This window comes from Rathayibacter sp. AY1A4 (genome assembly GCF_002930955.1).
Classification (GTDB): domain Bacteria; phylum Actinomycetota; class Actinomycetes; order Actinomycetales; family Microbacteriaceae; genus Rathayibacter.
Window position 1 is genome coordinate 1 of record NZ_PSTN01000012.1, and the last position, 112285, is coordinate 112285.

Sequence of the window (112285 nt, forward strand, 5' to 3'; positions counted from 1 at the left end):
CCGGTACTAATAAGCCGATAACTTGATAATCACTACACTCATACTGTTGTAAAGGCTGGTAGGAGTGGTCAGAGATTGCTTGCGTCCACTTTGTGGTTCTCAGAAGACGGGCACCCCGCATCCTCCTTCGGGAGGAGCGGAACAATTGAATACACGCACGGCGTGTAACCCAGATTTGACCATGTGCCCTCGGGTGCGTGTGTCGCCAGGGTTACGGCGGCCATAGCGAGAGGGAAACGCCCGGTCACATTCCGAACCCGGAAGCTAAGACTCTCAGCGCCGATGGTACTGCAGGGGGGACCCTGTGGGAGAGTAGGACACCGCCGGACACCATTCACGATGGCCACCCAGAAATGGGTGGCCATCGCTGTTTAACCGGTCGGTCTCTGTTCGAGGAGGAACAGGGCCGGCTGGAGCGACGATGACCGTCGTCGCCCGACTCCGGAACGAGGAGCAGCGATGACTCAGCACGACCCGACGCCCTCTCCGGAATCGAGGCCGCTCCAGAACGGCTTCGACGTCGTGGAGGAACACGTCCTGTCAGACGAGCTCCTCCGGATCGAGCAGGCTGCGCTCAATGAGAGGGCAGCCGGATACGTCCAGCTGCAGGAGCAGCTGCGCATCCGACTCGAGAACGCGGACCGCGACCGATGACCGACGACTCGCGACTCGACTCGGCTCTCGCCGAGCGGGGCATCGCCCGGTCCCGCACCCATGCCGCTCGGATGATCGCCGACGGTCTGGTGACGGTGGACGGTGTCCCTGCACTGAAGCCCTCGATCCGCGTCCGCGACGATCAGGACGTCGCGGTCGCCGGCCTCGACCACTACGTCAGCCGGGCCGCCCACAAGCTGCTCGCCGCCCTCGACACCTTCGTGACGGTGCGAGTCGGCGGCCGGAACGCTCTCGACGTCGGGGCGTCGACGGGCGGGTTCTCGCAGGTCCTGCTCGAGCGCGGCGCCGCCTCGGTGATCGCCCTCGACGTCGGGCACGCGCAGCTCGCTCCCCGGATCCGGTCCGACGATCGCGTCCACGTGGTGGAGGGGTTCAATGCGCGGGATCTCACCGCCGCCCGGCTCGCCGAAGCCGCCAGGACCGAGATCGTGCCGGACCTGGTCGTGTCCGACGTTTCCTTCATCTCCCTGCGGATGGTTCTGCCTCCGGTCGCCGCCTCTGTGGATCCGCTCGCCGACTTCGTGGTGCTGGTGAAGCCGCAGTTCGAGGTCGGCCGCTTGGGAGTGCGGGAGGGGATCGTCCGGGATCCCGAGCTGCGTCGCGAGGCCCTCTCGGACGTCCTGTGGTCGGCGTGGGACCTGGGGCTCGGCGTCGTCGGGCTGGCCGAGTCGCCACTCCCGGGGGGCGCTGGGAATCGCGAGTATCTGGCGCACCTCCACCGCGACCGCGGAACGATTCCGACAGAATGGAGGGACGCGGTCACCGCGCTCACCACCGGGTGACGCGATCGTGTCCGCCGCTGTCGACCGACCAGAAGGACACACCCTCGATGCAGTCCCCTCGTGACGAGCGCAACATCCTCGTCGTCGCCCACACCGGACGGACGGACTCCCTCGATGCGGCGGTCCTCGTCGTCGAGCGTCTCCGGAACTCCGGCGCCCACCCCGTCCTCTGCGCCGACGACAAGGGCGACATCGTCGCGGTCGCTCCGGATCTGAGCGACGTCGCCGTGCTCGGGTCCGACGTGCCGCTCGAGTCCATCGAGCTCGTGTTCGTGCTCGGCGGGGACGGGACCATCCTCCGCGCGGCGGAGATCGTCCGGTCCGGGACGGCCCCTCTGCTCGGCGTGAACCTCGGCCACGTCGGGTTCCTCGCCGAGAGCGAGCGGGACGATCTCGACGACGCGGTCGCCCGTGCGCTCGACGGCGACTACGCGGTCGAGGAGCGGATGACCTTGCAGGTGCGCGTCAAGATCGACGAGGCCGTCGTCTACGAGACCTGGGCGCTCAACGAGGCCACCGTCGAGAAGGGCAGTCGCGAGCGGATGCTCGAGGTCATGGTGGGCGTCGACGGACGTCCGCTGTCGAGCTTCGGCTGCGACGGCATCGTCGTGTCCACTCCGACCGGTTCCACCGCTTACGCCTTCTCCGGGGGCGGCCCCGTCGTGTGGCCGACCGTCGAGGCGATGCTCCTCGTTCCGCTCAGTGCCCATGCGCTCTTCGCACGGCCCCTCGTCGTGGGTCCGTCGTCGAGCCTCGCCGTCGAGGTCAAGGAGAGGACCGACGGCGTCGGCGTCCTCTGGGCCGACGGCCGGCGCGCCTACGAGCTGCCGCCGGGAGCGCGCGTCGTCTACCGTCGCTCGCCCGTGCCCGTGCGCTTCGCGCGCCTGCACGACGCCCCCTTCACCGATCGACTCGTGCACAAGTTCGGTCTCCCCATCCGCGGATGGCGGGGGTCGGCGGAGACGGAGTAAGGCCCGATGCTCGAAGAGCTGCAGATCCGCGACCTCGGAGTGATCGCCGAGGCGACGCTCCCGCTCGGACCGGGCTTCACCGCGGTCACCGGCGAGACCGGCGCCGGCAAGACGATGGTGGTCACGGCGCTCGGCCTCGTGCTGGGCGCGCGCTCTGACGCGTCCGCGGTGCGCTCGGGAGCGAAGCAGGCCTGGGTGTCGGGGCGCTGGCTGGTCCCAGAGCGGGGCCCGGTCGCCGAGCGGGTCCACGACGCCGGCGGCGATCTCGACGGCCCGGAGCTGCTCCTCGCGCGCTCGGTCTCGGCGGAGGGACGCGGGCGAGCCGTCGTCGGCGGCCGGAGCGCACCGGTCAGCGTGCTGAGCGAGCTCGCCGATCAGCTGGTCGTCGTGCACGGGCAGTCGGACCAGATCCGCCTCCGCTCCGCCGCGGCGCAGCGTGAGGCGCTCGACCGGTTCGGCGGACCCGGTCTCGCCGACGCCCTCCGCGACTACGCGAGCGCCTTCGAGCGCTGGCGGGCCAACCGGGAGGAGCTCGACTCGCTCACCGAGGCCCGGGAGACGCGCGCCCGCGAAGCCGAACGGCTCCGCTCCGCCCTCGCCGAGATCGAGGTGGTCGCCCCCCAGCGCGGGGAGGACGTCGAGCTCGCGGCGCAGTCCGCCCGGCTCGGGAGCATCGAGCAGCTCCGGCTCGCCGCCGGCGAGGCCCGCGAGGCGATCTCGTCCGAGGAGCTGGACGGGCGGGACGCGCTCGGGCTCCTCGAGACGGCGCGGCGCGTGCTGGAGCGGGCGGCCGAGCACGACGCCGCCCTGCAGCCGACGGTCCAGACGCTCGGCGAGGCGGCGGTGCTCCTCGTCGACGCCGCCGGCGGGCTCTCCTCCTACCTGGCGGAGCTCGACCTCGACGGCGCGCACGACCTGGAGCTGATCGAGAACCGGCGGGCGGAGCTGTCTCTGCTCGCCCGCACCTACGGACCGACCCTGGACGACGTGCTCGACCTGGTGGACTCCTCCGGACTCCGCCTGCTCGAGCTCGACGGCGACGACGAGAGGATCGCGGCTCTCGAGGCCGACACCGCGGCCGACGCGGACCTCGTCGACCGCCTCGCGACCCGGCTGACCGAGCTGCGGACCGCGGCGGCCGCCGAGCTGGGGGAGCGGGTCAGCGACGAGCTCACCGCGCTGGCCATGGCGGATGCGCGCCTGCACGTGAAGGTGACGGCCGCGGGGGAGCCGAGCGTCCACGGGCGCGACTCCGTCGAGATGCTGCTCCAGCCGCACACCGGGGCCGCACCCCGGCCCCTCGCCCGCGGAGCCTCGGGAGGCGAGCTCTCGCGGGTGATGCTCGCGATCGAGGTCGTGGTCGCCGCCAACGACCCCGTGCCGACGTTCGTCTTCGACGAGGTCGACGCAGGGGTCGGCGGAGCGGCGGCGATCGAGATCGGCCGACGGCTCGCGCGGCTCGCCGAGACGTCGCAGGTCATCGTGGTGACCCACCTCGCGCAGGTCGCCGCATTCGCCACGAACCACCTCCGCGTCGAGAAGGGCTCGGACGGCGCGGTGACCTCGAGCGCCGTGACGCAGCTCGACTCCGAGGAGCGGGTGTCCGAGATGGCGCGCCTGCTCTCGGGGCTCACCGACTCCGCCAACGCTCTCGCTCATGCGCGGGAGCTCCTCGAATCGAGTCGGCGGGGCTGATCGCGAGCGGCCCGGGACGACATCGATCCGTCCCGGGCGGTCCGCCGCCGCCGTTCTGCTGTTACGGTGGAACCCCGTGGTGGACTTTACGAACGCGGGCCTTTCCTCTTCTTCTCCCTCGGATCCCGAGGGCTCCTCCGGGTCCTCGACCCGGAACGCTTCGACGGCCGGGCAGGACGCCCCCTCGAAGATCACGAAGCACATCTTCGTCACCGGCGGTGTCGTCTCCTCGCTCGGCAAGGGACTCACGGCCGCGAGCCTGGGCAACCTGCTGACCGCGCGCGGGCTGCGCGTCGTCATGCAGAAGCTCGACCCGTACCTCAACGTGGACCCGGGGACGATGAACCCGTTCCAGCACGGCGAGGTCTTCGTGACCGACGACGGCGCCGAGACCGATCTCGACATCGGCCACTACGAGCGCTTCCTCGACATCAACCTGAACCAGGCCGCGAACGTCACGACCGGCCAGATCTACTCGCGGGTCATCGCGCGGGAGCGCGCCGGCGAGTACCTCGGCGACACGGTCCAGGTCATCCCGCACATCACGGACGAGATCAAGCGGCGCATGCGCCTCCAGTCGGAGGACGACCCGCAGCCGGACGTCATCATCACCGAGATCGGCGGCACCGTCGGCGACATCGAGAGCCAGCCGTTCATCGAGTCGGCCCGCCAGGTCCGCCACGAGCTCGGCCGCCGCAACGTCTTCTTCGTGCACGTCTCGCTGGTGCCCTTCATGGGCGCCTCCGGCGAGCAGAAGACCAAGCCCACCCAGCACTCCGTCGCGGCGCTGCGCTCGATCGGCATCCAGCCGGACGCGCTGGTGCTGCGGAGCGACCGGCCCGTGTCGGAGTCGAACAAGCGCAAGATCGCGCTGATGTGCGACGTCGACGAGCAGGCCGTGGTCAACGCCAAGGACGTCGCGTCGATCTACGAGATCCCGCAGATGCTCAACGAGCAGGGCCTCGACGCCTACATCATCGACCAGCTGGGCCTCCCGGCCGGCGAGGTCGTCTGGGACGGCTGGTCGCGACTGCTCGAGGCCGTGCACGAGCCCAAGCACGAGGTCACCATCGGCCTGGTCGGGAAGTACATCGACCTGCCCGACGCCTACCTCTCCGTGACGGAGGCTCTGCGAGCCGGCGGCTTCGCGCAGCAGACGAAGGTCGCCATCCGCTGGATCGCCTCCGACGGGCTCGAGGACCCCGAGGCTGCGGCCAAGGCGCTCTCCGAGCTCGACGGCATCTGCGTGCCCGGCGGCTTCGGCATCCGCGGCATCGAGGGCAAGCTCGGCGCGCTGCGCTTCGCGCGGGAGAACGGGATACCGACCCTCGGGCTCTGCCTCGGCCTGCAGTGCATGGTCATCGAGTACGCCCGCAACGAGGCCGGCCTCGAGGGGGCCTCGTCGTCGGAGTTCGACCCGGAGACGGAGTTCCCCGTCATCGCGACGATGGCCGAGCAGGTCGAGATCCTCGCGTCCGGGGACATGGGCGGCACGATGCGCCTCGGCCTCTACACGGCCGAGCTCGCCGAGGGCTCGATCGTCGCCGAGGTGTACGGCGCACCTGAGGCTGCCGAGCGCCACCGTCACCGCTACGAGGTCAACAACCGCTACCGCGACCGGATCGCCGAGGCGGGGCTCCGGTTCTCGGGCCTCTCGCCCGACGGCCACCTCGTGGAGTACGTCGAGCTGCCCCGCGAGAAGCACCCCTACTACGTGGGCACGCAGGCGCACCCGGAACTCCGCTCGCGCCCGAACGCCGCGCACCCGCTCTTCCGCGGCCTCGTGACCGCCGCCCTCGAGCGCCAGGAGGCCTCGCGCCTCTTCCCGGCATCGGAGGCGGGCGCCGATGAGTGAGCCGCTGTCGGACGAGCTCGTCGAGCCGGAGGTCCTGACCAGTGAGCGCGTCTTCGACGGGATGGTCTGGGGCGTCCGCGCGGAGACGTTCCGCTACGGCGGCGGCGAGCTGCGCCGGGAGTTCCTCGATCACACGGGAGCCGTCGCGGTGCTGGCCCTCGACGACGAGGACCGCGTCGCCCTGATCAAGCAGTACCGGCACCCGGTCCGCACCCGCGAGTGGGAGATCCCGGCCGGCCTGCTCGACGTCGAGGGCGAGGATCCGCTGGTCGCCGCTCAGCGGGAGCTGGGCGAGGAGACGGACCTGCAGGCCGAGCGCTGGGACCTGCTCTCGGAGTTCGCGACCTCGCCGGGCGGCAGCGACGAGGTCATCCGGATCTACCTGGCCCGCGGGCTCTCGTCCACAGGCTCCGCCTTCGACCGCGAGGCGGAGGAGGCCGACATGGAGCTGCGGTGGGTGCCGCTGGACGAGGCGGTCGAGGCGGTCCTCGCCCGCCGGGTGCAGAACCCCTCGCTGACGATCGCGGTGCTCGCGGCGCACGCGTTCCGCTCGCGCGACTGGGACGGGCTGGGCGACGCGTCCTCGCCGTGGACGCGCCACCCGCGGGTCCGCCACCCCCGGGGGTGAGCCCCCGCGCCTGCGCCGAGGCGTACCTCCGGCAGGCGAGCGTGGAGCGCGGGCTCTCGGCGCACACGCTCGCGGCCTACCGGCGCGACCTGGAGCTCTACCTCGGCTGGCTCGAGGAGCGCGGGACCGTCGATCTGGCGCAGCTCGGACGGGTCGACGTGGGGGAGTTCTCCTCCTGGCTGGCCGCACACCCGGAGCGGCCGCTCGCGGCGAGCTCGCGCGCACGGATCCTCTCGAGCGTCCGAGGGCTGCACCGCTTCGCCCTCGAGGAGGGGGTCGTCGCGGACGACGTGGCCCGGGACGTGGTGCCGCCGAAGATCCCGATGACCCTGCCGAAGGCGGTCACGGTCGAGCAGATGGCGGCACTGCTCGACGCGGCGCGCGGCGAGGAGCTCGCGGACCTGCGGGACCGGGCCCTGCTGGAGCTGCTCTACGCGACGGGCGCGCGCATCTCGGAGGCGGTGGACCTGAACGTCGACGACGTGGTCGCCGCGGAGGTGGTGCGGCTGACGGGCAAGGGGTCCAAGCAGCGGATGGTGCCGCTCGGCCGCTTCGCCCGCGAGGCGGTCGACGAGTACCTCGTCCGTGCGCGGCCCGAGCTCTCGCGGAGGGGGCGCGCGACGCCGGCGCTCTTCCTGGGGGTCCGCGGGAGCCGCCTGTCGCGGCAGAGCGCCTGGCTGGTCATCCGCGCCGTCGCCGAGAAGGCCGGGCTGGACCGGGAGATCTCGCCGCACACCTTCCGGCACTCCTTCGCGACCCACCTGCTCGCGGGCGGCGCCGACGTCCGCGTGGTGCAGGAGCTCCTCGGGCACGCCTCGGTGGCGACGACGCAGATCTACACACTGGTGACGGCGGACACGCTCCGGGACGTCTACACGTCCGCGCACCCGCGAGCGCGGCGCTAGAGCCGCGGCCCCGCGCGGCGGGGCGCGGCGGCCGAGGAGCGGGGCGCCGGTACACTCGTCGGAGGCCGCGCGGGAGCGCACGCCGCCACGGAAGCGAGGACGACGCAGGTGACACGCAAGACGGACGACAAGGCCGAGCTCACCGGTCTCGAAGCCCCGACGCTCGGCCCGACCGGCCGCCCCCTGCGCGACTTCCCGCTGCCGGTGGAGCTCACCGGTCACGGCCCCGCCCGGATCATCTCGCTCTGCAACCAGAAGGGCGGCGTCGGCAAGACGACGACGACCATCAACCTGGGCGCGACCCTCGCCGAGTACGGCCGCCGCGTGCTGGCCATCGACTTCGACCCGCAGGGCGCCCTCTCGGCCGGCCTCGGGGTCACCACCTACGACGCCATCACGATCTACGACCTGCTCCTCGGCACCGTGAAGGACCCGGCCGAGGCGATCCGGAGGACCCGCGTGCCGGGCCTGGACGTCATCCCGGCCAACATCGACCTCTCCGCCGCCGAGGTCCATCTCGTCAACGAGGTCGCGCGCGAGCAGATCCTCGCCCGCGTGCTCCGCAAGGTGAGCGCGGACTACGACGTCATCCTGATCGACTGCCAGCCCTCGCTGGGTCTGCTCACGGTCAACGCGCTCACCGCGAGCCACGGCGTCCTCATCCCGCTCGAGTGCGAGTTCTTCGCGCTGCGAGGCGTCGCCCTGCTGATCGAGACGATCGACAAGGTCCGCGACCGGCTCAACCCGGTGATCGAGCTCGACGGCATCCTGCCCACGATGTACGACTCCCGCACCCTGCACTCGCGTGAGGTGCTCGACCGGGTGGTCGACGCCTTCGGCGACAGCGTGCTCGAGACGGTGATCGGCCGCACGGTGAAGTTCCCGGACGCCAGCGTGTCCGGCGTCCCGATCACCCAGTTCGCGCCCGAGCACAACGCCGCGAAGGCGTACCGCAAGCTCGCCAGGGAGCTGATCTCGCGTGGCGCGGTCGCCTGAGGTCCTCCTCGAGGAGCGCGCCGCTCCCACCGGGTTCCACCTCGCGCTGACCAACTTCGAGGGTCCGTTCGACCTCCTGCTGAGCCTCATCGCGAAGCAGCAGGTCGACATCACCGAGATCGCGCTGAGCGCCGTGACGGACGAGTTCCTCTCGTACCTGCACGGGATCGACTCGCTCGAGGGGCTGGATCGCGCGTCGGAGTTCCTCGTCGTCGCCGCGACTCTCCTCGACCTGAAGATCGCCGGACTCCTGCCTCAGGGCGAGCTCGTGGACGCCGAGGACGCGGCGCTGCTGGAGGCGCGAGACCTGCTGTTCGCCCGGCTCCTGCAGTACCGCGCCTTCAAGCAGGTGTCGTCGTGGTTCGCCGAGCGGATCGCGATCGAGACCGCCCGCCACGTGCGGGACGTGCCTCTGGAGGAGGAGTACCGGTCCGCGAAGCCGGAGCTCGTCTGGACCCTGTCGCCCGCCGACTTCGCCGCCCTCGCGACCGTCGCCCTCGCTCCGCGCGAGCTGCCGACGGTGGGCCTGGACCACCTGCACGCCCCGCAGATCAGCATCCGGGAGCAGGCCGCGCACGTCGTGGCGATGCTGCGCGCCCGCGGGAGGGCCACCTTCGGCGAGCTGATCGCGGACGCCGACGAGAAAGGCGTGATCGTCGCGCGCTTCCTGGCCGTGCTCGAGCTCTACCGGCACGCCGCGATCTCGTTCGACCAGCCGGAGCCGCTCGGCGAGCTCACGCTGCGCTGGGTCGCCGAGCAGTGGAGCGATGCGAGCCTCGCCGCGCTCGGAGCCGACTATGACTCCTGACGCCGGCCCCGGGACCGTCGCCTTCGAGATCGACCGGGCGATCGAGGCGATCCTGATGGTCGCGGACGAGCCGCAGCCGCTCGCCTCCCTCGCGACCGCGCTGTCGAGGCCGATCGCCGTGGTCCGCCAGTCGATCGAGCGCCTGGTCGCCGACTACGACGGCGCCGACGGAGCGATCCGCCGGGGCTTCGAGCTGCGCGAGGTCGGTGCCGGCTGGCGGATCTACGTGCGCCGCGAGTACGACCCGGTGGTCAAGGACTTCGTCCTGACGCAGAACCCGACGCGGCTCTCGCAGGCGGCGCTCGAGACGCTCGCCGTGATCGCCTACAAGCAGCCGGTCTCACGCGGTCAGGTCGCGCAGATCCGCGCGGTCAACGTCGACTCCGTCGCGCGCACCCTCCTCGGCCGCGGCCTCATCGCGGAGGTCGGCCACGACCCCGAGACGGGCGCGGTCCTCTACGGCACCACCGAGCAGCTGCTCGTGCACCTCGGCCTCACCTCGCTCGACGAGCTGCCGAAGATCTCCCCCCTACTGAGCGACGGAAGAGACGGATTCGATGAGCGCGCCTGACAGCGGCCCCGACGGCGAACGACTGCAGAAGGTCCTCGCGGCAGCGGGGGTCGCCTCCCGACGAGTGGTCGAGGAGATGATCGTGGCGCGGCGGATCCGCGTCAACGGCGAGGTGGCGGACGAGCTCGGCCGCCGCATCGATCCGGCAACCGACCGGATCGAGGTCGACGGGGTCGCGGTGCAGCTGGACACCTCGCGCCGCTACGTCATGCTCAACAAGCCGATCGGCGTCGTCAGCTCGCTGGCGGACGAGAACGGACGCACCGACCTCAGCCTCTACACGAAGAACTTCGAGGAGCGGCTGTTCAACGTCGGGCGCCTCGACGCCGAGACCTCGGGCCTGCTCGTGCTGACCAACGACGGCGAGCTCGCCCACGTCCTCGCGCACCCGTCGTTCGGAGTGACGAAGACCTACATCGCGAAGGTGCACGGGCAGGTCCTCCCGCAGACGATCGCGACGCTGACCTCCGGGATCGAGCTCGACGACGGACCGGTGGCCGCCGACAAGGCGCGTCTCCTCGGCCGGCCGGAGGGCCGCTCGAACGCCTCGCTCGTCGAGATCACCCTGCACTCCGGTCGCAACCGGGTCGTCCGCCGGATGATGGCGGCGGTCGGCCACCCGGTGATCGAGCTCGTCCGGCGCCAGTTCGGGCCGCTGCACCTGGGCACCCTGCGCTCGGGCGATCTGCGCGACCTGACCCGGGAGGAGCTGGGCGCGCTGCTCACGATCGCGCGGCAGGGCGGCGAGGCGGTGGCGGCCGCTCCCGCGGTCCCCTCGAAGAAGGCGAGCGCGGGTGCGCGGCGGCCCCGGCCTGACAGCGGCGAGCGCGTCGCCCCGGCGGAGCGCGGCTCGGCCGGGCGATCCTCGGATCGCGGCGGATCGTCCGGACGGTCGTCCGACCGCGGCGGCTCGGCGGGACGGTCGTCCGATCGCGGCGGCTCCTCCGCCGGCGGCGGGCGGAGCGACGGTCCTCCGCGCCGGTCCGGCGCCGACAAGCAGCGCCGCGCCGATCGCTAGGCTGTCGGGGTGAACGAGCTCCTGCACCCCGCGCCGCCCGCGATGCGGACGACCGGGACGGTGCGGGTGGTCGGCTCCGGACTGCTCGGCGCCTCCATCGGCCTCGGCCTCGCCTCCCGCGGGATCGACGTCGTCCTCGACGACGCCTCGCCCGCGAGCCTCTCCCTCGCCATCGACTACGGGGCCGGCCGCGCCGCCTCCGCCGACGACCGGCCCTCCGTCGTCGTCGTCTGCGTCCCCCCTGACGTCACCGCGAGCGTCGTCGAGCGCGAGCTCGCGGCGCACCCCGGAGCCGTCGTCACCGACGTGGCGAGCGTCAAGACCCAGCCGCTGCGCGAGCTGCGCTCCCGCGGCGTCGACCTCGCCCGCTACATCGGCTCGCACCCGATGGCCGGCCGCGAGCGCGGCGGACCGGTCGCCGCGCGGGGAGACCTCTTCGTCGGCAGACCCTGGGTGATCTGCCGCGACGGCGAGACCGCGCCCGACGCGCTCGCAAGGGTGGAGGGCCTCGCTCTCGACCTCGGCGGCACCATCGTCGAGATGGACCCGGAGGAGCACGACCTCTCGGTCGGCCTCGTCTCGCACGCCCCGCAGGTGATCTCGTCACTGCTCGGCCAGCGCCTCCTCGACGCCCCGAACGCGGCGCTCCGCCTCGCCGGGCAGGGCGTCCGCGACGTCTCGCGCCTGGCGGCCTCGGCCCCCGAGCTCTGGATGCAGATCCTGGCCGCGAACCGCGAGCACGTCGTCGCGGTGCTCGACGCCTTCCGCGACGACGTCGCTGCGGTGGCCGACGCGCTCCGCGACCTCGAGGCGCCCGGCTCGCGCCGCGTGCTCGCCGAGCACCTCGCCGCGGGCAACGCCGGAGTGGCGCGCCTGCCCGGCAAGCACGGCCAGGACCAGCGCTTCTCGACCCTGATCGTCCTCGTCGACGACTCTCCCGGAACCCTCGCGCGGCTCCTGGTGGAGATCGGCGAGGCGGGCGTCAACCTCGAGGACGTGCGCCTCGAGCACGCGCAGGGGCGTCGAGTGGGTCTCGCCGAGATCTCGGTGGTGCCCGAAGCGGTCGCGCCGCTGACCGAAGAACTGACCATACGCGGCTGGAGGATCGCCGGATGAGCACCGAGCAGAACAGGCAGGAGGGCGGCCTGAACAGGATGACGCCCGCCCGCCGGGCACAGCAGAGCATCCCGGAGGACGGGGGCGCGGCTCCCGAGCGCGAGGCGCGCTCCGAGGCCGCCGAGCAGGGCGACTTCGGCGAGGCCGTCGTGGTCGCCATCGACGGCCCGGCCGGCAGCGGCAAGTCCAGCGTGTCGAGGGCTGCCGCCCGCCGCCTCGACTTCGAGTTCCTCGACACGGGAGCGGCCTACCGCGCGCTCGCCTGGCACGGGCTCGACCGCGGCCTCGACTTCGAGGACCAGGACGCGATCGTCGACGCGCTCGACGGCTTCGACTACTCCATCGGCACCGACCCCGAGTCGTACTCGGTGTGGGTCGGTCCGACCGAGGTGACCGCCGCCATCCGCGAGCCCCGGGTGACCGCGCGCGTCTCGGCCGTGGCGAAAGTCCCCGAGGTCCGTCGGAGGATCACCCTGCTGTTCCGGAGGATCATCGGCGAGACGCGCCGGGAGGGCATCATCGTCGAGGGCCGCGACATCACGACGGTCGTCGCACCGACCGCTCCGGTCCGGATCCTGCTGACGGCGAGCGAAGAGGCTAGAATGGCCAGGCGTTCGCGCGAGGTCACCACGGAATCCGCCGAGGCGACGGGTCAGGCGCTGCGGTCGAGGGACCGCGCCGACTCGCAGGTGGTCGACTTCATGAACGCCGCAGAAGGAGTCACTCTTCTCGACTCCACTCATCTCGACTTCGAGCAGACCGTCGACGCGGTCGTCGCCGAGGTCCGAACTTCGAGAGCAAGGGCCGGTCATGGCACAGGACACGCACGTCGGTGACGACGAGCTGAACTTCGGAGACGACGACCTCGTCGAGCGCCTCGGCGACCTCGACGAGCAGCTCGCCTCCTCACGCGCGCAGGCGCTCCGGAGCGGACTCGAGGACTACGACCTCGACGAGGAGGACCTCGACCTCCTCGAGTTCGCCGGGGAGGACTCGGACGAGGTCCGCTACCTCCCCGCCCTCCCGGTCGTGGCGATCGTGGGCCGCCCCAACGTCGGCAAGTCCGCGCTGGTGAACCGCATCCTCGGCCGCCGCGAGGCCGTCGTCGAGGACACCCCGGGCGTCACGCGCGACCGCGTGTCCTACAAGGCGGAGTGGATCGACCGGGCGTTCACCATCGTCGACACCGGCGGCTGGGAGCCCGACGCCCGCGGCATCGACGCCTCCGTCGCCATGCAGGCCGAGATCGCCATCGACCTCGCCGACGCCGTCATCTTCGTCGTCGACGCGAACGTCGGCGCGACCGCGACCGACGAGCACGTCGTGAAGCTGCTGCGCAAGACGAAGAAGCCGGTCTTCCTCGCCGCCAACAAGGTGGACGACGCCCGCCAGGAGCCGAACGCCGCCTCGCTGTGGTCGCTCGGCCTGGGCGAGCCCCGCCCCGTCTCGGCCGTCCACGGCCGCGGCGTCGCCGACCTGCTCGACGCGGTGCTCGAGAAGCTGCCTCTGGAGTCGGCCGTCGCCAAGCGCGAGGTCGGCGGACCGCGCCGCGTCGCGATCCTCGGCCGCCCGAACGTCGGCAAGTCCAGCCTGCTCAACAAGGCCGCGGGGGAGGAGCGGGTCGTCGTCAACGAGCTCGCCGGCACCACGCGCGACCCGGTCGACGAGCAGGTCGAGATCGCCGGCAAGGTCTGGCGCTTCGTCGACACCGCGGGCATCCGCCGCCGCGTGCACCTCCAGCAGGGCGCCGACTTCTACGCGTCGCTGCGCACCTCGACGGCGCTCGAGAAGGCCGAGGTCGCCGTCGTCGTCCTCGACGTCTCGCAGCCGATCTCGGAGCAGGACGTCCGCATCATCGACCTGGTGCTGGAGTCGGGCCGGGCGCTCGTGCTCGCCTTCAACAAGTGGGACCTCCTCGACGACGAGCGCCGCCGCTACCTCGAGCGCGAGATCGAGACCGACCTCGCCCACGTGGCGTGGGCGCCCCGCGTCAACATCTCGGCCCGCACCGGCCGCCACCTCGAGAAGCTCGTGCCGGCGCTCGAGCTCGCCCTCGAGTCGTGGGACACGCGCATCCCGACGGGCAAGTTCAACGCGTTCCTCGCCGAGCTCACCGCGGCGCACCCGCACCCCCTCCGCGGAGGCAAGCAGCCCCGCGTGCTCTTCGGCACGCAGGCCTCGTCGCGCCCGCCGACATTCGTCCTCTTCACGACCGGGTTCCTCGACCCGGGCTACCGCCGCTACATCGCGCGCCGCCTGCGCGAGATCTACGGCTTCCAGGGTTCGCCGGTGAACGTCAACATGCGCGTCCGCGAGAAGCGCGCGCGCTGAGCGCAGCCGCACCGTGTCCGGCCCGTGGGAGCTCCTCCCGCGGGCCGTCCGCGTCTCCGGGAGGAGCGGTCGTCGAGTCGAGGGGCGGATGCCGCTCCGATGCGGCTCGATCGAGCGGGTCGGCCTCGTCGCGAGCGGGAGTGACGGGCGGCGCGGTGCTGCCGAAGGCCCAGCGGCCTCCCTCGAACCGAGCGGTCGTCTCTCCGAGCGGGCGTCGGCAGGGCCGGGAGGCCGATCAGTCGCCCGTGGCGAAGGGCCACCACGGCGGCAGGAGCCGTCGGTAGGCGGCGAGGTAGCTCCCGGGATCGCGGGGCTCGGGCAGGCGGAGCCACTGCTCCATCAGGCCGACGGAGCCCGCCGCGAGGAACGAGGCCGTCGCGTCCTCGAGGAACCCGAGCGGTGCTTCCGCGGCCGGGACGTCGAGGATCCCGGTGTCGAGCGTCGCGGAGACGGCGGTGCGGAAGTGCCCCGCGAGCATCGCGCGGAGGCCCGAGTCGCCGCCGGGGGCGTCGAAGGCGCGGAGGTAGAGGTCGCGGTGGCCGTCCAGGTGGCCGAGGACGCGGGAGGTGCCCTCGCGGATGCTCGCGTCGGTCGCGGCGCCGCTCCGGAGCTGCTGCAGGTAGCCCTCGCGGATCGCGTCGAGCTCGTCCTGCAGGGCGGCGCAGAGCAGTTCTGCGGCGGAGGAGGCGTGGGCGTAGAAGGTGGAGCGGTTCACGCCGGCGAGATCCGTGATCTCGGAGACGGTGAGGGTGGCGACGTCGCGGCCGGTCGCGAGTTCGATGATGGCCCGGTGCAGGGCCACCTGTGATCGCTTCTGCCGCGCATCCACTGCTGACGCCTCCCGAGCTGCCGACGGCGCGTCGACCCGTGCCGACGCGTTCCGCGCAGCGAGTCTACGGGGCCCGCTCGTTTTCACTTCCGGCGTCGGCATCCGCTAAGGTAGTCGAGTTGCCCGGGCCTCGGCCCGGTCTGCCACGGGCTGTGGCGCAGCTTGGTAGCGCACTTGACTGGGGGTCAAGGGGTCGCAGGTTCAAATCCTGTCAGCCCGACGGAAAGCCCTGATGAGACCACTGGTCGTCGTCAGGGCTTCCGTCGTTTCCGGGCCTCGTCGTGAGGCTACGGGCCGCTCACCGGAGCGCTGCGGCGACCTCGGCGAAGGCCTCGCGACGTCGGGCGGAGCGCGCCTCCCGCTCGGCGGGATCCCGTGCCCAGAGCGCCTGTCGTGACGGGTGGAAGGTGCGGATCACCGTGAGGCCGCGCTCGCGCTCGATCGCCGGGTGCCGCCTGAGGAGGCGCCGCCAGCCGTGATCGGCGTCGCCGCCCTGCAGGAGGACCACCTCGACGTCGGGGGCGAGCGCGAGCAGATGCAGGACGGTCTCGACGCCGGCGTCGAGCTGCTCGGCGTTCGGCGCCTGGTTGATGTACCAGGGGTAGGCGTTCCACGGCAGCAGGTCGACGGGAGCGAGGCCCACCTCGTCCATCAGCCCGGCCATGAGCTCGGCCGTCGGGTCGTCGTTCTCGGTGCAGAGGAAGCCGCTTCCGACGCCGTCCTGAGTGGCGGGGCCGGGATCGCGGAGGACGCTGAGCACGCGCGCCTCCACTCCGCCGTGCAGGGGAGCGACGTAGGGCAGCCAGCCGCGTCCGTAGGGGTTCCGCAGCTCGTCGACCCAGCGGTTCACGGGAGCCACGTGCGGTGCGTAGCGCTGCTCCCACTGGGCGCGGCGGAAGGAGAGGTCGGCCATGGAACGGGGCATGTCCGCACCCTAGAGGGTCACCGGGGCGGCGCGGCACCCTTCCTGGTCGTCGGCCGTGCCGGCGGCGTCCGGACTGAGAAGCCGGAGCGGCACGCACGGCGTCTCCCCGACCGCCCGCAAGGGCGGCGGCAGGCCGGCTCCCTAGCGTCGGTGGACGTGACCCACTCCGCTCCGCTCGCCCGCTGGTGGCGCGAACCCTGGTGGGCGCGGCTCACCCTCCTCGCGATCCTGTGCGGATCGACGGTCCTCACCGGCTGGAATCTCGCCCGGGGCGGAGACGCCGTCTTCTACGAGGCGGCGGCACGGTCGATGTCGGAGTCGTGGCACGCGCTGGCGTTCGGAGCCTTCGATCCCGCCGCCACGGTGACGCTGGACAAGCTGGCGGGGTTCGCGGTGCCGCAGGCGCTGAGCATCCGACTGTTCGGCATGTCGACGTCGTCGATCGCGCTGCCGCAGCTGATCGAGGGGCTGATCACGGTCGCGGCGTGCTCGGTCGTCGGGCTCCGGTGGGGCGGCCGGGGGCTCGGGCTGGTCGCGGCGGCAGCGGCGGCGAGCACGCCGATCTTCGTGTCGATGTTCGGGCACCCGATGGAGGACGGCCTGCTGACGGCAGCGCTCGCCGTCGCGCTGATGTGGTGGCAGCGCGCGGTGCTGACGGAGCGGTGGTGGCCTCTCCTGTTGGCCGGGCTGTCCATCGGGATCGGCTTCCAGGCGAAGATGATGCAGGCCTGGTTCGTCCTGCCGGCGCTCGTGGTGGCGACTCTCGTCGGGGTGCACGGGTGGCGCCGAGCCCTCGCCTGGGCGGGCGGGCTCCTGGCCGTCGCGGTGGGCGCCTCCGTGGCGTGGACGGTCGCGATCCAGGCGGTGCCCGCGGGCGGCCGGCCGTACATCGACGGGTCGACGGGGAACGACGTGCTCGCGATGGTGTTCGGATTCAACGGGCTCGACCGGCTGATCTCGGGCGCGGTGCCCGGCGCCGTCGTCGCATCCGCCCACGTCGCGGCGATGGGCGGAGCCGCCGGATCGTCGCCGGTGAAGCTGCTGCTCGCGCAGTACGCGACGCAGGTCGGTTGGCTGTATCCCGCGGCGCTCGCCGGGCTGGTGCTCGGCGCGGTGCGCTGGTGGCCGCGGCGGGAGAGGCGGGGAGACGCGCGCGGTGCCTTCGCCCTCCTGGTCTGCCTCGCGGTGTGGCTGGTGACGGCGGCGGGCGTGCTCTCGGTGGCGACGGTGCCGCACACGGCGTACGTCGCAGCGATCGGAGTGCAGCTGGCGCTCCTCGCGGCGCTGGGCTGGGCGGAGGCGGTGCGGCTGCTCGCGTCGACCCGGGTCGGCGCGCGGCTGGTGCTGCCGCTCCTCCTGGTCGGGCAGACGGCGTGGAGCGCGGCGCTCGCCGTGGGCGGGCAGCTGCCGTCGGTGCTGGGCCTGCCGCTCGCGGCGCTCGCCGGAGCAGGGCTCGTCGTGGTCGCGGTGGCGGCCCGGTGGAGTAGGGGCGGTGCGGCGGCGAGCAGAGGCGCGGCCCGGCATCGTTCGATCGCGCTCGCAGCGGCCGTCGTGATCCTGGCAGGGCCGATCGCGTTCAGCCTCCAGGTGCTCGACGCGTCCCTCGACGGGTCGGGCGGGGACGCGCTCGTCGGCCTGCGCTTCCCGCAGAGGGCCGAGACCTCGGCTCCGTTCGCGGTCTCGTCGCCGGACGCGGTCGGCGGGCACGACTCGATGACCGCCGACGAGACCGCACTGGTCGCCGCTGCTCGTGCCGCCGGCGGCGGGGTGGACGGAGCGCCCCTGTTCCTCACCGACTCCTGGGCGATCTCGGCGCCGATCATCACGGCGACCGGCGCGAGCGTGCTCACCGACGGCGGCTACTCCGGCCAGGCGCGGGTCTTCACCGAGCAGGACGTCGCCGGGATGATCGCGGCAGGACGCACGCCTCTGCTGGTTCTGAAGAACTCGGCGCCACCGACCGAGTCGGTGCGGAAGGCCGTGGTGGCGGACGGATGCACACAGCTGCAGGAGTGGGGGCCGGCGGCGACGGAGTCGGGAGAGCACGCCTCCGCGGTCACCGGGTTCTCGTTGTGGCGGTGCGTGGCGATGCCGCACGGCTCGGCGGGCGGGGTGTCGGGTGCCGGCCAGTGACGCCGTAGGGCAGTTCTCGCCTGGACGAGATCGGCTCCCGCCGGAACGATCGCCCTCGTCCTTGCGCTCGACGGGTCAGGCCAGGCCGAGGAGGTCGAGCGTCCAGGCGTGAGCGAGGACGTTCTCCTGGTGGGACTCCTCGGGCGTCAGTCCGCTGAGGTGACCGCCCGAGGTCGCACGGAGGACGACGTGCGCGGGATCGTCGCGCTCAGCCACTGCCCGGTAGGCGCTTGCGAATTCCGCGATCGCCGACGCGTCGACTCGGGCATCGCGGAGACCGGCTCGAATCCACGCGCGCGGAAGCGGTCGGCTCCGCCCCACCATTGTGGCGATCGTCGCGAGTGGAGAGAGCCCGCTCGCGAGGATCCAGTCAGGGTCACCGAACTCCTCACGGTCGGACGCCGCCGCGGCTGCGGAGCGATCATCGAGCGCGCCGACGGGATCGAGGAAGGGATGCACGAGGTGGAGGCCACGGAGTTCTGCGGGGCGACGGAGGCAGACCGTCGCAGCGACCAGCGCGCCCGCGCTCGCCGCGGTGAGAAGGAGCCGGTGCGAGTCGATCCCTGGAAGCTCACGAAGCAACGCCAGGCAGGCGAGGAGGTCCTCGATCGGGCGCTCGCGGCCGAGGCCGGTCGCCTGCCGATGCCACTCCGGGCCGTTCTCTCCGCCCCCGCGGACATGGCAGTAGGCGATCGCGGCTCCGCGCGCGAGGAGGTCGTCCGTGAAGGGATCGAACGGCCCCTCGAGGCTGATGCCGTAGGCGCCGTAGACGTGGACGACGACGGGACAGCTGTCGGCGCCGTCAGGAGTCATCAGGGTGAGCGGGACGAGGGTGCCGTCCCGGCTCGGCGCAGTGAGTGACGTGACCTTCATCCGTTCTGTGACCTCGGTGGCGAGTGCCTTACCCGATACAGGGGTGACGCAGTGGGCGCGGTGAGCAGGGGAGGAGACGAGCATGATCGGGTGGCGGGTGATCGGATCGACGGCGGGAACAAGGGTCCCGGCCGCCGGCGCGAGCCAGAGCGCGTCTGCCCCGCCGCCGGGCAGCCACACCGCTCTCCTGCCGGACGACCGACCGAGTACGAAGAGCTCACCCTGGGCCTCCTGCAGGTGCTCCGCCTGAAGGGCCTTCGGAACGGGAACCTCGAGAGGACGCGTCGAGCCGGTTATCCGGACGACTCCGTGCCGTCGATACAGGACCGCGAGGCCGCCCCTGCAGGCGGAGACATCCGCGTTCTCCGTGCCGAGGTCGAGGCGACGGCACGTCGGGGGACTGCTCTCCTCTCCGGTCAGCACCCAGTACCGGGAGTCGCGCGCCCCTCTCGATGCGAGTACGGCGATCGCCCCGGCGACGCTGCGCAGATCGAGCCTCCGAGCCTGATCGGGCTCTTCGAGCAGCACGTGGGGAGTCGTCAGGCTGCGATGCCACCAGACCGCCTGCCAGGGCCGACCCGCGTCGTTCCGCCTTATCCAGAGGAATCCATCCGAGAACGATCGGATGCGCGGGGAGACGGGGCGCTCGTCCTGAACGATCTCGACGGCTCCGCTCCTGGTCGCGACGGCGACGCGGATGCGGTGATGCTCATCACCGTCCTGATCGCTCACAAGTGCGAAAGCGGCGGCGCCCGGCGAGAGCACCAGAGACTCCTGCGGTGCGATGACGAGGGTGTGCTGCACGGGGCGCCCGTCGGGATCCCGGAGGAGCACCTGCCGGGGGCCTGTCGGCTCCGCGGCTGCGCTCGACGGCTGCAGAGCTGCGAGATGTCGCAGCCGTCCGGCGATCGCAGAAACCCGAGGCGGCAGTGCGTCGCGACCCGTGATCACGTCAGACACCCTGCTCACGCAACCTCGGTCCAGGGGGACGGCGAAGCCGAGCCTGCGCGGGAATCAGGAGGATCAGCGAGAGCACGATCCACGAGCCGATGAGGCCGAGAACGACGCTCGGGACCGGCCAGATCACTACCCCTTCGCCCAGTGCTGCGCGACTGACGAGCCAGCAGACCGCGCCGGTGGCGGCGACGGGTGCGGCAGCTGCTGTGGAAGCGGCGAGGGACATCGCGAGGCTCTCGGAGACGACGAGCCCGATGATCTGTCGGCGCTGCAGGCCCGCTGCCTGGAGCAGGGCGATCTCGCGCTCGCGGTTCTGCGCAGAGAGAGCGACGACAGTGGCGCTGGTGGCGAGCATCGACACGGCTACGACTGCGACGATCGTCAGAACATCGGTGAGATCGGCGCGGGTCCCGGGCCGGACCGCCGTCGTCATGGCGACGACGGACTCCACCGCGCACAGGAGCACGGCGATCGCCCCCAGCCCTGCCGTGAGCGGCGCGATCGTGGCGGTGCTGACCTGCACCCGGGCTGCTGCCGCGCGGATTCCGAGAGCCGCGACGACGAGACCCGATCGGGCGGAGAGCGCGTGCAGAGCCCGGAAGACGAGCGCGATCACCTCCGGGCAGAGGAGGTAGACGGCCACGAGGACGCTGCCTCCTACGTCGACGGCCAGGTTGAACATCGGCGCCGGTCCGGTCGCTCCGAGTTCTCGAGCAGAGGCGGATGCCGTGACAAGGCCGGAGGCGATGAGGAGGAGGGCGATGCCGCAGCCGATCCGCACCGCGCGCATCGCCGTACCCGGTCGACCGCTCCCGACTTCACGCAGCGCGGCGCTCGGCGGCGTGCGGGCGGCGCGGCGCGCGGGCAGGACTCCGCCCGCCAGAGCGGTGAGCGTGCCGAGCGCCAGCGTGACCACCGGAGCCCAGGGCGCGAGCGAGAAGCTCGGAAGATCGACCTCGGACGAGACGGCACCGTTGAATGCGGGAACCGCCCAGAACGCCAGCAGTGTCGAGAGGAGCGCTCCGATGCCGGCGCCGAGGAGACTCACGATGCCGAGCACGAGGAGAGTGACGACGAACACCTGGGCTCGGGAGGCGCCCAGCAGGAGCCAGAGCGCGTGCGTGCGTCCTGTGGCCAGAACGCTCGCTCGGCCGACGATCGTCAGGGCGACCCAGCCGACGAGCGCCACGACGGTGTAGATCGTGATCGAGAGGATCCGGAACTCCCCGAGCGCGACGCCGGCCTCCGTGACAGCGGCGGTGAATGCGGGGTCGCCGGTCCAGGCGAACTGCTGAACGCACAACCCGATCAGCGTCGCCATCAGGGCGACCACAGCGATCGCGGGAGACCATCGGCGCCACTCGTCGGCGAACAGGCGTACGACGTAACGGGACACGAGTCAGGCCCCGGCCTCTTCGATGATGCTCAGCAGCTCATGGCTGGTGCAGCGTCCGGTCGTCCGCACGGTCCGACCATCGTGCATCACCACGACCGTGTCCGCGAGGGCTGCGGCGTCGAGATCGTGCGTGACCATCACGATCATCTGGCCCTCGTCCGCCATCGTCCTCAGAGTCGACAGGACGACCCGCGAGCTCTGCGAGTCGAGGGCGCCGGTCGGCTCGTCGGCGAAGACGATGCCGGGCCGCCGTGCAAGGGCGCGGCAGAGAGCGGTCCTCTGCTGCTCACCTCCCGAGAGCGTTCGCGCCGGCGCACGGCGCCGGTCGCGCAGGCCGAACGATTCCACGAGTCCACCGATCAGGTCGTGCGGCACGGGTGATCGGTCGAGCCTGAAGGGGAGCGCGATGTTCTCCTCGACATCGAGGAAGGGCACGAGGTTGTACTGCTGGAACACGAACCCGATCTGGGCGCGGAGCATGCGAGCGCGATCGGCCGCTGACAGCCTGTTCACGTCCCGGCCGTTGACCTCGACGACGCCGGACGTCGGCCGGTCCAGTCCGCTGAGGCACATCAGGAGAGAGGACTTGCCGGAGCCGGAGCGTCCGACGACAGCGGTGAGCCCGCCCCCTTCCAGATCGATGTCGCAGCCCCGCAGGACGGTCGTCCGCTGCCGGCCTACGGTGATGACCTGCTCGACGGCTCGAGCCTGGAGGGTGGGGATCATGAGCGTTTCTCCTCGACGAAGGTGGGGACGTCTTACTCGTGAGACGCCCGCGATCCACGTCATGCTGGATCGCGGGCGCCCGGTAGCGACTATCAGCAGTTGCCCCACGTGATCGAGCTGGGCCAGCCCGGGCACGGCGAGATGACGCTGAAGGTGCTGACGCGCGCGGCGTCGTGCGCGTCGGCCTCACCTTCGAGGGTCTGGAAATCGAGGATCCGGTTCATGTGATCACCTCCTCTCCTCGTCTCGGGCCGACTCGGTCAGAGTCCGAACGGCAGGGCGGAGCGTCCGGTCTCGAGCTCGTCGAGCGCTGCGAGCACTCCGAGCGAGCCGGTCAGGTAGTCCGACGAGAGTCGGAGGTTCTGGTTGCCGCGGAAGAAGACGCCGGTGTCGTCGAGCACGGCGTGCAGGCGCAGCGACCGGACGTGCGAGCGGAGGACCTCCTCGAGTTCCGCGCTCGGGCGGTGCAGTACGCGGCGGCGGAGGTAGACGAGGAATCCGGACAGACCGTGGGCGAGTGAGGCCTGCGCGCACTGCTGGTAGGACGCGGCGGCGTCGATGGACGCGAGGGGATCGGCGAAGAGCTCCTCGCCCGTGACCCGCCGCAGCTCCAGGATCGCCAGGCCGGGCCCGGTCGAGCCGATCCCCAGGTAAGGAAGAGTCCTCCATCCCTCATCGAACTCGAGAGTGTTGTTCCGGGTGATCGCACAGCGCGCCAGATCGGCGTCGACGGCTCGTATCGCGAGCGTGATGTACAAGTCGTCGCCAGTGGCTTCGTGGAGTCGGGCGAACAGGATCGCGGCCGCAGACCATCCGTGCAGGAGGCCGACGGAGGCTCCTCGGACGTCCTCATCGAGCAGCGTGGTGAGATGGTGGGCCGCCTCCGACGGGTCCCCTCCGTCTGCGAGCTCGGCGAGCCCTGCACCGGCCCACCCCGACCACAGCGTCGGACCTGAAGGGGCGGCCGAGAGCCTGCGGTCGAGGACCTCGAGTGTGCGCGCGAGTCCTGCCTGGCGAGCCGCGTAGCGAATTCCCTCGCGTCCGCAGAGACCACGCGACCGCACCTGGGCCACGCGAGCGGCGAGCCAGTGATCGGCGGCCTCGAGGTCGACATCTCCGGATCGTCCTAAGACAGCGACGACTCCAGCCGCGCCGTAGGGGAATCCGGCACGGTGGTCCGCGCTGTCGCGGGCGAGGACAGGGATGTCTCCTGGAACGACCGGCGAGTCGTCCGTCCACTGAAGCACCGATGCGACACCGCGGGCGATCTGGCCGCGCAGCTGGTCGTCCGAGAGGGCGGCGAGTCGACCGACGTCTTCGTCGATCGACCTCTGACCGGAGGCGGGGAGTACGTCGAGGGTGGAGGTCCTGATCGACCGCAGCACAGCGGGCGGAACCGCGAGATCGTCTGCGGCTGCTCGGAGGAGCTGCTCGATCTTCGCGACGTTGCCCTGGTCGGCGATCGTCGCTTGGGGGAAGAGGAGATCGAGTTCGAGGATGCCGAGCGACCACTCGTCCGCTTCCGTCCCCTTCAGGCCTTCCAGGGGCTCGTAGCCGGGCGCTCCCTGGCGACAACGCCACTCCGGATCCATTCGATGCGCGAACTCGAAGTCGAGGAAGCACGGGTGCGTGCCGTTCTGCATGATGACGTTCTTCGGGTGGATGTCGCCGAGCAGCCATCCTGCGCGGTGCACGGAGGCGAGAGCGGCGTCGAGGCGAGCGACGGTCGTGGTCAGCCAGGAGGTGTATGCAGGGTCACCGACGCGCCACGGTGCTGGTCGGAGCAGCGGAGTCCTCGTCATCCATTCGCGCTTCAGATCGTTCCCCTCGATGTGCTCCATGACCAGGTATCGGTGCTCCCAGGCCGTGAAGGATCCGTAGAAGACGGGTACGCAGTCCAGGGACTGCAGATCGACGAGCACCTCCTCCTCATGAGCCAGGCGAGTCACGGCGTCGACTCCGTCGGCGTCCAACCCGGCGTGCGGGCGCGCCTCCTTGAGGACCACGATCGTCCCGATCGGCACGAATTCGTCGGTCGTCGCTTCAGCGAGATAGACACCACCACCGTTCGAGAAGTGCAGCGCTGAGAGCATCGTGAAGCCGAAGGCGACCTCTTCCTCGTTCTCCGCCCCGACAGTGACGGACTCCGGTAGTGAAGCCCACGGGGGAGGTGTGAACGTCGGCCGCCGGACGTCCTCCACCTCGTTCCCGTCCGGGTCGAGCACCGTCGAGACGAAGCCGCTCTCCGTCTCGGACGGGACGAAGGCGCCGTAACGGAAGTGCACAGGCCCGGACTTCCACCGCCGGTCGGACAGTACGTACGGGCCTCTGAACCCGCGAAGACGGACGTCGAGGTCCTCCAGCGCTCGGGCGAACTCGTCGTCCGAACCGGGATACACGGTGATGAACTTCCCAGCTCCCGCTCGATCGGCGTACTTGCCGTTCTGCATCAGAAGGTGAGAGGTGGTCGAGAGATGCTTGAAAGGCAGTCGGGAGGCGAAGCAGTAGCGTGCAGCAGCGGCGAGGACCTTCTCCGCGTCATCGAGTGTCGACGAGAGGTGGAGCTTCCATCCCTGACGAGGGAGGAGGCGACCGTCCGGCATCCAGTTCCGCCACGGCCGCGACTCCCTCACCTGCCAGTCCTCCGGAGCGAAGGACGCGACGTCGAAGGCGTCGCCATCGATGTCGTCCCCCTCCTCGGCGACCGCGTAGAACGGGTTGCCCGGGCGGCAGTACCGGAGATATTCGAGGTCGAGCGGCATCGCTTCCCTTTCCTGTCCGACTTGTCTCGCGGTGCGGGATGCGGCTCCCGGCGCTGACTTCGAGGCTAGGAAGGTCCGCAGTCGACCACCTCCCGCCGAAGTCACGGATGAGGATGACCGGAGTCACGGTGAGGGCGTGACTGCGGTCACGGGTCGGCATCCCGGAGTCGGAGCTACAGTTGTCGACATGGGCTCAACTCCGGAGACGGCGGCGGAGATCTCCGCGCCGTCAGCGGCAGGACACGAGCGGGTCGCGGTCGCGCCGTCCCCGTCGAGCACCGTGGACAGGACCGTCATCGCACTTCAGGCGATCGCCCTGTGCTGCCTCGTCCTGGCAGGGATCCTGGGCGTCGTGGACTCCGCGCAGAGAGGCACGGGTGCAGCGGTCGCGGTCACATGGCTCGCGCTGGTGCCTGTGATCGCCGGGCTCTGGGCCGTCCGGCCCCGACTGATCCGAGCGGGACACGGGGTCGCCGTGACGACGGTGTCCATCGTCGCGGCGACGCCGGTCGTCGTCTTCGGCCGGCTCGATTTCACGATCCCGGTCCTCCTCCTCGTCGTGGCGTTCGCGGTGGTCGACGTCTCGCTCCGCGCAGGGGCGCACGCGATGATCTGGATCGCCTCCGTCGGACTGGCCCTCCATGTCGGGGGCGCCGTCGGCTCGGGGAGGGCGCTGCTCTCCGGAGTGCTCGACGGTCTGCTCAACGTGGTGCCCGTGGCCGTGCTGATGTGCTTCGGGATCGCCCTGGGACTCTCTCTTCGCGGCTTCGAGAGCGAGCGATCCGCCGACCAGCGTGTGATCAGGCGGTTGCATCGCGCCTCCGAGACGGAGAAGGAGCTGCTGCTGTCGGACGAGCGCGCCCGGAGCGCACGCGAGCTCCACGACGGCCTCGGGTACAAGCTGACCCTCGTCTCGATGAGTCTCGAGCTCGCTGATCGCCTGCGCTCCGCCGATGCCGAGCAGGCGTGGGCCGAGGTCCGCACCGCCCGATCCACGTCGAGCGAGGCTCTCGCGGACATGCGGATGTGGGTACGAGCGCTCAGTCCCTTCCGGGACGCGGGCGCCCGCGGCCTGGCTGCGCTGGAGTTGATCGCGGAGTCCTTCCGCGGCACGGGCGTGACCGTGGATGTGGTCGGCGACGAGGCGTCGGACCGTGTGCTCACCAGCGACGATGAGACCGCGCTCGTCGTCTACCGAGGCGTGCAGGAAGGGCTGACGAACGCTCTGCGGCACGGCGCTGCCCGCAGAGTCCGCATCGATATCGAGACGGACGACGTCCGGCTCGAGCTCTCGCTGCTCAGCGACATCGGCGCGGGAAGGAGCAGCGGGATCAGCGACGGCGAGCCTGTGCTGGGGTTCGGGCTGCGCGGCCTCGACGATCGCGCGACGGCTCGCGGAGGTCGGTTGACGGCGCGGCGCATCGGCGACCGGTTCCTCCTGCGCCTCTCGATCCCTCTCGGAGGCGCCGACGGGGAACGGGAGAGCCGCGCCTCGTGACGGAGACGACACCGAGGCGAGTGCTGCTGGTGGAGGACCAGCAGATGATCCGCCGTGGGCTGGTCATGCTCCTCTCGACGGTCGAGGGTGTCGTGGTCTCGGCCCAGGCCGAGAACGGACAGGCTGCTCTGCACATTCTGCGCACGACGGAGGTGGACGTCGTCGTCACCGACGCGCGGATGCCGGTCATGGGCGGCGTGGAGCTCGCCGCCGAGTGTGCGCAGCTCCATCCGCGTCTGCCCGTCCTCCTTCTGACGACCTTCGACGACGACGCGCTCGTGCAGGCGGCCCTCTCGGCCGGCGCTTCCGGATTCCTCCTGAAGGACACCTCGGTGGAGGGTCTCGTCGTGGCCCTCGACGCGGTGATCGCCGGCGGGATGGTGATCGATCCGCGCGTCGCCCGGCCGGCCGTCCAGCCGGGTCGCACCGGCGAGAGCCCGCTGACGCTGCTCACGCGGAGCGAGCGGGTGGTCGCCGAGCTGGTGGCCGAAGGGCGGACCAACAGGGAGATCGCGGCCGCCCTCGTGCTCGCCGAGGGCACCGTGAAGAACCACGTCTCGGCGCTGCTGCGCAAGCTCGGCCTCCGCGACCGCACCGCCCTCGCGCTCGCGCTCTACAAAGGCTTCCGCCCCGACGGCGCCTGAAGGCGCTGGTCGGATTGCGGCCCAGGCGCGGCCGTCCTCGGGCGCCCGGCCCGCCGCCTATCCTTGAGGGCGATGTCGAACTCCCGCGCCGAGGCCGCCTACCTGCGCTCCCTCGGCGCCTTCCGGACGCCGACCCTCGATCTCCTCCACGGCCGCTACGCGCCGTTCGTCGTCGCCGCCCTGTCGCTCGTGTTCACCGTCGACCGGCAGGCCGTGGCGGTCGCCGACGCGCACGCCGAGGTGGGGGAGCTGCTCGAGGAGCTGCGCTCGGCCGGGTACGACGAGGGCGAGCGCGCGCTGCCGAGCGGCACGGCGCGCGAGGTGTGCCGCTACTGGGTCCGCGTCGGCTGGCTCGTGCCGCAGATCGAGGGCGAGGCCGAGGTCTACCGGCTGAGCGCCCACGCCGTGAGCGCCCTCGAGATCACCGGGCGCACCGGAGGTGGACGCACGCGCGTCTCGAACTCGCGGGTGCGCACCCTGCTGGAGGCGGTCGAGCGGCTGGCCGCGGACGTCGATCCCGACCCGGAGGCCCGCCTCTCGCGGCTCCGCGAGGAGCGGGCGCGCCTGGACGCCGAGATCGCCGCACTCGAGGAGGGCGCCGGTCTCGAGCCGGCCGACGACGAGCAGCTCCTGGAGGAGGCCGAGAACGTGGTGCACCTCGCCCGCGAGCTGCCGGCCGACTTCGCGCGGGTGGCGGAGTCGATCAAGGCGATGCAGCGCGACGTGGTCGCGGACCTGCGCCGCGACGTCCGTCCGACCGGCGAGGTGCTGCGGGAGTACCTCGAGCGCGGGCAGCACGTGATGCAGGCCACCAGCGAGGGCCGTGCGTTCGCCGGAGCCCTCCGCCTCCTGGGTGACCCCGAGCGGATCGATGCGCTCGCCGATCAGCTGCACACCGTGCTCGTGCAGCCGTTCTCCCGCCTGATGGACCCGGCCCAGCGCGGGGAGCTGGCCGCGATCGGCCGCCGGGTGGAGCTGGGCGTGCAGGAGGTCCTGACCGCGCAGCGTCGCGCGTCCCACGTCATCACGGGCCAGGTCCGCACCCACGATCCCGCTCGCGACCGCCAGGTGGACGAGCTGCTGCGCGACGTGATGGCGGGGCTCCAGGAGTGGACGGGCGGGATCTCGCCGGACGCGCCGGTCACGCCGCTGCGGCACCTGCCCGTCGCCGGGATCGGCCACCTGCGCCAGACCCTCGGCGACGTGCGCCCGGCCGGCGGGCCGGCGCCCCTGGCCGGAGACGACGGCGACGCCGAGTTCGTCGGCGACGACAGCCGGGCCTGGGGCGGTCCCCGCTACGCGGAGCTGGAGGCCTACGTGGCGGAGCTCGGCGACGAGTTCGATCTGGCGGACGCGTTCAGCGCGGCTCCGGAGGACACGCGACGGCCCGTCGACCTGCTCGGGCTGCTCGAGATCGCGCACCGGACGGGCCTCGTCGACCGCGACGGCTACTCCGTCGTGAGCACGCGCCGACCCGACGGGACCGTGCGCCGCTTCGCCTTCGGATCCGTGACCGCCCGCACCGAGGAGGAGACCGACGATGAGTGACACCCTGGCGACCGACGGGCCCGCCGCCGATCCGTTCATCGCGCCCGTGTCGATGGAGGAGGACCCCGACGAGCTCTTCCCCGGCGACCGCGGCGTCCTCGACACCGAGGTGCGCCGGGTGCTCGTGCACGTGCTGCAGCGCCGCTTCCTCCTCGCCGACCGCCACCGCGAGCAGTGGGCCGTGCTCCAGGAGCACCGGCAGCTGATCGAGTCGCGGCTGAACGACCTGTTCGTGCGGCTCGTCGTCGACCACGAGCGCGGGGTCGCCTACAAGCAGCAGGTGCGCTCCGACGAGGTGGAGATGCCGGTGCTGCTGCGCGACCTCCCCTACACCCGCGCCGAGACGCTGGTCCTGGTGCACCTGCGCACGGTCCATCAGCGGGAGTCGGCGGCCGGCGAGGCGTCGGCGCGGGTGGACGTCGAGGAGGTCGAGCAGACGGTGCTCAGCTACTTCGCCGACGCCGAGCGCGACACCGCCCGCCGGCAGCGCATGGTCCGCAAGGCGCTGGAGCGGCTCGGGCGCGATGGCATCGTCGACGAGGAGTCCGCAGGGCGGTACCGGATCAGCCCGATCGTGGAGATCGTGCTGAGCGCGCCGAAGCTGCGGGAGCTGAGCGACTGGCTGCGCGGGCGGGCGGGCGAAGACGCTTCCTCGGTGGTCGCAGAAGCGGCGCTCGCCGAAGAGCCCGGCTCGGACGATCCGGAGCAGGCGGACGACGACGCGCTCGAGGACGACGGCCTCGACGAGGACGCGGACCCGCCCACGAACGGCGTCCTGCCCGGAGCCGATGTCGCGGACGACGAGCCGCTGGACGACGAGCCGACCGATGACGACACCCCCGACCCGGAGGACGACCCCCGATGACGATGCTCGACACCCTCTTCGGCCTGATCCCCGCCGCCTCCCGCGGTCAGCAGTGGCTCGCCGAGGACCTGCAGCTGGTCAACTGGGGCGGCTACGACGGCGCGCACCGGGTCCGCTTCTCGCCGGGGGCCACACTGCTCTGCGGCGGCTCCGGCTCCGGCAAGTCCACGCTGATGGACGCCTACATCGCCCTGATGATGCCGCACACCACGCCGTTCAACGGTGCCTCGAACGGCGGAGTGACGGGCCGTCCGCGCGGCGAGGACCAGCGGAACATCCTCTCCTACGCGCGCGGCAAGCTCGACGAGTCGCGCACGGACGAGGGCACGACCATGCGCGTCCTGCGCGGCGACGGAGTCGACACCTGGACCGCCGTCGCGATGACCTGGGTCGACCACGACGGCTCGCGCTTCAGCGCGGTCCGCGCCTGGTACGTCCCGGCCGGCTCCCGGGTGCTCGAGGAGACCGTGCGGATCCGCGCGAGCGCCGAGGGCCCGGTCGACCTCGCCGCGCTCGACCGGGCGGCGGCGCACCGCTTCTCCGACACGTCGCTGCGCGCGGCGGGCCTGGATCCGCTCGGCACCGATCGCGAGTTCTCGGCGCGTCTGCACGCGGTGCTCGGCATCGGAGCGGCGGGAGCCGGATCGAAGGCGATGAGCCTGCTCGCCCGCATCCAGGCCGGTCAGCAGATCACGACCGTCGACGACCTCTACAAGCGGCTCGTGCTCGAGGAGCCCGAGACCCTGGCCTCCGCCGACGCGGTCGTCGCCCACTTCGACGAGCTCGAGAGCACCCGGCAGCGGATGCTCACCGCGCGCCAGCAGGTCGCGGCACTCGAGCCGTTGCGGGGCCTGCGCCTGCGCATCGCCGCGTCCGCGGAGCGCGTGCGCCTCATCGACGCGCTCGGGGAGTTCGACGCCCCGGTGTCGCCGGCGGCCCTGTGGCGCGCTGAGCAGCGCCTCGGTCTGCTGCGCGACGTCGAGGTCGAGCTGCGCGAGCGCACCCGCGCCGTCGACGCCGTGCTCCGCGAGAAGCGGGCGCTCGCCGAGGCGGCGGAGTCGGAGCGGGACGGGCTCGCCGAGGTGCTGCGGGCCTCCGGCGGTGACCGCCTCGAGACGACCCAGCGCGAGCTCCGCGAGGTGGAGCGGCGGCTGGGCGCGGCGCGCGAGAACCGCGCCCGGCTCGAGGAGGACCTGCGCGCTCTCGGCGAGCCGGAGACCACCCGCGAGCGGTTCGAGGCGGTGCTCGCCCGGGCGGCGAGCGCGGCCGACGCCAAGCGCAGCACCCGTGCGGCCTGGTCGGACGCGGTCGCCGAGCGGAAGGCCGCGGCGCGCGAGTTCGCCGAGCTCGAGGCGGAGCAGCGCTCGGCCTCGGACCGTCGGGACAGCATCCCCCGGCCTCTGCACGAGGCGCGCGAGCGGATCGCGGAGGCAGCCGGCCTCACCGCCGACGACCTGCCCTTCGTCGGCGAGCTGGTCGAGGTGCGCGCCGAGTTCGAGCCCTGGCGCGAAGCGTTCACGCTCGCCCTCGGCGGCTTCGCGACGACGCTGATGATCGACTCCGCCCACCTCGACCGCTTCCGCCGCGCCATCGACTCCCTCCGGCTCCCGGTCCGGCTCCGCTACGAGGGCGTGGAGACCGGGCTCGAGGAGGTGCGGGGCCTCGACCCGCAGACGCTGCCCGGGCGCCTCGACTACCGAGCCACCGCCTTCACCGGCTGGCTGCAGGACCGGCTCGAGGACCGCTTCGGCTACGTGTGCGTCGACAGCGCTGCGGAGCTCGGACGCCACCGGCTCGCCCTGACCCTCACCGGTCAGCTCTCGCAGGGGCAGCGCGGTGCGCACGGCGGCCACGGCGCCGCGAACGTCCTCGGTTTCTCCAACTCCCGTCGACTCCGCGAGCTGAACGCCCTGGTCGAGGCGGCCCGAGCCCGCAGCGCGGCGGCCGTCTCGGCGGCGTCGGCGGCGGAGGAGGCCCTCGATGCGCTCGACGACCGGATGACGCGCCACGCCCGCCTCGCGCTGGTGAGCTGGGAGACGGTCGACGTCGAGTCGCTGCTCGCCGAGCAGGAGCGCTGGGAGGCGGTCGGCGCCGAGGCGGCGGAGGCGAACCCCGAGCTCGCCGGCCTGCAGGAGCAGATCGACGGGCTGCGCGGCCGCCTCGAGCGCCTCCGCCAGGAGATCGCGCGCGCCGGTGTGGAACGCGAGCGGATCGAGGCGGAGTGGGCCGTCGTGGTCGACGACGTCGACGCGAGCCAGGCGGTTCTCGATGCGGCGGAGCGCGCAGGACGCGAGCTCGACGACGACCAGCGCGCCTTCCTGGACGCCCGGTTCACGCTGACCGAGGCCGCGGCGTCCGGCAGCGCCTCGGACGTCCTGGTCCGCTTCGACGCAGCGCTCGCCACGGCGGCGCAGCGACTGGCGGAGGACCGCCGCTCCGCGGCCGAGGCGCACGAGCAGCAGCGTGAGAGCGCCGGCCGGATCATGGCCGGCTTCCTCGACCGCTGGCCGAACCCCAACCTGCTCGCGGACCCCGAGGCGTCCGCGGGCGACTTCGAGCGGCTGCTCGACGCCCTCGAGACCAGCGGCCTGCACCGGCTCGAGACCGAGTGGCGCGACAGCCTGCTCACGCTCTCCGGCAACGACCTCACGAGCTTCGACTCCACGCTCGGCCGCTCGCTGAGGGAGATCCGCGAGCGGATCGAGCCGATCAACGTGATCATGCAGGATCTGCCGTTCTACGACGACGGCCACCGCCTGCAGATCACGACGCGCGAGAACCAGTCGGAGGTGCGCCGTCGCTTCCGCCGCGAGCTCCGCGAGGTGCGCGCGCAGATCCAGGCCGTGTCCGCGGAGGAGGAGCGCGAGCAGGTCTACCGGCGGATGTCCCGGCTTATCCAGCGGCTGCGGCGCACCGCGCCCGACTTCGGCGACCTCGTCGACGTCCGCAACCACGTCCGGGTCAGCGCCGAGCGCGTGGACGCCGTCACCCGAGCGCACGTGGCGCTGTACGACCACATCGGCGAGAAGTCCGGCGGGGAGTCGCAGGAGCTGATCGCCTTCATCGTCGGAGCGGCGCTGCGCTACCAGCTCGGCGACGCGGGAGCCGACCGTCCCCGGTACGCCCCGGTCTTCATGGACGAGGCGCTGATCAAGGCCGACGCCCACTTCACCAAGCGGGCGATCGGTGCGTGGCGCGGTCTCGGCTTCCAACTCGTGATCGGCGCCCCGAACGACAAGTACAGCGCGATCGAGCCGCACGTCGAGGTGGAGTACGACATCCTCAAGGACACGCGCGGACGCTCCTGGGCCAGGCCGAAGGTGGGCCTGGCCCCCTAGGGCTGCTCGCCGATCTTCGCGTGGCTGCGCGAGTAGGCGAAGTAGATCGCGAAGCCCACGGCCAGCCAGATCAGGAAGCGCAGCCAGGTCTCGATCGAGAGGTTGAGCATCAGGTAGGTGCAGATCAGGGCCGAGAGCAGCGGGAGCCACGGGTTCAGCGGGGCCCGGAAGCCGCGCTTCAGGTCGGGCCGCTTGCGGCGCAGCACCACGACGCCGACCGAGACCAGCACGAACGCCGAGAGCGTGCCGATGTTGACCATCTCCTCGAGCACGCCGATCGGAGTGAGCCCGGCGAGCAGCGCGACGACGATGGTCACGACCACGGAGGTGAACCACGGCGTGCGCAGGCGCGGGTGGACGGTGGCAAGGCGCCGGGGGAGGAGTCCGTCGCGCGCCATCGCGAAGATGATGCGCGTCGCTCCGATCAGCAGCGTCAGCACGACGGTGGTCAGACCGGCGACGGCGCCGGCCGAGATGACCGTCGCCATCCAGGTCTGCCCGTGGTAGGCGAACGCGTTGGCGAGCGCGGCCGACGGGTCGAGCTCGCGGTAGGGGACCATGCCGGTCACGACGAGGGCGACGGCGCAGTACAGGACCGTGCAGATGATCAGCGAGGCGATGATGCCGATGGGCAGGTCGCGCTGGGGGCGGCGGGTCTCCTCCGCGGTCGTCGCGACGACGTCGAACCCGATGTAGGCGAAGAACACCAGGGAGGCGCCGGCGATGATGCCGCCGACCCCGAACGTGGCCGGCTCGATGCCCGAGAGGAACTGGAGCAGCGGCTGGGTCAGACCGGACGCGGACGGCGAGGGCTCGGCGGCGGGGACGAACGGGGTGTAGTTGGCGGTGTTCACGAACTGCAGGCCCGCGATGATGACGAACAGGACGATGAACAGCTTGATCGCGACGAGCACCAGGTTGACGCGCAGCGATTCCTTGATCCCGAAGGTCATCAGCGCGCCGAGCACGAGGACGAGCAGGATCGCCGGCACGTCGACCACGCCGCCGTAGGTGAGCGCCGGCGGGAGGGTCACTCCCAGCTGCTGCAGCAGCGACCCGAGGTACGCGCTCCACCCCTGCGCGACCACGCTCGCTCCGAGGAACAGCTCGAGGATCAGATCCCAGCCGATGATCCAGGCGAAGAGCTCGCCGAGGGAGGCGTAGGAGAAGGTGTAGGCGGAGCCCGACACCGGGACCGTGGAGGCGAACTCGGCGTAGCACATGGCCGCGAGGGCGCAGGCGAAGGCGGCGACGACGAAGCTCAGGACGATCGCCGGTCCGGCGATGTCGTGGGCGGCGCGGCCGGTGAGGGTGAAGATGCCGGCGCCGATGACGACTCCGACGCCGAAGACCGTGAGATCGAGCGCGGTCAGCGACTTCTTGAGCTTGTACTCGGGCTCATCGGTGTCGGCGATCGACTGCTCGACGGACTTGGTGCGGAGGAGGCTCACGGTGGTTCTCTCTGTGGGCTGCGGGGTGGAGGCGCGAGGGCCACTGGGGAGGATAGCGGGGCGGGCGCCTCTGCCGCGCCGGGCGTCGCGCGAGTACGCTTCCCGGCCATGAGCAGGATCTTCTCCGTGGCGTTCGCCGACGTGCACCCCCTCTACGTGGCGAAGGCGGAGCGCAAGGGCCGGACGAGGGAGGAGGTCGACGAGGCGGTCCGCTGGCTCACCGGCTTCTCGGACGAGGAGCTGGCCCGGCACCTCGAGAGCAGGACGACCTTCGAGGAGTTCTTCGCGGCGGCGCGCCTGCCTCCGCAGGCCTCGGCGATCACGGGGGTGATCTGCGGCGTGCGGGTCGAGACGATCGAGGATCCGCTGATGCAGCGCATCCGGTACCTCGACAAGCTGATCGACGAGATCGCGAAGGGACGGCCGATGGCGAAGGTGCTGCGGGCTCCCGCGGCCGGCTGAGCCGCCGGCCCCGGACGCTCCTCCACAGGCGCCGATCCGCTCCGGTTCTCCCCGGTCCGGGCCGGCGGGATCTCGCGCCGCCGGCGACGCGAGCAGGGTGTCGGACATGACATCCACACAGCGAACCCCTGCTCCTCCGTCCCGCCGCCGCGATCCCGAAGTCCTGCGGGCGAGCGCGATCCAGGACCTCCTGGCGGCCGTCCCCTCCATCATCGGCATCCGTCCGGAGGAGTCCGTCGTGGTGGTGCCGTTCCTCGGCACGCGCGCCGGAGGCGGCTTCCGGATCCCGCTCCCGGAGACGTTGCGCGGGATGGAGGCGGAGGCGCTGGCGGGCGGCTGCGCAGCCATGATGGAGACGATGCCGCGGGCCACCGGTGTGCTGGTGGTGGTCTGCACCCGTGCGGGCTACGCCGAGGAGCGGGGGATCCCGCATCTCGACCTCGGCCGCGCGGTGCTCCGGCGCCTGGAGCGCACGCGCCTGGACATCATCGCCGTGGCCTGCATCGCCGCCGACGGATGGGGGCGCTACACGGACGCCGAGGAGTGCCGCAGGCCACGTCCGCTCCTCGAGATCGAGCGGAGCGAGACCGGCGTCCTCGCCCGAGCGGTGGCCGACGAGCCTCTGGACATCGACGCGCTCTCCGTGCTGCCGCCGGTCGTCGAGGAGGATCGCGCGCTCGTCGCGGAGGTGCTCCGCCGGCCGCCCCTGGTCGGCGACACGGAACGGCTCGTCGAGCGCTGGCTCAGCGGACCGCGGGACGTCCGCCGCGAAGGACTGATCGTGCGGACCCTGCAGTCGCCGCCCCTCCGAGACCGGGTGACCGTGCAGATCGCGCGGAGCCCGCAGGCGGGAATGGGAGTGCCGCCCGGCGCGGTGGGCGACGCCCGCGCCGGAACGGACGACAACCACGACCTCGAGCTGTCGGCCCTGCTGCTCGGCAGCGGGCGTGCTCCGGAGCGCGGCCGTCTGGCGCGGGCGACCGGGCTCCTCGCCCGTGCCGCCGCGCTGGCGCCGGAGGAGGCGCGCTCCTCCGTGCTCACCGTTCTCGCGTGGTGCTGGTGGGCGAGGGGTGTCTCGAGCCTCGCCGGGCTCCACCTCGACGAGGCGCTGCGGCTCGACCCCGACGACTCGATGGCCCGGCTCTACGCCTCGCTGTTCGCGGCCCGCCCCCTGCCGGACTGGGTGCTCGCGGCCGCTGCTGAGGCGCTCGACGCCGCGAGCGCCTGAGGTCGGGCGCCGGCCGGTGCGCTCGTCCCGGAGACGGATGCTCTTGCGCGGGGGAGGGGACGGCCCTAATGTGCAACCACATGGTTGTACGAACGGACGCCGACATCGACCTGCTCTTCCGGGCGCTGGCCGACAGCACCCGCCGCGACATCGTCGCCCGGGTGCTGGTCGGCGAGCAGTCCGTCTCCGCACTCGCGGCGCGCTACGAGATGTCGTTCGCGGCGGTGCAGAAGCACGTGGCCGTCCTCGAGCGGGCGGCACTCGTCCGCAAGCGGAGGAGCGGGCGGGAGCAGCTGGTGCAGGGCGAGGTCGCCGCAGTGCGGCGGGCGTCGCGCCTGCTCGACGCCTACGAGCAGCTGTGGGCGGGGAGGGTCGACCGCATGTCGGACCTCCTCGACGAGGAGTGACACCCGCGAGCCGACCGGTGCGCGGGACCTGCTGGAGGGAGAGGCGCGATGAGCGTGCTGCAGTCCGTGAAGGACATCGAGGAACTGACCCTGACCGTGACCGCCGAGTTCGACGCGGGGATCGAGCGCGTCTGGCTCCTCTGGACGGACCCGCGCCGGCTCGAGCGCTGGTGGGGACCGCCGACCTGGCCGGCGACGTTCGAGCGGCACGAGCCGGTCGAGGGCGGGCGGAGCGCCTACGTCATGACCGGACCGGACGGCGAGCAGGCGCGCGGCTGGTGGCGCGTGACCCGGGTGGAGGAGCCGACGCGGTTCGAGTTCGAGGACGGCTTCGCCGACGAGCGGGGCGACCCGGTCGACGCGCTGGGCGTCACCCGGGCCACGGTCACCCTCGACGAGATCGAGCCGGGGCGCACGCGGATGGTCCTCAGCAGTCGTTTCGAGTCGGTCGAGCAGCTCGAGCAGATGGTCCAGATGGGCATGGAGGAGGGACTCCGCCAGGCGATGGGGCAGATCGACGCGATTCTGCTCGAGGACTGAGTCGGCGCCGTCGACCCGGAGGCCTCGGCGCTCGCCGCGCCGAGCCTCCGTGCGGAGGAGCCGCCCGCGCTACTGCTCGGAGTCGGTGAGGGCGGCGGCGTAGGCGCGGACGGAGCGCTGGTACCGGGGGAGCCCCGGAGCCAGCGCCTCCAGCGCGATCCGCAGGGCCTCGTCGACGCGCCCGGCGCTGTGCAGGGCCAGCGCGAGGAACACCTCCCGCGCGGAGCCCACCGCGGGGTGCGCAGCGGCGCCGGCGAGGAGGTCGATCGCCTCGTCGGTGCGGCCGAGGTTGCGGAGTGTCGAGGCGTACTGGATCGTCGTCCGCGCCCGCCGCTCGTCATCCAGGCCGGCGGCGAGGGCGCGCTCGTACTCGACCGCCGCCTCCGCCTCGTGTCCCGCGCTGTCGAGGGCGCCACCCAGCTCGAAAGCGGCGACTCCGTCGTGTCCCGGGTAGCGGGCTGCGAGGACGCGCATCCGCTCGACGACGCCGTCCGGGTCGTCCTGAGCGTCGAGGCGCTCGACCGCCGCGAGCCAGAGGGCGAGCGCGTCGGTCTCGGGGCGGTCGGAGTCGGAGGCGCGTGTCTCGGTCACGCCTCCGACGCTACCGCGCCCGCACAGTGCGGCGGAGCGGGGCTACGAGGCGGTCGAGTCGGCGCCGTCGTCGTCCGACCCGCCGTCGTCGGAGCCGGAGGTGCCCGCTCCGACCGGCGCGGCGCGTCGCCCGGCCTCGATCAGGGCGGTCGACGCAGCCGCTCCGCCGATCAGGGCGAACAGCGCCCAGCCGGCTCCCCACTTGCGCTTGCCGAACAGGGCGTCGAACGAGAGCGCGCCGGGGCCGTCCGCGACGATCGCGGCCGTCGCCGCGACGAGGACGGCGTTGTACTCCCACCCGCCACCCGCGTTCCACAGGCCGTTGCTCCAGTGCACCTTGCGCACGGCGGTGACCATCGTGGCGACGAGTCCGGCGGCGGCGAGCGGAGTCGCGGCGCCGAGGGCGAGAGCGGCGCCTCCGGCCGTCTCGGTCACCGCTGCGGCGACGGCGTTGCGCCGGGCCGGGTGCATCTCCAGGCTCGACATCATCTGCTCGGTGCCGTCGAGGCCGGGGCCGTCGAACGAGCCCCGCAGCTTCTGCAGACCGTGTCCGACGAAGAGCCCGCCGACGGCGAGACGGAGAACGAGTGAGCCGACCTTCATGGTGACCTCCGGGGTGGGGTGGGGACGTGTAGTGCGAGGGTCCCGGCTGCGCCGCGCCCGGTCAAGGGGTCGCGCCCGGTGAGCGGGCCGCGCGGGAGGCGTGCGCGCTCGGCAAGGGCTCAGAGCAGCGTGTAGGCGGACGCGTCCATCATCACGGTGCCGTCGGTGCACACCTGGAGCTCGGCGGGGGCGCGGACCGCGCCGTCCGGGGCGTCGAGGACCTCGGCGACGAGGAACGCGGAGGTCCCGACCGCGCAGCCGTAGGCGCCGGGGGAGTGCCAGGCGACCCGGACGTCCGCCCGGGCGCCGGGGACGAGGATCACGGGAGCATCGGGGTTCGGGCCGGACGCGCCGGCGACCGCGCTGATCCGGTTCCCGTCGGCGTCGGTCGCGTAGACGCCGGGGATGCCCGCGAGAGCGCAGTCCGAGGAGGAGGTGCTGGTGAGCACGAGGTCGAAGGCGCTGTTCCCGGCACCCGACGCGTCGGGGTCGGGGCGGTACTCCATCGTCAGGTCGGAGCCCGTGCAGCGCGCCGCCGCCGGATCCGCGGCGGGAGAACCGGTCGACGAGGGCTCGGGGGTCGCCGTGACCGTCACGGTCACGGTGGGAGTCGGCGTCGGAGCGGGAGTCGGCGAAGAGGTCGCGGTCGCGGTCGGCGTCGGGAGCGGCGTCCGCGCGGACGGGGCTCCGCCGCTGCCCGCGCAGCCGGTGAGGACGAGGACGAGTGCTGCTGCTGCCGGCGCGGAGGCGCCGGTCCGGTGCGAGAACGTGCTCATGTCCGCAGTCTGCCACCGCCCGGACCGATCGGCCCCGCGGATCCGCGAGCATTCTCGGAGGTCCCGGTCAGGGAGGCGGAGGACGGATGCGGCGGGCGTCCGGAGGTGCCCCCTCCTCGCGCCCGCCGCACCGGGGTCGGCGCTAGACGCGGACGACCATCTTCCCGGTGTTGCCGCCGCGCATCATCGAGAGGAACGCGTCCACGGCGTGGTCGATGCCGTCGACGACGGTCTCGTCGTAGGCGATCTCTCCGTCGGCGAACCAGCCGGCCATCAGCCGGTTGAACTCCGGCGCGTGGTCGAGGTAGCCGGACAGCGTGAAGCCGCGCAGCGTGAGACCGCGGGTGATGATGTTCGCCATGTTGTCGGGGCCGGGCGTCTTCTCGGTGCTGTTGTAGCCGGCGATCGCTCCGCAGAGCGCCGCGCGGCCGCCGTCGCGGAAGGCGTCGAGGGCCGCCTCGAGGTGGTCGCCGCCGACGTTGTCGAAGTACACGTCGATCCCGTCGGGCGCGGCCTCGGCCAGCTGCTCGCGGACCGGGCCGGAGTGGTAGTCGAAGGCGGCGTCGTAGCCGTACTTCTCGGTCAGCAGGGCGACCTTCTCGGCCGAGCCCGCGGATCCGACGACCCGCTCGGCTCCGAGGAGGCGCGCGATCTGGCCGGCGGCCGAGCCGACGGCTCCCGCGGCGCCCGAGACGAAGACGGTGTCGCCCTCCTTCATGCCCGCGATGGCGGTGAGCCCGACGTACGCGGTGAGTCCGGTCATCCCGAGGATGCCGAGGCGGAGCGAGAGCGGCACTCCGGGGATCTCGGGGACGACGCGGAACTGCGACGACTCGGCCTGCACGACGTCGCGCCAGCCGAGCTGGTGCAGGACCGCGCTGCCGACGGGGAACGCGGGGTCGTCGGAGACGGTCACCCGGCCGACGGCACCGCCGGTCATGGTCTCGCCGAGGGCGAAGGGCGGGGTGTAGCTCTTCACGTCGTTCATGCGGCCGCGCATGTAGGGGTCGACCGAGAGGAAGGCGTTCTCGACGCGGATCTCGCCCGCGGCCGGGTCGCCGTACTCGACGGTCGCGGTCCGGAAGTCCTCGGCGACGGGCCAGCCGTCGGGGCGGCGGACGAGCTGGATCTGGGTGCTGGTGACGGTGCTCATAGGACCTTTCGTGGTGGTGGATCGGAGGGGATCAGAGTGAGAGGCCGACGGCGAGCGCGATCACCGCGAGCAGACCCGGGGTCATCTGGGTCAGCGCGGCGCGGCGCTTGGTCGGAGCGGAGAGGAGCAGGACGAGTGCTGCGGCGACCATCGATCCGGCGCCGGCGAACACGAGGGCCGCGCCGACGGCGGTGGCGCCGATCGCGACGGCGACGATGCCCGCCGCGGTGACGACGGCGAGGAAGAGGTTGTAGAAGCCCTGGTTGTAGGCCATCTCCTTCGTCGCCTCCGCCTCGCCGGCGGTCGTGCCGAACGTCGATCGGGCGCGCGAGGTCGTCCAGAGGACCGACTCGAGCACGAAGATGTAGACGTGCAGCGCCGCGGCGAGAGCGGCGAGCACCAGTCCGAGAACGATCACGGCGGGCCTCCAGGCGATGGTCGTGGTGCGGAGGGCTCCGCACCGATTGTGTAACGACCAGTCCACAATATACTGGAGCGAGCGGTCCGCGCCAGTGCGGCGCCGCAGCTGTCACCCCTCAGGAGGAGCACCGTGGGTCGCACGCAGGGCTTCGACACCGAGCAGGTCGTCCGCGCCGCCCGCGCCGTCTTCTGGGAGAGCGGCTTCGAGGAGGCGTCGCTCCCGGACCTGGAGTCCGCGACCGGACTGCGCCGCTCCAGCCTCTACCACGCCTTCGGCAGCAAGCGCGGGCTCTTCGACGCTGCCGTGCAGAGCTACCTCGACGAGGTGGTGCGGCCCCGGCTCGCCCCGCTCGTCGATCCGGGAGGGGCGTCGCCGACGGCGCTCGAGGTGTACTTCACCGGGCTGCGGGCGGCGCTCGCCGACTCCCGCACGCTCTCCGCGAGGAGCGGCTGTCTGCTGCTCAACGCCGCGGGCGCGCCGATCGCGCGCGACGACGCCGTGCGCGAGGTGATCGCCGACTACCGGGCCGAGCTGCTGGGCGCACTGCGCGCCGGAGCGCTGGCCCGCTGGCCCGACGCGCAGGCGTGGGCGTCGGCTCAGGCGGACGTCCTCGTGTCGCTCCTGGTGGCCGCGCTCGTGCTGGCCCGCGTCGATCCGGCGCAGTCGCTCGCCACCGTGGACGCCGCGCTCGCGCTCGTCCGGTCCTCCGCGCCCTGACGGCCGGCGCGACGAACGCCGGAGCACTGCTCTCGCGCCGGGCCCGCCCTCGCACCCGGCGCGCCGGGTCGGTCCGCACAGCACGACGCCCCCGTGCGCCTCGCGTCCCGGTGGGACGGATGCGCGCGGGGGCGTCAGGCGGGCGGGGTCAGTCGGTTCCGGCGTCGAACGCCGCACCCTCCGAGGCCAGGTCGGTGGCGCGTCCGAGCGCATCGGCCGCTGCGGACCCGCCGCCCTCGGTGATCGCGTCGGCCTCGCCGATCTCGAGCTCGCCGACGAGCTCGGCGGTCGGACCGCCGACGAGGCCGGCGGCCGCGTACTGCTCGAGCCGCGAGCGGGAGTCGGCGATGTCGAGGTTGCGCATCGTGAGCTGCCCGATGCGGTCCTCGGGGCCGAAGGCGGCGTCGCCGACCCGCTCCATCGAGAGCTTGTCGGGGTGGTAGCTCAGCGCGGGGCCGGTCGTGTCGAGGATCGTGTAGTCGTCGCCGCGGCGCAGGCGCAGGGTCACCTCCCCGGAGACGGCCGAGCCGACCCAGCGCTGGATGGACTCGCGCAGCATCAGCGACTGCGGGTCGAGCCAGCGGCCCTCGTACATCAGGCGGCCGAGACGGCGGCCCTCCGAGTGGTACTGGGCGACGGTGTCCTCGTTGTGGATCGCGTTCAGCAGGCGCTCGTAGGCGATGTGCAGCAGCGCCATGCCGGGGGCCTCGTAGATGCCGCGGCTCTTGGCCTCGATGATCCGGTTCTCGATCTGGTCCGAGACGCCGAGTCCGTGGCGTCCGCCGATCGCGTTCGCCTCGAGCACGAGCGCGACGGCGTCCGAGAACTCGACGCCGTTCAGCGCGACGGGACGGCCGGACTCGAAGCGCACCGAGACGACCTCGGAGGCGATCTCGACCTCGTCGCGCCACGACGCGACCCCCATGATCGGCTCGACGAGCTCGAGGCCGCTGGAGAGCTCCTCGAGGCGCTTGGCCTCGTGGGTGGCGCCCCAGATGTTGGCGTCGGTCGAGTAGGCCTTCTCGGTGGCGTCGCGGTAGGGGAAGCCGCGGGCGACCAGCCACTCCGACATCTCGGTGCGGCCGCCGAGCTCGTTGACGAACTGCACGTCGAGCCAGGGCTTGTAGATGCGCAGGCGGGGGTTGGCGAGCAGGCCGTAGCGGTAGAACCGCTCGATGTCGTTGCCCTTGTAGGTCGAGCCGTCGCCCCAGATGTCGACGCCGTCCTCACGCATGGCGCGGACGAGGAGGGTTCCGGTCACGGCGCGGCCGAGGGGGGTGGTGTTGAAGTAGGTCTTGCCGCCGGAGCGGATGTGGAAGGCGCCGCACTGCAGGGCGACGAGCCCCTCCTCGACCAGCGCGCTCTTCGCGTCGACGAGGCGCGAGATCTCGGCGCCGTACTGGGCCGCGCGGGACGGGACGCTCTCGATGTCGGGCTCGTCGTACTGGCCGATGTCGGCCGTGTACGTGCAGGGCACCGCGCCCTTCTCGCGCATCCAGGCGACGGCGACGGATGTGTCGAGGCCTCCCGAGAATGCGATTCCGACACGCTCGCCCACGGGCAGACTGCTCAACACTTTCGACATGCCTCCGATTTTAGGAGGAACGGGGACCTCCTCCGTGCCGCGGGAGGTCCGAGCCGCCTCCCGGGGCGCCCGCGCGGGGTGCGCTCCGGCCGTGGGAGCACGTCCTCCGTCGATCCGCGTCGATCGCCGCCGCCCCCGACCGGGGCGCGCGAGCCGGCCGGAGGCTCCGTGGTCCGGAGGCGGCGCCCGCGCAGCCGGCGCGGATCGCCCGCTCCGGCTGAGTGGTTCCGCGCGGCCCGGATGGACGGCCGTGGCGAGCGCGTGCCAGGCTCCGCTCGACCCCGGCTTCCGCCGCCGCCGCCTCCGAAAGGGCTCTCCGTGCCACGACCTCCTCATCGCCTCGCGGCGATGGCCCTCGCCTGCCTGCTCGCCGCGGGCGGTTCCGCCGGTCTGGCGCCGTCCGCCCTCGCGACGCAGGCCGTCGCCGAGACTCCGACCGCCTTCGTCCCGGGGGAGACTCCGCCCCCAGAGGCGCGTGGATCGCAGACCTACACGAACGCCCTCCTCGGCGGCGACTCGCTCGACGCGGGAGAGCGCATCTTCTCGAACGGAGACTCCGCGAGCTTCGAGATGCAGGCGGACGGCAACGCCGTGATCTACGACGCCGGGCGCCGCCCCGTCTGGAGCACCAGGACCCAGGGCACCGGAGCGACCACGGTGCGGATGCAGGAGGACGGCAACCTCGTCGTCGTGACCGGCTCCGGCACGCCCGTCTGGGCGTCCGGGACCGCGGGAGAGACCGGCGCGCTCGCCCTCATCCAGGACGACGGGCAACTCGTGCTCGTCCGCCCGAACGGGGACACGGCCTGGTCCTCGGCCGACGAGCAGGAGCCCGAGCCGGAGCCGATCGCCGACGTCCTCGACAGCGGGCGCGAGCTCTCTCCGGGACAGCAGCTGACCGCCTCCGACGGCCGCTCGCGCGCCGCGATGCAGAGCGACGGCAATCTCGTCGTCTCCGTGGACGGATCGCCGCGCTGGAGCTCCGTCACCTCCGGAGCGGGCAACCGCCTCGCGATGCAGACCGACGGGAACGCGGTGGTCTCGGCCCCCGGGTCCGGCGTGCGCTGGCAGGCGGGAACGCCCGGGAACCCGGGCGCGCGGATGCGGATGCAGAACGACGGCAACCTGGTGATCACCGCCGCCTCCGGACGGCCGCTCTGGGCGAGCTCGACCTCGCGCGCGCCTGAGATCCGCGACGTCCTCTCCTCCGGCTCGCGGCTCAGCCGGGGACAGCAGCTCACTTCGCCGGACGGCCGGTCGCGCGCCTCCCTGCAGGGCGACGGCAATCTCGCGGTCTACTCGCGGGGGGACGTCCGCTGGGGCGCCGGCACCCAGGGCGAGGGCGAGACGCTCTCGATGCAGTCCGACGGCAACGCCGTGGTCACCTCCGCCTCGGGCCGACCCCTCTGGGCCTCGGGTACGGCGGGCAACCCGGGATCCCGCCTGCAGATGCAGAACGACGGCAACCTGGTCGTCTACTCCGCCTCGGGCCGCGCGCTGTGGGCGAGCGACACTCCTCCGGCGCCGCCCGCGCCCGCCGTCCGGGACACCCTCTCCTCCGGGAACCGGCTGACCGCCGGTCAGCTGCTGCGCTCCTCCGACGGAGGGAGCGAGGCGGTCATGCAGGGCGACGGCAACCTCGTCGTCTACTCGCGCGGCTCGGCCCGCTGGGCGGCCGGCACGTCCGGAGGCGGCAACCGGCTCGAGATGCAGTCCGACGGCAACGCCGTGGTCTACGCGGGGTCCGGCGGAGCGCGCTGGCAGTCCGGCACGGCGGGCAGCCCGGGCTCCCGGATGGTCATGCAGAACGACGGCAATCTGGTGATCTACTCGCCGCAGGGCCGCGCACTCTGGGCGAGCACGCAGGCCGCGGCACCGGCACCGGCGCCCGGCGGCAACCCGCCCCCGCGTCCCGCCGATCGGGACTGCCGGGACTTCAGCAGCCAGCAGGAGGCGCAGGCGTTCCTGGAGTACTGGGCGCAGTGGTACGGCGACTTCGCCCGACTCGACGAGAACCGTCCTCCGAACGGTGTCGCCTGCGAGGACTACCCGTACTGACACTCCGAGATCGCATTCGATCGTGTACGAAGGCCCGCCCCGCCCTGCCGGAGGGCGGGCCTTCGGCCGTCCTCCGACGACGAGAGCCTCACCCTCCTCTCTCAGGCCCGAGCGGTCCCCTGCAGGCCTCCGGGCCACGCTCGCGGGTATCGAGTGGCGAAGACGACCCGCCTGCGCGAGAGGCTCTCCGGCGGACGACCATCGACGAGGCGCCTTGCGCGCCGACGCTCCGCTGCCGCGCGAGCTCCCTCGCCGCCGGGCGACCCGGCATGCTGGGGCAGGACTCCGCCGACGACGCGGATCGGAAGGACGCCATGACCCCGACGACCCCCTCCAGCCGCGAGAGCCTGCTGGTCACCCCTGACGAGCTCGCCGAGCTCATGGCCTCCACCGAGCCGCCGCTCGTCCTCGACGTGCGCTGGCGCCTCGACCGGCCCGACGGCCGCCCGGAGTACCTCGCGGGCCACCTGCCCGGCGCGGTGCACGTCGACCTCGATCACGAGCTGGCCGCCCACGGCGAGCCGGAGGAGGGGCGCCACCCGCTGCCTCCGATCGAGGTGCTGCAGGAGGCGGCGCGCGGCTGGGGGCTCCGCCGGGGCCGGTCCGTCGTCGTGTACGACGACGCGCAGAGCGTCCCGGCCGCGCGGGCCTGGTGGCTGCTGCGGGCGACGGGAGTGGAGGACGTCCGCCTGCTCGACGGGTCGCTCGCCGGCTGGATCCGCTCGGGGCGGGAGCTCGAGACGGGCGACGTCCCGCGCGAGCGGGGCGACGTCGAGCTGGCCTACGGTCGGCTCCCGGTGCTGGACATCGACGAGGCGGCGGCGCTGCCCTCGGCGGGCGTCCTGCTCGACGCCCGCGCCCCTGAGCGGTACCGCGGCGAGGTCGAGCCGATCGACCCGCGGGCGGGCCACATCCCCGGCGCTCGGAACGCTCCCGCGTCCGCGGCGCTCGACTCCGAGGGGCGGTTCCGGCCCGCCTCCGACCTGCGCGCCGGATTCGAGGCGCTCGGCGTGCGGGAGCACGCCCCCGTCGGCGTGTACTGCGGCAGCGGCGTCTCGGCCGCGGTCGACGTCGTCGCGCTCACGCTCGCGGGCTTCGCGCCGGCGCTCTACCCGGGCTCCTGGTCGCAGTGGTCGAGCACGCCGGGCCGGACGGTGGCGACCGGGTCGGAGGCCTGAAGCGCCTTCTTCGGATCGCGCGCGGAGCTCAGCTCAGGCGCGAGTGCTCGCCGAGGTGGTGCCAGGTGCGGTTGTGGTAGACGAGCGGCGCCGTGGTCTCGGAGTCCTCGGGCACGTGGGCCTCGAGGGCGTGCACGGCGACGATCGTGGACGATCCCGCCTCCATGCGGTTGATCACCGTGCCGCGGATCCAGGCAGCGGCGCCCGGGAAGAACGGCTCGCCCGTGGGCAGCCGCGACCAGAGCGACGTGTCGGCGAAGCGGTCGATGCCGCTGGTCGAGCCCAGGCGCGCCAGGTCGAGCTGCTCCGCCCCGAGCAGGTGCACGACCAGCGTCTCGGACGCCTGGATGGCCGGAGAGCTGGACGAGGCGGACGAGAGCGAGAAGACGAACAGCGGCGGCTCGGCGCTCACCGAGAAGACGGAGGTCGCGGTCAGGGCGACCGGGCCGGTGCCCGGGTCGGCGGTGATCAGCGCGACTCCGGCGGCGTGGTTGCGGAACGCGAGCTTGAAGTCCTCCGGGGAGAGTCCGGCGAAGGCGCGGTGCTCCGGCTCGCGGTCCGGGGTGGTGGCGAGGTTCTCGCGGCTCATCGGAGACTCCTGATCGATCGAGGGTGCGGCACGGGGTGGTGGCCCGCCGTCGCGCCGCAGCACGGCTCCTCCAGACTGGCGCACAGGCCGGGGGAGGGCCGCCCCATTGCGGAGTATGACGCCGCCACCTCGGGGAACGCCGATCCGCCGCTCCCTGTTCCCGATCACGCCGGATCGGGTGCGCGTCGTCGGCGCCGGCGTCCGCGCACCCGTCGCTCGCCCTCAGCGCAACCCGTCGCCGCGGCCGCGGTCTGCGCGCAGACTCGAGGGCATGGCCCACCGTCAGCGCACGTCCACCGCGCATCCCGAGAGCAAGACCTGCGCCTCCTGCGGTCGCGAGATCGAGTGGCGCGCGAAGTGGGCGCGCGACTGGGAGGACGTCCGCTACTGCTCGGACGCCTGCCGCGGTCGCGGAGTCGGTCCGGAGGAGGCGCGCCTCGAGGAGGAGATCCGCACCGTCCTGCTCGCGCGAGCGGCGTCGTCGACGGCGTGCCCGTCCGAGGTCGCGCGCCGGGTCGGCGGCGAGGAGTGGCGGCCGCTGATGGAGCCCGTGCGCCGGGCCGCGCGCCGCCTGGTCGACCGGGGCGAGATCGACATCGTGCAGGGCGGACAGGTCGTCGACCCCTCGCGGGCGAAGGGCCCGATCCGCCTGCGGAGGCGACCCGGCGGACCCCTGTCGCCGGGCGGCGCCGCGGGCTAGCCTCAGCAGATGCCCAGCAGCGACGCCGTCGTCCTCACCGTCCCCGGACCGCACGGCGACCGGGAGGTGCGGATCTCGAGCCCCGAGCGCGTGCTCTTCCCGGAGCCGGGCATCACCAAGCGCGAGGTCGCGGAGTACCTGATCGCCGTCGGCGAGCCGTTCGTCGCGGCGAACGGCGGCCGCCCCGTCTCGCTGCAGCGGTTCTCCTCCGGGATCGAGGGCGAGCAGTTCTTCTCGAAGAACCCGCCCAAGGGCGCGCCCGAGTACGTCCGGTCCGTCCCGGTGACGTACCCGAGCGGGCGGGTGCATCCGCAGCTCGTGATCGACGAGCCCGCGGCCGCCGTCTGGGCGGCGCAGATGAACACCGTCGTCTTCCACCCGTGGGCGTCCCGCGCCGATGCGCCCGACCTGCCCGACCAGCTCCGGATCGACCTCGACCCGCAGCCCGGCACCGACGTCGCCGACGCGGTCGTCGCCGCGCACGCGCTGCGGGAGGTCCTGCGGGAGGCCGGCCTCGACCCGTTCGTGAAGACGTCCGGCAACCGCGGCCTGCACGTCTTCGCGCCGATCGTCGCCGAGCACGAGTTCCTCGACGTCCGCCACGCGGTGATCGCCGCGGCGCGCGAGCTGGAGCGGCGGATGCCCGAGCAGGTCACGACGGCGTGGTGGAAGGAGGAGCGCGGCGAGCGGATCTTCGTCGACTTCAACCAGGCCAACCGCGACCGGACGATCGCCGGTGCCTACAGCCCGCGGCCGCTCGCGCACGCTCCCGTCTCCACTCCGCTGGACTGGGACGAGCTCGACGGCGTCGACCCGCGGGCCTTCACGATCCGCACGGTCCCGGCGCGCCTCGCCGAGCGCGGTGATCCGTGGGCCCGGATGCACGACGCCCCCGGCCGCCTCGACGCCCTGCTCGGCTGGTGGGAGCGCGATGTCGCCGCCGGCCTCGGCGAGCTGCCGTTCCCGCCCGACTTCCCCAAGATGCCGGGCGAGCCGCCCCGCGTGCAGCCCAGCCGCGCGAAGAAGGCCTAGCCGAGGACGTCGCCGAGGTCGTACGCGGTCGGCTGCTCCAGCTGCTCCATGGTGCAGGAGGCGGCGTCGCGGTCCGGGCGCCAGCGCTCGAACTGCACGGTGTGCCGGAAGCGGTCGCCCTCGCGCTGGTCGTAGCGGACCTCGAGCACGAGCTCGGGACGCAGACGCACGAAGGAGGTGTCGCGGCCGCTCGAGAACCGGCTCCGCTCGCCCTCGCCGCGCACCGGTGCTCCCTCCGCGTCACGCTCGACCGCGGGTGCGAGCTCCTCCAGCAGCTGCACGCGACGCTCGTCGCTGAAGGCCGAGGCCCCGCCGACCTGGCGGACCTCTCCGTCGTCGCCGTGCAGGCCGAGCAGGATCGAGCCCACGCCCGGCTTGGAGGCGTGCTCGCGGTACCCGATCGCGATCACGTCGGCCGTGCGGTGGTGCTTGACCTTGAGCACGGCGCGCTTCCCGGGGGAGTAGGGCGCGGCCAGCGGCTTCGCCACGACGCCGTCCAGTCCTGCGCCCTCGAAGCGCTCCAGCCAGTCGCGCGCCAGGGCCTCGTCGTCGGTGGCGCGGCCGAGGTGCAGCGGATGCGGGACGCCGGCCATCACCGCGGCGAGCGCCTCCCGCCGCGCCGAGTACGGCTCCTCGAGCACGCTGCGCCCGTCCACGGCGAGCAGGTCGAAGGCGACGAGCATCGCCGGGGTGGTCTCCGCCAGCATCCTCACGCGGCTCGCGGCCGGATGGATGCGCTGCGAGAGCAGGTCCCAGTCGAGCCGCTGCGCTCCCGGCTCGCCGGTCGCCAGGACGATCTCGCCGTCGAGCACGCAGCCGTCGGGGAGCAGCCGGAGGAAGGCCTCGACGAGCTCGGGGAAGTACCGGGTCAGCGGCTTGGAGCCGCGGCTCCCGATCTCGCACTCCCCGCCGGAGACCGAGACGATCGCGCGGAACCCGTCCCACTTCGGCTCGTAGGAGTATCCGCCCGCGACGGCGGTCTGCTCCGGCACCGCAGGAACGGCCTTGGCGAGCATCGGGGCGACGGGGAGCGCGAACGGGAGGTCCATGCCCTGATCATCCCGGCCGCGGTCTCCGACCGCACCCCCTTCCGGATGGCTGTGGACCGGGACGTTCCGGGCCCGCCGCGGAGGTTCGAGGCGTAGCGTTCCCGGCATGAGCATTGACTGGAAGCGCTGGACGCCCGTCGCCGTCGTCCCCGCGGTCGTCGTCGCCGCGGCCGTCGCCCTCCCCCTCTCGGCGAGCGCCGCGGGAGACCTCCCCGAGAAGTCCGCCGCCGACCTCCTCGCCTTCGTCGCCGAGAGCGACACCACGGCGTTCTCCGGCGAGATCCGGCAGACCTCGGACCTCGGCCTGCCCGACCTCTCGGCGCTCGGCGGCTCCGCCGGCTCGGCGTCCGCCGACCCCGCCGACTCCCTCGTCGAGCTCGCCACCGGCTCGCACCAGGCGCGCGTGTACGTCGACGCCGAGAAGGGCGTGCGCCTCCAGGTGCTCGACCGGCTCGCCGAGCGCGACGTCGTCGCCTCGACGACCGACGGAGTCTGGATCTACGACTCGAGCGCGAACACCGCCACCCACCTCGTGCCTCCCGCGGGGGGAGCCCCCGAGGCCTCGCCGGGCGATCAGGTCGTCACGCCGTCGTCCGCCGCCGAGCAGCTGCTCGCCGCGATCGACCCGACGACCACGGTCGCGGTCGGCTCGGACGTCAGCGTCGCCGGGCGCGACGCGTACGAGCTCGTGCTCACGCCCCGCGACGGCGGCACCCTCGTGGGCTCCGTGACCGTCTCGGTCGACGGCGAGACGGGTCTCCCGCTCGGAGTGGCCGTGACCGCCCGCGGGGGCACCGCGCCCGCGTTCAGCGTCGCGTACACGAGCATCGACTTCTCGACGCCCGACGCGTCCCTCTTCTCCTTCACGCCCCCGGCCGGCGCCGAGGTGACGGAGCAGGCCGCTCCGGTCGACGACGAGGCGGACGCCTCCGACGCGCCCGCCGCGGACACGGCCGAGCACTCCGACGTCGTCACCACGGGGTCCGGCTGGACGAGCGTCGTCGAGCTGCCCGCCGGTGACGCCGACGCGCTCTCCTCGCTCGACGCGGTCACCACGCCGGTCGACGGCGGCCGCGTCCTCTCCTCCGCCCTGCTGACCGTCCTCGTCACCGACGACGGACGCGTCCTCGCCGGCGCGGTCCCGGCCGAGGCGCTCCGCGACGCGGCCTCCGCTCGGTGACGGCGGGCGAGCTCGCAGTCGAGACGCGGGGCCTCACCAAGCGCTTCGGGCGCCAGGAGGCGGTCTCCGGTCTCGACCTCGCCGTTCCCCGCGGCGCCGTCTTCGGCTTCCTCGGCCCGAACGGCTCGGGCAAGACCACGACGATCCGGATGCTGCTCGCCCTCGCCGCGCCGACCGCGGGCAGCATCACCGTCCTCGGGCAGGCCATGCCCCGGCGCGCGGCCGAGGTCCTGCCCCGGGTGGGGGCGCTGGTCGAGGGGCCGGGCTTCTACCCGTTCCTCTCCGGAGCGGCCAACCTCCGGCGCTTCGACGCCGCGGAGGCGGGCACCTCGTCCCGCACCCGCGACACCCGTGCGAAGGAGGCCCTCGCCCGCGTCGGTCTCTCGGCCGCGGCGCGCAAGAAGGTCGGCTCCTACTCCCTGGGCATGAAGCAGCGGCTCGGCATCGCGGTCGCCCTGCTCTCGCCGCGCGACCTGATCGTGCTGGACGAGCCCACGAACGGCCTCGACCCGCAGGGCACCCGCGAGGTCCGCGCTCTCGTGCGCGGACTGAACCAGGACGGCACGACCGTCCTCGTCTCCAGCCACCTCCTCGCCGAGATCGAGCAGCTCTGCACCCACGCCGCCGTCATGCGCTCCGGGCGCCTCGTCGCCCAGGGCGGGCTCGACGAGCTGCGCGGGGACGCCGCCTCGGTCGAGCTGCTGACGCCCGACCGCGAGCGCGCGATCGTGGCCCTGCACACCCGGGGTCTGGAGCCGCGCACCGCGCCGGGCCCGCACCCCGCCGATCCGCCGCTGGTCGTCGCCGCACTGCCGCCCGGGCTCGAGGCCGAGACGCTGGTCGCCGACCTCGTGCGGGCCGACGTCCGCGTCCGCGGGTTCGCCGTCCGCCGCCCCTCGCTCGAGGAGCGCTTCGTCGAGCTGACCGGGGAGGGTTTCGATGTCGAGCGCTGACGCGACCGTCCGCCGCGCGGGGATCGGGTCCCTGCTCGCCTCCGAGCTCGCCCTGCTCTTCCGCCGGCGCCGCACCTGGGCGCTGCTCGCGGCCCTCGCCGCCATCCCGATCCTGCTCGCCGTCGCGGTGCGGCTCTCGGGCGGTGACGGAGGCGGGCCGTCCTTCGTGGGCGCGATCGCCGGCAACGGCCTCTTCACCGGCTTCGCGGCCATCACGGTCGCCGTCCCGCTGTTCCTCCCGCTCACGGTCGGGGTCGTCGCCGGCGACGCGATCGCGGGCGAGGCCTCGCTCGGGACGCTGCGCTACCTGCTGGTCAGCCCCGTCGGCCGCGTGCGGCTGCTCGCGGTGAAGTTCGCCGCCTCCCTCGCCTTCTGCCTCGCCGCGGCACTCACCGTCATGGTGGTCGGGATCCTGATCGGCCTGGCGCTCTTCCCGGCGGGACCGGTGACGCTCCTCTCCGGCAGCACCGTCCCGCTCGGCGACGCGATCGGCCGGGCCCTGGCGATCGCCGTGTACGCGGCGCTCTCGCTGGTCGGGCTCTCGGCGATCGGCCTCTTCATCTCGACGCTGACCGATGTGCCGGTCGGCGCCATGGCGGCCACCGTCGTCGTCTCCATCGCGGCGCAGATCGTCGGCTCGCTCTCGCAGCTGGACGCCCTCCACCCGTTCCTGCTGACAGACCGGTGGTTCGACTTCGCCGACCTCCTGCGCGACCCGATCGCGTGGAGCTCCTTCGGCGAGAACGCGCTGCTCCAGCTCGCCTACGTCGCCGTGTTCGGGTCGCTCGCGATCGGCCGCTTCACCACTCGCGACGTCCTCTCCTGATCCCGGGGACGACGGAGGCCGCCCTCCCGCACTGCGGTGGGGGCGGCCTCCGGGTCGACGGGGTCAGCCCTGCGGAGCGATCTCGAAGCTGACGGAGCCGCCCTCGTCCACCTGCGCGTCGAGGACCTTGTCGCCGAGAGCGACGGAGGCGGCGACGTCGAGGAACACGCGCGCTCCGTCCTGCTCCACGACGGCGTCCGTCGTCTCGGGGGCCGCGGCGACCGCGACAGCGAAGTTGCGGGCGTCGAGATCGGTGCCGCTGATGCGCAGGCCTCCCTCGACGGGGGTCTCGGTCTGCCCGGTGATGGTCTTGACGACGGTGCTGGCGTTGTCGGTGAGCGTGAGCATCGGGTCGTTCCTTCCGTCCGTGGTCGATGAGGGGGCCACGTTGCCGGGATCCGGCGGCACCCTCAAGGCGGCGGAGCGGATGTGGAGGGGATGCACACCTGGACGGCCCGAGGAGTCGCGGCGCTCGCCGGAGCCGCGCCGGGCCGGGGGCGCCGCATCGCCTGCCACACTGGCCGGATGCATCCCGCCGACTCCTGCCCCTGCGGAAGCCGCCGCCACTACGCCGACTGCTGCCGCCCCGCCCACCTCGGCGAGGAGACCTCGCCGACGGCGGAGCGCCTGATGCGCAGCCGCTACAGCGCGAACGTCCTCGGCAGCGCCCCCTACCTGCTCGCGAGCTGGCACCCCTCGACCCGGCCGTGCCGCATCGACCTCGATCCCGACGTCCAGTGGCGCCGGCTCCAGATCGTCGACACCTCGTTCGGGCGGGAGGGCGACGAGGAGGGCCTGGTCGAGTTCCGCGCCTCCTACCGCTCGCCCGCCGGCCCCGGCCTCGTGCACGAGCGCAGCCGCTTCCTGCGCGAGGACGGTCGCTGGCTCTACGTCGACGGCGAGATGCTCGGCGACGAGGCCTGATCCGTCCGGGCCGTCCTACTCTGGAGGCATGGCCAAGGACTTCCGCCGGGCGGACGACGCGTCGCGCTACGAGCTCCACCTCGACGGCGCCCTGGTGGGCGTCCTCGACTACCGCGAGGCGCCCGGCAGCGTCTCCCTCGTCCGCTCCTTCACGACCCCGCCCTTCCGCGGCCGTGGGCTCGCCGGGGAGCTGGTCTCCTTCGCCGTCGACGACATCGAGGCCGCCGGCGGGCGGAGCGTCGTGCCGATGTGCTGGTACGTCGGGCAGTGGTTCGAGCAGCACCCCGAGAAGGCGCACCTCCTCGCTCCCTCCTGAGCCGCTCGCTCACTCGCGGACCGCGGGCTCCACTCCGGCCAGGTCCGGGCCGAGGCCGATGTCGACCAGGCGCAGACGGCCCGCGTAGGAGTCGCCCGGAGGCAGCAGCAGACCGGCCTTGATCGCGCCGAAGGCGACCGTCACATCGGCGCGCAGCACGGTGGGATCGGGGACCGACCCGTCGTCGGGATGGACGCCGCTCGGCAGGTCGACCGCGACGACCACCGGGCGCTCGGCCCGCCGCTCCAGCGCGTCGAGCACCGCCTCGACGACGACGCGCGGCCGTCCCCGCAGCGCGGGCTCCGTCGCTCCGATGCCGAGGATCCCGTCGACCAGGACATCCGCCCGCGCCACCGCCGCGGCGAGGCCGGGCGCGTCGTCGGCCGGCACCTGCCCGCAGCCCTCGTCGAGCGCCACGGCGAGGCCCCGGCGGTGCACCCGCTCGGCCGTGAGGACGAGGACGACGTCGGTCCCGGCGGAGGAGAGCTCGGCGGCCGCGTAGAGCGCGTCACCGCCGTTGTCGCCCGGACCGACCAGGACGAGCACCGAGCCCGGACGGGAGCGGTCGGAGCGCCCGGCGAGCACGAGACGCAGCTCGCGGGCGAGGCCGTCGGCGGCGCGCTGCATCAGCGGCTCCCGCCGGGCCAGGTGCGGAGCCTCGGCGGCCCGCACCTGCGCGGACGTGTATCCCTCGACCATGCGCTCCACTGTGCGCGCGGCGCTGCGGGCGTGCAACCCCGTCAGCTCTCCTGCACCGCCCGGTCCGACTCCTCGACGATCGCCCGCATCGCGGCCTCCGCAGCGTCCGCGTCGCCCGAGGCGACGGCGGCGGCCACCGCCCGGTGCAGCCGCACCGCGGTGGAGTCGGCCTCGCGCGGCATGAGCGCGTTGCGGGTGCGGCCGGCGAGGACCTCGGCGACCAGATCGCCCAGCTGCGCGAGCATCCGGTTGCCGGACGCGGCCAGGAGGGAGCGGTGGAAGGCGGTGTCGGCGGCGAGGTAGGCGGACTGGTCGGCTGCGCGGGAGTGGGTGGAGAGGGCGTCGCCCGCCTCCGTGAGCGCCCGCCGCTGCTCCTCGGTCGCGTTCGCCGCGGCGAGCCGGGCGGCGAGCGGCTCCACCCCGAGTCGGAGCTCGCTGAGCTGGTGCAGCTGGCGCCGCCGGTCCGGGCCGTCCAGTCCCCATGCGACGACCCGCGTGTCCAGGGCGTTCCAGCACTCCGGAGGCTGGACCCGCGTCCCCGCGCGGCGGCGGGACGTCACGAGCCCGAGCGTCTCGAGGACGCGCACCGCCTCCCGCATCACCGAGCGGGAGACCCCGCGCCGCTCCGCACGCTCGTCGGCGCTGAAGGTGGTGCCCGGCGCGAGCTCGCCGCGCACGATCTGCGAACCGAGCTCGTCCAGCACCGAGTGGTGCAGCGAGGGCGTCGGCGCGGGCATGCGGTCATCCTGCCATCGCCGGAGTCGCGCCCCGGCCGATCTTCGGGCATGATCGGGACACACGCAGGTTATGTCGGACAAAAGCCGGCCGCTGGCCGTCGGCTCGACCAAGGACGCTCATGACACCGACCCTCCTCCTCGCCCTCCGCGCCGCCGCCGGGGACGCCCCCGCCACCACCGCCGGGCAGGGGCAGCTGATCCTCGCCGCCGTCGTCGGCATCGCCGTGATCGTCGTGCTGATCACCTGGCTGAAGCTGCACCCCTTCGTCTCCCTGCTGATCGGAGCGCTGACCACGGGCCTGATCGCGGGGCTGGCGGCGGCGGACGCGGTCGCCAGCTTCGCGCTGGGGTTCGGCAACACCATGGGCGGCGTCGGCATCCTCATCGGCCTCGGCGCGATGTACGGCAAGCTCCTCGCCGACTCGGGCGGCGCGGACCGCATCGTGGACACCCTCATCGCCCGCTCGAGCACTCGTGCGCTGCCCTGGATGATGGGCTTCGTCGGCGCGCTGATCGGGCTGCCGATGTTCTTCGAGGTCGGGCTCGTGCTGCTGATCCCGGTCGTGATCCTGGTCGCCCGCCGGAGCGGTCTGCCGCTGATGAAGGTGGCGATCCCGACGCTCGCCGGCCTCTCGGTGATGCACGGCCTCGTCCCGCCCCACCCCGGACCGCTGGTCGCGATCGACGCGCTCGGCGCGAACCTCGGCGTGACCCTCGCGTTCGGCGTCCTGGTCGCGATCCCCACCGTCGTCGTCGCCGGCCCGCTCTTCGGCCGGGTCGCCGCCCGCTGGGCGCCGGTGGAGACGCCGCCGCTCTTCGGCGAGGGCGCGGGCGAGACGCGCGAGCACCGCCCGGGCTTCGCCGCCGCCGTCGCGAGCATCCTGCTGCCAGTCGTGCTGATGCTGGGCAAGGCGATCGCCGACATCGCGGCCCCGGGCTCCACGGACGCCTGGAAGGGGGCCCTCGACTTCCTCGGCACGCCGACCATCGCGCTGGGGATCGCGCTCCTGGCCGGTCTGGTCCTGCTCGGCCGCGGCGGCCGGATGAACCGCACCGAGCTGCAGGCCTCGCTCTCGAGCTCGCTGCCGCCGATCGCGGGCATCCTGCTCATCGTCGGCGCGGGCGGCGGTTTCAAGCAGGTCCTCGTCGACACCGGGATCGGCGGGGTGGTCGCCCAGCTCGCGGAGGGGAGCGGCGCCTCGGCGCTGCTGCTCGCCTGGCTCGTGGCCGTCGTGATCCGCGTCGCCACCGGCTCCGCGACCGTCGCCACCGTGACCGCCGCAGGGATCCTCCAGCCGCTGACCGAGACCATGGACGGGCCGATGGTCGCCCTCATGGTGCTCGCGATCGGCGCCGGCTCGGTGTTCCTGTCGCACGTCAACGACGCCGGGTTCTGGCTGGTGAAGGAGTACCTCGGGCTCAGCATCGGCCAGACGCTCAAGACCTGGACCGTGATGGAGTGCCTGGTCTCGGTGACCGGGCTCGCCGGGGTCCTCCTGATCGGTCTCTTCGTAGGAGGTATCTGATGACCGCTCTTCCCACCGTCCCCGTCCGCGCCGTCGTCGTCATGGGCGTCTCCGGCAGCGGCAAGTCGACCGTCGCGTCGCTCCTGGCGCGCCGACTCGGCTGGGAGTTCCTCGAGGGGGACGACCTGCACCCGCAGGCGAACGTCGACAAGATGCACGCCGGCATCCCGCTGACCGACGAGGACCGGGCGCCCTGGCTCGCCGAGATCGCCCGCGTGGTGGACCAGCGGATCGCCGCGGGCGGCTCGGTCGTCGTGACCTGCTCGGCCCTGCGCCGCCGCTACCGCGACGTCCTCCGCCGCGACGACCTCGTCTTCGCGCACCTCGCGGGATCGAGGGACCGGATCGCCGGGCGGCTCGCCTCGCGGGTCGGCCACTTCATGCCGACCACGCTGCTCGACTCGCAGTTCGAGGCGCTCGAGCCCCTCGGTGACGACGAGCTCCACGTCACGGTCGACGTGGGCGGCGCTCCGGAGGAGGAGATCGCCGAGATCCTCGGAGGGCTCGGCCTCGCCCCCGCGGGCGCCTAGCCCAGCAGCGACTCCACCGGCACGGCCGGGAGGTCGAAGGCCGCGGCGACGGCGGCGTTCGTCACCCGGCCGTCGTGGGTGCTCAGGCCTCGGGCGAGCGCCGGGTCGGCGGCCAGGGCGGCCCGCCACCCGCGGTCGGCCAGCGCGAGCGCGTAGGGGAGCGTCGCGTTGGTGAGCGCGCGGGTCGAGGTCTCGGGAACGGCGCCAGGCATGTTCGCGACGCAGTAGTAGACGCTCCGGTGCACGGGGAACACCGGGTCGTCGTGCGTGGTCGGACGCGAGCCCTCGAAGCAGCCGCCCTGGTCGATCGCGATGTCGACCAGCACCGAGCCCGGCTTCATCGTGGCGACCATCTCGTCGGTCACCAGCTTGGGCGCCTTGGCGCCCGGGATGAGGACGGATCCGATCACGAGGTCGGCGTCGGCCAGCTGCGCGGCGATCTCGTAGGCCGAGGAGGCGCGGGTCTGGATCGCGCCCTGGAAGCGGTTCTCGAGCTGCGCGAGGCGGGGGAGCGAGAGGTCGACGATCGTGACGTCGGCTCCCATGCCGAGGGCGTTCGCCGCGGCGTGCTCGCCGGCCGTGCCGCCGCCGATCACGACGACCCTCGCCTTCGGAGTGCCGGGGACCCCGCCGAGCAGCGTGCCCCGTCCGCCGACGGCGCTCATGAGGTGGTAGGCGCCGACCGTGATCGACAGGCGCCCGGCGACCTCGCTCATCGGCGAGAGCAGCGGCAGCCGCCGGTCGTCCAGCTGGACCGTCTCGTAGGCGATGGAGGTCGTCCCCGCCGCGAGCAGCGCATCGGTGCACGGGCGGGAGGCGGCGAGGTGGAGGTAGGTGAAGAGCACCTGGTCGCGGCGCATCCGCGGGTACTCGGCCTCGATCGGCTCCTTGACCTTGAGGACCAGCTCGGACTCGCCCCAGACCTCGTCGGGCCCGTCGACGACGAGGGCGCCGGCGCGGCGGAAGTCGTCGTCCGACACGCGCGAGCCCAGGCCCGCGCCGGCCTCGACGAGGACCTCGTGGCCGCGGCGCACCAGCTCGTGGACGCCGGCCGGAGTGGCGGCGACCCGGTTCTCGTTGTTCTTGATCTCGGTGGGGATCCCGACGCGCACGGCGGCTCCTTCGCTGCGGCCCGCGGGGCGGGCGGTGGGCGCCGATCCTGCACCGGCTCTGCCCCCATCGTGCGAAGATCGTGCCCGGAGCGGGGGAACTCCGCAGGATCGGTCGGAAGTCACCGCACGGGCCGAAGGTTCGTCGGCGGAGTGAGGGAGCGGGCGCATGCCACCGAAGGATCTGCACGACCTCGACGACCTGGATCCGGTCGACCGGACCCTGGTGCGCCTCCTCCGCGCCGACGCGCGGACGCCCAACAGCCGGCTCGCCGAGCGCGCCGGCATCGCCCCGTCGACCTGCGTCGCACGCGTCCGGGGCCTCGTCGAGCGCGGCGTCATCACCGGCTTCACCGCCGAGCTCGACCCGGCGGCGCTCGGCCTGACCCTGCAGGCGCTGATCAGCGTCAGCATCCGCGTCGGCCAGCGCCAGGCGATCACGCGCTTCGCGGAGGAGATCCGCGCGCTGCCCGAGGTGGTGCAGGTGTTCTTCCTCGGCGGCTCGGAGGACTTCATCATCCACGTCGCGGTCCGCGACTCCAGCGACGTGCGGGACTTCGTGGTCTCGAACCTCTCGGCGAACCCGGCGGTGGCCTCGACGCGCACGAGCCTGGTGTTCGACCACCACCGCAAGGGCCCGGCAGTCCCCGAGTAGCGCGGGCCGGCGCGGGTCCGAGCGGCCGCTCGGCCCGCGCCCGTCCCTGGGAGCTAGTGCGCCCCGGGGTTCACGTCGCCGCCCCCGCGCTGCATGAGGCCGGGGATGCGCTTGGCGAGCCCCGGGATCGCCTCGTCCGAGATCGAGATGCGCGTGTCGCGCAGGCGCTGGCGCAGCAGGGTCTCGACGTCCTCCTCCGGTCGCAGCTCGGCGTCGCCGGCGACCTGCAGCAGCACGCCGCGCAGCTTCTCGTCGAGCTGCGCGTCGTCGCTGCCGTGCTGGATCGGGTGGTCCTGGGATGCGTTCGTCATGCCTCCATGCTGGCACCGGCGACCCCGAGCCGAGAGGACTTGCGCCGCGGCAGGATGGTCGCATGCCGTTCACCCGCGCCGAGCTCGCAGCGTTCCAGGACCGCACCGTCGAGGACCTGCTGGGCGACGACGTCCGGCTCCTCTTCGTCGGCATCAACCCGGGACTGTGGACCGCCGCCACCGGCGCGCACTTCGCCCACCCCGGCAACCGCTTCTACCCGGCGCTCGTCGCGGCCGGGATCCTCGAGCGCGCGCCGCGCGTGTCCGAGGGGATGAGCGCTGCGGACCGCGCGGAGCTCGTCTCCCGCGGCGTCGGCATCACCAATCTCGCCTCCCGGGCGACCGCCCGCGCCGACGAGCTGACCGCGGAGGAGCTGCGCGAGGGTGCTCAGCGGCTGGTCGCCACCGTGGAGCGGGTGCGTCCCCGGGCCGTCGCGGTCGTCGGCATCACCGCCTACCGGATCGCGTTCGGACGCCGCAGGGCGGTGCAGGGCAGGCAGGAGGAGGACGTGGCGGGCGCGCCGCTCTGGGTGCTGCCGAACCCGAGCGGCCTGAACGCGCACGACACGGTCGCCTCGCTCGGGCGCGCCTACCGCGAGCCGGCGCTCGAGGCGGGGATCGTCTCTTCCGACGCGCTCCCGCCCGGGGACGTCGGACCCCGCCCGCAGGAATAGCCGTCGACCCCCGGAGGTTGCAGAAGTCCATGAGTATGCATGAAGTCAAGTTCGGCGTCGACACGTTCGGCGACGTCACCGCCGGCCCCGACGGCGCCCCGCTGCCGCACGGCCAGGTCCTCCGCGACGTGGTCGAGGAGGGAGTCCTGGCCGACCGGGTCGGCATCGACTTCTTCGGGATCGGCGAGCACCACCGCGCCGACTTCGCCGTGAGCGCCCCTGACGTCGTGCTCGCCGCCATCGCGGCCCGCACCGAGCGCATCCACCTCGGCTCCGCCGTGACGGTCCTCTCCTCCGACGACCCGGTGCGCGTCTACCAGCGCTTCGCCACCCTCGACGGACTCTCCGGCGGCCGGGCCGAGGTCATCCTCGGCCGCGGCTCCTTCACCGAGTCCTTCCCGCTCTTCGGCTACGACCTCGCGCAGTACGAGGTCCTCTTCGAGGAGAAGCTCGACCTCTTCCACGCCCTGATCCAGGGCGGCCCGGTCACCTGGCAGGGCACGACCCGCCCCGCGCTCACCGAGCAGAGCGTCTACCCGACCCTCGACAACGGCACCCTCCGCACCTGGATCGGCGTCGGCGGCAGCCCCGAGTCGGTCGTCCGCGCCGCCCGGTACGGCTTCCCGCTCGTCCTGGCGATCATCGGCGGCTCGCCGGCCCGCTTCCGCCCCTACGTCGACCTCTTCGGCCGCGCGCTCGACCAGCTCGAGCAGCCCCGCCTCCCGGTCGCCGTGCACTCGCCCGGCTTCGTCGCCGACACCGACGAGGAGGCGCGCGAGCTGTACTTCCCGCACCACAAGGCGATGATGGACGCCATCGGCCGCGAGCGCGGCTGGTCCCCGATGACCCGCGAGCGCTTCGAGGAGGAGGCCGGCCCCGACGGCGCCATCCACCTCGGCTCGCCCGAGACGGTCGCCCGGAAGATCGCGCGAACGGTCGAGGCCCTGGGCATCGACCGCTTCGACCTCAAGTACAGCGCCGGGACGCTGCCGCACCCGGCGATCATGCGCAACATCGAGCTCTACGGCACACAGGTCATCCCGCGGGTGCGCGAGCTGCTCGCGCACTGACCCCCGCCGGGCGCCCGTTCCCCCGCTGGGCGCTCGGCGCGTTCCGAGCCGACGCGGTGCGCGCTCCCACCGGGCGCCCGGCCGGCGTCGATACACTCGGAACCCCCCCCGCCCCGACCCTCCCGGAAGCACATGCCCGACAGCCACGCCGCCCGCACCCCCTACGAGGTGCTGGGCGTCGCCGCCACCGCGTCCGACGACGAGCTCCGCCGGGCGTACCGGCTCCGCCTCCGCGAGACCCATCCGGACACGGGAGGCGACGCCGCGTCGTTCCACGCGGTGCAGCTCGCCTGGGAGCGGATCGGCAGCGCCTCCGCCCGCGGCGACTACGACCGAGGCGCTCCCGCCCCCGGGAGGTCCTCCCCGCAGTCGCCGTACACCGGCTCGCCGCGCCCGCAGACCGCCTCGGCCGTGCGCGCCCGCTCCTACGGTCACCCGGGAGGCGCGGCGCGCGAGTACTACCTGCGCCTGGTGCGCGAGTGGCTCGGCCGCGGCGTCGAGACCGAGGACCCCTTCGACCCGGCGATCGTCCGCTCCGCTCCTCGCGAGGTCCGCTCCTGGCTCGCGAAGGCTCAGGCCGAGGAGGCGACGGCCGCGCTCGTCGGCGCGCTCGGCATCGCCTACACGATCTGGAACGACGTCGCGGTCGGCGACGGCGGGCTCAAGATCGACCACCTCGTGCTCGGGCCGGCCGGCCTGCTCGCGCTGACCTCCGCCGACTGGGGCGACCCGGTCCGTCTGAGGAAGGGCGAGCTCGAGGGCCCCGGGATCGCCGAGGACGAGAAGCCGATCGCCTCGCTCGCGAAGGCCGCGCGCCGTCTCGGCCGCGAGCTGGGCGTCCGCTTCTCGACGAGCGTCGTGGTCGTGCCGGACGACGCGCTGGAGCAGCCGTTCGAGCAGGTCGAGCGCGGCAGGCACCAGGGCGCCGTCATCATCCGCCGCTCGCTGCTGCCGCAGCTGCTGCGCTCCGGCACGGACGACCCGCGGCTCGGCGGGTACGGCGAGTCGTTCGAGGTCCGCACCCGCGTGCAGAACCGCATCCGCTTCGTCTGACACCGCGCTAGCCGCCGCTCGCGACCGGGGCAAGGGGTTAGCGCGCATCCGGCGCCCCGCCCACCATGGGACGTGCCCCCGGGCATCCCACGACGAGCGGAACGAGGACGGACCATGGTGCGATTCGGATACACCCTGATGACCGAGCAGAGCGGACCCAAGCAGCTGGTGGGCTACGCGGTCGACGCCGAGAGGCTCGGCTTCGAGTTCGCGGTCTCGAGCGACCACTACTCGCCGTGGCTGACCGAGCAGGGGCACGCCTCCTACGCCTGGACGATGCTCGGAGCGGTCGCGCAGGCCACGTCGACCATCGACCTCACGACCTACGTCACCGCGCCGACCATCCGCTACCACCCGGCCGTGGTCGCGCAGAAGGCCGCGACGCTCGCGATCCTCTCCGACGACCGCTTCACGCTCGGCCTCGGCTCGGGCGAGAACCTCAACGAGCACGTCGTCGGCGAGGGCTGGCCCTCGGTCGCCGTGCGCCAGGACATGCTCCAGGAGGCCGTCCACCTCATCCGCGAGCTGCACACCGGCGAGCTGGTGACCTGGGAGGGCGAGTACTTCCGCGTCGACTCCGCCCGCATCTGGGACCTGCCGGACAAGCCGGTCGAGATCGGCCTGGCGGTCTCGGGGGAGAAGTCGATCGCCCGCTTCGCGCCGATCGGCGACCACCTCATCACGACCGAGCCCGACGCGGAGCTGATCTCGCAGTGGACCGCGGTCCGCGGTGCGGACGCCGCCCCCTCGCGCACGATCGGCCAGATCCCGATCTGCTGGGCGCCGGACAAGGAGCAGGGAGTGGCGCTGGCCCACGAGCAGTTCCGCTGGTTCGCCGGCGGCTGGGCGGTCAACTCCGATCTGCCGACCCCCGCCGGCTTCGCCGGAGCGAGCCAGTTCGTGCGCCCGGAGGACGTCGCCGAGCAGATCGCCTGCGGCCCCGACCTCGACGAGCTCGCCCAGAGCTTCGTGCCCTACATCGAGGCGGGCTTCACCGACATCGCCCTCGTCCAGGTCGGCGACGAGCTGCAGCAGCGGTTCCTCGACGAGGCGGCGGAGGGACTCCTGGAGCGCCTGCGCGCGCTCGCCCCCTGAGGCCGCTGCCGGGACGCGCGGTCAGAATCCGCGGAGGCGCTCGATGTCGCGCCGGTCGCGCTTCGTCGGGCGGCCCGCTCCGCGGTCACGGACGATCACGCCCGGCGCGGACTCCCGGGGTGGCGGCGGAGGTGTCCGGTCCTCCATGCACTCGGCGGCCACCGGCGCACCGACCCGCTTGACCACGAGTCCGCGGACGATCAGCTCCCGGTCGAAGCCGCCGATCCGGGCGCGGACCTCGTCGCCGACCCGCACGGTCTGCGCCGCCTTGGCCCGCTCGCCGTTGACGCGGATGTGGCCGGCCCGAGCCGCGGTCGTCGCGGCGGAGCGCGTCTTGTAGATGCGCACCGCCCAGAGCCACGCGTCCACCCGCACGGCACCGGTCACCGGGATCTGCATCCCCCCAGTCTACGAACGGCGCCCGCTCGCCACCCACCCCGCGGTCCTACACTGGCCGCCGACAAGGAGGTTCCCATGAACCGAGACGACAGCATCTACACCGGAGCGGACGACGCGCTGCGGAGCGGCGACGACCGCATGGTCGCGGCGAACGACAGCTCCGGAGCCGGCGGAACCCGCGGCGACGTCGGCATGAGCACGACGAGCGGCGAGGGCACCGGGGTCCCCACCCGCGGCGCGCCTCCGCAGAGCGGATCCCCGTCCGAGCTGCGCCCCACCGGCTTCCCGCACGCGGGCCTGGAGTTCTCGCTCGTGCCGTCCGGGCACGAGGAGTGGCGGATCGAGCACCCGGGCGGTCGCACCGTCGGCGTCCTCGCCGTCATCTCGCACGCGGGCGAGGAGTCGGAGGCCGTGTTCGTCACGCGCCGCGTCGGCTCCGAGGACGCCGTGGCCGAGGGCACCGACTGGCGCGGCATCGTGTCGGCCGTGATCAACGACGAGGCGGCGGACGAGCGCGAGCCGGTCCAGCTCGACCCCACCGTCGAGCACGTCCGCGGCGGACTGATCAGCCGCGGCCCCGCGGACGTCGACGGCCTCTCCTGAGCCCTCTCTCCTCCGGGACGCCGTCCGCGCTCGGCGCGGGGCGTCCCACGGGGGAGGATCGGAGTCTCAGCGGGCGAGCAGCGCGGCGTTGATCCGGGCCGAGAGGTCGGCGTCGACACGGCGGTCGGTCCCGTCGACGGCGCGGACGGGAGCGGCGTTGCGTGCGCTCGAGACCAGCCACGCCGCGTCCGCCGCCTCCAGATCGCCCGAGCGCAGCGGACGCACCGCCGTCCCGAGGCCGAGGCCCGGCGCGAGCGCGAACAGGTCGGCCTGCGTGGTGCCGGGCAGCAGCCCGAGGCTCGGCGGAGGAGTCACGAGCTCCCCGCCCGCCAGCAGCACGAGGTTCGAGGTCGGCCCCTCGAGCAGGTAGCCGTCGCTCGACACGAACAGGGCGTCGTCGGCACCGCGCCGGGCGGCCTCCCGCGCGGCCGCACGGTTCACCGCGTACGAGAGCGTCTTCGCGCCGGCGAGCAGCCAGGGGGACGTCGACTGCACGTCGGAGCGCAGCCCGCGGTCCAGGAGCACCACGCGCACGCCGTCGCGGCGGGCCGGGCCGAAGTCCGGGCTGGTCTGCACGAAGACGACGCCGGTGGGCCGCCCGCCGCCCTCGACGCCGCGGGTCAGGATCGTCTTCACCATCGCCTCGTCGACGGGCGGGTGCGCGGCCACCGCCGCTCCGATCGCCTCGAGCCAGGCGGCCCGGTCCGGCCGGGGCAGGTCGAGCATCCGGGCCGAGCGCTCGAAGCGGTCCAGGTGCGCGTCGAGCGCCTGCAGCCGTCCGTCGACGAGGTTGATCGTCTCGAACACGCCGTCGCCGCGGGTGAAGCCGAGGTCGGTGACGTCCAGATCGCCGCGCCCGCTCGGATCGATGCGGTGCGCGGGTCCTCCCGGCGAGTGCGCCTCGGCGTCGAGGGAGGGTCGGTCGAGGACGACGAGGGTCTCAGCGGGCATGGGCGGTGCGGTCCTTCCGGGAGCGGCGGCGGGGGGAGAAGCGGAGCAGCGCGATCGTCAGCAGGGCGCCGATCAGAGAGCCGCTGCCGTTCGAGACCAGGTCCTGCACGTCGGAGACGCGGGTCGGCAGCCACAGCAGCTGCGCGGTCTCGACGGCCGCCGACACCCCGAGCCCGATGGCGGCGGCCCACAGGCGGCGCCCCGCCGGCAGCTGCGCGGCGATCAGCGCACCGAGCGGCACGAAGAGCAGCACGTTCGCGGTGAACTCCGCCGCGTCGAAGTCGAACCAGCCGGTGAGCGGCGTGGAGGCGAGGAAGGCGATGATCCCGCGGATCAGCGCGTTGGGCTCCCCGGCCGGGTAGGGCGCGGGCGTCAGCGTGATCAGTGCGATCAGCGCGAGCCAGGCGAGCGTCGCGAGGCGGAGGGGTCTCGAGCGGCGCATCGTCCGATTCTGCCAGCCCGTCGGGGTCGGGTGCGGCGGGCGCGGTGTGGGAGGCTGGAGGGCATGACCAGCGAGGACCCCGGCGCGGACGCCGTGCTCCCGCGCCACCCCTTCGACGCGTCGCTCGGCGACGGCTGGGTCGAGATCGGCGACGGACGCCGCTTCTGGGGGCGCTTCGGCGCCGCCGGCCTCCTCCTGCGCGATCCGTCGGGACGCGTCCTGCTCCAGCACCGCGTCAGCTGGAGCCACTTCGGGGACACCTGGGGGCTGCCCGGCGGCGCCCGTCACCCCGAGGAGACGGCCTTCGAGGCGGCCCTCCGGGAGTCCGAGGAGGAGGCGGGCGTCCCCGCCGACCTGATCCGGCCCGTGCTCTCCAGCGTCGTCGTGATCGGACCGTGGAGCTACTCCACAGTCCTCGCCGAGTCCCGCGAGCACTTCACTCCCCGCATCAGCGACGCCGAGAGCACCGAGCTGCGCTGGGTCGCCCCCGACGAGGTCGACTCCCTGCCGCTGCACCCGGGCTTCGGAGCGGCCTGGCCGGGCCTGCGCGCGCTCGGCTCCTCGATCCCGGTGCTCGTCGTGGACGCCGCCAACGTGGTCGGCTCACGCCCCGACGGCTGGTGGCGCGACCGCGCCGGCGCCGCGGAGCGCCTCCTCGCCACCCTGGCCCGCCTCGCGGAGGCAGGCGTTCCCGGCCGTCTCCTGGGGATCGACGCCGACACGGTCTGGCCGCGCATCGCCGTGGTGCTCGAGGGATTGGCGCGCGCCGCCCGCCCGGAGGCGGGCGCTCTCACCGAGCGGCTCACGGTCCACTCGGCCGACGGCTCGGGCGACGACGCGATCGTCGAGCTGGTCGGCGCGCTCGAGACCGCGGTCGTCGTGACGGCCGACCGTGGACTGGCCGCCCGCGTCGAGGCGCTCGGGGCCGCCGTGGTCGGTCCGAGGTCGCTGCTCGACCTCCTCGATCCCGCCCGGGAATAGGCCGCGGGGGCACCCGGTTGCATCCCCCATGGCTACGACTGCGATGACCCTCGACTCCCACGACCAGACGATCGCCGACGGCATCGTCCTCATCGACTTCTGGGCCGACTGGTGCGGCCCGTGCAAGCAGTTCGCTCCGGTCTTCGAGGCCACGAGCGAGAAGAACGCCGACATCACCTTCGCGAAGGTCGACACGGAGGACCAGCAGCAGCTCGCCGCGAGCTACGGCATCTCCTCCATCCCCACCCTCGTGGTGTACCGCGACGGCATCCCGCTGATGGCTCAGCCCGGCGCCCTGCCCGCCCCCGCGCTCGACAACCTGATCGAGCAGGTCCGCGGCCTCGACATGGTCGAGGTGCGCCGCCAGTACGAGGAGGCGAAGGCCGCTCAGGAGGCCGGCGCCGCCCCGCAGGCTTGATCCGCCCGGCGCCTCGACCCGCTCCGCAGGCGGGAGGCGCCCGCAGACGCACGAGAACCCCCGGCAGCCGTGAGGCCGCCGGGGGTTCCGTCGTTCCGAGCCGGGATCAGCCGGTGTTCTGCAGACCCGCCGCGACTCCGTTGACCGCGAGCAGGAGCAGACGCTGGTTCTGCTCCGTCCCGGATCCGCCCGGGTCGGTGCGGAGCGCCTTCAGTGCGCGCAGCTGCAGGAGCGAGAGCGCGTTGACGTACGGGGTGCGCAGGCGCACGGCACGGCCGAGCACGCGGTGGCCCGTGAGCAGGCTCTCCTCGCCGGTGATCGAGAGCACCCACCGGCGGGTGAGCGCCATCTCGTCGAGCACGAGTCCGGCGAGGTCGTCGCGGGAGTCGAGGGCGAGGTAGCGGCGGGCGATGCCCTCGTCGGTCTTCGCGAGCGACATCTCGACGTTGTCGACCATCGTCGTGAACAGCGGCCAGGAGGCGTAGGCCTCGCGGAGCAGGTCGAGGTCGCCGACGGCCTCGAGCGCGCTGCCCAGCCCGAACCAGCCGGTCAGGTTGACGCGGGCCTGGGTCCAGGCGAAGACCCACGGGATCGCTCGCAGGTCCTCGAGCGACTCGACGGAGAGGCCGCGGCGGGCCGGACGCGAGCCGAGGGCGAGCAGGCCCACCTCCTCCTGCGGGGTGACCCGGGCGAACCACGGCGCGAAGCCGTCGGCCTTCACGAGCTCGAAGAAGCGGCGGCGCGACTCGCGGTCCATCGTCGCCGCCACCTCGGCGAAGCGCTCCGCGGCGCCCGCGTTGCGCTCGCCGACCGCGGGGGAGGAGGCGAGCAGCGTCGCTCCCGCCACCTGCTCGATGTGCCGGGTGGCGATGTCCGGGTTGCCGTAGCGGGCGAAGATGACCTCGCCCTGCTCCGTCAGCTTGAAGCGGCCGTCCACCGATCCGGGCGGCTGCGCGAGGACGGCCCGGTTGGCCGGCCCGCCGCCGCGGCCGAGCGCTCCGCCGCGACCGTGGAACAGCGTGAGCACGATGCCCTCGTCGGCCGCCCACTGCGCGATGCGCGCCTGCGCGTCGTAGAGCGCGAGCGTCGCCGAGACCGGTCCGACGTCCTTCGACGAGTCGGAGTAGCCGAGCATCACCTCGAGCCGGTTGCCGGTGGCCGCGAGGCGCGCCTGCACCTGGGGGAGTCGGATCATCTCGGCGAGGATGTCGGTCGAGGCGTCGAGGTCGGCGAAGGTCTCGAAGAGCGGGACCGCGTCGATGATCGGCGGCACGCCGTCGGTCGCCGCCTCGGCCAGTTCGAAGACCGTCCGCAGGTCGTCGGCCGACTGCGTGAAGGAGACGATGTACCGCCTCGCCGCGTCGGTGCCGAAGCGCTCCTGGACCTTCGCGATCGCCCGGAACACCGACAGGACCTCGAGGCCGCGCTCGTCGAGCTCCTCGCCGGCGCGGATCGCGGCGATCGTCTCGCGGTGCACCTTCGAGTGCTGGCGCACCTCGATCTCGGCCAGGTGGAAGCCGAAGGTCTCGAGCTGCCAGACGAAGTCCTGGAGGTCGCCGTAGGCGGCGCGGACGTCCTCGGCCTCGACCAGGGACTCCTGGAGGGTGCGCAGCTCGGCCAGCAGCTCGGCGGCGGCGGAGTAGGCCAGCGGCCCCTCGGAGCGGGTCGCCGCCAGGCGCTCGGCCGCGAAGAGCAGGACGCGGCGGTGCGCCTCGTTGGGCGAGCGCTCGGCGATGTCGGCGGCGAGCTCGGGAGCCCGCTCGACGCAGGAGGCCCAGAGCGCCTCGACGGCGGCCGACGGGGGAGTGGTCGACGCGTCGAGGGTCAGCGCGCGGCCCACGCGGCGGGCGACCCGCTCGAGGCCCATGAGGACGTGCTCGGAGGCGATGTCCACGGCAGCGAGGGTCGTCTCGGCGGTGACGAAGGGATTGCCGTCGCGGTCGCCGCCGATCCAGGTGCCCAGGCGGACGAAGGCCGGCGCGACCGGTGCCCGGGTGCCCGAGCCCTCGCCGAGCAGGGCGTCGTCGAGGCGGCGGTAGACCCGGGGGAGCACCGAGAACAGCGACTCGTCGAAGACGCTCATCGCGGTGCGCACCTCGTCGAGGGGAGTGGGCTTGGACTCGCGCAGCGGAGCGGTGCGCCACAGCGTGTCGACCTCGGCCAGCAGCTTGCGGCGGATCTCCACCAGCACGACGCCGCCCATGCGCGGGTCGTCGCGCTGCTCGAGCAGGTCGCTGATACGGCGGATGGTCGAGGCCACTGCGCGGCGGCGCGCCTCGGTCGGGTGTGCCGTGAGGACCGGGCGGAACTCCAGTCGGGACAGGCGCGCGAACGCCTCGTCCTCCCCGAGCTCCCCGGTCAGCCGGCGCATCGAGGCGAGGATCGAGTCCTCGGGCGACTGCGCGCCGGCGTCGGCCTCGCGCCGGCGCAGCACGCGGACGCGGTGGAACTCCTCCGCCACGTTGACGAGGTGGAAGTAGCAGGTGAACGCCCGGGCGACCTCCTCGGCGCGCTCGAGCGTGAGCGAGGCGACGAACTCCTCCGCCTCCGCGGTCCCGGCCGCGTCGCCGCTGTCGTAGGCGCTGATCGTGAGCGCGCGCAGGCGCTCCACGTCCTCGTAGAGGGAGGGCTCGCCCGACTCGCGGAGCACCTGGCCGAGCAGCTCGCCCAGCAGGTGGACGTCGGCGCGGATCCTCTCGTCGAGCGGAGGCGCGGTCGTCCCGTCGGCGGAGGAGGGGGCGGTGGCGGAGGCGGGTGCTGCGGTCGCGGCGGACGCGTCGGAGAACGGAGGCACGGGAGAGACCTTAGCGGCGGTGCGTATCGAGCACATGACGCCTGCGTCACGATCCGAACTGGAATGATCGAGGGGTGACCGTGACAACCGCACCCCCAGCTCCCGCCGTCCAGACCGAGCAGGCGGCACCCCATGTCGTCGTGCTGTTCGGCGCCGTCGGCGACCTGGCCCGGCGCAAGCTCATCCCGGGGATGGCCCACCTCGCGCTCTCCTCCCTCGCACCGGACCTGCAGATCGTCGGCACCTCGCTCGAGGAGCACGACGACGCCTCGTTCCGCGCCTTCGCGAAGCTGGCCTACGACGAGTTCGGGAGCCGCTCCCTGACGCCGGCGCAGTGGGACGAGTTCGCGTCCAAGCTCCGCTACGTCCCGCAGTCCGCGGGCCCGGCCGCGCTGGCCGCCGCCGTGACCGACGCCGAGGCGGTCCTCGGCCCGGACGTGAGCCGGCTGCACTACCTCAGCGTCCCGCCCAGGGCCGCGCTCTCCGTCGTGCGGATGCTCGCCGAGGCCGGGCTGGTCGAGCGCTCGCGGATCATCATGGAGAAGCCGTTCGGCGTCGACCTCGAGAGCGCGGTCGTCCTCAACGCGGAGCTCCACGAGACCTTCAGCGAGGAGCAGATCTTCCGGATCGACCACTTCCTCGGCAAGGAGCCGGCGCAGAACATCCTGGCCTTCCGCTTCGCCAACGGCCTCTTCGAGCCGATCTGGAACCGCAACTTCATCGATCACGTCCAGATCGACATCCCCGAGCGCCTGACTCTCGACCGCCGCGCCGAGTTCTACGAGTCCACCGGCGCCTACAAGGACATGGTCGTCACCCACCTCTTCCAGGTGCTGGCGTTCATGGCGATGGAGCCGCCGACCGCGCTGGAGCCCCAGGCCATCAGCGAGGAGAAGAACAAGGTCTTCCGCTCGATGCGTCCGCTCAACCCCGAGAACGTGGTGCGCGGCCAGTACATCGGCTACCGCGACGAGCCGGGCGTCGCCGCCGACTCCGAGACCGACACCTTCGTCGCCCTGAAGTGCGAGATCGACAACTGGCGCTGGGCGGGAGTGCCGTTCTACCTCCGCACCGGCAAGCGGATGGCCGAGGGTCAGCGCATCATCTCGATCGCGTTCCGCGAGCCCCCGAAGAGCATGTTCCCGCAGGGCTCCGGAGTCGGTGCCCACGGCCCGGACCACCTCACCTTCGACCTGGCGGACGCCTCGAAGGTCTCGCTCTCGTTCTACGGGAAGCGCCCCGGTCCCGGCATGCGGCTCGACAAGCTGAGCATGCAGTTCGCGCTCCAGGAGACCGACCGCGCGGGCGACGCGCTCGAGGCCTACGAGCGCCTGATCCTCGACGCGATGCGCGGAGACCACACGCTGTTCACCACCGCGGAGGGCATCGAGCGGCTCTGGGAGGTCTCCGCGCCGCTCCTGCAGGATCCGCCGCCCGTCCGTCTCTACGCGCCCGGCTCCTGGGGGCCGAACGCGATCCACCAGCTGATCGCGCCGCACGCCTGGCGCCTGCCGTTCGAGCGGGTCTGGCGCGACAAGCGCTGACCACGCCGCCGTGCGCCCCGCCTAGGCTGGGCGCATGGCGCGCACCGGTGAGGACCGGATCTGGACGGTCCCGAACGTCCTCAGCATGGTGCGTCTCGCGCTGGTGCCGGTGTTCCTCGTGCTCGTGGTCCTCGGCGAGGACGCGCTCGCGCTCCTGACCCTCGTCGTCTCGAGCCTCACCGACTACCTCGACGGCTGGATCGCGCGCCGCTTCGACCAGATGACGCGCCTCGGCCGCGTCCTCGATCCGGCCGCCGACCGCCTCTACATCTTCGCCACCGTCCTGGGCCTCGCGGCCCGCGGACTGGTGCCCTGGTGGCTGGTCGCCGTGCTGCTCGCCCGCGACCTGATGCTCGTGGTCCTGGCGGTCGTCCTGGCGAACAACGGCTACGGACCGCTTCCCGTGCACCACCTGGGGAAATTCGCGACCTTCTGCCTCTTCTACGCGCTCCCGCTGATCATGCTGGGGCAGGCGTTCCCTGCCCTCGCGCCCGCCTCGCTCCCCATCGCCTGGGCCTTCGCGCTGTGGGGCGCGTTCCTCTACTGGTGGGCCGGGATCGTCTACGCCGTCCAGACGCGGGACCTCGTCCTGGGGGTCCGCACAGGTGCTCAGGGGTCCGACGAGGGTCACGATTCGGATACGCTGACCTGATAGGAGGTACGTCTTGGTCGAGCCCGTCGGTGGAGCATCATCCGCCCAGCACAATTCCGTTCCCGGTGAGCCGTCGACGGAGACGACTCTGACGTTCACCGACGACATCGGCGCCCAGCTCGCCGCTCTCGACAACCGCGCGTCGCGCGAGGAGGCCGAGGCCGTCGGCGCTCTGCCCTCGGGATCCGCGCTGCTGGTCGTGCGCCGCGGACCGAACACCGGCGCCCGCTTCCTCCTCGACACCGACTCCACGACGGTCGGCCGTCACCCCGACGCGGGCATCTTCCTCGACGACGTCACGGTCTCACGCCGGCACGCCGAGTTCGTCCGCCGGGGCACGGCGTTCGAGGTCCACGACCTCGGCTCCTTGAACGGCACCTACTTCGACGGGGTCCGGATCGAGTCCGCGATCCTCACTGATGGCTCCGAGGTGCAGGTCGGCAAGTTCCGACTCACCTTCTACGCGTCCCGCGCCGACCTCGTCGCCGCTCCGGACGCGTGAGCCGTGGGCCGCTCCTCCGCGCGCGCCCTCCCCACCGGCTCCGCCGCTCTGCTGAGCATCGGGCAGGTGCTGGCCAGGCTGACCACTGAGTTCCCGGACGTCACCCCGTCCAAGCTGCGCTTCCTCGAGGAGCAGGGGCTCGTCTCGCCGGCCCGCACCGACTCCGGCTACCGCAAGTTCTCGGGCTCCGACGTCGAGCGGCTCCGGATGATCCTCGCGCTGCAGCGCGACCACTACCTCCCCCTCAAGGTCATCCGCGGGTACCTCGACGACATCGACGCCGGACGCGAGCCCGCCCTGCCGGCCGGTGTCGGGGGTCCGAGCGCCTCGCTCCTCGGCCCCGCCACGCGCTTGACCCGCGAGGGCCTCGCGGCCGAGTCCGGTGCCACGCCCGCTCTCGTCCAGGAGGCCATCGCCGCCGGGCTCGTGCGGGGCGGCGACGTGTTCGGGGACGAGGCCGTGACGACGCTCAAGGCGCTCGTCGACCTCGGCCGATCGGGTATCGAGCCCCGTCACCTCCGACCGCTCCGCGTCGCCGTCGAGCGCGAGATGTCGCTCATCGAGAGCGTCGTCGCCTCCAGCGCCCGCCGCGGAGAGGCGTCCGGCTCCGCCGGTGCTGCCGAGAACGCGGTGGGGCTCGCGACCCAGCTGGGCACGATCCGCGGGGCGATGGTGCGCGGCGCCCTCTCGCGGATCGCCCGCTCGTGAGGGCCGCGCCGCCGGCCGACGGGCGGCCCGTGCGACACGCCGCGGCGCCGAGGCCGATGTCGTTTACTCGGCCTGCGCCGGTCGGTACGGTAGGGAGCGCGTTCGGAGGATCCGGCGTCCGGATCCGAGAGGCACAGGGATGAGAGAAGTCAGCCGCGACGTCAGCGGCCAGCGCGACCTCGTCCTGTTCACCGACGGACTGCCCGAGCTCGACGCCGACGCGGGCTACCGCGGGGCCGTCGCGGCGCGCGCCGCGGGGATCACCTACCGTCAGCTCGACTACTGGGCGCGGACCGAGCTCGTCGAGCCCACCGTGCGCGGCGCGTCCGGCTCCGGCACGCAGCGCCTCTACGGCTTCCGCGACATCCTCGTGCTGAAGCTGGTCAAGCGCCTGCTCGACACCGGGATCTCGCTCCAGCAGATCCGCACGGCGGTCAACCAGCTCCGCGAGTCCGGGGTCGACGACCTCGCGCAGACGACCCTGATGAGCGACGGCGCGAGCGTCTACCTCTGCACCTCGAACGACGAGGTCATCGACCTGCTCAGCCGCGGCCAGGGCGTCTTCGGCATCGCCGTCGGCAAGGTCCTCCGCGAGGTCGAGTCGAGCCTCGTCGAGCTCGACCACCAGTCGGTCGACCCTGGCGACGAGCTCGCCCAGCGCCGCGCCTCCCGCCGCGTCGGCTGACCGCCCACCCCTCGCGGGGCGGCCGCTGCTCCGGGGACTCCCGGGTCTCCTCCGCGCGCTCAACTGGTCAGCAGCGGACCCGCCTGCAGCCGTGCTGTGCGAGCAACGGGCGCCACCCGAGTCTCACCGTGCTGGTCGAATGGCGGGCCCCGCCCGCGTGAACCGTCCGCCGGACGCGAGCTCCCCGCCGATCACGCCCGCTCACCCTGCTGGTCCGATGACGGGCTCCGTCCGTGTCCCGCCCTGCGGATCCGACGACGGGCTCCGCCCGCGCATCGAGAGTCCGCGCTGAACTCCGACGCCGAGCGTCCGCCGGCGCCGTCCCTGGCGCTCCTCGGGCACCGAGCATCGCCCGCGTCCCGAGACCTCGAGCCGGAGAAGTCCGGCGGACCTGCCCGCCCTAGGTCGCGGCGGGGACCTGCTCGCCGATGCGACCGGTGCGGATGACGCGGTCGAGCAGCAGGTCGAAGTTGTGCGCCATCTCCTGTGCGCTCTCCCCGGGCCAGACGTGGACTGGCTTCGCCGCACCCTGCGCCTGCTGGAGGGAGGTGCGCTCCGGGAGCTGCGGGCTGAGGACGAGCGGCCCGAACATGTCGCGCAGCTCCTTGATCCGGAACTGGTGCTCCAGCGACTGGACGCGGGCGCGGTTGACGATGATGCCCAGCGGCTGGAGGCGCGGGCTGAGTCCGCGGCGGATCTCCTCGATCGCCCGGAGCGCCCGGTCGGCGGCGGCCACCGAGAACAGGCCCGGCTCCGTGACGACGGCGACGCGGTCGCTCGCGGCCCAGGCAGTGCGGGTCAGGGCGTTGAGCGAGGGGGCGCAGTCGATCAGCACGAGGTCGTAGTCGGCCTCGACGCTAGCGAGGGCCTCCTCGAGCTTCCAGATGTCGCGGATGCTGGGGTGCGGCCCGTCGAAGTTGATCGCGGAGGGGCTGCCGATCAGCACGTCGATCGTGCCGTGGTGCTCCTTGGTCCAGCCGGAGGGGGCGATCGCCGAGCGGACGATCTTCTCCTTCGGCGACGTCAGGACGTCGGCGATGTTGAGGTGGCCGGCGACGTTGATGTCCATTCCGGTCGACACGTCGGACTGGGGATCGAGGTCGACGACCAGCGTTCGCAGGCCCTTCGAGAACGCCGCGGATGCAAGGCCGAGCGTCACCGTGGTCTTGCCGACGCCGCCCTTGAGGGAGCTCACGCTGAGTACATGCATGGCTGACTACTTTACGTTCCTCCGGGCGGCAGAACCTAACCGTTCGCTGCACGCGCCGTCCGCGCCGCCTCCGGAAGCGGGCCGCACTAGCAGTCGGAGCGCGCTCCGACCAAGCCGCCCGGCGCGATCCGGGCCCGCCGGTACACTCGTCCTGAGCGGAAGGAGGCTCGTTCGCATGGATGAGCGCAACGACGAACAGCCCGACACCGACACCGGCACCGGTCCCACGCCGCGGACCGCCATGGACGCGGCTCGGGAATCGGGTCAGTACTCCCCGCGAGCGAGCGACACCGCTCCGACCCTCCTGCCCGACGGCGTGCGGATCACCCCGCCCGGCCCGCGGCGCCGCTCCACCGCCCCCGCTCCGGTCGAGGACGAGGACGCGATCGACGTCGGCCGCCTCGGCCTGCCGCCCTCGCGCTCGCACGCTCTCGTGCCCCCGGAGCCGAGTCCTGCTCCGACCCCCGCACCGGCTCCCGCTCACCCGTCCGGCGCGAACGGACCGGTCTCGGCGGGGATCCCCGCCCGAGCGGAGTCCGCCGAGAAGCCCGCGGCGTCCGAGTCCGCGGGAGAGCCCGCCGTCCCCACGCGCCGCGACCGCCTCCGCGCCGAGTCCTCGAGCGCCGCTCCCGCCCCGTCCGCGCCGAGCGCCGCCGTCCCCGAGTCGGCGTCGATGCTCACCCCGGACAGGCTCCTGGAGGTCAACCGCAAGACCCGCCCCGCTCCCACGGGCGGCTGGCACCGCTTCCTCTACGGCCTGACCTTCCACACGGTCAACCTCGGCGACTCCGCGAAGGTGAAGGCGTGGAAGGCGATGGACGAGCGGATCGGCCGGCAGTTCGAGGGCGGCACCCGCTTCGTCCCGGTCATGACCCGCAAGGGCGGCGTCGGCAAGACGACGGTCACGACGCTCCTGGGCATGGCCCTCGCCGACGCGCGCGAGGACCGCATCATCGCGGTCGACGCGAACCCCGACCGCGGCACCCTGGCCGAGCGCGTCCCCAAGCAGACGCGGGCGACCGTCCGCGATGTCGTGAACCGCGCGGCCGGCGTGACCGGGTTCACCGAGTTCTCGACGATGGTCTCCCGCGACGAGACCCGCCTCGACGTCCTCGCCTCCGACACCGACCCGCAGCTCTCCGAGGCCTTCGACGAGGACGACTACAACGTGGTCGCCGACCTGGTCGAGCGCTTCTACTCGATCATGCTCACCGACTGCGGCACGGGCATCGTGCACTCGGTGATGCGGCCCACGCTGCAGCGCGCCGACACGGTGGTGATCGTCTCGGGCGGCAGCGTCGACGAGGCCCGCCTGGCCTCCGAGACCCTCACCTGGCTGGACGCGAACGGCTACGGCGCCCTGGTGCGCAACGCGGTCGTCGCGCTCAACACGGCGACGCAGGGCACGAGCCTGGTGAAGCTGGAGGAGATCGAGTCGCACTTCCGCTCCCGCGTCCGCGACATCGTCCGCATCCCCTACGACCCGGTGCTCGCCGCCGGATCCGTGGTGAAGTGGGAGCAGCTGCGCGAGGGCACGAAGGACGCCGCACGCCTGCTCGCCGCGCTCGTGGTCGAGGGCATGCCGGTCCGACGTGTCTGAGCCCCGGGGCTCCGGGGCGGCGTCCGCCGCGCACCAGGACCGCACCGACGGGCCCGACGCGTCCACCGACACCTTCGACCTGATCGTCATCGGGGCCGGCTCCGGCAACTCGATCGTCGGTCCGGAGTTCGACGGCCTGCGGGTCGCGATCCTCGACGACGGCGAGTGGTTCGGCGGCACCTGCCTCAACGCCGGCTGCATCCCGACCAAGATGTTCGTCCATGTCGCCGACGTGGTCACCGACGTCGACCAGGGCGCCCCGATCGGCGTCCACTCCCGCCTCCGCCGCCCCGAGTGGGCCGAGGTGCGCGACCGGGTCTTCGGCCGGATCGACGCGATCAGCGAGGGCGGTTTCGAGTACCGCGATCAGCGCTCCCCGAACGTGACCGTCCTCCGCGAGAGCTTCGGCTTCGAGTCGCTCGGAGACGGCGACCGCCCGCACGTCCTCGTCAGCGCCAGCGGTGCCCGCATCAGTGCTCCGCAGGTGGTCGTGGCCGCCGGCTCGCGGCCCAGGCCGCTCCTCGCCGCGTACGAGCCGGACCCCCGCATCCAGGACTCGTCCTCGGTCATGCGGCTCGACGAGCTCCCCGCGCGGATGCTGATCCTCGGCGGCGGCGCCGTGGCCGTCGAGTTCGCCCACGTCTTCTCCTCCTTCGGCACGGCCGTGACCGTCGCCGTCCGCGGCGACCGCCTCCTCCGCGCCCTCGACGAGGACGTCTCGCGCCGGTTCACCGGGATCGCCGCCGAGCGGTACACGGTGCTCACCGGAGTGAGCGCCGAGAGCCTCGACGCCCGCCCTGACGGGCTCCGCGTCGCCCTCAGCGACGGCACGACGGTCGAGACCGACCTGCTCCTCGTCGCCCTCGGCCGCGACCCCAACAGCGACACGGTCGCCGCCGCCTCCGTCGGGATCGATCTGCACGAGGACGGCCGGATCAGCGTCGACACCGAGCAGCGCGTCCTCTCCGGCGGACGCCCCGTGCCCGGCCTCTTCGCCCTCGGCGACGTGTCGTCCCGCTGGCAGCTCAAGCACGTCGCCAACCACGAGGCGCGCCTCGTGGCGCACAACCTCCTGCACCCGGGCGAGCTGCTCTCCAACACCCTCTCGCCGGTGCCCGGCGCGATCTTCGCCCACCCGCAGATCGCCCACTTCGGGCTCACCGCGGCCGAAGCGCGGGACCAGGGCCTGGACGTCGTCACCGTCACCCAGGAGTACGGCTCCACCGCCTTCGGCTGGGCGCTCGAGGACGACTCCAGCGCCTGCCTCCTGGTCGTCGGAATCGACGGCGCCCTCCTCGGCGCGCACATCATCGGGCCGCAGGCCAGTATCCTCATTCAGCCGCTCGTCCAGGCCGCCAGCGCCGGCACCGGCATCCGCGGACTCGCCCGCAGCCAGTACTGGCCGCACCCCGCAGCGAGCGAAGTCGTCGAGAACGCCCTCCTGAGCGCGGAGGAGGCCCTGAGGGAGCGCACCACATGACCGAACGCCAGATCCGCATCTTCGGGGACCCGGTGCTGAAGACCCCGTCCACGACCATCGAGACGGTCGACGCCGGCGTCCGCGGCCTCGTTGAGGACCTCGTCGACAGCGTCAGACCGCCCGGACGCGCCGGCGTCGCAGCCCCCCAGATCGGTGTCAACCTCCGCGCCTTCAGCTACAACGTCGACGGCGTCATCGGGTACATCCTCAACCCCGAGATCATCGAGCTCAGCGGAGACCCGCGACCGGTCGACGAGGGCTGCCTCTCCGTCCCGAACCTCTGGTACCCCGCGATCCGCTACCCGCACGCGAAGGTCCGCGGCACCGACCTCGACGGCAACGAGATCGTCCTCGAAGGCGACGGCCTCATGGCCCAGGCCCTCCAGCACGAATGCGACCACCTCGACGGACGCCTCTACCTCGACCGCCTCTCCCAGGACGACCGCCGCGCCGCCATGAAGGCCGTCCGGGAATCCGACTGGTTCTGAGTTCGATTCCGGGCCGGTCCCTGCCCGGCCCGGCGCGGTCGGCTCAGCGAGGTGGGGGCGTTCCGTGGAGCGTCGTGCGTTCCGCCGACGGTGAAGCGCTGGCACGCGCTTCACCGGATACGGCTGTGTTGGTGGGGAGCCGGTCCTTGCCCGGCTCCACGCAGTCGGCCGCTCGAGGTGGGTGCGTTCCATGGAGCGTCGTGCGTTTCGCCGACGGGAAAGCGCTGGGACGCGCTTTCCCGGATACGGCTGTGTTGGTGGGGAGCCGGTCCTTGCCCGGCTCGGCGCGGTCGGCTTGGCGAGGTGGGGGCGTTTCGTGGAGCGTCGTGCGTTCCGCCGACGGTGAAGCGCTGGCCTGCGCTTCACCAATTACGGCTGTGTTGAGGGGGAGCCGGTCCCTGCCCGGCCCGGCGCGGTCGGCACCGCGACAGGGGCGCGTCGAGGAGAGCGTCGGGCGTTCCGCCGACGGGATAGAGCTGGGCGCGCTGTCTCGGAGGCGGCTGCGATCGGGACGGCCTGCTGGTGACGGCGGGAGAGCGCGGGGTCAGCGGAGGGAGATGCCCTCGGTGGCGGGGGCGGCGGAGTAGACGGCGGCGATGGTGTCGGCGAAGTCGGCGAGGATGACGTTGCGCTTGATGCTCATCTTCGGAGTCAGGTGACCGCTCGCCTCCGTGAACTCGGTCGGGAGGATCACGAACTTCCGGATCGACTCTGCACGGGACACGCGCTCGTTCGCCGCATCGACGGCCCGCTGCACCTCGGCCAGAACGACCGGGTTCACGGCCGCGTCCTCGAGTGAGAGGCCCTTGTCCTGCCCGTTGTTCGCGAGCCACGTCGGCAGCATCTCGGAGTCGAGCGTGACCAGTGCGGCGATGAACGGGCGCTGGTCGCCGACGACGACGACCTGGCCGACCAGCGGGTTCGCGCGGATCGGATCCTCCAGCGCCGCCGGAGCGACGTTCTTGCCGCCGGCGGTGACGATGATCTCCTTCTTCCGCCCGGTGACGCGCAGGTACCCGTCCTCGTCCAGGGTCCCGAGGTCGCCCGTGCGGAACCACTCGCCGTCGAACGACTCGGCCGTCGCCGCCTCGTTGTTCCAGTAGCCGCCGAAGACGTCGATGCCGCGCACCTGGATCTCGCCGTCGCCCGCGATCCGGATCGAGACCCCGGGCATCGCCGGGCCCACCGAGCCGATCTTGAACCGCTCGGTGCGGTTGACGGTGGCGGGCGCCGTCGTCTCCGTGAGGCCGTAGCCCTCGAGGATCTTGATGCCGAGGCTGTGGAAGAAGTGCCCGAGCCGGTCTCCCAGCGGCGCCGAGCCGGACACGGCGAAGCGGACGTTCCCGCCCATGGCGGTGCGCAGCTTCGAGTAGACGAGCCGGTCGAAGAGGAGGAACTGCAGCTTCAGAGCGAGCGGCACCGAGCCCGCCTCGAGTGCCATCGAGTGGGCGACGGCGACGTCGGCCGCGCGGCGGAAGATCTTCCCCTTCCCCCCGGCTTCGGCCTTCTGCTCGGCGGAGTTGTAGACCTTCTCGAACACGCGCGGCACGGCCAGGAGGAACGTCGGCTTGAAGGACGCGAGCGAGGGGAGCAGCTGCCTGGTGTCGGCCTGGTGCCCCACCTTCACCCCGCCGTGCACGCAGAGGATCGCGATGAAGCGGGCGAACACGTGCGCGGTGGTGATGAACAGCAGCGTCGACGCGCCGGGCTGGTGGATCAGCTCCGTCAGGGCGACCGCCGAGTTGCGGCTGAGCTCGACGAAGTTCGAGTGCCGGATGATGCAGCCCTTGGGGCGGCCGGTGGAGCCGGAGGTGTAGATGATCGTCGCGATGTCGGTGCCGGTCGCCATCGAGCGGCGGCGCTCGATCTCGGCGTCCGGCACGTCGCCGCCGCGCGCGACGAGCTTGTCCAGATCGCCCAGCCCGATCTGCCAGGCGAGTCGGACCTCGGGAAGGTCGGCGCGGATCTCGTCGAAGCGGGCGAAGTGCTCGGGGGTCTCGACGATCACGGCGTGCGCGCCGGAGTCGGCGAGGTTCCACTGCACCTGCGCGGGGGAGGAGGTCTCGTACACCGGGACGAGGACCCCGCCGGCGAACCAGACGGCGAAGTCGATCAGCGTCCACTCGTAGCGCGTCTTGCAGATCAGCCCGACCTTCTCGCCCGGCTCGAGGCCGGCGGCGACGAAGCCCTTCGCGAGGGCCGTGACCTGGTCGAGGAACTCCTGCGCCGTCACATCGCGCCAGCCGTCGCCGTCGGGCAGCGCGAAGAGCGGGCGATCGGGCGTCTCGCGGACGCGGTCCAGCAGGAGGGCGGTCGTGTTGGCCTGGGGATCGGCCGGAACCACCAGGGGGGAATCGAACTGGTCCACGGCAACTCCTTCGGTACCTGAATGAACGTCGTCTCCACCCTACCGGCGCGGCGCAAGCTGTGGATCCGTTCAGGGTAACGATCCAGGGGTGGCTCCGCGAGGAGGGCCGACACGCGTCGCCGGGTCTCGCCGCTGAGCCGCATCGGAGCGCTCGCGGTCACTACACTCGTCCTGGCCGCCGCTCAGGGCGGCCCGCCGACGCTGCCGCGCCGGTGGCGACGGGAAGGCGGTTCGCGTGCACGCGATCGGGATCGACATCGGCGGCACGAAGATCGCCGGAGCCCTGGTCGACGAGTTCGGGGGGATCCTCCGCGAGGACCGTCGGCCCACTCCCGCCGGGCACCCCGAGCTGATCGTCGACGTCGTGGTCGAGATGGTCGAGCATCTGCGCTCCGGCCTGCTCCCGGGAGACGTCTCCGCGGTCGGAGTCGCCGCCGCCGGCTTCATCGACGCCTCGCAGTCGATCGTCTACTACGCCCCGAACATCAACTGGCGCAACGAGCCCTTCCGCGAGAAGCTCTCGGCCCGCATCGACCTGCCGATCATCATCGAGAACGATGCGAACGCCGCCGGCTGGGCCGAGTTCCGCTACGGCTCGGGCCGCCTCGTCAGCGACATGCTGATGCTCACCATCGGAACCGGAGTGGGTGGCGCGATCGTCATCAACGACCGGCTCCTGCGCGGCGGCTTCGGCGCAGCGGCCGAGATCGGGCACATGCGCGTCGTCCCCGGAGGCCTGCCCTGCGGCTGCGGCGCCCGCGGCTGCATCGAGCAGTACGGCTCGGGCCGCGCGCTCCAGCGCTTCGCCGGCGAGCTGGCCGACGCGGGCGGGATCGGCCAGGGCATCGCCGACGCCCGCGCCCGCAACGGCGGCGAGCTGAACGGCCACCTCATCTCCGAGCTGATCACCGCCGGCGACCTCGGCGCCCTCGCGGCGCTGCGACAGCTCGGCCACTGGCTGGGCGAGGCGGCGGCCAGCCTGAGCGCCGTCCTCGACCCGCAGATGTTCGTCATCGGCGGCGGAGTGGCGCAGGCGGGCGACCTCCTGCTGGACCCCATCCGCCAGGCCTACCTCGACAACCTCCCCGCCCGGGGCTACCACCCCGAGCCCGAGTTCCGCATCGCGGAGCTCGTCAACGACGCCGGAGTCGTGGGGGCCGCCGACCTGGCGCGCCTGCACGCGAGCTCCCTCTAGCGGCACCCGCCGCACCCGATCCGCCGCACCGCCGAGGAGCCCGATGTTCTACTGGTTCATGAAGCACATCGTCGCGGGCCCGCTCCTGAAGACGATCTTCCGGCCGTGGGTGGTCGGTGCCGACAAGGTGCCGCAGAACGGCGGCGTGATCCTCGCGAGCAACCACCTCTCCTTCATCGACTCCGTGATCCTCCCGCTGGTGATCGAGCGGAACATGGTCTTCCTCGCCAAGAGCGACTACTTCACCGGCAAGGGCCTCAAGGGCTGGGCGACGCGGACGTTCTTCACCGCCACGGGGATGCTGCCCATCGACCGCTCCGGCGGCAAGGCGTCGGAGGCCTCGCTCAACACGGGACTCCGCGTCCTCGCGGGCGGCCACGCCCTGGGCATCTATCCCGAGGGCACGCGCAGCCCCGACGGCCGCATGTACCGCGGCCGCACCGGAGTCGCCCGCATGGTCCTCGAGGCCCGCGTGCCCGTCATCCCGGTCGCCATGATCGACACGGCGCGCATCATGCCCATCGGCAAGCGCCTGCCGAAGCTGGGCCGCATCGGCATCGTCTTCGGGGAGCCGCTCGACTTCAGCCGCTTCGAGGGCATGGAGGGCGACCGGTTCATCCTCCGCTCGATCACCGACGAGATCATGTACGAGCTCCTCGCCCTGAGCGGCCAGGAGTACCTCGACGTCTACGCGACCTCGGTCAAGGAGAAGCGCGCGGCCCTCACCCGCTGAGCGCGCGCTCGACGCCGGGGCCCCCTCCCGGCCGAGCGCCCTGCCAGGCGATAAGCTCGTCAACCGCTGCCGTCCGTCCGGACGGAGGCCCTCCGCGCGCCGCTGGCGCCCGTCAGAACCGGGAACACCCTCGTGGTCATCGATCCGAACGAACCGTACGTCCTCGCCGCCCCCTCCGTGGTCGCCGGCCTGGACTATTGGCGCGAGCTCGAGATCAAGCAGCAGCCGCAGTGGCCCGATGCGGAGGCCGTGCGAGCGGCGTCCGCCGAGGTGGCCGCGCTCCCTCCGCTGGTCTTCGCCGGCGAGGTGGACCAGCTCCGCGAGCGTCTCGGAGCCGCGGCCCGCGGCGAGGCGTTCCTCCTGCAGGGCGGCGACTGCGCCGAGACCTTCGCCGGAGCGACCGCCGAGCAGATCCGGAACCGCGTCAAGACCGTGCTGCAGATGGCCGTCGTCCTGACCTACGGCGCGAGCATGCCCGTCATCAAGATGGGCCGGATGGCCGGCCAGTTCGCGAAGCCGCGCTCGAGCGACCTCGAGACCCGCGGCGACGTGACCCTGCCCGCCTACCGCGGCGACATCGTCAACGGCTACGACTTCACCCCGGAGTCGCGCGCCGCGGACCCGCGCCGCATCGTGCAGGGCTACCACACCGCCGCCTCGACGCTGAACCTCATCCGCGCCTTCACGCAGGGCGGATTCGCCGACCTGCGCCTCGTCCACTACTGGAACAAGGGCTTCACCGAGAACCCGCAGAACCAGCGCTACGAGCAGCTGGCCCGCGAGATCGACCGCGCGGTCAAGTTCATGGTGGCGTGCGGGGCCGACTTCGAGGGCATGAAGCGCACCGAGTTCTACACCGGCCACGAGGGCCTGCTGATGGACTACGAGCGCCCCATGACGCGCATCGACTCGCGGACCGGCACGCCGTACAACACCTCCAGCCACTTCATCTGGATCGGCGAGCGCACCCGCGAGCTCGACGGCGCGCATGTCGACTTCCTGTCGCGGGTGCGCAACCCGATCGGCGTGAAGCTCGGCCCGTCGACCACGCCCGAGACGATGCTCGAGCTGATCGACAAGCTCGACCCCGAGCGGGAGCCCGGCCGCCTCACCTTCATCACCCGCATGGGTGCCGGGAGGATCCGCGACGCCCTCCCGCCGCTGCTCGAGGCCGTCAAGCGGAGCGACGCCCTGCCGCTGTGGGTGACCGATCCGATGCACGGCAACGGCCTGACGACGCCGACCGGCTACAAGACCCGTCGCTTCGACGACGTGGTCGACGAGGTCAAGGGCTTCTTCGAGGCGCACCGCGCCGCGGGGACGCACCCGGGCGGCATCCACGTCGAGCTCACGGGCGACGACGTCACCGAGTGCCTCGGCGGCTCGGAGCACATCGACGAGGCGACGCTCGCCACCCGGTACGAGTCGGTCTGCGACCCGCGCCTCAACCACATGCAGTCGCTCGAGCTCGCGTTCCTCGTGGCGGAGGAGCTCCGGGGCCGCGCGATCTGATCCGACCCCGACCGCCGGTCGAGTCTTCGTTGAGGGCTCGACCGGCGGCGTCAGGTCGTGATGGTGATCGACAGCTGGATCGTCGTGCCGCGCTGCACGAGATCGCCGGCCTTGTTGGACTGGTTCGTGACCTTGGTCAGCTCGTTCGGCGCCGCGTCGATCAGCGGGCCGAGCGTCGTCAGGGAGTAGCTCCACGACAGGTCCGCCGCCTCGAGGGCCGCCTTCGCCTCGTCGCGGTTCATCCCCACGACGTTCGGCACGGCGACGGGCTCGGGCCCCTTCGACACGACGACCGAGACGGTGTCGCCGGTCACGGCGGGCGCCTCCGGGTTCGCCTGCGTGAGGACGACGCCCGCGGCCACGGTGTCGCTCCAGTCCTCGCCGCTGCGGTCGAGGGCGAGACCGGCCGCCTCCGCCTTCGCCGTCGCGTCGTCGATCGAGAGGCCGACGACGTTCGGGATCGGTCCGAGGCTCACCACCATCGCGATGGTGCTGGTCTCGGACATCGTCTCGGGCAGCGCCGATCCGTCAGGCAGCGAGGCGGAGACGACCACACCCGCGTCGACGTCGGCGTCGAAGATCTTCGAGACGTCGCCGACGGTGAAGGAGCCGCCCGTCACCGCGGCGGCAGCGTCGGCCTCCGAGAGGCCGGCGAGCGACGGGACCGGCAGCTGGCGCGGCCCGCTCGAGACGGTCAGCGTGATGACGGAGCCCTTGTGCACCCCCTGCCCGCCGGGCGGATCGGAGCTCACCACCGTCCCCGCGGGCACGGTGAGGTCGGGCGTCTCCTGCGGCTGCACCTCGAAGCCCTGCGCCTGCAGCTGGGCCGTCGCGTCCTGCTGCGACTGGCTGACGACGTCCGGGATCGACACGATCGCGCCGGGTCCCTCGCCGAACCACCAGGCCGTCCCGCCGCCGATGAGCGCCAGGAGGAGGACGACCACCGTGAGCAGGACGCCGCGGCGCCGTCGGACGCGGCGCCTGCTCGCGAGCCGGGCGACGGTGTCGTCGTCCTCGTCGACCACGAGCACCGCTCCGGGGGCCGGCGCCGGGTCGAAGACCGAGGTCTGCCCGGGCTCCGCCGTATCGAAGACGGCCGTCGCGGGCGCCGGATCGGCGACGGGCGCCGGGAGCGGGGTGACCGCCTGCGTGTCGCCGCGGCGGTCGCTCGGTGTGATGCCCATGAGCCGCTCGGCCTCGAGCAGCTGCGCGAGCATGACACCGGCGTCGCGGGGCCGCATGTCCGGGTCGCGCTCGGTCGCCCAGAGGACGAGCTCGTCGAGCGAGGTGGGGACGGAGGCGACCGACGCGCTGGGGTACGGGACGGAGTCGTTCGCGTGCTGGTACGCGATCTGCATCGGCTGCTCGCCCGTGAAGGGCTGCTCTCCGGTGAGCATCTCGTAGATCATGATCCCGATGGCGTAGATGTCGCTGCGGGTGTCGGCGGTGCCCCGCGTGACCAGCTCGGGGGAGAGGTAGGCGATCGTGCCGAGGAGGGCCTGACCGGAGGCGGTGTTGGCGGAGGCGGCGCGCGCGAGGCCGAAGTCGCCGATCTTGATCCGGCCGTCGTCGGCGAGGAGCACGTTCTCGGGCTTGAGGTCGCGGTGGAGGATCCCGGCGCGGTGCGCGGCGGCGAGACCCGAGAGCACGGAGTGCATGATGTCGACGACCTGCTGGGCGGTCAGCCGGCCGCGCTCCTTGAGCAGGTCGCGCAGGGTGATCCCGGGGAGGTACTCCATCACCAGGTAGGCCATGTCCGAGTCCTGGCCCTGGTCGAAGACGCTGACCACGTTCGGGTGGGCGAGACGGGCGGCGGAGCGCGCCTCCTGGACGAAGCGGTTCTTGAACGTCGCGTCGTCGGAGAGGTGGCCGTGCATGACCTTCATCGCCACGCGGCGCTCGAGGCGCTGGTCGTGCGCGAGGTAGACCGTCGCCATGCCGCCGCGGGCGATCCTCGAGCGCACCTCGTACCGGCCGTCGACGAGACGGCCGAGGAGAGGGTCGAGCTGGCTGGTGGTCACGCGACGAGTCTAGGCAAGACCCCCGGGGGAACCGGTGAGCGACGCCCGGGCGGCGCAGGACGGGCTCGGCTCCTTCTCCGCGGCGCCCGCAGTTGGCGGCCCTCCGGGCTCGTGGCAGTCTTGACGCGTGACCGACTCGTCCGCTGCCCCCGCCACCTCGACCGATTCCGAGCTCGAGTGGCTGACCGTCCCCGACCTCGTGGAGCTGACCGGGCTCGGCGCCGGCCGGGTCCGCCGCCTCCTCGAGGAGCGCCACCTGCTCGGCACCCGCCGCGACGGCGTGCTGAAGGTCCCCGCCCTCTTCCTCCGCGACGGGGAGCCGATGAGCGAGATCCGCGGCACCGCGATCCTGCTCGCCGACTCCGGGTTCACCGACGACGAGGCGGTCGACTGGATGCTGACGGTCGAGGAGAGCCTGGGCACGAGCCCGATCGTCGCCCTCCGCGCCGGCCGCAAGGCCGAGGTCCGGCGGGTCGCCCAGGCCCTGGCCTGATCCCGCCGGTCCGCTCCTAGGAGGTGCGGACCGTGACCTGGGCGGCCAGCTCGCGCAGCTCCGCCACGCCCTCCGTGCGGAGCGGCGCGTCGGGGAGGACCGCGATCGCCGCGGCCACCTCCTGGTCGATGCGCTCCTCGAGCCGCTCGAGGGCGCCGCTGCCCGCGATGATCTCCTGCGCCCGCGCGATGGACGCCGCGTCGGCGTCGTTCCGGCCCACGACCGCGTCGAGCTCGGCCCGCTCGCCCGGCGAGCACGCGCCGCGGGCGAGGCCGAGCAGCACGGTGCGCTTGCCCTCCCGCAGATCGTCGCCGGCCGGCTTGCCCGTCACTGCCGGGTCGCCGAAGACTCCGAGGACGTCGTCGCGCAGCTGGAAGGCGATCCCGACCGGGAGCCCGAAGCGGCGCAGGGCGTCCAGCTGAGCGTCGTCGCCGCCGGCGAGGGAGCCGCCGATCACCAGCGGCGCCTCGATGCTGTACTTCGCGCTCTTGTAGACCACCACCCGCTCCGCCCGCTGCAGGTGCTCGTGCTCGGGGTGCTGCACCCACGCGCTCTCCTCGAGGATGTCGAGGTACTGGCCCAGCGTGACCTCGGTGCGCATCAGGTTGAACTCGGCGCGCGCGCGCTCGGCCGCGACTCGATCCCCGAGCGACCACTCCGCCGCGGCGAAGATCTCGTCCGACCAGACCAGGAGGAGGTCGCCGAGGAGGATCGCGGAGGAGCGGCCGAACTCGTCGCGGTCGCCGGTCCAGCCGCCGTCGGCGTGGAAGGAGGAGAAGCGCCGGTGCGCCGCGGGAGCGCCGCGGCGGGTGTCGGAGTTGTCGATCACGTCGTCGTGGACGAGGGCGGCGGCGTGGAACAGCTCCAGCCCGGCGCCCACCCTCGCGATCGGATCGGAGCCGCTCGGATGGGCCTCGCTCGAGGTGCTCGACACCGCGTTCCAGCCCGCCTCGCAGAAGCGCGCGCGGAACCGCTTGCCCCCGCTGAGAAAGTCCCGCGAAAGGTCGCCGAGGGCGGAGACGTCCTCTCCTATGGAGCGCAGAATTGGCGTGCGCCCGGTGAGGAATTCATCGATTCGGAGCTGGACGCGATCGACCAGTCGAGAGCTGTGGTTCACCCGACCAGCCTATGCACCGAAGGTGCCTGGTGCCTGCGTCGGGCTCGGTCTACACTGAAGCGCCGCCCGACCGGTCGAGCCCAGACGCCGCCTATTCCGGTGCCGATCCCCGAAAGGGTCGACGCCGCACCCTGAAGGGGTCACGATGCCGCTTTCGGAACACGAGCAACGGCTCCTCGATGAGATGGAGCGGAACCTCTACCAGAACGACGCCGATTTCGTGGCGGCGGTCGGCAAGGGACGCGGCGGCACCAACTACCGGGCCCTCGTGCTCGGCATCCTCCTCGGCATCCTCGGTCTCGCCGTGCTCGTCGCGGGAGTGGTCGTGCGCCAGCCCCTCGTCGGCATCCTCGGGTTCGCCTTCATGCTCGGCGGCGTGATCGTGGCCATGCGCCCGGCCGCCGGCGGCTCCTCCGAGCCCGGCCTGCCCGACGTCGGCCGTCCGTCGAAGCCCCGCTCGGGCAACCGCCAGGGGTCCGGCTTCATGGACCGTCTGAACGACAGGTGGGACAACCGCGGAGACGGGCGCGGCTAGCCCCCCTCCGCTCCACCACAGGGTCGATCCTCACGGATCGGCCCTTTTTTCGTGCCCGCGGCCTCCCTCCCGCGGCCTTCCCCCTCCACTTCGCCCCACTGTCGCGATTCCGCGGAAACACGCGGATGACCTGGGCCTCTCCGGCGCGCCCCGCGCCGCGCCGGGGTTGTGAGTGGGGGGAAGTGGAGTACTGTGGAGGACACACCATCCTTGGCCGGAAGAAGTGGGGGGCAGTCCGTGTTCCTCGGCACGTATTCCCCCAAGCTCGACGAGAAGGGCCGCGTGATCCTCCCCGCCAAGTTCCGCGACGAGCTCTCCTCCGGAGTCGTCGTCACGCGCGGCCAGGAGCGGTGCCTGTACGTGTTCAGCCAGGCCGAGTTCGAGGTGATGCACGAGAAGATCCGGCAGGCGCCGGTGACCAGCAAGCAGGCGCGGGACTTCCTCCGGGTGTTCCTCTCGGGCGCGAGCGCCGAGACGCCGGACAAGCAGAACCGCGTGACCCTCCCGGCTCCGCTGCGTGCGTACGCGGGCCTCGACCGCGACCTCACCGTCATCGGAGCGGGCAACCGCGCCGAGATCTGGGCGCAGGGCGCCTGGGAGACCTACCTGCAGGAGCAGGAGTCCGTGTTCTCCGACACCCAGGAGGAGGTGATCCCCGGCCTGTTCTAGGTCCTGTCGCGCGACTCCCAGCCACTCGGCGCCCGGACGCACCTTCCCCGGTGTCCGGACGCGAGGTGGATGGGGATCGGACGACAGGAACGGGAACGGCGGGACCGCCATGGCAGAGAACACTCCGAAGGACGCTCCGCGCCCGACCGAGGAGCGGCACCTCCCGGTGCTGCTCGAGCGCTGTGTCGAGCTCCTCGCTCCGGCGCTGGAGCGCGACGGGGCGGTCGTCGTCGACGCGACGCTCGGCATGGGCGGGCACTCGCTCGCGCTGCTCGAGCGCTTCCCCGGCCTGCACCTCGTGGGCCTGGACCGCGACCCCGAGGCGCTGCAGCTCGCGGGGGAGCGGCTCTCCGCCCACGCCTCCCGGATCGACCTCGTGCACGCCGTCTACGACGAGCTGCCCGACGTGCTCGACGAGCTGGGCATCGACACGATCGACGGTGCGCTCTTCGACCTCGGCGTCTCCTCGCTCCAGCTCGACGAGACCGAGCGCGGCTTCTCCTACTCCAAGGACGCGCCGCTGGACATGCGGATGGACTCGACCGCCCCGCTCACGGCGGCGAGCATCCTCGCCGACTACGACGAGACCGCCCTGCGCCGCATCTTCCACGAGTACGGCGAGGAGCGCCTCGCCGCGCGCTACGCCAAGAAGATCGTGGAGGCCCGCCGCGAGGCTCCGCTGGAGCGCTCCGGCCGTCTCGTCGAGATCATCCAGGCGGCGACCCCGGTCGCGATCCAGCGGAACGGCCACCCCGCCAAGCGCGTCTTCCAGGCGCTGCGGATCGAGGTCAACCAGGAGCTGTCCGTCCTCGAGCGGGCGATCCCCGCCGCCCTGGGTCGGATCAACGAGGGCGGGCGGATCGTCGTCGAGGCGTACCAGTCGCTCGAGGACCGGATCGTCAAGCGCGCGCTCCAGGCCGCGTCCTCCTCCACCGCCCCGGCCGGCCTCCCGATGGAGCTGCCGGAGCACCGACCCGAGTTCCGACTCGTCATCCGCGGAGCCGAGCTCGCCTCCGACGACGAGAAGGCCCGCAACCCCCGAGCGACACCCGTGCGTCTGCGCGCGGCCGAGAGGATCAGGAGCACCGCATGAGCGCCACCGCCGTCATCGACCCCGCCGTCATCGACACCGCCCGCCGAGCACGCCCCGAGGAGGAGGCGCCCCGCCCCCGCATCGAGGCCGTCCCGGCCGGTCAGGCGCAGTCGCGCCCGAAGCTCGTCTACGGGATCGTCGCCGTCGCCGGCCTCTTCGCGATCATCGTCGTCCAGCTCCTGGTGAGCGTCGGCCTCTCGCAGGGGGCCTACCAGATCTCGGCGCTGCAGACCGAGCAGAAGTCGCTCACCCGCAGCAACGCGGAGAAGCAGGACGCCGTCGACACGCTGAGCTCGCCGCAGAACCTCGCCACCGCCGCACAGGGCCTGGGCATGGTCGCCAACACCGCGCCGGTCTACCTCCGCCTCTCGGACGGTGCCGTGCTGGGCGACCCCTCCTCCGCCGCGTCGAGCGAAGTCGCGGGCACCGCCTCCGCGCCGCTCGTGCCCAACGCCCTCGTCCCGGCTCTCCAGCCCGGCGCGAGCGCGTCCTCCCCGGCTGTCGACGGCGCGGCCGTACCGTTGCAGGGCGAGCTGCCCGCGCCCATCACGCACTGACGCACGGCGTCGCGGTCCGCCTCCGTGCGGGCACCCGCCCCGCGGGGCGCACGACGACCATCCGGACCCGACGAACGGCGGCCCGCCCGCCCGGAGCAAGAAGGACACCGCCGCAGTGAGACACCACCGCTCGAGCAGACGCCGCACGGCCGTCACGTTCGTCATCATCGTCGCCGTCGTCGGACTCTTCATCGGCAAGCTGGTGGACATCCAGATCGTGCGGGCGAACGAGCTCACCGATGCGGCCGCCCAGAACCAGTCGAACAGCGTCGTCACCTACGGCCAGCGCGGCCCCATCGTGGACCGCTCCGGGACGGTGCTCGCGGACACCACCACGCGCTACCGGCTGACGACCTCGCCGAAGAACGTGGCCGAGTTCCCGCGCGAGCTGGGCGAGGACCAGAAGGTCATGGTCAGCGTGCAGCAGGCCGCCTCCGAGATCGGCGCGATCACCGGGCAGTCGGTCGAGCAGATCACCGGAGCGGTGGACGCCGCGCTCGCGAAGGACGCGAAGGCCAACTACCTGATCCTCTCGGAGGGGCTCGACCTCGAGGCCTACCAGAAGCTCGTCGCGCTCGACATCCCGTGGACCTACTTCGAGACCCAGCAGGGACGCAGCTACCCCAACGGCGCGGTGGCCGGCAACCTCGTCGGCTACGTCGGGGCGGACGGAGCGGCCCAGGAGGGCATGGAGTACGCGGAGAACACCTGCCTCGCGGGGCAGAACGGGTCCGAGAGCTACGAGCGCAGCGCCGACTACGTCCGGATCCCGGGCAGCACCGTCTCGGAGACTCCGGCCGTCGACGGCGGGACGCTGAAGCTCACCATCGACTCCGACCTCCAGTACTACTCCCAGCAGGTCCTCTCGCAGCGCGTCGCCGAGGTCGGCGGCAGCTACGGGATCGTCGTGGTGCAGGAGGTCAAGACCGGCAAGCTGCTCGCCGTGGCCGAGACGCCGACCGTCGACCCCAACAACGTCGAGGCGAGCGCCTCCGCCGACCGCAGCTCGCGCGCCTTCCGCGCGCCGTTCGAGCCGGGCTCGACCTTCAAGCCGATGACGGCCGCGATGCTGATCGACCAGGGCCAGGCGGGCCCGACGACCCAGGTCGTCGTCCCGGACTCCTTCGAGAAGGACGGCGCCTCGTTCAGCGACGACTTCGCGCACACCCCGACGAACTACACGCTGACCGGCATCCTCAAGGACTCGTCGAACGTCGGCATCTCGATGCTCGGCTCCCGCCTGTCGGCCCAGACCCGCTACGACTACCTGCAGAAGTTCGGTCTCGGCACGCCCACCACGAGCGGCTTCCCCGGAGAGGAGGGCGGCCTGCTCGCCGACTACCAGGACTGGGACAACCAGACGAACTACACGACGATGTTCGGCCAGGGCGTCTCGGCGACCGCGGTGCAGGTCGCGAGCATCTACCAGACGCTCGGCAACGGCGGAGTGCGGCTCCCGTCGCAGCTGATCGACGGCTGCACCACGGCCGACGGCTCCGTCGTGGACGTCCCCGATGCGACGGGCACCCAGGTGGTGTCGAGCTCGGCCGCGAAGCAGGTCGTCGACATGCTGCAGACGCACTACAACGAGGGCTGGCTGGCGAACGACATCCACGTCGACGGCTACAACATCGCCACCAAGACCGGTACCGCGCAGCAGCCCGACGGCAAGGGCGGCTACTCGAAGAGCTACACCGTCTCGCTCGCCGGGCTCGCGCCGGCGGAGGACCCGGAGTACGTCGTGACGGTCACCATCGCCGATCCGGTTAAGATGAACACGTCCCAGGCGACGGCTCCCGTCTTCCAGCAGGTCATGACCCAGGTGCTCAAGACCAACCGGGTGGAGCCGTCCACGGTGCCGCCCGTCGAGTACCCGACGACGTGGTGAGCCCCGCCGGGACCACGATCCACGCACCAGAACGAGAGAAAGAGCGGGCAGTGCACGACCCTCGCCCGCAGTCCTCCCTCCGCCCCGAGCACCCCGTGCCGCGGAGCCTCTCGCAGCTCGTGGCCGAGTTCTCCCTCGGCCCGGTCCGCGGCCTCGAGGGCGTCGAGGTGAGCGGAGTCACGCTGGACTCGAACCAGGTCGAGTCCGGAGACCTCTACGTCGGTGTCGCAGGACGCCGTGCCCATGGCGCGGCCTTCGCGTCGGCCGCCGCGGCGTCCGGAGCCGTCGCCGTGCTGACCGACCCCGCCGGAGCGGAGCTCGCCGCCGACAGCGGCCTGCCCGTGCTGGTGACCCCCGACCCGCGGGCCGCCCTCGGCGACGTCGCCGCGTGGATCCACCGGACCCGCGAGGACGTCCCGACGCTCTTCGGCGTGACGGGTACCAACGGCAAGACGAGCGTCGTCTACATCCTCGACGCGCTGCTGCGCCGGCTCGGAGTCGTCTCCGGCCTCAGCTCCACCGCCGAGCGCCGGATCGGCGACGTCGCCGTGGTCAGCTCGCTGACCACTCCCGAGGCGAGCGAGCTGCACGGCCTGCTTGCTCGGATGCGCGAGTCCGCCGTCCGCGCGGTCTCCATCGAGGTGTCGGCGCAGGCGCTCACGCGGCACCGGATCGACGGCCTCGTCTTCGACGTCGTCGGCTTCACGAACCTCAGCCACGACCACCTCGACGACTACTCCGATCTGCGCGAGTACTTCGAGGCCAAGGCCGACCTCTTCGAGCCGGAGCGCGCACGCCGCGGCGTCGTCACGGTCGACAGCGCCTGGGGGCGCGAGCTCGCCGAGCGCAGCCGCATCCCCGTCGCGACGCTCGCCGGCTCTCCGGTCGTCGGAGTCGCCCCGAGGACGCCCGCCGACTGGTCGATGACGGTGCTGGACGCGACGGCCGACAGCACCACCTTCCGCCTGGAGGGGCCCGAGAACCGCTCCGTCGTCGTCACCGTCTCGCTGATCGGCTGGTACATGGCGTCCAACGCGGCGCTGGCGATCGTGATGCTGGTGGAGTCGGGCTTCGACCTGGACGCCGTCGCGCACGCGCTCGAGGACAGCCGTCTCGACGTCTACATCCCGGGCCGCGCCGAGCTCGTCTCGGGGGAGCGCGGACCGCGCGTCTACGTCGACTACGGCCACACCCCCGACGCGTTCCAGAACGCGCTCGAGGCGCTGCGGACCATTACGCCCGGCCGCCTGTTCATGGTGTTCGGGGCGGACGGGGACCGCGACACGACCAAGCGGAGCGACATGGGCGCCATCGCCGCCCGCCTCGCCGACGTCGTGGTCGTCACCGACTTCCACCCGCGCTGGGAGGATCCGGCCGCCATCCGCGCCGCGCTCCTCCAGGGTGCCCGGGCCGCCGTGCCCGACCGGGAGATCCACGAGATCGCCGACCCGCGCGCCGCCGTGCGCGCCGCCGTCGCCCTCGCGCGCGAAGGGGACTCGATCCTCTACGCCGGGCCCGGCCACGAGGACCACCAGGAGATCGCAGGAGTGCACATGCCGTATTCGGCCAGAGACGACGTCCGTCACGCGCTGCGCGAGGCGGGCTGGCTGTAGATGATCGCCCTCACCCTCACCGAGATCGCCGAGGCCGTCTCCGGACGCCTCCACCTGGCCGGCTCGTCCGCCACGGCCGCCACCGTGATCGACGGAGCGACCGAGACCGACTCCCGCGAGATCGCGCCCGGCGGGATCTTCGTCGCCAAGCGCGGCGAGCACACCGACGGCCACCTCTTCGCTCCCGCCGCTCTCGAGCGCGGTGCCGCGCTCCTCATCGTGGAGCGCCCGCTCGACCTCGACGTGCCGCAGGTCCTCGTCGACGACTCCGTCGAGGCGCTCGGAGCGCTGGCGACCGAGGTCGTCCGGCGCGTCCGCGCGAAGGGCGGGCTCACCGTCATCGGCGTCACCGGCTCGAACGGCAAGACGACGACCAAGAACCTCCTCCGCACCGTCCTCGAGCGGGTCGGCGAGACGGTCGCTCCGCGCGGATCCTTCAACAACGAGGTCGGCGCGCCGATCACGATGCTCCAGGTGTCCGAGTCGACGCGCTTCCTCGTCGCCGAGATGGGCGCGAGCGCGGTCGGCGAGATCCGCCGCCTCGTCCGGATGGCCAGGCCCGACGTCGGCGTCGTCCTCGCCGTGGGCCTCGCGCACGCCGGCGAGTTCGGCGGGATCGAGCGCACGCTCGAGGCCAAGACCGAGATGGTCGCCGACCTCACCGCCGACGACGTCGCCGTGCTGAACGCCGACGACGGCCGGGTCGCCTCGATGGCGGGCCGCACCGCCGCCCGGGTCCTCTGGTTCGGCCGCGGCGAGAGCGCGGACGTCCGCGCCGTCGACATCGACGCGACCGCCGACGGCACCCGCTTCGCCATCGAGGTCTCGGCGGGGGAGGGCCGCGAGGCCGCTCGCGCCGAGCTCCTGCTGCGCGTCCTCGGCGAGCACCACGTGATGAACGCCCTCGCGGCGACCGCCGCCGCGCTCTCTGTCGGAGTGGCGCTGCCCGCGATCGTCGAGGCTCTCGCGACCGTCACCCTCGCCGAGCGCGGCCGCATGGAGGTCCTGGGCGGCGAGGACGTCCGCGTCATCAACGACGCGTACAACGCGAGTCCCGACTCCACCGCGGCCGCCCTGCGCACCCTCGCCCAGATCGCGAAGCCCGGGGGGCGCACCGTCGCCGTCCTGGGAGAGATGAGCGAGCTCGGCGAGTGGGCCGACGAGGAGCACGAGCGCGTGGGCCTGCTGGCCGTCCGCCTCAACATCTCCCAGATCGTGGTGGTGGGCCGAGGCGCCCGCCGGATCCACGTCGCGGCCGAGCGCGAGGGATCGTGGAGCGGCGAGTCCGTCTTCGCGGAGACCTCCGACGAGGCGTTCGACCTCCTCGAGGACTACCTGCGACCCGGCGACACCGTGCTGGTCAAGTCGTCCAACTCCGCGGGGCTGCGCTTCCTCGCCGACCGTCTCGGGGAGCGTCACCGATGAGGGCACTCCTCCTGTCCGGCGCGTTCTCGGGAGCCTTCACGCTCCTGATGACGCCCCTGTTCATCCGCCTCTTCCACCGCCTGCAGTGGGGCCAGTTCATCCGCGAGGACGGACCGAAGTCGCACCACGTCAAGCACGGCACGGCGACGATGGGCGGCATCGTCATCATCATCGGCACCGTGGTCGGCTACTTCCTCGGGATGCTGTTCGGCAACCGGGCGATCGCGCCGTCGGCCCTGCTGGTGCTCTTCATGATGGTCGGGCTCGGGCTCGTCGGCTTCGTCGACGACTTCCTGAAGACCCGCAACCAGCGCAGCCTCGGCCTCGGCGGCTGGGCGAAGATCGCCGGCCAGGTCATCGTCGCCGCGGCCTTCGCGGTGATCGCGATCATGGTCCGCGACTCCAACGGGCTCACCCCCGCGTCCACCTCGATCTCGTTCATCCGCGACCTGCCGTTCGACTTCGCCTCCCTCGGCTGGATCGGCATCGGCCTGTTCGTGCTGTGGATCTGCATCATCGTCACCAGCACGTCGAACGGCGTGAACGTCGCCGACGGGCTCGACGGACTCGCGACCGGGTCCTCGATCCTCGCGATCGGCTCCTACGTCATCATCGGGTTCTGGCAGTCGAACCAGTGGTGCTTCGACCAGCACCTCAACCCCGAGGTCGTCGACAAGTGCTACCAGGTGAGCGACCCGTTCGACCTGGCCATCATCGCGGCGGCCGTCTCCGGTGCCCTGGTGGGCTTCCTCTGGTGGAACACCTCGCCGGCGCAGATCTTCATGGGCGACACCGGCTCGCTCGGCCTCGGCGGCGCGCTCGCGGCCCTGGCGATCCTCACCCGCACCGAGCTGCTGGTCATCCTCATCGGCGGCCTGTTCGTCATCGTGACCGGCTCGGTCATCCTCCAGCGGATCTACTTCAAGCTGACCCGGGGCAAGCGCATCTTCCTGATGAGCCCGCTCCACCACCACTTCGAGCTCAAGGGCTGGGCCGAGATCACCGTCGTGGTCCGGTTCTGGATCATCGCCGGCATCTTCGTCGCCGCCGGAGTCGGGCTCTTCTACCTGGAATGGCTGTCGCTGGCATGACCGATCCCGCCCGTCCCGACTCCCTCAGCAGCTGGCACTCGGACTGGCGCGGCCTGCGCGTCGCCGTGCTGGGCCTGGGCGTCACCGGGTTCTCGGTGGCCGACACCCTGACCGAGCTCGGCTCCGAGGTGCTGGTCCTCGCCGACCGCGCCGACGAGGAGCGCGAGCGCCTGCTCGAGGTGATCGGCGCCCGCCTGCACCGGGCCGACCGCCTCGACTCCGCTCCGGAGGAGCTGCACGCGTTCGCACCGGAGCTGGTCGTGGTGTCGCCCGGCTTCCGGCCGACGCACCCGATCCTCGTGTGGGCGGCGGAGTCCGGGATCCCCGTGTGGGGCGACGTCGAGCTCGCCTGGCGCGTCCGCGACAAGGTCGTGCGCGCCGATGGCACTCCGGCGGACTGGGTGGCCGTCACCGGCACCAACGGGAAGACCACGACCGTCCAGCTCACGGCGACGATGCTCGTGGCCGGCGGCCTCCGCGCCGCCCCCTGCGGCAACATCGGCCTGCCCGTGCTCGACGCGGTCCGCGACCCGCAGGGCTTCGACGTCCTCGTCGTGGAGCTCTCGAGCTACCAGCTGCACTACCTGGGCGCGATCGAGCCGATCGCGAGCGCGTGCCTCAACATCGCCGACGACCACCTCGACTGGCACGGCTCGTTCGACGCATACCGCGCGGCCAAGGGCAAGGTCTACGCCGGCACCCGCGTCGCCTGCGTGTACAACCGCGCCGACGCGGCGACCGAGCAGATGGTGCTCGACGCCGAGGTGGTGGAGGGCGCCCGGGCGATCGGATTCGGCCTCGGCGTGCCCGGCCCGAGCGACTTCGGGATCGTCGACGGCATCCTCTGCGACCGCGCCTTCCTCGAGGACCGCCGCACCAGTGCCCTCGAGATCACCACCGTGGACGAGCTCGCCGCACGGAACCTCGCCGCTCCGCACATCGTCCAGAACGTGCTCGCCGCGGCAGCGCTCTCCCGAGCGTGCGGGATCGAGGTCACGGCCGTCCGCACCGCGCTGGCGTCCTTCGAGCTCGACGCCCACCGCATCCAGGTCGTCGCCGAGCACGACGGGGTGACCTGGGTGAACGACTCCAAGGCCACGAACCCGCACGCCGCCGACGCCTCGCTGCGCGCGTACCCGTCGGTCGTCTGGGTCGTCGGCGGCCTGCTCAAGGGCGTCGACGTGGACGCCCTCGTGGCCGCGCACGTCGGCCGCCTGCGGGGCGCCGTGGTGATCGGCGCCGACCGCTCGGCGCTGCTCGCAGCATTCCGACGACACGCGCCCGCCCTCCCCGTGAGCGAGGCGGTGCCGGACGACACTGGTGCGGTGATGCAGGCGGCCGTCGAGGCCGCCGCGACGCTCGCCCGCTCGGGGGACGTCGTCCTGCTCGCACCCGCCGCGGCCTCGATGGACCAGTTCCTCGACTACGCGGCTCGGGGCCGCTCCTTCGCGGCCGCCGTGGCGACACACCTGGGAGGGGGAGCCGATGACCGCTCCGACGACGAGCCGCCCCGCGGGCCGCTCGCGCACTGAGCCGCGCGGGAAGGACCGGAGCGGGGCCCGCTCCGCGCGGATCGTCCTGTCGAAGGTCTTCGCCTCCCACTCGCCGAACTTCTACCTCCTCTTCGGCACCACGCTCTTCCTGGTGCTGTTCGGACTGACGATGGTGCTCTCCTCCTCGTCGGTCACCTCCTACGTGTCGAGCGACGACTCCTTCGGCGGCTTCCTGCGCCAGGGCGGATTCGCCCTCCTCGGGATCCCGATGATGCTGGTGGTCTCGCGGCTGCCCCTCGGCGTGTGGAAGCGCGTGACGCCGATCCTGCTCATCGCCGGCTGCGTCCTCCAGTGCCTCGTGCTCTTCACGCCGCTCGGCGACTCCGTCGGCGGGAACCGCAACTGGATCCGACTCGGCGCCTTCAGCATGCAGCCCTCCGAGATCATCAAGCTCGCGCTCGCCCTCTGGCTGGGGCTCCTGCTCGCCCGCCGCTACCGGTCGCCGAAGGACTGGAAGGACGCGCTCATCCCCGTCCTGATCGTCGGCGGCGCAGCGATCGGACTGGTCCTCATCGGAGGCGACCTGGGCACGGTCGTGATCATGGCGGGCATCGTCCTCGCCGCACTCTTCTACGCGAACGTCCAGATGAAGGTCCTCGTGCCGATCGTGGTGGTCGGCGCGATCGGAGCGGTGCTGTTCGCCGTCTCCAGCGACAACCGCCTCACCCGGATCATGTCCTTCCTCGGCGACTGCTCCAACGTCGAGGAGTACCAGAACTCGTGCTGGCAGCCGGTGCACGGCACCTGGGCGATGGCCTCCGGCGGGATCTTCGGCGTGGGCCTCGGCAACTCCAAGGCCAAGTGGTCCTGGCTGCCCGCCGCGGACAACGACTACATCTTCGCCATCATCGGCGAGGAGCTCGGGCTGATCGGAGCGATCGTCGTCCTGGCGCTGTTCGTGGTCCTCGCGGTCGCCTTCTTCCGCGTCATCCACGCGTCCTCCGATCCGTTCGTGCGGATCAGCACCGGCGCGATCATGGTCTGGCTGATCGGCCAGGCGTTCGTCAACATCGGCGTGGTCCTGGGGGTGCTCCCGGTGCTGGGGGTCCCGCTGCCGCTGATCTCCTCCGGAGGCACCGCCCTGCTCAGCTCGCTCCTCGCCATCGGCGTCGTCCTCTCCTTCGCCCGCACCCAGACCGCGCCCCTGCCCGGCGCGGGCGTGCTGCGCCGCAGGAAGGCGGCGGCGGAGTGACCCGCTACCTGCTCGCCGGCGGCGGCACCGCCGGCCATGTCAATCCGCTGCTCGCGACGGCCGACGAGATCCGCAGGCGGAACCCGGACGACGAGGTGCTCGTGCTCGGCACCGCCGAGGGGCTCGAGGCGCGCCTCGTCCCCCTCCGCGGCTACGAGCTCTCGGTGATCCCGCGGCTGCCGTTCCCGCGCCGCCCGAACGCGGCGGCGCTGCGGTTCCCCGGAGCCTTCCGCGCGACCATCGCCGGCATCGTCCGGACGATCCGCGACCGGCGGATCGACGCGGTGGTCGGCTTCGGAGGGTACGCGGCAGCACCCGCCTACCTGGCGGCCCGCCGCGCCGGCGTCCCCTTCACCGTCCACGAGGCCAACGCGCGCCCCGGGCTCGCCAACCGCCTCGGCGCGCGCGCGACCCGCTCGGTCGGCGTGGCCTTCGAGGGCACGCCCCTGCCGCACGCGCGGGTGGTCGGCATGCCGCTGCGCCGCGAGATCGCCGAGCTCGACCGGGCCGCGCGCCGCGACGAGGCGATGGCGGCGCTGGGCCTCGACCCGTCCCGGCAGACCCTCCTGGTCACCGGCGGCTCCCTCGGCGCTCGACGGATCAACGCGACGGTGCACGCCGCCGCCCGGGATCTCGTCGCCACCGGCTTCCAGGTCCTCCACATCACGGGCGACCGCGCCGAGATCACGGACCCGGGGGTGGCCGGCTACCACCTCCTCGCCTACTGCGACCGGATGGACCTCGCGCTGTCCGCCGCGGACGTGGCCGTCTCCCGCGCGGGGGCGGCGACCGTCAGCGAGCTGACAGCCCTCGGCCTGCCCGCGGTCTACGTCCCGTACCCGGTCGGCAACGGCGAGCAGCGCTACAACGCGCGCGGCGTCGTCGACGCCGGGGGAGCGGTCCTCGTCGAGGACGCCGCCTTCCTCCCCGGCTGGGTCCAGCGGGAGCTCGTACCGCTCCTGGGCGACACCGCCCGTCGCGACGAGATGGCGCGCCGGGCCGCCCGCGTGGGAGTCCGCGACGGCTCCGGGCGGCTCGTCGACCTGATCGAGTCGACCCTCTCCGCTCCGCGCTGAGCCCGCTCCGCGCGGCTCGTGAGAGCACTCCCGCCCACCGTCTACACTGATCCGGCGCACCGCGGGAGGCCCCTCCCGCCCGCCGCGACCCACCCGAAAGCGAGAGCCCCGTGATCAAGCCCGACCTCGGCATCACCGTCCCCGACGAGCTCGGCTCGGTCCACTTCATCGGCATCGGCGGCTCCGGGATGAGCGGGATCGCCCGGCTGTTCCACCACGCCGGGCACCGGGTCACCGGGTCCGACGTCCGCGAGTCCCACCCCATCGAGCAGCTGCGGGAGCTCGGCGTCCCGGTCGCCATCGGCCACGACGCGGCGAACCTCGGGGACGCCGAGGCGGTCGTCGTCACCTCCGCCCTGTGGCCCGACAATCCCGAGTACCTGCTCGCGAAGGAGCGCGGCCTGCCCGTGCTGCACCGCTCGCAGGCCCTCGCCTGGCTGGTGCGCGGCAAGCGCCTGGTCGCGGTGGCCGGAGCGCACGGCAAGACCACGTCGACCGGCATGATCGTCACCGGCCTGCTCGGCGTCGACGCCGACCCCAGCTTCGTCAACGGCGGCATCATCGAGAGCCTCGGCACCTCCTCCGCCGCCGGCTCCGGCGAGGTCTTCGTCGTCGAGGCCGACGAGTCGGACGGCAGCTTCCTCCTCTACGACACCGCGGTCGCCCTCATCACGAACGTCGACCCGGACCACCTCGACCACTACGGATCGCTGGAGGCGTTCGAGGAGGCCTTCGTCACCTTCGCCTCCTCCGCGAGCGAGCTCGTCGTCATCTCCTCCGACGACCCCGGCGCCGTCCGCGTCACCGAGCGGCTGGACGGCGGACGGGTGCTGACCTTCGGCGAGGCCGAGGGGGCGGACGTCCGCGTCGTCGACCTCGACCTCGTCGGCCCCGTCGGCTTCTCGGTCGAGTACGAGGGCAGGCGCTACTCGGCCCGCCTCCGCATCCCCGGCCGGCACAACGCGATCAACGCGGCCGGCGCGTTCGCAGTGCTGGTGGGCCTGGGCTTCGATCCGGCCGCCTCGCTCGAGGCCGTGTCGGCGTTCGGAGGCACGGAGCGCCGCTTCGAGCTGCACGGAGCGGTCCGCGGAGTCAGCGTCTACGACGACTACGCCCACCACCCCACCGAGGTGGCCGCCGCCCTCTCCGCCGCGCGCACCGTGGTCGGCGAGGGCCGCATCATCGCCGTGCACCAGCCGCACCTCTACAGCCGCACCCGCCTCTTCGCCCGCGAGTTCGCCGAGACGCTCGAGCGCTACGCCGACGAGACGATCGTCCTCGACGTCTACGGGGCGCGCGAGGATCCGGAGCCCGGAGTGACCGGAGCGCTGGTCAGCGAGAAGTTCGCCGACCCGTCGCACGTCTCGTTCGTCCCGGACTGGGCGGAGGCGGCCCGCCTCACGGCCGGCATCGCGCGCGAGGGCGACTTCGTCATCACCCTCGGCTGCGGCGACGTCTACCGGATCATCCCGCAGGTGCTCGAGTCGCTCGGCGCGAGCGAGGCCGCGCCGGTCGCACGATGACCGCGGTCCTCGCGCCCGAAGCGGGGGAGCGGCCGTGAAGCGGCCCGACGGCGGACGCCCTCCGGCGCGCGGTCGGAGCGTCCCCACGCGCGGCGGCGAGCCGGAGCCGGACACCGAGCCGATCCGGATCGTCACCGCGATCCGCGTGGACCCGGAGCCGGCCGAGCGCACTCCGTCGCGCGCGGGCGCGGTCCGCCGCGCCCTCTCGGGCCTGCGTCTGCCCGGTGCCGAGAACCGGGCCGTCTCCCGGGCCGCCCGCGAGCGGAGGCGCTACGAGCGGGGGGAGGTCCGCCGCTTCACGAAGCGCGCGCGTCGGCGCCGCCTGATCGCCCTGGTCGTGGCCGGGTCGCTCGTCGCCCTCGCCCTGATCGTCGGAGTCGCGGCCTTCTCGCCGCTCATGGCCGTGCGCACGATCGAGATCTCGGGCACCCAGCGCGTCGACGCCGCCGCCCTGCAGAGCGAGCTCGACGACCAGCTCGGCGTCCCGCTCACCCTCGTGGACCGGAACGAGGTCGGCCGCGTGCTGGGCGCGTCCCCGCTCATCCAGAGCTACTCGGTGCAGACCCGGCCGCCGAGCACCCTCGTGGTGTCGATCGTCGAGCGCACGCCCCTCGGCGTGATCGCGGCGGGGGGCCGCTTCGAGCTCGTGGACGCGGCCGGAGTCGTCATCGAGACGGCGGACTCGGCGCAGCCCGGCTACCCGGTCCTCACCACCGCGTCCGGCGACGCCTCGGGAGCCGGCTTCCGCGCGACCGCGCGGGTGCTGCGCTCCCTGCCCGCGTCGCTCGCTCCGCAGGTGACGGCCGCCACCGCCACGACCGGCGACGACGTCTCGCTCACCCTGCAGAACGGCACGGAAGTCGTCTGGGGCGGGTCGGACGAGTCGGCGCTCAAGGCCGTCGTGCTCGAGAAGCTGATGGCCGCGACCGACCCCGCCGTCGTCGGCACTTACGACGTGTCCTCGCCCCAGGCCGCCGTCGTGGCGCCCCGGCCCTGACCGGCGGCGGATCCGCGCGTTCTTTCGAGCGTTGCGGGCGTGTCTGCTGGGAGCGCGACCGGACTCCGCCTACCGTCGGAGCCGAACCCCAAATGCATACTCAGCATAACTTTAAGCCTCAACTACAGGTTTAAGGTTCAGCCCGGAGGCCGGAGACGTGACTTCAAACCAGAACTACCTCGCCGTGATCAAGGTCGTCGGCATCGGCGGTGGCGGCGTCAACGCCGTCAACCGCATGATCGAGCTCGGCCTGCGCGGTGTCGAATTCATCGCGATCAACACGGACGCCCAGGCGCTCCTGCTCAGCGACGCCGACGTCAAGCTCGACGTGGGCCGCGAGCTGACCCGCGGACTCGGCGCCGGCGCCGACCCCGAGGTCGGCCGCCGCGCCGCCGAGGACCACGCCGAGGAGATCGAGGAGGTCCTCGCGGGGGCCGACATGGTCTTCGTCACCGCGGGCGAGGGCGGCGGCACCGGCACAGGCGGCGCGCCCGTCGTCGCGCGGATCGCCAAGTCGATCGGCGCCCTCACCATCGGCGTCGTGACCAAGCCCTTCGGGTTCGAGGGACGCCGTCGGCAGACGCAGGCCGAGGCCGGCGTCGCGACGCTGAAGAACGAGGTCGACACGCTCATCGTCGTCCCGAACGACCGCCTGCTCGAGATCAGCGACCGCGGCATCTCGATGCTCGAGGCCTTCGCGACCGCCGACCAGGTGCTCCTCGCCGGCGTCCAGGGCATCACCGACCTGATCACCACGCCCGGCCTGATCAACCTCGACTTCGCCGACGTGAAGTCGGTCATGCAGGGCGCGGGCTCGGCGCTGATGGGCATCGGCTCGTCGCGCGGCGCCGATCGCGCGATCAAGGCGGCCGAGCTGGCCGTCGCCTCACCGCTGCTCGAGGCCAGCATCGACGGCGCGCACGGCGTGCTCCTCTCGATCCAGGGCGGCTCGAACCTCGGCATCTTCGAGATCAACGACGCGGCGCGCCTCGTCCAGGAGGCGGTGCACGCCGAGGCGAACATCATCTTCGGTGCCGTGATCGACGACACGCTCGGCGACGAGGTGCGCGTCACCGTCATCGCCGCGGGCTTCGACGGCGGAGAGCCGGGCGGGACCGCTCAGGCCGCGATCGCCCAGCCGCGCCAGCAGCAGAGCTCGGCGAGCGAGTCGGCCGCCGAGCCCGTCCCGGCTCCCGCCGCCGCCCCTGCGGCCGGCTCGATCTGGGCGAGCACCCCCGTCGCCGCCCCGGCCCCTGTCGCCGACCCGTCCTTCGACGACGACGACAGCGACCTGGACATCCCCGACTTCCTCAAGTAGTCGTGCCGGATCCGGAGCTGGCCGCGCGCTGGGCCGAGGTCTCCGAGCGGGTCGCCGACGCGACCCGCTCGGCCGGTCGCGAGGCGTCCTCGGTCACGACCATCGTGGTGACCAAGTTCCACCCCGTGTCGCTGCTCCGCGACCTCCTCGAGCTGGGCGTCGTCGACTTCGGCGAGAACCGGCACCAGGAGGCGCAGGAGAAGTCGGCCGAGCTGGCGGGGACCGCTGCGCGCTGGCACTTCATCGGGCAGCTCCAGAGCAAGAAGGCGCGCCAGGTGCGCCGCTACGCCGACGCCGTCCACTCCGTCGACCGGCTCGCGCTCGTCCCGCTGCTGGAGGCGGGGGAGGAGCCTCTCGACGTGTTCCTGCAGGTCAACCTCAACGAGGATCCCGACCGCGGGGGAGCGTCGCCCGCCGACGTCGAGCCCCTCGCCGAGGCTCTCGCCGGGGCGCCCGGCCTCACGCTGCGCGGCGTGATGGCGGTCGCTCCGCTGGACGAGGAGCCCCGTCCGGCGTTCGCCCGGCTCCGGTCGATCTCCGACCGCGTGCGCGCCGTCGAGCCCTCCGCCACGGCGATCTCGGCGGGCATGTCGAACGACTTCGCCGAGGCGATCGCGGAGGGTGCGACACACCTGCGAATCGGATCGGCAATCACCGGAGAACGCCCCGCCCGCACCTAACCTCGTGGTGACCCACCTGTGGGAGCACACACGACACGGAGGACACCCCATGGCCAACCCGCTGAAGAAGACGATGGTCTACCTCGGACTCGCCGACGAAGAGGTCGAGTACGAGCGCGCAGAGCCCGTCGAGGCGGCCCCGGCGACGGCCCACCGCGCACCGGTCTCCCCGGTGCAGCCCGTCCCTCCCGTCGAGCCGGTGCAGCAGCCCCGCGCGACGGTCACCCCGCTCCGCAAGCCCACCCCCCAGACCCCGAAGGCGACGGCACCCGCCGAGATGAACGAGATCCTCACCGTCCACCCGAAGCAGTACCGCGACGCGCAGGTCATCGCGGAGAACTTCCGCGACGGCATCCCCGTGATCATCAACCTCTCGCAGATGAGCGATGCGGACGCCCGCCGCCTCATCGACTTCGCGAGCGGACTCTCGCAGGGCCTCTACGGCCGCATCGAGCGCGTGACGAGCAAGGTCTTCCTGCTCTCGCCGTCGCACATCACCGTCGCCGGCGACTCCGCCTCCGCCGAGAGCGACGCCGACGCGTCGTTCTTCGCGAAGTCCTGATCCCGGGGAGCCCTGGCCCCCGGTGACCTCCGTCGTCTCGCTCCTCGGGAGCGTCCTGTACTTCGTGCTGCTGCTCTACTTCTTCGCGATGTGGGCGCGGTTCGTGCTCGACCTCGTCCGCGTGATCCGACGCGACTGGCGCCCCCGCGGTGCCGGCCTCGTCGCCGCGGAGGGCGTCTACACCGTCACGGACCCGCCGATCGGCTTCTTCCGACGCCTGATCAAGCCGGTCTCGATCGGTCCGATCGCGCTCGATTTCGGCTGGAGCCTCACCATGCTCTGCGTCATCGTGGGCATGTACATCGCCACGTGGCTCCAGCGCGCCTGACCGTCCCTGTATCGTTGGCACGTCCGGACGTTCCCCGCGGTGTCAGCACTGCGCCGTGCGCCTGAAGTTGCTAGCTTTAGTCGCGCGTTGTTAAACGTGTACCTACTTGAAATCGAAGGTGGAAAGCCATGGCGCTCACTCCCGAAGACGTTGTCAACAAGCGGTTCCAGCCGACCAAGTTCCGTGAGGGATACGACCAGGACGAGGTCGACGACTTCCTCGACGAGGTCGTCGTGGAGCTCCGCCGCCTGAACCAGGAGAACGAGGAGCTTCGTCAGCGCCTCTCCTCCGGCGACAGCCGCCCCTCGGACGCCCGAGTCTCCGACGCCCCGCGCGAGAGCACTCCTGCTCCCGCTCCGGTGGTCGACGAGGCACCCGAGCCGGAGCCGCAGCCCGAGCCCGAGCCCACCCCGGCTCCCGCACCGGTCGTCGCTCCCGTCAGCTCCTCGCAGTCGGCTCCGGTCGACGAGGCCGAGAGCTCCAGCGGACTCCTGCAGCTCGCCCGCCGCCTCCACGAGGAGCACGTGCGCGAGGGTGCCGAGAAGCGCGACGCGCTCGTCGCCGAGGGTCGTGCCACGGCGGCCCGCATCGTCGCCGAGGCCGAGGCCAAGCAGCGCCAGCAGGTCGCGAAGCTCGAGGAGGAGCGCGCGACGGTCGAGCACCGCATCGACGAGCTCCGCACCTTCGAGCGCGAGTACCGCCAGAAGCTGAAGAGCTACATCGAGGGCCAGCTCCGCGACCTCGACACCCAGCCGGCGTCGACGGAGTCCTCGCTGTCGGGCTTTGGGGCGTAGTCCCGCCGCAGCGGACGTCAGGCCGAGGGTGCTCGTCACCCTCGGCCTCGTCGCGCTCGCGGTCTTCGCGATCGATCAGACCGCGAAGTTCCTGGTCACGACGAACCTGACCCTGGGCGAGGACGTCCACGTCCTCGGCGACGTCCTGATCCTGCACTACGTGAAGAACCCGGGTGCCGCCTTCTCCCTCGCGAGCGGGTCGACCTGGATCTTCTCGATCATCGCGGCGTGCGTCGTCGTCGCCGTGATCTGGTTCTCGCGCCGGATCCGTTCCACCGCGTGGGGCGTCTTCTTCGGCCTGCTGCTCGGCGGCACCCTCGGCAACCTCTTCGACCGGCTGTTCCGAGAGCCCTCCTTCGGGCTCGGACACGTCGTCGACTTCCTCTTCACGCCGTGGCTGCTCCCGGCGATCTACAACGTCGCCGACATCGCGATCTGCACGGCGATGGCGCTGTTCGTCCTCCTGAGCGTGCGGGGCGTCGGCCTCGACGGCACCCGCGAGCGCGCGGGCCGCGACGAGCAGGTCGCGTCCGAGGACGGCGCTCCCGCCGCCCCCGGAGCGGGCGCCCCCGCAGCGGCCTCCTCCGTCGAGGAGGCGGCCCGCGACGCCGACCGCCCCGGCGGACGCTGATGGCGCAGTCCCGAGAGCTGCCGGTCCCGGACGGGCTCGACGGCCTCCGCGTGGACGCGGCCGTCGCGAAGCTGCTCGGCTTCTCGCGCACCTTCGCGGCCGAGGTCGCCGAGGCGGGCGGAGTGAGCGCCGACGGACGGGTCCTCGACAAGAGCGATCGCGTGCACGCCGGCACCTGGCTGAGCGTCGAGTGGAGCCCGCGCGAGGAGCCGCGGATCGTGCCGATGGCGGTTCCCGGCCTCGGCATCGTGCACGACGACGACGACATCGTGGTGATCGACAAGCCCGTCGGAGTGGCCGCGCACCCCGCGGTGGGCTGGGAGGGGCCGACGGTGCTCGGCGCCCTCGCCGCCGCGGGCTTCACCGTGTCGACCTCCGGTGCGGCCGAGCGCGCGGGCATCGTGCACCGGCTCGACGCCGGCACGAGCGGCCTCATGGTCGTCGCGAAGTCCGAGCGCGCCTACACGCACCTCAAGCGCGCGTTCCACGACCGCACGGTCGAGAAGGTCTACCACGCGGTCGTGCAGGGCCACCCCGACCCGCTCGCCGGGACGATCGACGCCCCGCTCGGCCGCCACCCGTCCTCGGACTGGAAGTTCGCGGTCCGCGCCGACGGCAAGCCCTCGGTGACCCACTACGAGACGATCGAGGCCTTCCCGTTCGCCTCCCTCCTCGAGATCCACCTCGAGACCGGCCGCACCCACCAGATCCGCGTGCACATGGCCGCCCAGCGCCACCCGTGCGTCGGCGACACGATGTACGGCGCCGATCCGACCCTCTCGAAGCGGCTCGGCCTCACCCGCCAATGGCTCGACGCGGTCCGGCTCGGCTTCACCCACCCGGGCTCGGGGGAGTGGGTGCAGTTCGAGGCGTCCTACCCCGACGACCTGGTGCACGCCCTCGAGGTGCTGCGCGGGGAGTGATCCGCGCTCTCCCGGCCGGACCCGCGTCCGGCGCGGTTAGACTTCTTCCCGCCGTGTCCACGGGCCCTCCCGGGTCGCCGGCCATCCCTCCCCTGCCCGCAGTCCGCCGGAGGCGCATCCTTGCCGAGTAACGATTCCTTCGTCCACCTCCACGTGCACAGCGAGTACTCGATGCTCGACGGTGCAGCGCGGGTGAAGCCGCTGATCGACGCGGCGGTCGAGGAGGGCATGCCGGCCATCGCCGTGACCGACCACGGGAACGTGTTCGGCGCCTTCGACTTCTGGCGCACCGCGACGGCGGCGGGGATCAAGCCGATCATCGGCACCGAGGCCTACCTCACCCCGGGGACGCACCGCTCCGACAAGACCCGCATCCGCTGGGGCGACGGCGGAGGGGACGACGTGTCCGGCTCCGGCGCGTACACCCACATGACGCTGCTCAGCTCGACCACGACGGGCATGCACAACCTCTTCCGCCTCTCCTCGCGCGCGTCGATCGAGGGCTACTACTTCAAGCCGCGCATGGACCGCGAGATCCTCTCGCAGTACTCCGAGGGCCTGATCGGCACCACGGGCTGCCCGAGCGGCGAGGTCCAGACGCGCCTGCGCCTCGGCCAGTACAAGGAGGCCCGCCAGGCGGCCGCCGACTACCGCGACATCTTCGGCAAGGAGAACTTCTTCGCCGAGATCATGGATCACGGCCTCGACATCGAGCGGCGGGTGATCGGCGACGTCATCCGGCTCGCGAAGGACCTCGACCTCCCGTTGGTCGCCACTAACGACCTGCACTACACGCACGCGCACGACGCGACCTCGCACGCGGCGCTGCTCTGCGTGCAGTCCGGGACCACCCTCGACGACCCCAAGCGCTTCAAGTTCGACGCGGACGAGTTCTACCTCAAGTCGCCGCGCGAGATGCGCCAGGTCTTCCGCGACCACCCCGAGGCCTGCGACAACACGCTCCTCATCGCGGAGCGCTGCGACGTCCAGTTCGACACCTCGGCGAACTACATGCCGCGCTTCCCGGTGCCGGAGGGCGAGACCGAGGACACCTGGTTCGTGAAGGAGGTCGAGGCCGGACTGCGCGAGCGCTACCCGGACGGCATCTCCCAGGAAGTGCGCGACCGGGCGGACTACGAGACCCGCGTCATCCTGCAGATGGGCTTCCCCGGCTACTTCCTCGTCGTCGCCGACTTCATCAACTGGTCCAAGCGCAACGGGATCCGCGTCGGTCCCGGCCGCGGCTCCGGTGCCGGCTCGATGGCGGCCTACGCCATGAAGATCACCGACCTCGATCCGCTGCGCCACGGCCTGATCTTCGAGCGCTTCCTCAACCCCGACCGCGTGTCCATGCCCGACTTCGACGTCGACTTCGACGACCGTCGCCGCGGCGAGGTCATCCGCTACGTCACCGAGAAGTACGGCGACGAGCGCGTCGCGCAGATCGTCACCTACGGCACCATCAAGGCGAAGCAGGCTCTCAAGGACGCCTCGCGCGTCCTCGGCTTCCCGTTCGGGATGGGCGAGAAGCTGACGAAGGCCATGCCGCCCGCGATCATGGGCAAGGACATCCCGCTCAGCGGCATCAACGACCCCGCCCACGCGCGCTACAAGGAAGCGCTCGACGTGCGCAACGTCATCGCCGAGGACCCGCAGGCCAAGCTGGTCTTCGACACCGCGCTCGGACTCGAGAACCTCAAGCGCCAGTGGGGCGTGCACGCGGCCGGCGTCATCATGTCCAGCGATCCGCTGCTGGACATCATCCCGATCATGAAGCGGGAGCAGGACGGCCAGATCGTCACGCAGTTCGACTACCCCGCGTGCGAGTCGCTCGGGCTGATCAAGATGGACTTCCTGGGGCTGCGGAACCTCACGATCATCGACGACGCCCTCGACAACATCCGCGCCAACCGCGGACAGGACCTCGTGCTCGAGGACCTCGAGCTCGACGACCAGGCCGCCTACGACCTCCTCGCGCGCGGCGACACGCTCGGCGTCTTCCAGCTCGACGGCGGCCCGATGCGCGGGCTTCTCCGGCTGATGAAGCCCGACAACTTCGAGGACATCTCCGCAGTCCTCGCGCTCTACCGGCCGGGCCCGATGGGCGCCGACTCCCACACCAACTACGCGCTGCGGAAGAACGGCGTGCAGGAGATCACCCCGATCCATCCGGAGCTCGAGGAGCCGCTCTCGGAGGTGCTCGGAGGGACCTACGGCCTGATCGTGTACCAGGAGCAGGTCATGTCGATCGCGCAGAAGCTCGCGGGCTTCACGCTCGCGCAGGCCGACCTGCTGCGGCGCGCGATGGGCAAGAAGAAGAAGTCCGAGCTGGACAAGCAGTTCGAGGGCTTCTCGGGCGGCATGATCGCCAACGGCTACTCGATGGAGGCCGTCAAGACCCTCTGGGACATCCTGCTGCCCTTCTCCGACTACGCCTTCAACAAGGCGCACTCGGCGGCGTACGGCGTCGTCTCCTACTGGACGGCGTACCTCAAGGCGCACTACCCCGCGGAGTACATGGCCGCGCTGCTCACCAGCGTCGGCGACTCCAAGGACAAGATGGCCGCCTACCTCAACGAGTGCCGGCGGATGGGGATCAAGGTGCTCCCGCCGGACGTCAACGAGTCGATCGGCTTCTTCACCGCCGTCGGCACCGACATCCGCTTCGGCCTCGGCGCCGTCCGCAACGTCGGCATGAACGTCGTCGAGGGCATCCGGGCCGCCCGCGAGGAGAAGGGGCGCTTCGAGACGTTCCACGACTTCCTCCGCAAGGTGCCGTTGCAGGTGACCAACAAGCGCACCATCGAGTCGCTCATCAAGGCCGGCGCCTTCGACTCGCTCGGCTCGACCCGCCGCGCCCTGGTCGAGGTGCACGAGGACGCCGTCGAGGCGGCGGTGGGGGAGAAGCGCAACGAGGCGAACGGCCAGGTCGGCTTCGACTTCGACAGCCTCTGGGACGAGCCGCAGGCCGCGATCCAGGTGCCCGAGCGGCCCGAATGGGCCAAGCGCGACAAGCTCGCCTTCGAGCGCGACATGCTCGGGCTCTACGTGTCCGACCATCCGCTCGCCGGACTCGAGACCGAGCTCGCCAAGCACTACAGCACCACGATCGCCGACCTGCTGATCTCGGAGACGATCGCCGACGGCGAGACCGTGGTCGTCGCGGGCCTCGTCACGAGCGTCCAGCACCGCATGGCCAAGGCCTCCGGCAACCAGTACGGGATGATCCAGGTCGAGGACTTCGGTGGCGAGATCACCTGCATGTTCATGGGGAAGGCGTACCAGGAGTTCGCCCCGGCGCTCACGAACGACTCCATCGTCGTCGTCAGAGGCCGCGTCAGCATGCGCGACGACGGTATGAATCTGCACGCGTTCAGCCTGTTCGCCCCCGAGATGAGCCAGGACGGCGACTCGGGACCGCTCACCGTCTCGATGCCCGAGTCGCGCGCGACCACCGACACGGTCTCGCAGCTCAGCGACGTGCTCATCCGCCACTCCGGCCAGACCGAGGTGCGGCTGAAGCTCATCAAGGGCGACACGGCCCGCGTGTTCGAGGTGCCGTTCCCCGTGCGCATCACCCCGGACCTCTTCGGCGAGCTGAAGAGCCTGCTGGGGCCGAACTGTCTGTATTGAATTCCGAGCCGGTCCCTGCCCGGCTCGGCGCGGTCGGCTGGGCAGGGTGGCCGGGTCGGTGAGAGCGTCGTGCGTCCGGCTACGGCGATCCGCTCGCACGCGGATCGCCGGTTCGCGGTGTCTGTGGCGAGCCGGTCCCCGACCGGCTCGGCGCGGTCGGCTGGGGAGGGTGGCCGGGTCGGTGAGAGCGTCGTGCGTCCGGCTACGGCGATCCGCTCGCACGCGGATCGCCGGTTCGCGGTGTCTGTGGCGAGCCGGTCCCCGA

The 112285-nt window shown here is 72.4% G+C and carries 105 protein-coding genes, 1 tRNA gene, 1 rRNA gene and 1 pseudogene; 79 read left to right on the forward strand and 29 right to left on the reverse strand.

Features of this window, described 5'->3' with window-relative positions; translation table 11 throughout:
- Positions 1-212: 212 nt before the first annotated feature.
- The 15 genes and pseudogenes from rrf to der all read left to right on the forward strand — a co-directional run bounded on the left by rrf (position 213) and on the right by der (position 14351).
- Positions 213-329 (forward strand): 5S ribosomal RNA (gene rrf, locus C5B92_RS08770).
- A 130-nt stretch (positions 330-459) separates the two neighbouring features.
- The gene (locus C5B92_RS08775; RefSeq protein WP_104255449.1) at positions 460-654 is read left to right on the forward strand and encodes a hypothetical protein; all 195 of its coding nucleotides are present in this window, start codon (positions 460-462) and stop codon (positions 652-654) included.
- Positions 651-1457 carry a TlyA family RNA methyltransferase gene (locus C5B92_RS08780; RefSeq protein ID WP_104255450.1) on the forward strand — a complete coding sequence of 269 codons (807 nt, stop codon included), beginning with the start codon at positions 651-653 and terminating at the stop codon, positions 1455-1457. The genes C5B92_RS08775 and C5B92_RS08780 overlap by 4 nt, the downstream gene beginning before the upstream one ends.
- Before the next feature lie 47 nt (positions 1458-1504).
- A complete protein-coding gene (locus tag C5B92_RS08785) occupies positions 1505-2428 on the forward strand; it encodes an NAD kinase (protein WP_104222498.1) in 924 nt (307 codons plus the stop codon).
- A 6-nt stretch (positions 2429-2434) separates the two neighbouring features.
- The gene (gene recN / locus C5B92_RS08790; RefSeq protein ID WP_104350293.1) at positions 2435-4123 is read left to right on the forward strand and encodes a DNA repair protein RecN; all 1689 of its coding nucleotides are present in this window, start codon (positions 2435-2437) and stop codon (positions 4121-4123) included.
- A gap of 190 nt (positions 4124-4313) precedes the next feature.
- Positions 4314-5978 (forward strand): CTP synthase, encoded by a 1665-nt coding sequence (locus C5B92_RS08795; RefSeq protein WP_104319010.1) that lies wholly within the window; start codon positions 4314-4316, stop codon positions 5976-5978.
- Positions 5971-6606: an NUDIX hydrolase gene (locus C5B92_RS08800; RefSeq protein WP_104233392.1), complete on the forward strand. Its 636-nt coding sequence runs from the start codon at positions 5971-5973 to the stop codon at positions 6604-6606. Before C5B92_RS08795 ends, C5B92_RS08800 begins: the two co-directional genes overlap by 8 nt.
- Positions 6603-7511, forward strand: a complete 909-nt coding sequence (xerD, locus tag C5B92_RS08805; RefSeq protein ID WP_104350294.1) for a site-specific tyrosine recombinase XerD — start codon at positions 6603-6605, stop codon at positions 7509-7511. The genes C5B92_RS08800 and xerD overlap by 4 nt, the downstream gene beginning before the upstream one ends.
- Before the next feature lie 108 nt (positions 7512-7619).
- Complete coding sequence (locus C5B92_RS08810) at positions 7620-8507, forward strand: ParA family protein (RefSeq protein WP_104222502.1); 888 nt, start codon at positions 7620-7622, stop codon at positions 8505-8507.
- On the forward strand, positions 8491-9315 hold the full coding sequence (locus C5B92_RS08815) for a ScpA family protein (RefSeq protein ID WP_104267431.1): 825 nt from the start codon (positions 8491-8493) through the stop codon (positions 9313-9315). The genes C5B92_RS08810 and C5B92_RS08815 overlap by 17 nt, the downstream gene beginning before the upstream one ends.
- A complete protein-coding gene (gene scpB / locus C5B92_RS08820) occupies positions 9305-9886 on the forward strand; it encodes an SMC-Scp complex subunit ScpB (RefSeq protein WP_104238575.1) in 582 nt (193 codons plus the stop codon). Before C5B92_RS08815 ends, scpB begins: the two co-directional genes overlap by 11 nt.
- A pseudogene (locus C5B92_RS08825) lies at positions 9873-10643 on the forward strand (pseudouridine synthase); the annotation flags it as partial. The gene scpB and the pseudogene C5B92_RS08825, both read left to right, overlap by 14 nt.
- Positions 10644-10946: 303 nt before the next feature.
- On the forward strand, positions 10947-12020 hold the full coding sequence (locus tag C5B92_RS08830) for a prephenate dehydrogenase (RefSeq protein ID WP_104222605.1): 1074 nt from the start codon (positions 10947-10949) through the stop codon (positions 12018-12020).
- A complete protein-coding gene (gene cmk / locus C5B92_RS08835; RefSeq protein ID WP_244229618.1) occupies positions 12017-12856 on the forward strand; it encodes a (d)CMP kinase in 840 nt (279 codons plus the stop codon). Before C5B92_RS08830 ends, cmk begins: the two co-directional genes overlap by 4 nt.
- On the forward strand, positions 12831-14351 hold the full coding sequence (gene der / locus C5B92_RS08840; RefSeq protein WP_104222506.1) for a ribosome biogenesis GTPase Der: 1521 nt from the start codon (positions 12831-12833) through the stop codon (positions 14349-14351). Before cmk ends, der begins: the two co-directional genes overlap by 26 nt.
- Positions 14352-14586: 235 nt before the next feature.
- On the opposite strand, the gene C5B92_RS08845 is transcribed toward der, so the two are convergent.
- Positions 14587-15153 (reverse strand): TetR/AcrR family transcriptional regulator, encoded by a 567-nt coding sequence (locus C5B92_RS08845; protein ID WP_104350295.1) that lies wholly within the window; start codon positions 15151-15153, stop codon positions 14587-14589.
- 173 nt (positions 15154-15326) lie between these two features.
- On the opposite strand from C5B92_RS08845, the gene C5B92_RS08850 reads away from it, so the two are divergent.
- Positions 15327-15400 (forward strand) — tRNA-Pro (locus C5B92_RS08850).
- Between the two features lie 78 nt (positions 15401-15478).
- Here C5B92_RS08850 and C5B92_RS17670 read toward each other — a convergent pair.
- Complete coding sequence (locus C5B92_RS17670; RefSeq protein ID WP_104350296.1) at positions 15479-16105, reverse strand: uracil-DNA glycosylase; 627 nt, start codon at positions 16103-16105, stop codon at positions 15479-15481.
- A 156-nt stretch (positions 16106-16261) separates the two neighbouring features.
- Between C5B92_RS17670 and C5B92_RS17790 the strand changes: the two genes are divergently transcribed.
- The gene (locus C5B92_RS17790; protein ID WP_104350318.1) at positions 16262-18238 is read left to right on the forward strand and encodes a glycosyltransferase family 39 protein; all 1977 of its coding nucleotides are present in this window, start codon (positions 16262-16264) and stop codon (positions 18236-18238) included.
- Between the two features lie 75 nt (positions 18239-18313).
- Here the strand turns inward: C5B92_RS17790 and C5B92_RS08865 are convergent, their stop codons facing one another.
- The 5 genes from C5B92_RS08865 to lanKC form a co-directional block, all read right to left on the reverse strand.
- Complete coding sequence (locus tag C5B92_RS08865; protein ID WP_146079288.1) at positions 18314-19915, reverse strand: prolyl oligopeptidase family serine peptidase; 1602 nt, start codon at positions 19913-19915, stop codon at positions 18314-18316.
- Positions 19916-20063: 148 nt separating this feature from the next.
- Positions 20064-21464 carry an FtsX-like permease family protein gene (locus tag C5B92_RS08870; protein ID WP_104222528.1) on the reverse strand — a complete coding sequence of 467 codons (1401 nt, stop codon included), beginning with the start codon at positions 21462-21464 and terminating at the stop codon, positions 20064-20066.
- Positions 21465-21467: 3 nt separating this feature from the next.
- Positions 21468-22190, reverse strand: a complete 723-nt coding sequence (locus tag C5B92_RS08875; protein WP_104350298.1) for an ABC transporter ATP-binding protein — start codon at positions 22188-22190, stop codon at positions 21468-21470.
- A 92-nt stretch (positions 22191-22282) separates the two neighbouring features.
- On the reverse strand, positions 22283-22414 hold the full coding sequence (locus tag C5B92_RS17685; RefSeq protein ID WP_258059251.1) for a hypothetical protein: 132 nt from the start codon (positions 22412-22414) through the stop codon (positions 22283-22285).
- Positions 22415-22450: 36 nt separating this feature from the next.
- Entirely contained in the window at positions 22451-24952 is a 2502-nt protein-coding gene (lanKC, locus tag C5B92_RS08880; protein WP_104350299.1) for a class III lanthionine synthetase LanKC, read from the reverse strand.
- Between the two features lie 187 nt (positions 24953-25139).
- Here lanKC and C5B92_RS08885 point away from each other — a divergent pair, with 187 nt between their 5' ends.
- From C5B92_RS08885 to C5B92_RS08905, 5 genes are all read left to right on the forward strand, one after another.
- Positions 25140-26450, forward strand: a complete 1311-nt coding sequence (locus C5B92_RS08885; protein WP_104350300.1) for a sensor histidine kinase — start codon at positions 25140-25142, stop codon at positions 26448-26450.
- 29 nt (positions 26451-26479) lie between these two features.
- On the forward strand, positions 26480-27094 hold the full coding sequence (locus tag C5B92_RS08890; protein ID WP_258061322.1) for a response regulator transcription factor: 615 nt from the start codon (positions 26480-26482) through the stop codon (positions 27092-27094).
- Between the two features lie 72 nt (positions 27095-27166).
- Positions 27167-28642, forward strand: coding sequence for a DUF3375 domain-containing protein (locus tag C5B92_RS08895; protein WP_104340100.1), 1476 nt, complete (start codon positions 27167-27169; stop codon positions 28640-28642).
- The gene (locus C5B92_RS08900) at positions 28635-29507 is read left to right on the forward strand and encodes a DUF4194 domain-containing protein (RefSeq protein ID WP_104350301.1); all 873 of its coding nucleotides are present in this window, start codon (positions 28635-28637) and stop codon (positions 29505-29507) included. Before C5B92_RS08895 ends, C5B92_RS08900 begins: the two co-directional genes overlap by 8 nt.
- Complete coding sequence (locus C5B92_RS08905) at positions 29504-32845, forward strand: ATP-binding protein (RefSeq protein ID WP_104350302.1); 3342 nt, start codon at positions 29504-29506, stop codon at positions 32843-32845. Before C5B92_RS08900 ends, C5B92_RS08905 begins: the two co-directional genes overlap by 4 nt.
- Here C5B92_RS08905 and C5B92_RS08910 read toward each other — a convergent pair.
- Positions 32842-34296 carry an amino acid permease gene (locus tag C5B92_RS08910; RefSeq protein WP_104350303.1) on the reverse strand — a complete coding sequence of 485 codons (1455 nt, stop codon included), beginning with the start codon at positions 34294-34296 and terminating at the stop codon, positions 32842-32844. The two genes, C5B92_RS08905 and C5B92_RS08910, sit on opposite strands and share 4 nt — an antisense overlap.
- A gap of 108 nt (positions 34297-34404) precedes the next feature.
- Here C5B92_RS08910 and C5B92_RS08915 point away from each other — a divergent pair, with 108 nt between their 5' ends.
- From C5B92_RS08915 to C5B92_RS08930, 4 genes are all read left to right on the forward strand, one after another.
- Positions 34405-34758, forward strand: a complete 354-nt coding sequence (locus C5B92_RS08915; protein WP_104225408.1) for a DUF2200 domain-containing protein — start codon at positions 34405-34407, stop codon at positions 34756-34758.
- Positions 34759-34864: 106 nt separating this feature from the next.
- Complete coding sequence (locus C5B92_RS08920; protein ID WP_104350304.1) at positions 34865-35986, forward strand: DUF4192 family protein; 1122 nt, start codon at positions 34865-34867, stop codon at positions 35984-35986.
- 80 nt (positions 35987-36066) lie between these two features.
- Positions 36067-36393 carry a helix-turn-helix domain-containing protein gene (locus tag C5B92_RS08925; protein ID WP_104255494.1) on the forward strand — a complete coding sequence of 109 codons (327 nt, stop codon included), beginning with the start codon at positions 36067-36069 and terminating at the stop codon, positions 36391-36393.
- Positions 36394-36441: 48 nt separating this feature from the next.
- Positions 36442-36933 carry an SRPBCC domain-containing protein gene (locus tag C5B92_RS08930; protein ID WP_104350305.1) on the forward strand — a complete coding sequence of 164 codons (492 nt, stop codon included), beginning with the start codon at positions 36442-36444 and terminating at the stop codon, positions 36931-36933.
- Positions 36934-37002: 69 nt separating this feature from the next.
- Here C5B92_RS08930 and C5B92_RS08935 read toward each other — a convergent pair whose 3' ends face one another.
- From C5B92_RS08935 to C5B92_RS08955, 5 genes are all read right to left on the reverse strand, one after another.
- Positions 37003-37524 carry a tetratricopeptide repeat protein gene (locus C5B92_RS08935; protein WP_258061319.1) on the reverse strand — a complete coding sequence of 174 codons (522 nt, stop codon included), beginning with the start codon at positions 37522-37524 and terminating at the stop codon, positions 37003-37005.
- Positions 37525-37566: 42 nt separating this feature from the next.
- Positions 37567-38127: a DoxX family protein gene (locus C5B92_RS08940; RefSeq protein WP_104238585.1), complete on the reverse strand. Its 561-nt coding sequence runs from the start codon at positions 38125-38127 to the stop codon at positions 37567-37569.
- A gap of 119 nt (positions 38128-38246) precedes the next feature.
- On the reverse strand, positions 38247-38903 hold the full coding sequence (locus tag C5B92_RS08945) for a DUF4232 domain-containing protein (protein ID WP_104350306.1): 657 nt from the start codon (positions 38901-38903) through the stop codon (positions 38247-38249).
- Between the two features lie 142 nt (positions 38904-39045).
- The gene (locus C5B92_RS08950; protein WP_104222542.1) at positions 39046-40056 is read right to left on the reverse strand and encodes an NADP-dependent oxidoreductase; all 1011 of its coding nucleotides are present in this window, start codon (positions 40054-40056) and stop codon (positions 39046-39048) included.
- A gap of 31 nt (positions 40057-40087) precedes the next feature.
- On the reverse strand, positions 40088-40474 hold the full coding sequence (locus C5B92_RS08955; protein WP_104269170.1) for a DUF1304 domain-containing protein: 387 nt from the start codon (positions 40472-40474) through the stop codon (positions 40088-40090).
- A 132-nt stretch (positions 40475-40606) separates the two neighbouring features.
- On the opposite strand from C5B92_RS08955, the gene C5B92_RS08960 reads away from it, so the two are divergent.
- Positions 40607-41194 carry a TetR/AcrR family transcriptional regulator gene (locus C5B92_RS08960; protein WP_104225404.1) on the forward strand — a complete coding sequence of 196 codons (588 nt, stop codon included), beginning with the start codon at positions 40607-40609 and terminating at the stop codon, positions 41192-41194.
- Between the two features lie 148 nt (positions 41195-41342).
- Here the strand turns inward: C5B92_RS08960 and argG are convergent, their stop codons facing one another.
- Complete coding sequence (argG, locus tag C5B92_RS08965) at positions 41343-42779, reverse strand: argininosuccinate synthase (protein ID WP_104350307.1); 1437 nt, start codon at positions 42777-42779, stop codon at positions 41343-41345.
- 348 nt (positions 42780-43127) lie between these two features.
- Between argG and C5B92_RS08970 the strand changes: the two genes are divergently transcribed.
- Positions 43128-44837 (forward strand): hypothetical protein, encoded by a 1710-nt coding sequence (locus C5B92_RS08970; protein WP_104350308.1) that lies wholly within the window; start codon positions 43128-43130, stop codon positions 44835-44837.
- A gap of 314 nt (positions 44838-45151) precedes the next feature.
- Positions 45152-46015: a sulfurtransferase gene (locus C5B92_RS08975; protein WP_104350321.1), complete on the forward strand. Its 864-nt coding sequence runs from the start codon at positions 45152-45154 to the stop codon at positions 46013-46015.
- 28 nt (positions 46016-46043) lie between these two features.
- Here C5B92_RS08975 and C5B92_RS08980 read toward each other — a convergent pair whose 3' ends face one another.
- On the reverse strand, positions 46044-46604 hold the full coding sequence (locus C5B92_RS08980) for a flavin reductase family protein (protein ID WP_104222547.1): 561 nt from the start codon (positions 46602-46604) through the stop codon (positions 46044-46046).
- Positions 46605-46875: 271 nt separating this feature from the next.
- On the opposite strand from C5B92_RS08980, the gene C5B92_RS08985 reads away from it, so the two are divergent.
- Entirely contained in the window at positions 46876-47304 is a 429-nt protein-coding gene (locus tag C5B92_RS08985; protein ID WP_104350309.1) for a DUF2256 and DUF3253 domain-containing protein, read from the forward strand.
- A gap of 9 nt (positions 47305-47313) precedes the next feature.
- Positions 47314-48336 (forward strand): non-homologous end-joining DNA ligase, encoded by a 1023-nt coding sequence (ligD, locus tag C5B92_RS08990; RefSeq protein ID WP_181028781.1) that lies wholly within the window; start codon positions 47314-47316, stop codon positions 48334-48336.
- Here the strand turns inward: ligD and C5B92_RS08995 are convergent.
- A complete protein-coding gene (locus tag C5B92_RS08995) occupies positions 48333-49385 on the reverse strand; it encodes an ATP-dependent DNA ligase (protein ID WP_104350310.1) in 1053 nt (350 codons plus the stop codon). The genes ligD and C5B92_RS08995 overlap by 4 nt on opposite strands.
- Before the next feature lie 106 nt (positions 49386-49491).
- Between C5B92_RS08995 and C5B92_RS09000 the strand changes: the two genes are divergently transcribed.
- From C5B92_RS09000 to C5B92_RS09010, 3 genes are read left to right on the forward strand one after another with little or no spacing between them, the layout of a single operon-like run.
- Positions 49492-50565: a DUF2092 domain-containing protein gene (locus tag C5B92_RS09000; RefSeq protein ID WP_104274086.1), complete on the forward strand. Its 1074-nt coding sequence runs from the start codon at positions 49492-49494 to the stop codon at positions 50563-50565.
- Positions 50562-51518 (forward strand): ABC transporter ATP-binding protein, encoded by a 957-nt coding sequence (locus C5B92_RS09005; RefSeq protein WP_104274087.1) that lies wholly within the window; start codon positions 50562-50564, stop codon positions 51516-51518. The genes C5B92_RS09000 and C5B92_RS09005 overlap by 4 nt, the downstream gene beginning before the upstream one ends.
- Positions 51505-52344, forward strand: coding sequence for an ABC transporter permease (locus C5B92_RS09010; RefSeq protein ID WP_104250736.1), 840 nt, complete (start codon positions 51505-51507; stop codon positions 52342-52344). The genes C5B92_RS09005 and C5B92_RS09010 overlap by 14 nt, the downstream gene beginning before the upstream one ends.
- A gap of 63 nt (positions 52345-52407) precedes the next feature.
- Here the strand turns inward: C5B92_RS09010 and C5B92_RS09015 are convergent, their stop codons facing one another.
- Positions 52408-52692, reverse strand: coding sequence for a hypothetical protein (locus C5B92_RS09015; protein ID WP_104274088.1), 285 nt, complete (start codon positions 52690-52692; stop codon positions 52408-52410).
- Between the two features lie 177 nt (positions 52693-52869).
- Between C5B92_RS09015 and C5B92_RS09020 the strand changes: the two genes are divergently transcribed.
- Both C5B92_RS09020 and C5B92_RS09025 read left to right on the forward strand, forming a co-directional pair.
- Positions 52870-53268: a YchJ family protein gene (locus C5B92_RS09020; RefSeq protein WP_104274089.1), complete on the forward strand. Its 399-nt coding sequence runs from the start codon at positions 52870-52872 to the stop codon at positions 53266-53268.
- Between the two features lie 28 nt (positions 53269-53296).
- Positions 53297-53584: a GNAT family N-acetyltransferase gene (locus tag C5B92_RS09025; RefSeq protein ID WP_104222554.1), complete on the forward strand. Its 288-nt coding sequence runs from the start codon at positions 53297-53299 to the stop codon at positions 53582-53584.
- A 9-nt stretch (positions 53585-53593) separates the two neighbouring features.
- Here C5B92_RS09025 and C5B92_RS09030 read toward each other — a convergent pair whose 3' ends face one another.
- Both C5B92_RS09030 and C5B92_RS09035 read right to left on the reverse strand, forming a co-directional pair.
- On the reverse strand, positions 53594-54283 hold the full coding sequence (locus C5B92_RS09030; protein WP_104350311.1) for an NAD(P)H-hydrate epimerase: 690 nt from the start codon (positions 54281-54283) through the stop codon (positions 53594-53596).
- Positions 54284-54324: 41 nt separating this feature from the next.
- Complete coding sequence (locus tag C5B92_RS09035) at positions 54325-55020, reverse strand: FadR/GntR family transcriptional regulator (protein ID WP_104225394.1); 696 nt, start codon at positions 55018-55020, stop codon at positions 54325-54327.
- A gap of 119 nt (positions 55021-55139) precedes the next feature.
- On the opposite strand from C5B92_RS09035, the gene C5B92_RS09040 reads away from it, so the two are divergent.
- Complete coding sequence (locus C5B92_RS09040) at positions 55140-56546, forward strand: GntP family permease (protein ID WP_104274091.1); 1407 nt, start codon at positions 55140-55142, stop codon at positions 56544-56546.
- On the forward strand, positions 56546-57076 hold the full coding sequence (locus C5B92_RS09045; RefSeq protein WP_104225392.1) for a gluconokinase: 531 nt from the start codon (positions 56546-56548) through the stop codon (positions 57074-57076). The genes C5B92_RS09040 and C5B92_RS09045 overlap by 1 nt, the downstream gene beginning before the upstream one ends.
- On the opposite strand, the gene ald is transcribed toward C5B92_RS09045, so the two are convergent.
- A complete protein-coding gene (gene ald / locus C5B92_RS09050) occupies positions 57073-58188 on the reverse strand; it encodes an alanine dehydrogenase (protein WP_104274092.1) in 1116 nt (371 codons plus the stop codon). The two genes, C5B92_RS09045 and ald, sit on opposite strands and share 4 nt — an antisense overlap.
- A gap of 166 nt (positions 58189-58354) precedes the next feature.
- Between ald and C5B92_RS09055 the strand changes: the two genes are divergently transcribed.
- On the forward strand, positions 58355-58840 hold the full coding sequence (locus tag C5B92_RS09055) for an Lrp/AsnC family transcriptional regulator (protein WP_104222560.1): 486 nt from the start codon (positions 58355-58357) through the stop codon (positions 58838-58840).
- Positions 58841-58893: 53 nt separating this feature from the next.
- On the opposite strand, the gene C5B92_RS09060 is transcribed toward C5B92_RS09055, so the two are convergent.
- Positions 58894-59151 carry a hypothetical protein gene (locus C5B92_RS09060; protein ID WP_104222561.1) on the reverse strand — a complete coding sequence of 86 codons (258 nt, stop codon included), beginning with the start codon at positions 59149-59151 and terminating at the stop codon, positions 58894-58896.
- 62 nt (positions 59152-59213) lie between these two features.
- Between C5B92_RS09060 and C5B92_RS09065 the strand changes: the two genes are divergently transcribed.
- The 4 genes from C5B92_RS09065 (at position 59214) to C5B92_RS09080 (ending at position 63043) form a co-directional block, all read left to right on the forward strand.
- On the forward strand, positions 59214-59825 hold the full coding sequence (locus C5B92_RS09065; RefSeq protein ID WP_104255479.1) for a mismatch-specific DNA-glycosylase: 612 nt from the start codon (positions 59214-59216) through the stop codon (positions 59823-59825).
- A gap of 35 nt (positions 59826-59860) precedes the next feature.
- A complete protein-coding gene (locus C5B92_RS09070; RefSeq protein WP_104225389.1) occupies positions 59861-60895 on the forward strand; it encodes an LLM class flavin-dependent oxidoreductase in 1035 nt (344 codons plus the stop codon).
- Between the two features lie 132 nt (positions 60896-61027).
- On the forward strand, positions 61028-61948 hold the full coding sequence (locus C5B92_RS09075; RefSeq protein ID WP_104255480.1) for a J domain-containing protein: 921 nt from the start codon (positions 61028-61030) through the stop codon (positions 61946-61948).
- A gap of 114 nt (positions 61949-62062) precedes the next feature.
- Positions 62063-63043 (forward strand): TIGR03557 family F420-dependent LLM class oxidoreductase, encoded by a 981-nt coding sequence (locus C5B92_RS09080; protein ID WP_104350312.1) that lies wholly within the window; start codon positions 62063-62065, stop codon positions 63041-63043.
- A 21-nt stretch (positions 63044-63064) separates the two neighbouring features.
- On the opposite strand, the gene C5B92_RS09085 is transcribed toward C5B92_RS09080, so the two are convergent.
- Positions 63065-63442 carry an RNA-binding S4 domain-containing protein gene (locus C5B92_RS09085; protein WP_181027140.1) on the reverse strand — a complete coding sequence of 126 codons (378 nt, stop codon included), beginning with the start codon at positions 63440-63442 and terminating at the stop codon, positions 63065-63067.
- Between the two features lie 75 nt (positions 63443-63517).
- Here C5B92_RS09085 and C5B92_RS09090 point away from each other — a divergent pair, with 75 nt between their 5' ends.
- Positions 63518-64045 (forward strand): hypothetical protein, encoded by a 528-nt coding sequence (locus tag C5B92_RS09090; protein ID WP_104233360.1) that lies wholly within the window; start codon positions 63518-63520, stop codon positions 64043-64045.
- Between the two features lie 66 nt (positions 64046-64111).
- Here the strand turns inward: C5B92_RS09090 and C5B92_RS09095 are convergent, their stop codons facing one another.
- Positions 64112-64996: an aminotransferase class IV gene (locus C5B92_RS09095; RefSeq protein WP_104255482.1), complete on the reverse strand. Its 885-nt coding sequence runs from the start codon at positions 64994-64996 to the stop codon at positions 64112-64114.
- Entirely contained in the window at positions 64986-65438 is a 453-nt protein-coding gene (locus tag C5B92_RS09100; protein ID WP_104255483.1) for a VanZ family protein, read from the reverse strand. The genes C5B92_RS09095 and C5B92_RS09100 overlap by 11 nt, the downstream gene beginning before the upstream one ends.
- A 63-nt stretch (positions 65439-65501) precedes the next feature.
- Between C5B92_RS09100 and C5B92_RS09105 the strand changes: the two genes are divergently transcribed.
- Together C5B92_RS09105 and trxA are read left to right on the forward strand one after the other, a co-directional pair.
- Positions 65502-66419 (forward strand): NUDIX hydrolase, encoded by a 918-nt coding sequence (locus C5B92_RS09105; protein ID WP_104255484.1) that lies wholly within the window; start codon positions 65502-65504, stop codon positions 66417-66419.
- 28 nt (positions 66420-66447) lie between these two features.
- Positions 66448-66837, forward strand: coding sequence for a thioredoxin (trxA, locus tag C5B92_RS09110; protein ID WP_104225382.1), 390 nt, complete (start codon positions 66448-66450; stop codon positions 66835-66837).
- 106 nt (positions 66838-66943) lie between these two features.
- On the opposite strand, the gene C5B92_RS09115 is transcribed toward trxA, so the two are convergent.
- The gene (locus C5B92_RS09115; RefSeq protein WP_374952926.1) at positions 66944-69631 is read right to left on the reverse strand and encodes a phosphoenolpyruvate carboxylase; all 2688 of its coding nucleotides are present in this window, start codon (positions 69629-69631) and stop codon (positions 66944-66946) included.
- An 80-nt stretch (positions 69632-69711) separates the two neighbouring features.
- Between C5B92_RS09115 and zwf the strand changes: the two genes are divergently transcribed.
- From zwf to C5B92_RS09140, 5 genes are all read left to right on the forward strand, one after another.
- Positions 69712-71175, forward strand: a complete 1464-nt coding sequence (zwf, locus tag C5B92_RS09120) for a glucose-6-phosphate dehydrogenase (protein ID WP_104225448.1) — start codon at positions 69712-69714, stop codon at positions 71173-71175.
- A gap of 34 nt (positions 71176-71209) precedes the next feature.
- A complete protein-coding gene (locus C5B92_RS09125; RefSeq protein ID WP_104222572.1) occupies positions 71210-71827 on the forward strand; it encodes a CDP-alcohol phosphatidyltransferase family protein in 618 nt (205 codons plus the stop codon).
- Positions 71828-71840: 13 nt separating this feature from the next.
- Positions 71841-72329, forward strand: a complete 489-nt coding sequence (locus C5B92_RS09130; RefSeq protein ID WP_104222573.1) for an FHA domain-containing protein — start codon at positions 71841-71843, stop codon at positions 72327-72329.
- A gap of 3 nt (positions 72330-72332) precedes the next feature.
- Positions 72333-73037 (forward strand): MerR family transcriptional regulator, encoded by a 705-nt coding sequence (locus C5B92_RS09135; protein WP_104255486.1) that lies wholly within the window; start codon positions 72333-72335, stop codon positions 73035-73037.
- A 139-nt stretch (positions 73038-73176) separates the two neighbouring features.
- Positions 73177-73722 (forward strand): MerR family transcriptional regulator, encoded by a 546-nt coding sequence (locus tag C5B92_RS09140; RefSeq protein WP_104222575.1) that lies wholly within the window; start codon positions 73177-73179, stop codon positions 73720-73722.
- Between the two features lie 400 nt (positions 73723-74122).
- Here C5B92_RS09140 and C5B92_RS09145 read toward each other — a convergent pair whose 3' ends face one another.
- Positions 74123-74932 carry a ParA family protein gene (locus C5B92_RS09145; RefSeq protein WP_104222576.1) on the reverse strand — a complete coding sequence of 270 codons (810 nt, stop codon included), beginning with the start codon at positions 74930-74932 and terminating at the stop codon, positions 74123-74125.
- 175 nt (positions 74933-75107) lie between these two features.
- Here C5B92_RS09145 and C5B92_RS09150 point away from each other — a divergent pair, with 175 nt between their 5' ends.
- The 3 genes from C5B92_RS09150 to def are packed head-to-tail and all read left to right on the forward strand — an operon-like array spanning position 75108 to position 78500.
- Positions 75108-76532 (forward strand): MinD/ParA family protein, encoded by a 1425-nt coding sequence (locus tag C5B92_RS09150; RefSeq protein WP_258061321.1) that lies wholly within the window; start codon positions 75108-75110, stop codon positions 76530-76532.
- The gene (locus tag C5B92_RS09155) at positions 76525-78012 is read left to right on the forward strand and encodes a mycothione reductase (RefSeq protein WP_104350313.1); all 1488 of its coding nucleotides are present in this window, start codon (positions 76525-76527) and stop codon (positions 78010-78012) included. Before C5B92_RS09150 ends, C5B92_RS09155 begins: the two co-directional genes overlap by 8 nt.
- The gene (gene def, locus C5B92_RS09160; RefSeq protein WP_104225378.1) at positions 78009-78500 is read left to right on the forward strand and encodes a peptide deformylase; all 492 of its coding nucleotides are present in this window, start codon (positions 78009-78011) and stop codon (positions 78498-78500) included. The genes C5B92_RS09155 and def overlap by 4 nt, the downstream gene beginning before the upstream one ends.
- A 544-nt stretch (positions 78501-79044) precedes the next feature.
- Here the strand turns inward: def and C5B92_RS09165 are convergent.
- Entirely contained in the window at positions 79045-80868 is a 1824-nt protein-coding gene (locus C5B92_RS09165; RefSeq protein ID WP_104274101.1) for a long-chain fatty acid--CoA ligase, read from the reverse strand.
- Positions 80869-81103: 235 nt separating this feature from the next.
- On the opposite strand from C5B92_RS09165, the gene C5B92_RS09170 reads away from it, so the two are divergent.
- The 3 genes from C5B92_RS09170 to C5B92_RS09180 all read left to right on the forward strand — a co-directional run bounded on the left by C5B92_RS09170 (position 81104) and on the right by C5B92_RS09180 (position 84308).
- Positions 81104-82063 carry an ROK family glucokinase gene (locus tag C5B92_RS09170; protein ID WP_104222580.1) on the forward strand — a complete coding sequence of 320 codons (960 nt, stop codon included), beginning with the start codon at positions 81104-81106 and terminating at the stop codon, positions 82061-82063.
- 43 nt (positions 82064-82106) lie between these two features.
- Positions 82107-82796, forward strand: a complete 690-nt coding sequence (locus tag C5B92_RS09175; RefSeq protein ID WP_104222581.1) for a 1-acyl-sn-glycerol-3-phosphate acyltransferase — start codon at positions 82107-82109, stop codon at positions 82794-82796.
- A 177-nt stretch (positions 82797-82973) separates the two neighbouring features.
- Positions 82974-84308, forward strand: coding sequence for a class II 3-deoxy-7-phosphoheptulonate synthase (locus C5B92_RS09180; protein WP_104222617.1), 1335 nt, complete (start codon positions 82974-82976; stop codon positions 84306-84308).
- 50 nt (positions 84309-84358) lie between these two features.
- On the opposite strand, the gene pknB is transcribed toward C5B92_RS09180, so the two are convergent.
- On the reverse strand, positions 84359-86329 hold the full coding sequence (pknB, locus tag C5B92_RS09185) for a Stk1 family PASTA domain-containing Ser/Thr kinase (RefSeq protein ID WP_104350314.1): 1971 nt from the start codon (positions 86327-86329) through the stop codon (positions 84359-84361).
- Between the two features lie 127 nt (positions 86330-86456).
- Here pknB and C5B92_RS09190 point away from each other — a divergent pair, with 127 nt between their 5' ends.
- Positions 86457-86822: an Rv2175c family DNA-binding protein gene (locus C5B92_RS09190; RefSeq protein WP_104238694.1), complete on the forward strand. Its 366-nt coding sequence runs from the start codon at positions 86457-86459 to the stop codon at positions 86820-86822.
- A 16-nt stretch (positions 86823-86838) separates the two neighbouring features.
- Here the strand turns inward: C5B92_RS09190 and C5B92_RS09195 are convergent, their stop codons facing one another.
- Positions 86839-87939, reverse strand: a complete 1101-nt coding sequence (locus C5B92_RS09195) for a polyprenyl synthetase family protein (RefSeq protein WP_104238695.1) — start codon at positions 87937-87939, stop codon at positions 86839-86841.
- 145 nt (positions 87940-88084) lie between these two features.
- Here C5B92_RS09195 and C5B92_RS09200 point away from each other — a divergent pair, with 145 nt between their 5' ends.
- The 21 genes from C5B92_RS09200 (at position 88085) to dnaE (ending at position 112020) form a co-directional block, all read left to right on the forward strand.
- Positions 88085-88474, forward strand: a complete 390-nt coding sequence (locus C5B92_RS09200) for a DUF3040 domain-containing protein (RefSeq protein ID WP_104233350.1) — start codon at positions 88085-88087, stop codon at positions 88472-88474.
- A gap of 237 nt (positions 88475-88711) precedes the next feature.
- Positions 88712-89143, forward strand: coding sequence for a division/cell wall cluster transcriptional repressor MraZ (gene mraZ, locus C5B92_RS09205; RefSeq protein WP_104222586.1), 432 nt, complete (start codon positions 88712-88714; stop codon positions 89141-89143).
- 109 nt (positions 89144-89252) lie between these two features.
- The gene (rsmH, locus tag C5B92_RS09210) at positions 89253-90236 is read left to right on the forward strand and encodes a 16S rRNA (cytosine(1402)-N(4))-methyltransferase RsmH (protein ID WP_104255491.1); all 984 of its coding nucleotides are present in this window, start codon (positions 89253-89255) and stop codon (positions 90234-90236) included.
- Positions 90233-90793, forward strand: coding sequence for a hypothetical protein (locus C5B92_RS09215; protein WP_104222588.1), 561 nt, complete (start codon positions 90233-90235; stop codon positions 90791-90793). The genes rsmH and C5B92_RS09215 overlap by 4 nt, the downstream gene beginning before the upstream one ends.
- A 115-nt stretch (positions 90794-90908) precedes the next feature.
- Positions 90909-92681 carry a penicillin-binding protein 2 gene (locus C5B92_RS09220; RefSeq protein ID WP_244229623.1) on the forward strand — a complete coding sequence of 591 codons (1773 nt, stop codon included), beginning with the start codon at positions 90909-90911 and terminating at the stop codon, positions 92679-92681.
- 50 nt (positions 92682-92731) lie between these two features.
- On the forward strand, positions 92732-94294 hold the full coding sequence (locus C5B92_RS09225; protein WP_104350315.1) for a Mur ligase family protein: 1563 nt from the start codon (positions 92732-92734) through the stop codon (positions 94292-94294).
- Positions 94295-95719: a UDP-N-acetylmuramoyl-tripeptide--D-alanyl-D-alanine ligase gene (gene murF, locus C5B92_RS09230; protein WP_104222590.1), complete on the forward strand. Its 1425-nt coding sequence runs from the start codon at positions 94295-94297 to the stop codon at positions 95717-95719. It begins immediately after the preceding gene.
- Positions 95716-96810, forward strand: a complete 1095-nt coding sequence (gene mraY, locus C5B92_RS09235) for a phospho-N-acetylmuramoyl-pentapeptide-transferase (protein WP_104222591.1) — start codon at positions 95716-95718, stop codon at positions 96808-96810. The genes murF and mraY overlap by 4 nt, the downstream gene beginning before the upstream one ends.
- Positions 96807-98342, forward strand: coding sequence for a UDP-N-acetylmuramoyl-L-alanine--D-glutamate ligase (gene murD / locus C5B92_RS09240; RefSeq protein ID WP_104350316.1), 1536 nt, complete (start codon positions 96807-96809; stop codon positions 98340-98342). Before mraY ends, murD begins: the two co-directional genes overlap by 4 nt.
- Positions 98296-99555: a putative lipid II flippase FtsW gene (ftsW, locus tag C5B92_RS09245; RefSeq protein ID WP_104222593.1), complete on the forward strand. Its 1260-nt coding sequence runs from the start codon at positions 98296-98298 to the stop codon at positions 99553-99555. Before murD ends, ftsW begins: the two co-directional genes overlap by 47 nt.
- Entirely contained in the window at positions 99552-100631 is a 1080-nt protein-coding gene (gene murG, locus C5B92_RS09250) for an undecaprenyldiphospho-muramoylpentapeptide beta-N-acetylglucosaminyltransferase (protein ID WP_104269151.1), read from the forward strand. Before ftsW ends, murG begins: the two co-directional genes overlap by 4 nt.
- Positions 100632-100741: 110 nt before the next feature.
- On the forward strand, positions 100742-102154 hold the full coding sequence (murC, locus tag C5B92_RS09255) for a UDP-N-acetylmuramate--L-alanine ligase (RefSeq protein ID WP_104233346.1): 1413 nt from the start codon (positions 100742-100744) through the stop codon (positions 102152-102154).
- A gap of 34 nt (positions 102155-102188) precedes the next feature.
- Entirely contained in the window at positions 102189-103151 is a 963-nt protein-coding gene (locus C5B92_RS09260) for a cell division protein FtsQ/DivIB (RefSeq protein WP_104256180.1), read from the forward strand.
- Between the two features lie 157 nt (positions 103152-103308).
- Positions 103309-104469, forward strand: a complete 1161-nt coding sequence (ftsZ, locus tag C5B92_RS09265) for a cell division protein FtsZ (protein ID WP_104256179.1) — start codon at positions 103309-103311, stop codon at positions 104467-104469.
- A 2-nt stretch (positions 104470-104471) separates the two neighbouring features.
- The gene (locus C5B92_RS09270) at positions 104472-105149 is read left to right on the forward strand and encodes a YggS family pyridoxal phosphate-dependent enzyme (RefSeq protein WP_104350317.1); all 678 of its coding nucleotides are present in this window, start codon (positions 104472-104474) and stop codon (positions 105147-105149) included.
- A 49-nt stretch (positions 105150-105198) separates the two neighbouring features.
- Positions 105199-105711 carry a cell division protein SepF gene (locus C5B92_RS09275; protein ID WP_104222599.1) on the forward strand — a complete coding sequence of 171 codons (513 nt, stop codon included), beginning with the start codon at positions 105199-105201 and terminating at the stop codon, positions 105709-105711.
- A 22-nt stretch (positions 105712-105733) separates the two neighbouring features.
- The gene (locus C5B92_RS09280; protein ID WP_258059242.1) at positions 105734-106039 is read left to right on the forward strand and encodes a YggT family protein; all 306 of its coding nucleotides are present in this window, start codon (positions 105734-105736) and stop codon (positions 106037-106039) included.
- Between the two features lie 128 nt (positions 106040-106167).
- Complete coding sequence (locus C5B92_RS09285) at positions 106168-106833, forward strand: DivIVA domain-containing protein (RefSeq protein WP_104222600.1); 666 nt, start codon at positions 106168-106170, stop codon at positions 106831-106833.
- A gap of 28 nt (positions 106834-106861) precedes the next feature.
- Complete coding sequence (lspA, locus tag C5B92_RS09290) at positions 106862-107464, forward strand: signal peptidase II (RefSeq protein WP_104239385.1); 603 nt, start codon at positions 106862-106864, stop codon at positions 107462-107464.
- Positions 107464-108387, forward strand: a complete 924-nt coding sequence (locus C5B92_RS09295; RefSeq protein ID WP_104256178.1) for an RluA family pseudouridine synthase — start codon at positions 107464-107466, stop codon at positions 108385-108387. Before lspA ends, C5B92_RS09295 begins: the two co-directional genes overlap by 1 nt.
- A 171-nt stretch (positions 108388-108558) precedes the next feature.
- The gene (dnaE, locus tag C5B92_RS09300) at positions 108559-112020 is read left to right on the forward strand and encodes a DNA polymerase III subunit alpha (protein ID WP_244229655.1); all 3462 of its coding nucleotides are present in this window, start codon (positions 108559-108561) and stop codon (positions 112018-112020) included.
- The last annotated feature ends 265 nt before the right edge of the window (positions 112021-112285 follow it).

Bases quoted from the DNA above. Each gene is read 5' to 3' on its own strand.
- C5B92_RS09080 (WP_104350312.1), top strand. From the start codon at position 62,063: ATGGTGCGATTCGGATACACCCTGATGACCGAGCAGAGCGGACCCAAG.
- C5B92_RS09200 (WP_104233350.1), top strand. From the start codon at position 88,085: ATGCCGCTTTCGGAACACGAGCAACGGCTCCTCGATGAGATGGAGCGG.
- C5B92_RS09010 (WP_104250736.1), top strand. From the start codon at position 51,505: ATGTCGAGCGCTGACGCGACCGTCCGCCGCGCGGGGATCGGGTCCCTG.
- C5B92_RS09085 (WP_181027140.1), bottom strand. From the start codon at position 63,442: ATGCAGATCCCGGTGACCGGTGCCGTGCGGGTGGACGCGTGGCTCTGG.
- rsmH (WP_104255491.1), top strand. From the start codon at position 89,253: ATGGCAGAGAACACTCCGAAGGACGCTCCGCGCCCGACCGAGGAGCGG.
- C5B92_RS09020 (WP_104274089.1), top strand. From the start codon at position 52,870: ATGCATCCCGCCGACTCCTGCCCCTGCGGAAGCCGCCGCCACTACGCC.
- C5B92_RS09145 (WP_104222576.1), bottom strand. From the start codon at position 74,932: ATGCATGTACTCAGCGTGAGCTCCCTCAAGGGCGGCGTCGGCAAGACC.
- C5B92_RS09090 (WP_104233360.1), top strand. From the start codon at position 63,518: ATGAACCGAGACGACAGCATCTACACCGGAGCGGACGACGCGCTGCGG.
- C5B92_RS08830 (WP_104222605.1), top strand. From the start codon at position 10,947: ATGCGGACGACCGGGACGGTGCGGGTGGTCGGCTCCGGACTGCTCGGC.
- C5B92_RS09060 (WP_104222561.1), bottom strand. From the start codon at position 59,151: ATGACGAACGCATCCCAGGACCACCCGATCCAGCACGGCAGCGACGAC.
- C5B92_RS09140 (WP_104222575.1), top strand. From the start codon at position 73,177: ATGAGAGAAGTCAGCCGCGACGTCAGCGGCCAGCGCGACCTCGTCCTG.
- mraY (WP_104222591.1), top strand. From the start codon at position 95,716: ATGAGGGCACTCCTCCTGTCCGGCGCGTTCTCGGGAGCCTTCACGCTC.
- C5B92_RS08980 (WP_104222547.1), bottom strand. From the start codon at position 46,604: ATGAGCCGCGAGAACCTCGCCACCACCCCGGACCGCGAGCCGGAGCAC.
- C5B92_RS09100 (WP_104255483.1), bottom strand. From the start codon at position 65,438: ATGCGCCGCTCGAGACCCCTCCGCCTCGCGACGCTCGCCTGGCTCGCG.
- C5B92_RS08800 (WP_104233392.1), top strand. From the start codon at position 5,971: ATGAGTGAGCCGCTGTCGGACGAGCTCGTCGAGCCGGAGGTCCTGACC.
- C5B92_RS08975 (WP_104350321.1), top strand. From the start codon at position 45,152: ATGACCCCGACGACCCCCTCCAGCCGCGAGAGCCTGCTGGTCACCCCT.
- C5B92_RS08875 (WP_104350298.1), bottom strand. From the start codon at position 22,190: ATGATCCCCACCCTCCAGGCTCGAGCCGTCGAGCAGGTCATCACCGTA.
- C5B92_RS17685 (WP_258059251.1), bottom strand. From the start codon at position 22,414: ATGAACCGGATCCTCGATTTCCAGACCCTCGAAGGTGAGGCCGACGCG.
- C5B92_RS09070 (WP_104225389.1), top strand. From the start codon at position 59,861: ATGCATGAAGTCAAGTTCGGCGTCGACACGTTCGGCGACGTCACCGCC.
- C5B92_RS09295 (WP_104256178.1), top strand. From the start codon at position 107,464: ATGGCGCAGTCCCGAGAGCTGCCGGTCCCGGACGGGCTCGACGGCCTC.
- C5B92_RS08985 (WP_104350309.1), top strand. From the start codon at position 46,876: ATGGCCCACCGTCAGCGCACGTCCACCGCGCATCCCGAGAGCAAGACC.
- C5B92_RS09035 (WP_104225394.1), bottom strand. From the start codon at position 55,020: ATGCCCGCGCCGACGCCCTCGCTGCACCACTCGGTGCTGGACGAGCTC.
- C5B92_RS09065 (WP_104255479.1), top strand. From the start codon at position 59,214: ATGCCGTTCACCCGCGCCGAGCTCGCAGCGTTCCAGGACCGCACCGTC.
- C5B92_RS09215 (WP_104222588.1), top strand. From the start codon at position 90,233: ATGAGCGCCACCGCCGTCATCGACCCCGCCGTCATCGACACCGCCCGC.
- cmk (WP_244229618.1), top strand. From the start codon at position 12,017: ATGAGCACCGAGCAGAACAGGCAGGAGGGCGGCCTGAACAGGATGACG.
- C5B92_RS08885 (WP_104350300.1), top strand. From the start codon at position 25,140: ATGGGCTCAACTCCGGAGACGGCGGCGGAGATCTCCGCGCCGTCAGCG.
- C5B92_RS09040 (WP_104274091.1), top strand. From the start codon at position 55,140: ATGACACCGACCCTCCTCCTCGCCCTCCGCGCCGCCGCCGGGGACGCC.
- def (WP_104225378.1), top strand. From the start codon at position 78,009: ATGACCGAACGCCAGATCCGCATCTTCGGGGACCCGGTGCTGAAGACC.
- C5B92_RS09150 (WP_258061321.1), top strand. From the start codon at position 75,108: ATGGATGAGCGCAACGACGAACAGCCCGACACCGACACCGGCACCGGT.
- C5B92_RS08995 (WP_104350310.1), bottom strand. From the start codon at position 49,385: ATGGACCTCCCGTTCGCGCTCCCCGTCGCCCCGATGCTCGCCAAGGCC.
- C5B92_RS09075 (WP_104255480.1), top strand. From the start codon at position 61,028: ATGCCCGACAGCCACGCCGCCCGCACCCCCTACGAGGTGCTGGGCGTC.
- C5B92_RS08940 (WP_104238585.1), bottom strand. From the start codon at position 38,127: ATGAAGGTCGGCTCACTCGTTCTCCGTCTCGCCGTCGGCGGGCTCTTC.
- murF (WP_104222590.1), top strand. From the start codon at position 94,295: ATGATCGCCCTCACCCTCACCGAGATCGCCGAGGCCGTCTCCGGACGC.
- C5B92_RS08915 (WP_104225408.1), top strand. From the start codon at position 34,405: ATGAGCAGGATCTTCTCCGTGGCGTTCGCCGACGTGCACCCCCTCTAC.
- der (WP_104222506.1), top strand. From the start codon at position 12,831: ATGGCACAGGACACGCACGTCGGTGACGACGAGCTGAACTTCGGAGAC.
- C5B92_RS17670 (WP_104350296.1), bottom strand. From the start codon at position 16,105: ATGCCCCGTTCCATGGCCGACCTCTCCTTCCGCCGCGCCCAGTGGGAG.
- C5B92_RS09000 (WP_104274086.1), top strand. From the start codon at position 49,492: ATGAGCATTGACTGGAAGCGCTGGACGCCCGTCGCCGTCGTCCCCGCG.
- dnaE (WP_244229655.1), top strand. From the start codon at position 108,559: ATGCTCGACGGTGCAGCGCGGGTGAAGCCGCTGATCGACGCGGCGGTC.
- C5B92_RS08925 (WP_104255494.1), top strand. From the start codon at position 36,067: ATGGTTGTACGAACGGACGCCGACATCGACCTGCTCTTCCGGGCGCTG.
- C5B92_RS08895 (WP_104340100.1), top strand. From the start codon at position 27,167: ATGTCGAACTCCCGCGCCGAGGCCGCCTACCTGCGCTCCCTCGGCGCC.
- C5B92_RS09025 (WP_104222554.1), top strand. From the start codon at position 53,297: ATGGCCAAGGACTTCCGCCGGGCGGACGACGCGTCGCGCTACGAGCTC.
- C5B92_RS08780 (WP_104255450.1), top strand. From the start codon at position 651: ATGACCGACGACTCGCGACTCGACTCGGCTCTCGCCGAGCGGGGCATC.
- C5B92_RS08900 (WP_104350301.1), top strand. From the start codon at position 28,635: ATGAGTGACACCCTGGCGACCGACGGGCCCGCCGCCGATCCGTTCATC.
- trxA (WP_104225382.1), top strand. From the start codon at position 66,448: ATGGCTACGACTGCGATGACCCTCGACTCCCACGACCAGACGATCGCC.
- recN (WP_104350293.1), top strand. From the start codon at position 2,435: ATGCTCGAAGAGCTGCAGATCCGCGACCTCGGAGTGATCGCCGAGGCG.
- C5B92_RS08970 (WP_104350308.1), top strand. From the start codon at position 43,128: ATGGCCCTCGCCTGCCTGCTCGCCGCGGGCGGTTCCGCCGGTCTGGCG.
- C5B92_RS09045 (WP_104225392.1), top strand. From the start codon at position 56,546: ATGACCGCTCTTCCCACCGTCCCCGTCCGCGCCGTCGTCGTCATGGGC.
- C5B92_RS08945 (WP_104350306.1), bottom strand. From the start codon at position 38,903: ATGAGCACGTTCTCGCACCGGACCGGCGCCTCCGCGCCGGCAGCAGCA.
- lanKC (WP_104350299.1), bottom strand. From the start codon at position 24,952: ATGCCGCTCGACCTCGAATATCTCCGGTACTGCCGCCCGGGCAACCCG.
- C5B92_RS09030 (WP_104350311.1), bottom strand. From the start codon at position 54,283: ATGGTCGAGGGATACACGTCCGCGCAGGTGCGGGCCGCCGAGGCTCCG.
- C5B92_RS08785 (WP_104222498.1), top strand. From the start codon at position 1,505: ATGCAGTCCCCTCGTGACGAGCGCAACATCCTCGTCGTCGCCCACACC.
- C5B92_RS09055 (WP_104222560.1), top strand. From the start codon at position 58,355: ATGCCACCGAAGGATCTGCACGACCTCGACGACCTGGATCCGGTCGAC.
- argG (WP_104350307.1), bottom strand. From the start codon at position 42,779: ATGTCGAAAGTGTTGAGCAGTCTGCCCGTGGGCGAGCGTGTCGGAATC.
- C5B92_RS09015 (WP_104274088.1), bottom strand. From the start codon at position 52,692: ATGCTCACGCTCACCGACAACGCCAGCACCGTCGTCAAGACCATCACC.
- C5B92_RS09285 (WP_104222600.1), top strand. From the start codon at position 106,168: ATGGCGCTCACTCCCGAAGACGTTGTCAACAAGCGGTTCCAGCCGACC.
- C5B92_RS09095 (WP_104255482.1), bottom strand. From the start codon at position 64,996: ATGCCCGCTGAGACCCTCGTCGTCCTCGACCGACCCTCCCTCGACGCC.
- scpB (WP_104238575.1), top strand. From the start codon at position 9,305: ATGACTCCTGACGCCGGCCCCGGGACCGTCGCCTTCGAGATCGACCGG.
- C5B92_RS09105 (WP_104255484.1), top strand. From the start codon at position 65,502: ATGACCAGCGAGGACCCCGGCGCGGACGCCGTGCTCCCGCGCCACCCC.
- C5B92_RS08920 (WP_104350304.1), top strand. From the start codon at position 34,865: ATGACATCCACACAGCGAACCCCTGCTCCTCCGTCCCGCCGCCGCGAT.
- C5B92_RS09125 (WP_104222572.1), top strand. From the start codon at position 71,210: ATGGCGCGCACCGGTGAGGACCGGATCTGGACGGTCCCGAACGTCCTC.
- C5B92_RS08950 (WP_104222542.1), bottom strand. From the start codon at position 40,056: ATGAGCACCGTCACCAGCACCCAGATCCAGCTCGTCCGCCGCCCCGAC.
- ligD (WP_181028781.1), top strand. From the start codon at position 47,314: ATGCCCAGCAGCGACGCCGTCGTCCTCACCGTCCCCGGACCGCACGGC.
- murD (WP_104350316.1), top strand. From the start codon at position 96,807: ATGACCGATCCCGCCCGTCCCGACTCCCTCAGCAGCTGGCACTCGGAC.
- C5B92_RS09175 (WP_104222581.1), top strand. From the start codon at position 82,107: ATGTTCTACTGGTTCATGAAGCACATCGTCGCGGGCCCGCTCCTGAAG.
- ftsW (WP_104222593.1), top strand. From the start codon at position 98,296: ATGACCGCTCCGACGACGAGCCGCCCCGCGGGCCGCTCGCGCACTGAG.
- C5B92_RS09275 (WP_104222599.1), top strand. From the start codon at position 105,199: ATGGCCAACCCGCTGAAGAAGACGATGGTCTACCTCGGACTCGCCGAC.
- C5B92_RS08905 (WP_104350302.1), top strand. From the start codon at position 29,504: ATGACGATGCTCGACACCCTCTTCGGCCTGATCCCCGCCGCCTCCCGC.
- C5B92_RS08775 (WP_104255449.1), top strand. From the start codon at position 460: ATGACTCAGCACGACCCGACGCCCTCTCCGGAATCGAGGCCGCTCCAG.
- C5B92_RS08930 (WP_104350305.1), top strand. From the start codon at position 36,442: ATGAGCGTGCTGCAGTCCGTGAAGGACATCGAGGAACTGACCCTGACC.